This is a genomic window from Thauera butanivorans NBRC 103042 (genome assembly GCF_001591165.1).
Lineage (GTDB): Bacteria > Pseudomonadota > Gammaproteobacteria > Burkholderiales > Rhodocyclaceae > Thauera > Thauera butanivorans.
The window spans coordinates 1-110,086 of record NZ_BCUG01000004.1; the positions used below are offsets into that span (position 1 = coordinate 1).

118 protein-coding genes (1 of these 118 cut by a window edge) are annotated in these 110,086 nt (G+C 66.6%); 52 read left to right on the top strand and 66 right to left on the bottom strand.

Annotated elements, in window-relative coordinates:
• Positions 1-82 precede the first annotated feature (82 nt).
• Positions 83-2,527 carry a P-loop NTPase gene (locus tag TBU01S_RS22865; protein ID WP_083953416.1) on the top strand — a complete coding sequence of 815 codons (2,445 nt, stop codon included), beginning with the start codon at positions 83-85 and terminating at the stop codon, positions 2,525-2,527.
• Between the two features lie 342 nt (positions 2,528-2,869).
• Here the strand turns inward: TBU01S_RS22865 and TBU01S_RS02210 are convergent, their stop codons facing one another.
• The 13 genes from TBU01S_RS02210 to TBU01S_RS02265 all read right to left on the bottom strand — a co-directional run bounded on the left by TBU01S_RS02210 (position 2,870) and on the right by TBU01S_RS02265 (position 12,919).
• Complete coding sequence (locus TBU01S_RS02210; protein ID WP_068635013.1) at positions 2,870-5,119, bottom strand: phage tail tape measure protein; 2,250 nt, start codon at positions 5,117-5,119, stop codon at positions 2,870-2,872.
• A gap of 3 nt (positions 5,120-5,122) precedes the next feature.
• The gene (locus tag TBU01S_RS02215; RefSeq protein WP_068635014.1) at positions 5,123-5,650 is read right to left on the bottom strand and encodes a hypothetical protein; all 528 of its coding nucleotides are present in this window, start codon (positions 5,648-5,650) and stop codon (positions 5,123-5,125) included.
• Position 5,651: 1 nt separating this feature from the next.
• Positions 5,652-6,128 (bottom strand): lysozyme, encoded by a 477-nt coding sequence (locus tag TBU01S_RS02220; RefSeq protein WP_068635015.1) that lies wholly within the window; start codon positions 6,126-6,128, stop codon positions 5,652-5,654.
• On the bottom strand, positions 6,115-6,405 hold the full coding sequence (locus tag TBU01S_RS02225; RefSeq protein WP_068635016.1) for a phage holin family protein: 291 nt from the start codon (positions 6,403-6,405) through the stop codon (positions 6,115-6,117). Before TBU01S_RS02225 ends, TBU01S_RS02220 begins: the two co-directional genes overlap by 14 nt.
• A gap of 64 nt (positions 6,406-6,469) precedes the next feature.
• Positions 6,470-7,243 (bottom strand): phage tail tube protein, encoded by a 774-nt coding sequence (locus tag TBU01S_RS02230; RefSeq protein ID WP_068635017.1) that lies wholly within the window; start codon positions 7,241-7,243, stop codon positions 6,470-6,472.
• Positions 7,244-7,255: 12 nt separating this feature from the next.
• The gene (locus TBU01S_RS02235) at positions 7,256-7,678 is read right to left on the bottom strand and encodes a hypothetical protein (protein WP_068635018.1); all 423 of its coding nucleotides are present in this window, start codon (positions 7,676-7,678) and stop codon (positions 7,256-7,258) included.
• On the bottom strand, positions 7,678-8,037 hold the full coding sequence (locus tag TBU01S_RS02240) for a hypothetical protein (protein ID WP_068635019.1): 360 nt from the start codon (positions 8,035-8,037) through the stop codon (positions 7,678-7,680). The genes TBU01S_RS02235 and TBU01S_RS02240 overlap by 1 nt, the downstream gene beginning before the upstream one ends.
• A gap of 2 nt (positions 8,038-8,039) precedes the next feature.
• Positions 8,040-8,216: a hypothetical protein gene (locus TBU01S_RS23700; RefSeq protein WP_157659077.1), complete on the bottom strand. Its 177-nt coding sequence runs from the start codon at positions 8,214-8,216 to the stop codon at positions 8,040-8,042.
• Positions 8,217-8,229: 13 nt separating this feature from the next.
• Positions 8,230-9,243, bottom strand: coding sequence for a major capsid protein (locus TBU01S_RS02245; protein ID WP_068635020.1), 1,014 nt, complete (start codon positions 9,241-9,243; stop codon positions 8,230-8,232).
• A gap of 14 nt (positions 9,244-9,257) precedes the next feature.
• A complete protein-coding gene (locus TBU01S_RS02250) occupies positions 9,258-9,641 on the bottom strand; it encodes a head decoration protein (protein ID WP_068635021.1) in 384 nt (127 codons plus the stop codon).
• Positions 9,642-9,651: 10 nt separating this feature from the next.
• Positions 9,652-11,010, bottom strand: coding sequence for a S49 family peptidase (locus TBU01S_RS02255; RefSeq protein ID WP_068635022.1), 1,359 nt, complete (start codon positions 11,008-11,010; stop codon positions 9,652-9,654).
• Positions 11,007-12,689, bottom strand: a complete 1,683-nt coding sequence (locus TBU01S_RS02260; protein WP_083953417.1) for a phage portal protein — start codon at positions 12,687-12,689, stop codon at positions 11,007-11,009. Before TBU01S_RS02260 ends, TBU01S_RS02255 begins: the two co-directional genes overlap by 4 nt.
• Positions 12,690-12,691: 2 nt before the next feature.
• A complete protein-coding gene (locus tag TBU01S_RS02265) occupies positions 12,692-12,919 on the bottom strand; it encodes a hypothetical protein (protein ID WP_068635023.1) in 228 nt (75 codons plus the stop codon).
• A gap of 91 nt (positions 12,920-13,010) precedes the next feature.
• Between TBU01S_RS02265 and TBU01S_RS02270 the strand changes: the two genes are divergently transcribed.
• Positions 13,011-13,373 carry a type II toxin-antitoxin system MqsR family toxin gene (locus tag TBU01S_RS02270; RefSeq protein WP_217999539.1) on the top strand — a complete coding sequence of 121 codons (363 nt, stop codon included), beginning with the start codon at positions 13,011-13,013 and terminating at the stop codon, positions 13,371-13,373.
• 1 nt (position 13,374) lies between these two features.
• Entirely contained in the window at positions 13,375-13,779 is a 405-nt protein-coding gene (locus TBU01S_RS02275) for a type II toxin-antitoxin system MqsA family antitoxin (RefSeq protein WP_068635025.1), read from the top strand.
• 3 nt (positions 13,780-13,782) lie between these two features.
• Here TBU01S_RS02275 and TBU01S_RS02280 read toward each other — a convergent pair whose 3' ends face one another.
• Both TBU01S_RS02280 and TBU01S_RS02285 read right to left on the bottom strand, forming a co-directional pair.
• Positions 13,783-14,592 (bottom strand): Rha family transcriptional regulator, encoded by an 810-nt coding sequence (locus TBU01S_RS02280; RefSeq protein ID WP_068635026.1) that lies wholly within the window; start codon positions 14,590-14,592, stop codon positions 13,783-13,785.
• On the bottom strand, positions 14,582-15,013 hold the full coding sequence (locus TBU01S_RS02285) for a hypothetical protein (protein WP_068635027.1): 432 nt from the start codon (positions 15,011-15,013) through the stop codon (positions 14,582-14,584). The genes TBU01S_RS02280 and TBU01S_RS02285 overlap by 11 nt, the downstream gene beginning before the upstream one ends.
• 328 nt (positions 15,014-15,341) lie before the next feature.
• Here TBU01S_RS02285 and TBU01S_RS02290 point away from each other — a divergent pair, with 328 nt between their 5' ends.
• From TBU01S_RS02290 to TBU01S_RS02300, 3 genes are all read left to right on the top strand, one after another.
• A complete protein-coding gene (locus TBU01S_RS02290; protein ID WP_068635028.1) occupies positions 15,342-16,037 on the top strand; it encodes a hypothetical protein in 696 nt (231 codons plus the stop codon).
• A gap of 129 nt (positions 16,038-16,166) precedes the next feature.
• Positions 16,167-16,460 carry a BrnT family toxin gene (locus tag TBU01S_RS02295; RefSeq protein ID WP_068635029.1) on the top strand — a complete coding sequence of 98 codons (294 nt, stop codon included), beginning with the start codon at positions 16,167-16,169 and terminating at the stop codon, positions 16,458-16,460.
• Complete coding sequence (locus TBU01S_RS02300; RefSeq protein ID WP_083953418.1) at positions 16,432-16,746, top strand: BrnA antitoxin family protein; 315 nt, start codon at positions 16,432-16,434, stop codon at positions 16,744-16,746. Before TBU01S_RS02295 ends, TBU01S_RS02300 begins: the two co-directional genes overlap by 29 nt.
• Positions 16,747-16,750: 4 nt before the next feature.
• On the opposite strand, the gene TBU01S_RS02305 is transcribed toward TBU01S_RS02300, so the two are convergent.
• The 10 genes from TBU01S_RS02305 to TBU01S_RS02350 form a co-directional block, all read right to left on the bottom strand.
• Positions 16,751-17,041 (bottom strand): Mor transcription activator family protein, encoded by a 291-nt coding sequence (locus TBU01S_RS02305; RefSeq protein WP_068635031.1) that lies wholly within the window; start codon positions 17,039-17,041, stop codon positions 16,751-16,753.
• Between the two features lie 8 nt (positions 17,042-17,049).
• On the bottom strand, positions 17,050-19,110 hold the full coding sequence (locus TBU01S_RS02310) for a phage terminase large subunit family protein (RefSeq protein WP_068635032.1): 2,061 nt from the start codon (positions 19,108-19,110) through the stop codon (positions 17,050-17,052).
• 2 nt (positions 19,111-19,112) lie between these two features.
• Positions 19,113-19,808, bottom strand: coding sequence for a terminase small subunit (locus tag TBU01S_RS02315; protein WP_068635033.1), 696 nt, complete (start codon positions 19,806-19,808; stop codon positions 19,113-19,115).
• A gap of 6 nt (positions 19,809-19,814) precedes the next feature.
• Positions 19,815-20,678, bottom strand: coding sequence for a ParB/Srx family N-terminal domain-containing protein (locus TBU01S_RS02320; RefSeq protein ID WP_068635034.1), 864 nt, complete (start codon positions 20,676-20,678; stop codon positions 19,815-19,817).
• Between the two features lie 88 nt (positions 20,679-20,766).
• Positions 20,767-21,627, bottom strand: coding sequence for a hypothetical protein (locus tag TBU01S_RS02325; RefSeq protein WP_068635035.1), 861 nt, complete (start codon positions 21,625-21,627; stop codon positions 20,767-20,769).
• A 1-nt stretch (position 21,628) separates the two neighbouring features.
• Positions 21,629-21,931 (bottom strand): hypothetical protein, encoded by a 303-nt coding sequence (locus tag TBU01S_RS02330; protein WP_245650823.1) that lies wholly within the window; start codon positions 21,929-21,931, stop codon positions 21,629-21,631.
• A 250-nt stretch (positions 21,932-22,181) separates the two neighbouring features.
• Positions 22,182-22,394, bottom strand: a complete 213-nt coding sequence (locus TBU01S_RS02335) for a hypothetical protein (protein WP_068635037.1) — start codon at positions 22,392-22,394, stop codon at positions 22,182-22,184.
• 39 nt (positions 22,395-22,433) lie between these two features.
• Complete coding sequence (locus TBU01S_RS02340; protein ID WP_169802945.1) at positions 22,434-24,779, bottom strand: VapE domain-containing protein; 2,346 nt, start codon at positions 24,777-24,779, stop codon at positions 22,434-22,436.
• A 114-nt stretch (positions 24,780-24,893) separates the two neighbouring features.
• Positions 24,894-25,103, bottom strand: a complete 210-nt coding sequence (locus tag TBU01S_RS02345; RefSeq protein WP_068635039.1) for a hypothetical protein — start codon at positions 25,101-25,103, stop codon at positions 24,894-24,896.
• 2 nt (positions 25,104-25,105) lie between these two features.
• Positions 25,106-25,501: a hypothetical protein gene (locus TBU01S_RS02350; protein ID WP_068635040.1), complete on the bottom strand. Its 396-nt coding sequence runs from the start codon at positions 25,499-25,501 to the stop codon at positions 25,106-25,108.
• A 228-nt stretch (positions 25,502-25,729) separates the two neighbouring features.
• Between TBU01S_RS02350 and TBU01S_RS02355 the strand changes: the two genes are divergently transcribed.
• Positions 25,730-26,053, top strand: coding sequence for a hypothetical protein (locus TBU01S_RS02355; RefSeq protein WP_068635041.1), 324 nt, complete (start codon positions 25,730-25,732; stop codon positions 26,051-26,053).
• 2 nt (positions 26,054-26,055) lie between these two features.
• Here TBU01S_RS02355 and TBU01S_RS02360 read toward each other — a convergent pair whose 3' ends face one another.
• Entirely contained in the window at positions 26,056-26,301 is a 246-nt protein-coding gene (locus tag TBU01S_RS02360) for a transcriptional regulator (RefSeq protein ID WP_068635042.1), read from the bottom strand.
• Positions 26,302-26,385: 84 nt separating this feature from the next.
• On the opposite strand from TBU01S_RS02360, the gene TBU01S_RS02365 reads away from it, so the two are divergent.
• Both TBU01S_RS02365 and TBU01S_RS25060 read left to right on the top strand, forming a co-directional pair.
• Positions 26,386-26,829 carry a hypothetical protein gene (locus TBU01S_RS02365; RefSeq protein ID WP_068635043.1) on the top strand — a complete coding sequence of 148 codons (444 nt, stop codon included), beginning with the start codon at positions 26,386-26,388 and terminating at the stop codon, positions 26,827-26,829.
• A 568-nt stretch (positions 26,830-27,397) separates the two neighbouring features.
• Entirely contained in the window at positions 27,398-27,808 is a 411-nt protein-coding gene (locus tag TBU01S_RS25060) for a DUF4236 domain-containing protein (protein ID WP_083953419.1), read from the top strand.
• 129 nt (positions 27,809-27,937) lie between these two features.
• On the opposite strand, the gene TBU01S_RS02370 is transcribed toward TBU01S_RS25060, so the two are convergent.
• The 3 genes from TBU01S_RS02370 to TBU01S_RS02380 form a co-directional block, all read right to left on the bottom strand.
• Positions 27,938-28,429: a DUF4124 domain-containing protein gene (locus TBU01S_RS02370; protein ID WP_083953420.1), complete on the bottom strand. Its 492-nt coding sequence runs from the start codon at positions 28,427-28,429 to the stop codon at positions 27,938-27,940.
• A 138-nt stretch (positions 28,430-28,567) separates the two neighbouring features.
• Positions 28,568-28,942, bottom strand: coding sequence for an HVO_A0114 family putative DNA-binding protein (locus TBU01S_RS02375; RefSeq protein WP_068635045.1), 375 nt, complete (start codon positions 28,940-28,942; stop codon positions 28,568-28,570).
• A gap of 3 nt (positions 28,943-28,945) precedes the next feature.
• On the bottom strand, positions 28,946-29,236 hold the full coding sequence (locus tag TBU01S_RS02380) for a toxin-antitoxin system TumE family protein (RefSeq protein ID WP_068635046.1): 291 nt from the start codon (positions 29,234-29,236) through the stop codon (positions 28,946-28,948).
• Positions 29,237-29,432: 196 nt separating this feature from the next.
• On the opposite strand from TBU01S_RS02380, the gene TBU01S_RS02385 reads away from it, so the two are divergent.
• The 15 genes from TBU01S_RS02385 (at position 29,433) to TBU01S_RS02450 (ending at position 37,477) form a co-directional block, all read left to right on the top strand.
• Positions 29,433-29,708, top strand: coding sequence for a hypothetical protein (locus tag TBU01S_RS02385; protein WP_068635047.1), 276 nt, complete (start codon positions 29,433-29,435; stop codon positions 29,706-29,708).
• A 47-nt stretch (positions 29,709-29,755) separates the two neighbouring features.
• The gene (locus TBU01S_RS02390; RefSeq protein ID WP_068635048.1) at positions 29,756-30,130 is read left to right on the top strand and encodes an Lcl C-terminal domain-containing protein; all 375 of its coding nucleotides are present in this window, start codon (positions 29,756-29,758) and stop codon (positions 30,128-30,130) included.
• A gap of 30 nt (positions 30,131-30,160) precedes the next feature.
• Positions 30,161-30,796: an Lcl C-terminal domain-containing protein gene (locus tag TBU01S_RS24425; protein WP_217999540.1), complete on the top strand. Its 636-nt coding sequence runs from the start codon at positions 30,161-30,163 to the stop codon at positions 30,794-30,796.
• A gap of 29 nt (positions 30,797-30,825) precedes the next feature.
• Complete coding sequence (locus TBU01S_RS02400; protein WP_068635049.1) at positions 30,826-31,053, top strand: hypothetical protein; 228 nt, start codon at positions 30,826-30,828, stop codon at positions 31,051-31,053.
• 96 nt (positions 31,054-31,149) lie between these two features.
• The gene (locus tag TBU01S_RS02405) at positions 31,150-31,350 is read left to right on the top strand and encodes a hypothetical protein (protein ID WP_157659078.1); all 201 of its coding nucleotides are present in this window, start codon (positions 31,150-31,152) and stop codon (positions 31,348-31,350) included.
• 6 nt (positions 31,351-31,356) lie between these two features.
• The gene (locus tag TBU01S_RS02410; RefSeq protein ID WP_068635051.1) at positions 31,357-31,563 is read left to right on the top strand and encodes a hypothetical protein; all 207 of its coding nucleotides are present in this window, start codon (positions 31,357-31,359) and stop codon (positions 31,561-31,563) included.
• Between the two features lie 43 nt (positions 31,564-31,606).
• Entirely contained in the window at positions 31,607-31,999 is a 393-nt protein-coding gene (locus TBU01S_RS02415; protein ID WP_083953421.1) for an Lcl C-terminal domain-containing protein, read from the top strand.
• Positions 31,996-32,379 (top strand): Lcl C-terminal domain-containing protein, encoded by a 384-nt coding sequence (locus tag TBU01S_RS02420; RefSeq protein ID WP_068635052.1) that lies wholly within the window; start codon positions 31,996-31,998, stop codon positions 32,377-32,379. The genes TBU01S_RS02415 and TBU01S_RS02420 overlap by 4 nt, the downstream gene beginning before the upstream one ends.
• 1 nt (position 32,380) lies before the next feature.
• Positions 32,381-32,857, top strand: a complete 477-nt coding sequence (locus tag TBU01S_RS24430) for a four helix bundle protein (protein ID WP_217999541.1) — start codon at positions 32,381-32,383, stop codon at positions 32,855-32,857.
• On the top strand, positions 32,854-33,447 hold the full coding sequence (locus tag TBU01S_RS02430; RefSeq protein ID WP_068635053.1) for an HNH endonuclease signature motif containing protein: 594 nt from the start codon (positions 32,854-32,856) through the stop codon (positions 33,445-33,447). The genes TBU01S_RS24430 and TBU01S_RS02430 overlap by 4 nt, the downstream gene beginning before the upstream one ends.
• A complete protein-coding gene (locus TBU01S_RS02435) occupies positions 33,437-33,778 on the top strand; it encodes a hypothetical protein (RefSeq protein WP_088178822.1) in 342 nt (113 codons plus the stop codon). Before TBU01S_RS02430 ends, TBU01S_RS02435 begins: the two co-directional genes overlap by 11 nt.
• 5 nt (positions 33,779-33,783) lie before the next feature.
• On the top strand, positions 33,784-35,664 hold the full coding sequence (locus tag TBU01S_RS02440) for a ParB/RepB/Spo0J family partition protein (protein WP_068635054.1): 1,881 nt from the start codon (positions 33,784-33,786) through the stop codon (positions 35,662-35,664).
• Positions 35,661-36,323, top strand: a complete 663-nt coding sequence (locus tag TBU01S_RS02445) for a 3'-5' exonuclease (RefSeq protein WP_068635055.1) — start codon at positions 35,661-35,663, stop codon at positions 36,321-36,323. Before TBU01S_RS02440 ends, TBU01S_RS02445 begins: the two co-directional genes overlap by 4 nt.
• A gap of 28 nt (positions 36,324-36,351) precedes the next feature.
• A complete protein-coding gene (locus TBU01S_RS22875; RefSeq protein ID WP_157659079.1) occupies positions 36,352-36,600 on the top strand; it encodes a DUF4224 domain-containing protein in 249 nt (82 codons plus the stop codon).
• A 49-nt stretch (positions 36,601-36,649) separates the two neighbouring features.
• A complete protein-coding gene (locus TBU01S_RS02450) occupies positions 36,650-37,477 on the top strand; it encodes a tyrosine-type recombinase/integrase (protein WP_217999542.1) in 828 nt (275 codons plus the stop codon).
• Positions 37,478-37,512: 35 nt separating this feature from the next.
• On the opposite strand, the gene TBU01S_RS02455 is transcribed toward TBU01S_RS02450, so the two are convergent.
• Positions 37,513-38,241: a class I SAM-dependent methyltransferase gene (locus TBU01S_RS02455; protein ID WP_068635184.1), complete on the bottom strand. Its 729-nt coding sequence runs from the start codon at positions 38,239-38,241 to the stop codon at positions 37,513-37,515.
• Between the two features lie 27 nt (positions 38,242-38,268).
• Between TBU01S_RS02455 and gloB the strand changes: the two genes are divergently transcribed.
• The gene (gene gloB, locus TBU01S_RS02460) at positions 38,269-39,042 is read left to right on the top strand and encodes a hydroxyacylglutathione hydrolase (protein WP_068635057.1); all 774 of its coding nucleotides are present in this window, start codon (positions 38,269-38,271) and stop codon (positions 39,040-39,042) included.
• A 73-nt stretch (positions 39,043-39,115) separates the two neighbouring features.
• Positions 39,116-40,585, top strand: a complete 1,470-nt coding sequence (locus TBU01S_RS02465; protein WP_088178824.1) for a transglycosylase SLT domain-containing protein — start codon at positions 39,116-39,118, stop codon at positions 40,583-40,585.
• Between the two features lie 257 nt (positions 40,586-40,842).
• On the opposite strand, the gene TBU01S_RS02470 is transcribed toward TBU01S_RS02465, so the two are convergent.
• The 4 genes from TBU01S_RS02470 to TBU01S_RS02485 all read right to left on the bottom strand — a co-directional run bounded on the left by TBU01S_RS02470 (position 40,843) and on the right by TBU01S_RS02485 (position 45,606).
• A complete protein-coding gene (locus tag TBU01S_RS02470; RefSeq protein ID WP_068635058.1) occupies positions 40,843-42,903 on the bottom strand; it encodes an ABC transporter ATP-binding protein in 2,061 nt (686 codons plus the stop codon).
• A 95-nt stretch (positions 42,904-42,998) separates the two neighbouring features.
• Complete coding sequence (locus TBU01S_RS02475) at positions 42,999-43,484, bottom strand: FKBP-type peptidyl-prolyl cis-trans isomerase (protein ID WP_068635059.1); 486 nt, start codon at positions 43,482-43,484, stop codon at positions 42,999-43,001.
• Positions 43,474-43,956 carry a peroxiredoxin gene (locus TBU01S_RS02480; protein ID WP_068635060.1) on the bottom strand — a complete coding sequence of 161 codons (483 nt, stop codon included), beginning with the start codon at positions 43,954-43,956 and terminating at the stop codon, positions 43,474-43,476. The genes TBU01S_RS02475 and TBU01S_RS02480 overlap by 11 nt, the downstream gene beginning before the upstream one ends.
• Before the next feature lie 168 nt (positions 43,957-44,124).
• Entirely contained in the window at positions 44,125-45,606 is a 1,482-nt protein-coding gene (locus tag TBU01S_RS02485) for a short-chain fatty acyl-CoA regulator family protein (protein WP_068635061.1), read from the bottom strand.
• Between the two features lie 325 nt (positions 45,607-45,931).
• Between TBU01S_RS02485 and prpC the strand changes: the two genes are divergently transcribed.
• From prpC to TBU01S_RS02515, 6 genes are all read left to right on the top strand, one after another.
• Positions 45,932-47,089: a bifunctional 2-methylcitrate synthase/citrate synthase gene (prpC, locus tag TBU01S_RS02490; protein ID WP_068635062.1), complete on the top strand. Its 1,158-nt coding sequence runs from the start codon at positions 45,932-45,934 to the stop codon at positions 47,087-47,089.
• Between the two features lie 169 nt (positions 47,090-47,258).
• On the top strand, positions 47,259-49,880 hold the full coding sequence (acnD, locus tag TBU01S_RS02495) for a Fe/S-dependent 2-methylisocitrate dehydratase AcnD (protein ID WP_068635063.1): 2,622 nt from the start codon (positions 47,259-47,261) through the stop codon (positions 49,878-49,880).
• A gap of 92 nt (positions 49,881-49,972) precedes the next feature.
• A complete protein-coding gene (gene prpF, locus TBU01S_RS02500) occupies positions 49,973-51,172 on the top strand; it encodes a 2-methylaconitate cis-trans isomerase PrpF (protein WP_068635064.1) in 1,200 nt (399 codons plus the stop codon).
• Positions 51,173-51,206: 34 nt separating this feature from the next.
• On the top strand, positions 51,207-52,067 hold the full coding sequence (locus tag TBU01S_RS02505) for an isocitrate lyase/PEP mutase family protein (protein WP_068635065.1): 861 nt from the start codon (positions 51,207-51,209) through the stop codon (positions 52,065-52,067).
• A 115-nt stretch (positions 52,068-52,182) separates the two neighbouring features.
• On the top strand, positions 52,183-55,665 hold the full coding sequence (locus tag TBU01S_RS02510; protein ID WP_068635066.1) for a pyruvate carboxylase: 3,483 nt from the start codon (positions 52,183-52,185) through the stop codon (positions 55,663-55,665).
• Between the two features lie 65 nt (positions 55,666-55,730).
• A complete protein-coding gene (locus TBU01S_RS02515; RefSeq protein ID WP_068635067.1) occupies positions 55,731-56,318 on the top strand; it encodes a GntR family transcriptional regulator in 588 nt (195 codons plus the stop codon).
• Between the two features lie 54 nt (positions 56,319-56,372).
• Here the strand turns inward: TBU01S_RS02515 and TBU01S_RS02520 are convergent, their stop codons facing one another.
• From TBU01S_RS02520 to TBU01S_RS02535, 4 genes are all read right to left on the bottom strand, one after another.
• Entirely contained in the window at positions 56,373-56,966 is a 594-nt protein-coding gene (locus TBU01S_RS02520; RefSeq protein WP_068635068.1) for an anaerobic ribonucleoside-triphosphate reductase activating protein, read from the bottom strand.
• A 13-nt stretch (positions 56,967-56,979) separates the two neighbouring features.
• Positions 56,980-57,177 (bottom strand): anaerobic ribonucleoside-triphosphate reductase, encoded by a 198-nt coding sequence (gene nrdD / locus TBU01S_RS02525; RefSeq protein ID WP_068635069.1) that lies wholly within the window; start codon positions 57,175-57,177, stop codon positions 56,980-56,982.
• A gap of 29 nt (positions 57,178-57,206) precedes the next feature.
• Positions 57,207-59,237, bottom strand: a complete 2,031-nt coding sequence (locus TBU01S_RS02530; protein ID WP_068635070.1) for a ribonucleoside triphosphate reductase — start codon at positions 59,235-59,237, stop codon at positions 57,207-57,209.
• A gap of 159 nt (positions 59,238-59,396) precedes the next feature.
• Positions 59,397-60,866, bottom strand: coding sequence for a helix-turn-helix domain-containing protein (locus tag TBU01S_RS02535; RefSeq protein WP_068635071.1), 1,470 nt, complete (start codon positions 60,864-60,866; stop codon positions 59,397-59,399).
• A 177-nt stretch (positions 60,867-61,043) separates the two neighbouring features.
• Between TBU01S_RS02535 and TBU01S_RS02540 the strand changes: the two genes are divergently transcribed.
• From TBU01S_RS02540 to TBU01S_RS24955, 9 genes are all read left to right on the top strand, one after another.
• Positions 61,044-62,558: a CoA-acylating methylmalonate-semialdehyde dehydrogenase gene (locus tag TBU01S_RS02540; RefSeq protein WP_068635072.1), complete on the top strand. Its 1,515-nt coding sequence runs from the start codon at positions 61,044-61,046 to the stop codon at positions 62,556-62,558.
• A gap of 19 nt (positions 62,559-62,577) precedes the next feature.
• Positions 62,578-63,738 carry an acyl-CoA dehydrogenase family protein gene (locus tag TBU01S_RS02545; protein ID WP_068635073.1) on the top strand — a complete coding sequence of 387 codons (1,161 nt, stop codon included), beginning with the start codon at positions 62,578-62,580 and terminating at the stop codon, positions 63,736-63,738.
• Entirely contained in the window at positions 63,735-64,523 is a 789-nt protein-coding gene (locus TBU01S_RS02550; protein ID WP_068635074.1) for an enoyl-CoA hydratase, read from the top strand. The genes TBU01S_RS02545 and TBU01S_RS02550 overlap by 4 nt, the downstream gene beginning before the upstream one ends.
• Before the next feature lie 10 nt (positions 64,524-64,533).
• The gene (locus TBU01S_RS02555) at positions 64,534-65,673 is read left to right on the top strand and encodes an enoyl-CoA hydratase/isomerase family protein (protein WP_068635075.1); all 1,140 of its coding nucleotides are present in this window, start codon (positions 64,534-64,536) and stop codon (positions 65,671-65,673) included.
• Positions 65,674-65,867: 194 nt separating this feature from the next.
• A complete protein-coding gene (gene mmsB, locus TBU01S_RS02560) occupies positions 65,868-66,776 on the top strand; it encodes a 3-hydroxyisobutyrate dehydrogenase (protein WP_068635076.1) in 909 nt (302 codons plus the stop codon).
• 177 nt (positions 66,777-66,953) lie between these two features.
• A complete protein-coding gene (locus tag TBU01S_RS02565; protein ID WP_068635077.1) occupies positions 66,954-67,451 on the top strand; it encodes a sigma-70 family RNA polymerase sigma factor in 498 nt (165 codons plus the stop codon).
• 1 nt (position 67,452) lies between these two features.
• Positions 67,453-68,433: a FecR domain-containing protein gene (locus TBU01S_RS02570; RefSeq protein ID WP_217999543.1), complete on the top strand. Its 981-nt coding sequence runs from the start codon at positions 67,453-67,455 to the stop codon at positions 68,431-68,433.
• Positions 68,434-68,527: 94 nt separating this feature from the next.
• On the top strand, positions 68,528-70,381 hold the full coding sequence (locus TBU01S_RS24950; protein WP_068635078.1) for a TonB-dependent receptor: 1,854 nt from the start codon (positions 68,528-68,530) through the stop codon (positions 70,379-70,381).
• Positions 70,333-70,938: a TonB-dependent receptor gene (locus tag TBU01S_RS24955; protein ID WP_157659080.1), complete on the top strand. Its 606-nt coding sequence runs from the start codon at positions 70,333-70,335 to the stop codon at positions 70,936-70,938. The genes TBU01S_RS24950 and TBU01S_RS24955 overlap by 49 nt, the downstream gene beginning before the upstream one ends.
• A 300-nt stretch (positions 70,939-71,238) precedes the next feature.
• On the opposite strand, the gene TBU01S_RS02585 is transcribed toward TBU01S_RS24955, so the two are convergent.
• The 3 genes from TBU01S_RS02585 to TBU01S_RS02595 are packed head-to-tail and all read right to left on the bottom strand — an operon-like array spanning position 71,239 to position 72,785.
• Positions 71,239-71,532 carry a type II toxin-antitoxin system RelE/ParE family toxin gene (locus tag TBU01S_RS02585; protein ID WP_068635080.1) on the bottom strand — a complete coding sequence of 98 codons (294 nt, stop codon included), beginning with the start codon at positions 71,530-71,532 and terminating at the stop codon, positions 71,239-71,241.
• Positions 71,529-71,786 carry a type II toxin-antitoxin system ParD family antitoxin gene (locus TBU01S_RS02590; protein WP_068635081.1) on the bottom strand — a complete coding sequence of 86 codons (258 nt, stop codon included), beginning with the start codon at positions 71,784-71,786 and terminating at the stop codon, positions 71,529-71,531. Before TBU01S_RS02590 ends, TBU01S_RS02585 begins: the two co-directional genes overlap by 4 nt.
• A gap of 48 nt (positions 71,787-71,834) precedes the next feature.
• Positions 71,835-72,785 carry a LysR family transcriptional regulator gene (locus TBU01S_RS02595; protein ID WP_068635082.1) on the bottom strand — a complete coding sequence of 317 codons (951 nt, stop codon included), beginning with the start codon at positions 72,783-72,785 and terminating at the stop codon, positions 71,835-71,837.
• Between the two features lie 104 nt (positions 72,786-72,889).
• On the opposite strand from TBU01S_RS02595, the gene metE reads away from it, so the two are divergent.
• Positions 72,890-75,181 (top strand): 5-methyltetrahydropteroyltriglutamate--homocysteine S-methyltransferase, encoded by a 2,292-nt coding sequence (gene metE / locus TBU01S_RS02600; protein ID WP_068635083.1) that lies wholly within the window; start codon positions 72,890-72,892, stop codon positions 75,179-75,181.
• 143 nt (positions 75,182-75,324) lie between these two features.
• Here the strand turns inward: metE and TBU01S_RS02605 are convergent, their stop codons facing one another.
• Positions 75,325-76,194, bottom strand: a complete 870-nt coding sequence (locus tag TBU01S_RS02605; protein ID WP_068635084.1) for a LysR family transcriptional regulator — start codon at positions 76,192-76,194, stop codon at positions 75,325-75,327.
• Positions 76,195-76,320: 126 nt separating this feature from the next.
• Here TBU01S_RS02605 and TBU01S_RS02610 point away from each other — a divergent pair, with 126 nt between their 5' ends.
• The 8 genes from TBU01S_RS02610 (at position 76,321) to TBU01S_RS02645 (ending at position 83,561) form a co-directional block, all read left to right on the top strand.
• Positions 76,321-77,079 carry an AzlC family ABC transporter permease gene (locus TBU01S_RS02610; RefSeq protein WP_083953425.1) on the top strand — a complete coding sequence of 253 codons (759 nt, stop codon included), beginning with the start codon at positions 76,321-76,323 and terminating at the stop codon, positions 77,077-77,079.
• A complete protein-coding gene (locus TBU01S_RS02615) occupies positions 77,076-77,387 on the top strand; it encodes an AzlD family protein (RefSeq protein ID WP_068635086.1) in 312 nt (103 codons plus the stop codon). The genes TBU01S_RS02610 and TBU01S_RS02615 overlap by 4 nt, the downstream gene beginning before the upstream one ends.
• 167 nt (positions 77,388-77,554) lie before the next feature.
• On the top strand, positions 77,555-78,598 hold the full coding sequence (locus TBU01S_RS02620) for a zinc-dependent alcohol dehydrogenase family protein (protein WP_245650824.1): 1,044 nt from the start codon (positions 77,555-77,557) through the stop codon (positions 78,596-78,598).
• A 70-nt stretch (positions 78,599-78,668) separates the two neighbouring features.
• Positions 78,669-79,277: a transcriptional repressor LexA gene (gene lexA / locus TBU01S_RS02625; RefSeq protein WP_068635087.1), complete on the top strand. Its 609-nt coding sequence runs from the start codon at positions 78,669-78,671 to the stop codon at positions 79,275-79,277.
• Positions 79,278-79,333: 56 nt separating this feature from the next.
• Positions 79,334-80,008: a translesion DNA synthesis-associated protein ImuA gene (gene imuA, locus TBU01S_RS02630; RefSeq protein WP_068635088.1), complete on the top strand. Its 675-nt coding sequence runs from the start codon at positions 79,334-79,336 to the stop codon at positions 80,006-80,008.
• Positions 80,009-80,014: 6 nt separating this feature from the next.
• Positions 80,015-81,490, top strand: coding sequence for a Y-family DNA polymerase (locus tag TBU01S_RS02635; RefSeq protein ID WP_068635089.1), 1,476 nt, complete (start codon positions 80,015-80,017; stop codon positions 81,488-81,490).
• Positions 81,491-81,573: 83 nt separating this feature from the next.
• Positions 81,574-82,143 (top strand): hypothetical protein, encoded by a 570-nt coding sequence (locus tag TBU01S_RS02640; protein ID WP_068635090.1) that lies wholly within the window; start codon positions 81,574-81,576, stop codon positions 82,141-82,143.
• Positions 82,140-83,561 (top strand): MATE family efflux transporter, encoded by a 1,422-nt coding sequence (locus tag TBU01S_RS02645; protein ID WP_068635091.1) that lies wholly within the window; start codon positions 82,140-82,142, stop codon positions 83,559-83,561. The genes TBU01S_RS02640 and TBU01S_RS02645 overlap by 4 nt, the downstream gene beginning before the upstream one ends.
• Here the strand turns inward: TBU01S_RS02645 and TBU01S_RS02650 are convergent.
• From TBU01S_RS02650 to TBU01S_RS02705, 12 genes are all read right to left on the bottom strand, one after another.
• Positions 83,537-84,865, bottom strand: coding sequence for a ferredoxin reductase family protein (locus TBU01S_RS02650; protein WP_068635092.1), 1,329 nt, complete (start codon positions 84,863-84,865; stop codon positions 83,537-83,539). The two genes, TBU01S_RS02645 and TBU01S_RS02650, sit on opposite strands and share 25 nt — an antisense overlap.
• Before the next feature lie 174 nt (positions 84,866-85,039).
• The gene (locus TBU01S_RS02655; RefSeq protein ID WP_068635093.1) at positions 85,040-86,854 is read right to left on the bottom strand and encodes a M61 family metallopeptidase; all 1,815 of its coding nucleotides are present in this window, start codon (positions 86,852-86,854) and stop codon (positions 85,040-85,042) included.
• 158 nt (positions 86,855-87,012) lie between these two features.
• A complete protein-coding gene (gene trmA, locus TBU01S_RS02660; RefSeq protein ID WP_068635094.1) occupies positions 87,013-88,116 on the bottom strand; it encodes a tRNA (uridine(54)-C5)-methyltransferase TrmA in 1,104 nt (367 codons plus the stop codon).
• A gap of 275 nt (positions 88,117-88,391) precedes the next feature.
• Positions 88,392-88,730 carry a 2Fe-2S iron-sulfur cluster-binding protein gene (locus tag TBU01S_RS02665; RefSeq protein ID WP_174524492.1) on the bottom strand — a complete coding sequence of 113 codons (339 nt, stop codon included), beginning with the start codon at positions 88,728-88,730 and terminating at the stop codon, positions 88,392-88,394.
• Positions 88,731-88,750: 20 nt separating this feature from the next.
• Entirely contained in the window at positions 88,751-89,182 is a 432-nt protein-coding gene (locus TBU01S_RS02670; protein WP_068635096.1) for a tautomerase family protein, read from the bottom strand.
• A gap of 39 nt (positions 89,183-89,221) precedes the next feature.
• A complete protein-coding gene (locus TBU01S_RS02675) occupies positions 89,222-89,980 on the bottom strand; it encodes an SDR family oxidoreductase (RefSeq protein ID WP_068635097.1) in 759 nt (252 codons plus the stop codon).
• Complete coding sequence (dmpG, locus tag TBU01S_RS02680) at positions 89,980-91,029, bottom strand: 4-hydroxy-2-oxovalerate aldolase (RefSeq protein ID WP_068635098.1); 1,050 nt, start codon at positions 91,027-91,029, stop codon at positions 89,980-89,982. Before dmpG ends, TBU01S_RS02675 begins: the two co-directional genes overlap by 1 nt.
• Positions 91,029-91,943, bottom strand: a complete 915-nt coding sequence (locus TBU01S_RS02685; RefSeq protein WP_068635099.1) for an acetaldehyde dehydrogenase (acetylating) — start codon at positions 91,941-91,943, stop codon at positions 91,029-91,031. Before TBU01S_RS02685 ends, dmpG begins: the two co-directional genes overlap by 1 nt.
• Positions 91,940-92,167 carry a tautomerase family protein gene (locus TBU01S_RS02690; protein WP_004334023.1) on the bottom strand — a complete coding sequence of 76 codons (228 nt, stop codon included), beginning with the start codon at positions 92,165-92,167 and terminating at the stop codon, positions 91,940-91,942. The genes TBU01S_RS02685 and TBU01S_RS02690 overlap by 4 nt, the downstream gene beginning before the upstream one ends.
• A gap of 26 nt (positions 92,168-92,193) precedes the next feature.
• A complete protein-coding gene (gene dmpH, locus TBU01S_RS02695) occupies positions 92,194-92,997 on the bottom strand; it encodes a 2-oxo-3-hexenedioate decarboxylase (protein ID WP_068635100.1) in 804 nt (267 codons plus the stop codon).
• A complete protein-coding gene (gene dmpE / locus TBU01S_RS02700) occupies positions 92,994-93,791 on the bottom strand; it encodes a 2-oxopent-4-enoate hydratase (RefSeq protein WP_068635101.1) in 798 nt (265 codons plus the stop codon). The genes dmpH and dmpE overlap by 4 nt, the downstream gene beginning before the upstream one ends.
• Positions 93,792-93,800: 9 nt before the next feature.
• Positions 93,801-95,261, bottom strand: a complete 1,461-nt coding sequence (locus TBU01S_RS02705) for a 2-hydroxymuconic semialdehyde dehydrogenase (RefSeq protein WP_068635102.1) — start codon at positions 95,259-95,261, stop codon at positions 93,801-93,803.
• A 316-nt stretch (positions 95,262-95,577) separates the two neighbouring features.
• On the opposite strand from TBU01S_RS02705, the gene TBU01S_RS24265 reads away from it, so the two are divergent.
• A complete protein-coding gene (locus TBU01S_RS24265; protein WP_169802946.1) occupies positions 95,578-95,718 on the top strand; it encodes a hypothetical protein in 141 nt (46 codons plus the stop codon).
• A gap of 5 nt (positions 95,719-95,723) precedes the next feature.
• Positions 95,724-96,953, top strand: coding sequence for a chromate efflux transporter (gene chrA, locus TBU01S_RS02710; protein ID WP_068635103.1), 1,230 nt, complete (start codon positions 95,724-95,726; stop codon positions 96,951-96,953).
• A 69-nt stretch (positions 96,954-97,022) separates the two neighbouring features.
• Here chrA and TBU01S_RS02715 read toward each other — a convergent pair whose 3' ends face one another.
• The 12 genes from TBU01S_RS02715 to TBU01S_RS02770 form a co-directional block, all read right to left on the bottom strand.
• Entirely contained in the window at positions 97,023-98,084 is a 1,062-nt protein-coding gene (locus TBU01S_RS02715; protein ID WP_068635104.1) for an NADH:ubiquinone reductase (Na(+)-transporting) subunit F, read from the bottom strand.
• Positions 98,085-98,094: 10 nt separating this feature from the next.
• Positions 98,095-98,451 (bottom strand): phenol hydroxylase subunit P4, encoded by a 357-nt coding sequence (locus TBU01S_RS02720; protein ID WP_068635105.1) that lies wholly within the window; start codon positions 98,449-98,451, stop codon positions 98,095-98,097.
• A 31-nt stretch (positions 98,452-98,482) separates the two neighbouring features.
• Positions 98,483-100,000, bottom strand: coding sequence for a YHS domain-containing protein (locus TBU01S_RS02725; RefSeq protein WP_068635188.1), 1,518 nt, complete (start codon positions 99,998-100,000; stop codon positions 98,483-98,485).
• A gap of 14 nt (positions 100,001-100,014) precedes the next feature.
• Positions 100,015-100,284: an MmoB/DmpM family protein gene (locus TBU01S_RS02730; RefSeq protein ID WP_004334009.1), complete on the bottom strand. Its 270-nt coding sequence runs from the start codon at positions 100,282-100,284 to the stop codon at positions 100,015-100,017.
• 9 nt (positions 100,285-100,293) lie between these two features.
• The gene (locus tag TBU01S_RS02735; protein ID WP_068635106.1) at positions 100,294-101,286 is read right to left on the bottom strand and encodes an aromatic/alkene monooxygenase hydroxylase subunit beta; all 993 of its coding nucleotides are present in this window, start codon (positions 101,284-101,286) and stop codon (positions 100,294-100,296) included.
• Positions 101,287-101,328: 42 nt separating this feature from the next.
• Complete coding sequence (locus TBU01S_RS02740) at positions 101,329-101,607, bottom strand: phenol hydroxylase subunit (protein ID WP_068635189.1); 279 nt, start codon at positions 101,605-101,607, stop codon at positions 101,329-101,331.
• 10 nt (positions 101,608-101,617) lie between these two features.
• Positions 101,618-102,553 carry a catechol 2,3-dioxygenase gene (locus TBU01S_RS02745; RefSeq protein ID WP_068635107.1) on the bottom strand — a complete coding sequence of 312 codons (936 nt, stop codon included), beginning with the start codon at positions 102,551-102,553 and terminating at the stop codon, positions 101,618-101,620.
• A 324-nt stretch (positions 102,554-102,877) separates the two neighbouring features.
• Positions 102,878-104,572 carry a sigma-54-dependent Fis family transcriptional regulator gene (locus TBU01S_RS02750; RefSeq protein WP_068635108.1) on the bottom strand — a complete coding sequence of 565 codons (1,695 nt, stop codon included), beginning with the start codon at positions 104,570-104,572 and terminating at the stop codon, positions 102,878-102,880.
• 197 nt (positions 104,573-104,769) lie between these two features.
• Positions 104,770-105,804, bottom strand: coding sequence for a universal stress protein (locus TBU01S_RS02755; RefSeq protein ID WP_068635109.1), 1,035 nt, complete (start codon positions 105,802-105,804; stop codon positions 104,770-104,772).
• Between the two features lie 17 nt (positions 105,805-105,821).
• Entirely contained in the window at positions 105,822-108,221 is a 2,400-nt protein-coding gene (locus TBU01S_RS02760) for an efflux RND transporter permease subunit (RefSeq protein WP_068635110.1), read from the bottom strand.
• Positions 108,221-109,234, bottom strand: a complete 1,014-nt coding sequence (locus TBU01S_RS02765) for a WD40/YVTN/BNR-like repeat-containing protein (RefSeq protein ID WP_245650825.1) — start codon at positions 109,232-109,234, stop codon at positions 108,221-108,223. The genes TBU01S_RS02760 and TBU01S_RS02765 overlap by 1 nt, the downstream gene beginning before the upstream one ends.
• A 247-nt stretch (positions 109,235-109,481) precedes the next feature.
• A protein-coding gene (locus TBU01S_RS02770; RefSeq protein WP_088178825.1) for a DUF1329 domain-containing protein crosses the window boundary here: on the bottom strand, positions 109,482-110,086 show its end. 748 nt of this gene lie beyond the right edge of the window; the window shows 605 of its 1,353 coding nt (coding positions 749-1,353); its start codon lies off the right edge, out of view — the gene reads right to left on this strand; it ends in the stop codon at positions 109,482-109,484.

Here is a 110,086-nt window from a genome sequence, read left to right on the forward strand (position 1 = left end):
CCTAAGACGGGCGTTCAGGCAAAGAAGGTTTTTGCGACTTTAAGGTAAGGGCAGCCTGCCTTTCCGGAAATTGGTGGATTAAATGCCTTTTAAAAATATTACAGGAAAACAAGAGTCGGCCATCCTTTCTGCGTTGCGGGTAGGACAGTACAATCTTTTGTTAGGTGCCGGCTTCAGCATGGATTCCGCCAATGAGCGCGGTAAGCTACCTAGTGGTGAGGCTCTCGCGGCCGAGTTGTGCAATGTAACCGGAGCAAAAAGCAACTCACTGCAACGGTTATATGAACTGATGACGCCGGAGCAAGTCAGGACGCATATCACCGATCGACTTTCCCGTAGCGCGCCTGGAAAGACGGCTGAGCTTATGTCATCGTTTATTTGGAAGCGAGTTTTCACTTGGAATGTTGATGATGTGCTTGAGAATACCTATCAAGATGGACGCAGGCTTCAGCGTGCAGTACCAAAACACTTCAACGACATCTATGCAAATGCAGAAAGCTTGGAGGAGCTGCTAGTAATTCATCTGCACGGCTATGTTGGTCAAGCGGATCGTGGTTACGTATTTTCACGCGAGCAATATCTAAAACAGATCACAAAGGTGAATCCGTGGATGACGGTGCTGACACAACTTATGCTGTCAGAGCCCATGATTATTGCGGGAACTTCGCTTGACGAAGTGGATCTTGATTTCTATCTCGCTCAACGAACTAGCGAGAGCGCCCGCAGTGATCGCGGGCCTTCAATTTTGGTGGCATCTGACGGACCTTTCTCCCGCAAACTTTGCGAGAAACACGATCTCCTATTGTTTGATGGGCGTTCGCTTGAATTCTTTGAATATCTCAAGGGGTTGCTTCCGACGGCTCCCACACCCTCAGAGCTTATTCCCATAGAGACCCAAAAACTGATCTCGCCTAAAGTCAGTAAAGTTGTCGCAATGGCTTTCAGCTCGGATTTTGAAGTTGTTCCTGGTTCAGCTCCAAAAGCAACAAATTCTCGCTTTATGTACGGCCACCTGCCGACTTGGAGCGATTTGGAGTCAAACCTTGATATCAGCCGTCCTATCGTAGCTGGGATGCTTCTTGAGGCGGAGAAGCGTATCGCTGACCCCCTCAACACTAATCGCCTAATGTATATTGGAGATGTGGCCGGTGCCGGCAAGACTACGGTGCTCAAACGGCTTGCATTTGAACTCGCCAAAAGAGGCGTTCGAACCCTTCTCTGCTCCGCCTTAAGTCGTATTGGTGCGGACACAGCGAACGTGCTTGACCTGCTCGACGGCCCAGTCGTTATTATCATCGACAACTTGGCTGAGCAAGCTCCAGCCGTAGTCGACCTTATGGCGCGCCTTAGGAAACCTGATGTCCTATTTGTTGGTGCAGAACGGGGTTACCGAGAGAACTACCTAAAGCAAGTTCTCGCCAGCGTGAACTATGACCAGTTCGATGGTTTGGCGATTTCAGGGGTTGAGGCGAGGAGACTCATTGATCGCTATGTTGAAGTTGGGGCTATCGGCGACCACACAATCCTCAAGCAGAAGGACAGGTTCGTCCGTGAAGTACAGAGTGATCCCATTGCTGTAGCGTGTTGCCGAATACTCAATGACTTTCGACCACTCGACCGAATTGTTGATAGCATTACCACCGACGCTGGACCTGAGGCGCTAGGTCGTTACTTGGGCGCAGCCCTTGCCCAGCATTGTTTCTATGGCGGTATCCGGTACGAAATATTGATGAAGGCTTTTGGCGGAAAAGGGGGGCAGGAACAATTCAAACCCAGCAGTCCGTTGCCGCTAGACTTCTACGACGACCCTAAGAGATTTGTAATTCCAGAAAATGCTGTTCTCGCTGAGAATGCCCTAGCTAGACTAGCGGAGCGAGATCCTGACAAGATGCTTTTAACGTTCGTCAATTTGGCAGAGGAACTTGGTTCTTGGGTGAATCGAGAGACCATCAGGGCACGTTCCCCTGAGGCGAGGCTTTCTGGTCGTCTGTTCGACTTCGATGCCGTTGTTGGGAAGTATCTCAAGGGAAATTCAGAGGACTTTTACACTCAAGTTAAAAGCGTCTGGGAGTGGAACTCGCGTTATTGGGAACAAGTGGCTTTGCTCAACTTAGCGCGCTATCAGATGGTGACAAATATGGAGCGGCGCATGGAGTATCTTCAGGATGCGGTCACGCATGCGCGACACGCTGTAACCATCGAGCATCATCCCTTCCCACTAACCACGTTGGGAAAGGTTCTCTTGGTACATATGTTGGCTCCAGGCATCAGTATGAAGACCTCTTTCGACGAAGCATTTCGCAAGTTGTCTGAAGCCATTCAAATTGAGGACCAACGCAATAGGGTTTCCGTCCAGCCTTTTGGAGTGATCTTTAGTGGCGTCGTCAGCTACTTGGAAGCGGGCGGGCAATTAGATCATAAGCAACTTTCTCGACTAACAGATATTCTATCTGTAGCTTCGACCAAGCTAGGTGGCGACCGTGAGATGCAAAGACATATTGAAGCTGTGAAGCAAATCTTGGTTTGAATTACTGTGGAATCCTCGACTTCTTTATAATTAACCAAGCCGAGAGGCAATGTTCAGGATAGCTAAGTTCTCTCTTGAGAGATTACCTGTGTATTAGTTATCTCTCTTCGGAATGCGTGGTTCTGCGCTCCGGATTTTTTGTCCTAAGGTAACGCGTGGAACAACAAGCTATGATGCGAGAAAGTTCGTCATTCCGCAGCAATCATGCCGCTGTAGCATGCCCCAGCTCGCTTTCTCCGGGCTCTCATGTGACTCCCAGCCCACAGTGCCGCATCGTCAAGAAGCTGCATGAAACAGAGCTAACCTATTGCCCTGCATACGGTTTCAAGCCTCGCGTGATTCTCACAAAAGGCTTGACGCCGGCCATTTTTTGGCTTCGCCGCCAAGGGCAGCGGTAGCGGCCGCGCCCTTCGTCATTGCCACGACGATGGCTTTACCAGCAGCATCGGCCTCGATGCGCAGCCCGTGCTGCGCGGCCTGCGCCTTCAAGGCGGCATCGGCCACACCGCCGTTGGCGCGGATGGCGGCCTCGGCATACACGCGGAAAGCGGCGTTGATGTCGTTCGTCGTCGCCTGCCCGCTGTTCTTGATCGTCGTGAAATGGGCCTTGGCGTTTTCGGCCAGGCGCTTCAGCTCCGCTTCGCTCGTGATGCCCAAACCTTGAAACGCAGCTTCGAGCGCATCGCCCGTGTCATCGGCCTGGCCCGCGGTCTTTTTCAGCTCGGCGCGAATCTGCTGCTGGAGCTCTGCCGCGCGCTGCGTGTCGCCGGCAGCGATCGCCGACTGGTAGGCCTTCTTGAGATCGGCAAGCGAGGACACCGTGGCGGCGACTTCGGCACGCTGCTTTTCACCGGAATTCTTGGCCGCGGCGGCGGCTTCGGCACTGAGCTTCGTGATTTCCCGCCAGACGGCCGTGGCGCCTTCGATGTCGCCTTCCGCGGTCAGGCGCTGCTGCTCGGCCGTCAGCTCGGCAATGCGTTCGGCCGTCGTTTTGGCCTGCTCCGCGATGCTGCCCAGCGCCGCTGTCGTGCCTGCCGCCGCCGTGTTCGCAGCTCCGGTGAGCCCGGCAAAGCCGGCCTGGGCCAGCTCCGCCCCCTCGGCCGCGGCATCGAAGGCCTCGCGGGTCTTGCTGGCAAAGGCTTCGGAGACGGCATAGGCTGCTTGTGCGTTGAACCGAAGATTCTCGGCGGCTGCAGCAAAGCTGGCCGACATGTCACCGAAGGTGACCTTGCTGATACCCTCGGCGATCAAGGCCAGATCGGACAGAAACGCAGACGCAAGCCAAGACGCACCACGCCCGAGTGCATAGACGGCAGTCAGCACCGTGTTGATGCCGGCGGACATCACCCCGTAGGCCGTCTGGGCAATATTGCCGGCAGCAGTGGCCTTCGTGCCGATCCAGTCGAAGACCTCGCCCGCGCGCGTGCCGAACGCCTGCATGTCGGCTGCCAGCTTCGAGAAGTCGATCTTGGAGAAAAAATCGGCGACCCACTTGCCGCCCGCCTCGAAGGCGGACTTGATGGCCTGGCCGAAGCGGTCGGCCGTGCCGTCGCTGACGAACTGGCGCAGGCGCTCTGCAACGGCATCGACCTGTTCCTTGAGCGTTGCCAGGACAGGCGTACCGAGTTTGATTTTCAACGCATCCCAAGCACTGCCAAGGCCCTTTGTGGCGCCGTCCAGGTTGTCGCTCATGACTGCGGCGAAGTCACGCGCACTGCCTGCTGACTGGTCGAGCTGGCGCTTGAGATCGTCGAGCGAGCCGATACCCTGGTTCAGCAGCGCCCGCAGGGCGGGGCCGGCCTCCGTGCCCACGGCGTTGATTGCCCGCTGCCCCCCTGCTCCGGCCGCAGCAAGCTGGCGTAGGGCTTCGTCGAAGTCGGTGGTGGTGATGCCTGCCGCGGCCAGTTCTCGACGGAACTTGCTGGCGGGGTTCGAGAACTGGGCAAGAATGCTGTTGAGCGCAGTACCGGCCCGGCTGGCATCGATGCCGGCATCGGCAAACTTGCCGATGATGGCGACCGTCTGCTCCAGGCTCAGGCCCAGCGAGTTGGCCAGGGGCGCCGCATACGACAGCGCCTGGGCCAAGCCTTGCACACTGGTGTTCGAGGCATTCGCGCCCATCGACAGCACGTCGGCGACGCGGCCGGCCTCTTCGAACGACAGCCCCATGCCGAAGACGGCCTTGCTGATGTAGTCGCTGGCCTCGCCCAGGCTGACCCCACCGGCAGCGGCAAGATCGAGCACGGCGGGCAGCGCCTGGACTGCATCGGTGGCGGACAAGCCCGCCTTGGCGAGGTTTTCCAGTGCGCCTGCGGCCTCGACGCTGGTGTATTTCGTCGTGGTGCCGGCGTCTTCCGCCGCTGCGCGCAGCGCGGCAAGTTCTTCGCCCGACGCGCCGGCGGCAGCCTGTACGGCCGACATGGCGGTCTCGAAGTCCCGCGCAGAGCCGACTACATCGCCGAACAGGCGAATGCTGAAATAGCTCGCAATCGCAGCGGCGATCTTGCCGGCATGCGCACCGAGTGCGGAGAAAACCGACGAGGCCTCATCCTTGGCTGTGATGATGATGCGGGTGATTGGATTACTGGCCACTGATCAATCCCCCTTCAAGGCGCCAGTGCCGCCCTGCACTGCTCGTTGATCCGGCGGCACACCTCGGCCCACTGCACCACCTGCAGTTCCCAGCGCATCATCTCCGCCTCGCTGGGCACCACCGGCGCCGGCACCGCCCCGCAGGCCTGAAGGCATTCGGGTGGCGTCGCCGATGGACTGCAGACCGTTGGCCCGGGCGATGGCATCGACGAGCAGGCGGAAAGACTCAGGATCGCGAGCACACTCCAGGCGTGCCGCACGGGTGATGATCTGTTCATGGCGCGAGGCCTCGGCTAGATGACGAGATGCGGTTTCGGCCTGCTGGCGGGCGAGCGTGGCGGTACGGGTGGCCGTGGCGCGCAGTTGCTCACCAGCAGTACCAAGTGCGGCCGCGGCGTCGGCCAGCGCGGTGCGGGCGCTGCCAAGTTGTGCGCGGGCAGCACGCCCATCGGCCAGCTCATGGCCACCCCAGCCGCCCAGGCCCAGCCCCACCACGAACCCCACCAGCGCAACCAATGCGATGGGCTGCACATCACACCTCCTGAGGTTCACAGCCGGTTTCGAACATCCGGCGCTCTTCGGCGCGGCGCTTGACCAGGCCGGGCAGGCGCCGCCCCTTGGCATACACCCAGCGGTCGAATTGCGCCGCCGCGCCCCAGCAGTCGCCCGCGTTCAGGCGGCGGGCCAGCGTGGAGGTGCAATAGGCATCGCCGCCGACATTGAAGGCAAAGGACACCAGGGCGTCGTACTGCGCCTGGGTGATGGCGACATGGGTGCAGCGGGCCACTGCCTTGCCGGCCACGCCGGCATCGAGCACCAGCAGGCGATTGCATTGCTCGAAGCTGGCGCGCTGGCCAAGCTGCACGCCGGCGGTGTGGCCGGTGCAGATGGTGGGGATGCCGACCGGGTCGAGATAAGCGGTCAGCAGCGTGCCTTCGTGCGCGGCGATGAAGCCGAGCCCCACAGCGCTGACGACGAACGCGGCTGCCAGTGTTTTACCGCGCGTCATGGGGGCAGTCCGGGTGTTCGCAGGCAACCGGATGACGGCGGTCGTGGGGTACGGGATCGTCGCGCTGACGGCGGTCGGCCAGCAGGCGTTCGATCTTTTGTTCGTGGGCACGCTGCTCGCGGCGGTCCTTGCGGATGATGTGCCAGGCCTGGAGAACCAGGCCGATGAGGCCGATCAGGATGCCGACGACGACACCCAGGTCATTGAGGGTGAGTGCGGACAACACGGAGATGAGGCCCCCTGCGTAGCTGGCGGTGGATAGCGTTCTGTCGTTCATGGCCGCTCCGGCTGGATGGGGCGCCGAACCCAGGCCCGGCGCCCTGCTGTGCAGGCGTCTGTACTTAGCTGGCGGTGTCGCGCAGCTCGACGGTGAAGGGCTCGGTCTTGCCCACCGGGGTCTTGGCGCGCCCCGTCAGCGGGATGCTGGCGAAGTCATCGGCGAGGAAATCGAAGGCGGCATCCGGGGCGACGATGCCTTCGTGCACGGTGGCGATGCACGGCAGCTTGTCGGCGAAGTTCATGCCGTCGAGGATGAAGCGCGCGCGGATCTCGTTGACCGTGGCGGCACTGATGCGGGTGCCGCTGATGGCGCTGTAGGCGCCGAAGACCTTGACCTTTGCACCCGCGCTGATGCCGGCGCCGGCCTTGACCCGCAGCCAGCCCAGGCGCCAATTGACTTCGTAGTGCGTGCCCAGCTCGTAGGTGGTGTCGCCTGCTTCGTTCTTGACGGTGAAACCTTCCTGCTGCCAGTTCTGGTGCGGCAGCTCCACCCAGCCGCCCAGGTCGACGGTGACTTCCAGCGCATCACCTTCGGCAAGGGTGCCGCTGGCGGTGTTGATGGCGGACTGCGTGCCGAGCAGGGCCAGGGTGAGGCCTTCGCGGTCGACCTCGCCAAAGGTGACGGCGAAGTCGCCGGCCTGGGGCAGGTTGACCGCCTCGATGACCTGGCCGTAGGTGCTGCGGCCCTTGCTGGTCTTTTCCTTGGTTTCGATGTTGGGCTTGTACTCGAACTTCTCAGCTTCGTAAGGGCCGAACAGCGAGCCCAGCGCGCCAGTGAGCGGGTTGTACCGCTGGACGTAGAGGTCGCCAGCGCCAAGAAAACCACGTGCTGCCATGATGGGTTGCTCCTATGCGTTCGGCGCGGCCGTGGCCACACCGGGAAGGGTGAAGTGGATTGCCAGCTCGACGGCCGCGCCCTGGTAGGCGGGAGGCGGAGGCGCATCGAGCACGGGGCGGACACGGCCGGGGCCGGTTCCATAGCGGAAGGCGAGCACGCGCCGAAGCAGTTCTGCCAGGCCGGTGGTGGCGCGCTCGACCTGGACGGCATCGATGGCACCCGCGCCGGCGCCGATGCGCACCACGAAACGCTGGTCGACGGCAGCCTCGGTGCGCGCCGCGCTTTGCGCGCTGACGCGGTAGCCTTGCCACGCCACCTGCACGACGAGCGCGTGCTGCTCGAAATCGGGCTCGTCGAAGGTGCCGTAGATCGGCGCGCCGGGCACGGCATCTGCCAGGGCGGCCTTCAGCGCAAGCTCAAAGGGGAGGAACATCAGCCGCCCTCCTCTTCGCCGTTGGCGGGGACAGTCAGCACCTTGGCGAGCGGCGCCACGAATTCCCGCCCGCCATGCAGGGCACGCGGCTTTTCGGCCACGCGCAGAACGCCGGCAGGCGCCGAGGCCGAACCGGCCAGCGTGAGGTTTTGCCCGCGCTGCAAGGCAGCAGGGGCAGCGTAGCGCAGCAGCCAGTCGCAGCCCCGAACGCCATCGAAGAAGTCCGTGTCGTTGAGGCTCAACATGCCAGCGAAGGGCTCGCCGCCATCGGGCGTGACGACGACATCGGCCAGCATGCCGACCGTGGCTTCGGTCAGCATGTCTTCGATTTCGGCAAACGGGGCGACCAGGCCAGTCATGCTCAGGCGCCCTCCCCTTTCTGCTCGGCCTTGTCGTCCGCCGCGGCCGGGCGCACGGGCACGGCGAACCCGCGGGCGACCAGCGCTTCGGCTTCGGCCTTGTCCTTGATGTCGATCTCGCCACCGGGCGGGATATCTCCCGCAGCGGTGCCGAGGGTGACTTTGGCGATTAGCTTCATGTCACCCTCCCGATCAGCGCACGGTGGCGCAGAACGACGCGTTGACGCGGTACGGGACCGGCAACGGGGCGGACTGCATGAGCAGGTAGCGGACGGCCGGATCCTTTTCGAGCCAGGACTTGGGGAAGTAAGGCAAGGCCTGGAAGCCCGCCTCTTCGTCCTTGATGGCGCCGAAGCAGCGCACGCCGTCCAGATCGGGGCTAAGCAGCAGGACGGTGTAGTCCGGCAGGTAGGCCGTGGTGGCGCCGGTGTCGGGGTGCACATACCAGCCGGTATGCACCCAGATGTCGAAGTCGCCCACGTTGCCCATGTAGCGGGCGCCTTCGCCGGTGACGGTGGGGTTGAGCTGGTCGCGGCCGCGGAAGCGGTCGAGCAGCTTCTGCACCTCGGCATCGGCGCTGAAGAGCTGCCAGGCCTTCAGGTCCATGACCACCGTATTGGCAGTGGCGCCGGAGTGCTGCGAAACAAGCAGCGACCAGGCCTGCAGATCATCCAGCGGCTTGACGCCAGTCTCGCCCCAGCGCGCCGTGGTGGTCAGCGCCTTGGTGAGGTCGCCGTGGCGCTGGAAGTCGACTTCCACCTCGGGGTACTCGTCGCCCTTGACGACCACCTTGCCGGTGCGCAGGGCCTCGACCGCCATCACTTCCATACGGCGGGTGAGCATGTCGAGCTGGTCCTGCAAGTCGCGGGCCAGCAGCAGTTGCTGGCGCTGGGCCGGGGCGAGCTCGCCGCCGATGCGCTCGCCGATGGCCCGCTTGAAGGGGCGCGAGGAATCGAACACGCGCTTGTCCTTGACGTAGGCGGGCTTGAAGGTCTTGGTGACGTAGCCGCGCGACTGCACGACTTTGCCGGCGACGATAGGCGCGACGAAGGGGGCGATGCGGCGCTTGCCGGTGTCGATGTCGAAGTGGATTTCCTCGCTGTCCTCGCGCTGCTCTTCGCGGAAGAAGCTGTTGAGGAAGAAGGGCTGCGGTTCCGGCAGCGCCTCGACGACGCGGCGCAGGACGCCAGTGGTGAAGATGTCCATGTGTGCTACTCCTTTCAGGCGGCCACGGCCGGCAGGATGGTGATGCCCTTGGCGCGCAGGCCTTCGGTGATGCTGGCCACGGTGTGGCCGGTGCCGAGGGTGAGTGCAGCGGCGGCGAAGTCGCCGCGGGCGTAGGCGAGCGCCTTGACGTCGGCGGCGGTGGCGTCGACGTCTTCGGCGAGGATGAGGTCCGGCGTCTGGCTGCCGTCCGAAGCCGCGGAGAGCGACAGCAGGTATTTGCCGCTGGCGGTGATCTTGCCGAGCACCGCGCCACGCTTGAGTACGCCAGCGCCGGAGGCGATGGTGATCTGACGGCCGACGAGCAGGTGCGCGTTGCCGGCGATGAGGCCATCGGGCACGTAGGTGCCTTCGGTGGCGAATTTGGCCTTGTAGTCCATGTGCGGCTCCTTATTGCACGGTGTTGCCGAGCAGACCGACGATGCTCGCGGCCAGCGTGGCTTCGCTGTTCTCCAGCTCGGAGGCCGCCTCGACGCCAGAGACGGCCGGGTTGGCAACCGTGGCCATGGCGGCGGCGAAGACGTTGGCAGGCGCGGCGGCGGGCGGCGTCGAGGCGACCGCGCCGAGGATGGCGGTGGCCTGCTCGGTACTCAGCCCGGTGTTGATGCACTGCAGGGCCAGGGGCGCGCAGCCGGCAGAGGCGTGGCCGAGGATGGTGCCGACGCGGGCACGCTCCGCCTGGGCGCCCTGCTCCACGCCTTCGGCGCGGGCGTGATCGAGATCGGCCTGGCTGAAGGAAGCTGCTGGGGCGGCTGCCGGGGCAGCGGCCTGGGGTGCGGGCAACGTGGTGGTGCCCGCCTGGGTGGTTTCGCTCATGAGGTGGTCTCCTGGTTGAGCTGTGGCGCGGGCGGACTGCCCGACGGGATGCGGCCGGGCACGAAGCCCCGCCAGTTCGGCGATGAGTTGATCGGTGGTGGCGATGCGGTCTGCGAGGCCAGCATCGATGGCGGCCTGGCCGCGGTAGGTCTGCGCCTGGGTTTTGCGGACGGCTTCCGGATCTAGGCCGCGGCCGCTGGCCACGGCGCTGATGAACATCTGGTGCAGGTCGTTGATCTCGGCCTGGATGTCGGCGCGCACGCTGTCGGGCAGCGGCTCGAACTGGTTGCCATCTACCTTGTGGTCGCCGGCATAGATGTGCGTGACGCGGATGCCTTCCTGCGCCAGGGCCTGGGACAGATCGACGTGGCGCATGACGACGCCGATGGAGCCGGCGTAGCCGGTGCGGGTGATGGCGAAGTGTTCCAGCCCGGCCGCGGCGAGGTAGCCTGCGGATGCCGCCAGCCCGTCCGCGATGCCCCAGACAGGCTTGTTGCCGCGCATCTCGCGCAGGCGATCGTGGTACTCGAACGCACCTTGCGCTTCGCCGCCGGGCGTGTCGAACACCTGCAGCACGGCGTGCACGTCCGCGTCGGCCAGGGCCATTTCCAGCGCGGCGGCCAGATCGTTGTAGCCCAGGATGCGGTCGCTGCTGGCCATGACAAAGCGACCGCGATGGGCGAGCACGCCGCTGGCGTAGATGACGGCCACGCCGTCGACGATGGCGTAGCCGGGGCGGCGATCCCTGTCTTCCACGCGGCGGGTGCTGAAGAGTTCCGCCGGCAGTACAGACGCCTGCACAGCGTGCTCCGCCGCGGACAGGTCGACATCGAGCAGACGGCCGCCCAGGCCGGCGATGATGGCGTCCAGCTTCTGCGGGTGGATGAGCAGCGGGGTGTTGAAGATGCGCGCGGCGAGGTGCGGATATTTCATGGGGTGACGGCCTCCTGGCCGAGCATGGCGAGGGTGTCGTGGTAGGCTGCAGTGGCAGCGGCGTCCGACTGCGCGCCACCGTCTTTGTCGTCTGGGCTGGCGGATTCGGTGTCGTCGCCGGCCGCTTCGGTATCGCGCCGGGCCAGGCCGCTGGGGCGGGTGGCGTCCGGGACGGCAGAGGAAAGGCCCCGCTCTTCTTTCATGGCCTTCTCGATGGCCTGCTGGTCGAGGATCTCTTCGAAGTCCTCGCCCTGTTCGGCGCATTCTTTTTCCAGCGTGGACAGGCCGGCGGCCATGCGCAGGACCACGGCCTGTACTTCCTTGACCGGATCGACCCAACCCTTGCCGCCGAAGATGAAGCGGCAGCGGCAGTAGGCGTAGCGCTTTTCGTAGAAGTCCGGCGCATCGACCAGGCCGGCATTCACGGCCTCTTCCAGCCACAGCTCATAGACGGCCTGCAGCCAGTAGTCGGAAAGCCAGCGGCGGCGGCCGTTGAAGTAGCGCCAGGCTTCGAGCAGCGCAGCGCGGGCGCTGCTGTAATTGGATTTGCTGAAGTCCTTCAGCAGCAGTTCGTAGGGCAGGTTCATGCCGGCGGCGATGTGGCGCAGCGCGGCAAGCATGAAGGCCTCGAAAGCCGGGTTCGGCCGTCCAGGGCTGAAGCTGGACAGGCGGGCGCCGACCGGCAGCGGAATGACCGCCCCGCCCTGCAGCTTGCGGATGCTGCGTGCCTGGCGGACGGATTCGTTCCACGCTTCGCGCGGCTCTTCGCCGAACAGCGCCGCGGCGGCATCCGGGCTGAGGTCTGATTCCAGGAATGCTGCGACCAGGCTGTTGGCCAGGCTGGCCTGCAGCTCGTTGTGGGCGTACTTGCCCGCCATGTGGAATTCGCGCATCACCGCGGAGACGATGGGCTTGCCCCGGCTCTGGCCGGTGCGTTCCTTGTCATGCAGGTGGATGACGCGGCGCCGGCCCCAGGCGGTAAAGGCCGGCACGCGGCTCCAGCGCTGGGCGCGCGCACTGCCCAGGCCGAAGCCGGCGAGCGCATCGCCGGGGTGCTTTTCCAGGATGTGATAGGCGACAGGGGCGCCGTAGTAGTCCTGCTCGATGCCGGCGCGGATGTCGTCGCGGTGCATCATGCTGGTGGGGGTGCTGAGGCGGTTGGCATCGACCATCAGCAGGCGGGTGTTCCAGGCGCTGCCGGCACGCGGCAGCCACAGCGGCAGGGCGAGCGCGTCCCCGTCGAGCATGGCGCCGCCCAGAGCCTGCAGCGTGAGGCCCAGCAGGTTGAGCGTGCGGCCGGCATCGCATTCCGGAGTGGCGGCCCAACTGCGGAAATGCGCCTCGGTGTTGTTGCCCCACTCGCGGGCCTGCTCGCGGGACCAGCCCAGCAGGCGGTAATCGGGGATGGCGGAGAGCTTGAGTACCGAGCCGACGATGTTGTCGCGCATCGTCTGCATGGCGCCGCCCATCAGCCCGTTGTTGCGGGCCAGGTCGCGCGAGCGCGCGGTGAGCGTGTCGAGGTCCGGCAGCAGATCGGCGTCCGCACTGCCGGCCACGGGGTTCCAGTCGGCGGTGGCGAGGTCGTAGCCAGCAGACTGGTGCTGCCCGGCCAGCGCGGCACCGCCCTGCCCTGCCTGGGCGCGGAGTGTGAGATGAGGTTTGCCGGATCGCCGCGCCATGCTCACACCAGATAGATGGGCCGGTGGGCATGGGTGCCCGCACGGGCATCCAGCTCGGCGCAGATGGCGGCGATTTCCTTGCGGATTTCGGCGGTCTGCTGCTCGTAGCGGGCGGAGCGATCGCCCGAGCCCACGGCGGTGGGCTTGGTCAGGCGATCGTGCAGGGACTGCGTAAGGCGGTCACGCAGGGCCTGGAGTTGCTCGATCGTTTGGTGGCTGTAGATTCCCATGCCCGGCAGAGTGCCGGGATGGGGCGGAACTGTTTAGGTGAACTGTTCCTCTTGACTGTTCCGCGTGTTTGTGTATGGAAATGGCGCGGCAATGTTGGTTTTTGCCGATTCATGCTTCCAAAAAATAACGGATTCCATTAATATCTGCTCTATGGAAAAACGCAAAGCCCACTACGATCTGGCCACCATCAAGGCGGTGGTACTCGATCGCGGCCTTGACGCCTTTACCCGTACCGCGGTGCAAGGAATCGACGCGATGGGCCTGAGCGAAGCCGAAGGGCTGGCCGTGGCGCTTGGCCTGCAAGGCAGCATGCTGTTCAAGAGCATGACCACGCACGCCGACCACACGGTATGGCAGGACGTGTATCACGCGCCCTGCCCAAACGGGAAAACCGCCTATATCAAACTGACCCTTCGCGCCGGCGCGGTGGTGATCCAGTTCAAGGAGAAATGACATGGGTGAAATTCGATACTGCCTGCAATGCGATGACGGCACCGTGCTGGAACAAGGCGCCAAAGACATGACCGATCGTGTCGATGGCATCGAGTTCACCGTGCCGCAGGTGCGTGGCTGGCACTGCCCGGTGTGCGGCGAGTGCGAATTCGACGATGGCGAAGGCAAACGGTATAGCGCCGCAATGGCCAATGCGCGCCAAGAAGCCGCCGAGCGGCGCGCCGCCGAATTGCGCGCCATCCGCAAGCGCCTTGGCCTGAAGCAGGCCGAAGCGGGCCGGCTGTTCGGCGGCGGCATCAACGCCTTCTCGGAATACGAGCGCGGCAAGACGCAGCCGCACAAATCCACCGTGCTGCTGCTGCGCCTGCTGGACAAGCACCCGGAACTGCTGAAGGAGCTGAGCTGAAGACTAGATCGGCTGCGCCGGACTGTCCGCCTCTCGTTTGAGCATCGACGGCGGCAGGTACAGCCGGCGGCGACTGGGGTCTGCCGTGCGGTTGTTGTCCTTGCGGCCGCAGCCGAGCTTGCGCAGGATGGCGCCGATGCGGCCGGTGATGGAGGGCGTGAGCTTGTCGGGGGCGATGTCGAGCCAGGCGCCGGCTTCCTGCATCGAGAACGGGGCGGTCTGCTGCTGCACGAACTGCCGCAGTTCGTCTTCGAACGGCTCGGCAGCGTGGAGGTCTTCGTCGGTGATGCCGAGCTCTTCCAACAGATCGACGCCGGTGCGTTGGAAAGTGGCGGCATTGGCCAGGCGCGCCGCGTGAGCGTGACCCAGGCGCAGCGCATTCCCGACGCGCAGCAGGCTGTTGAAACTGCGGCTGGCGGAAACGATGTGGTCGGCGCGGTGGTTGACCGAGGCGGGCAGGCCGGGCACCGGCGCCACGTCGGCGGACGCATCGCGCAGTTCGAAGAAAGCGCGCACCAGCGCCTTCTTGAAGCCGCGCACGATGTCGCTGTTGCGCATGTAGGTGAGTAGCAGCGTGGATTGGGGTTCGTTGAGGAAGGCGATTTCTTGCCGCTGCATTCCGCCTGCCGTTTCAAAGGGTCGCGTTTCAAACGCGACCCTTCCGAACTCGTCGAGGTCGTCCGCATACTTCCGAACCAGGCCGAGCACGTTCTTGTGCTCGACCTCGGTTCCCTCGGCAATGGCAAGGCTGGTGGTCACCAGTTCGCCTGCGCGCTCGATGACGACCTCGGGCATGTGCAGTTCAGGCAGCATGGCGCACCTCGTCTTCACGCTCACCAAGGATGGCGGCGAAGCGCTGTGCATCGGCTTCTGCCAGCGCGTAGTGGTCCATGCGGTGCGCCGCTTGGTAGAGCAGAATCTCGATGAAGCTCCAGAAGCCTACCGCGTAGCCTTTGGCGTCGGAGTCGTCTTCGACCTCGGCCATGTCTTTCGCCACCAGCGCGAGCAGGTTCCCGCCGGCCCAGACCGGGTTTTCCTTCAGGTACTGGATGAAATCGCATGCGTACTGGCGGCCAACGTTGTTGGCATGACGGTAGTCATCTGTTTTCGGCACCGCCCAGAACGAGCGGCGCACTTTGCGCTCGATGCGGACATCGGCAACGAAAGCAAGATCGGTGATGGAGGCGGGACGGGGCGGGAACGTGTGACGTTCTACCAAGGTGCGAGCGGACATGGCCGGGACTCCTACGAAGCGGTTTTGTTTTCCGCCATCCCGACGCCAATCGGGGTGGGCGGAGCCGTGCAGGTTGGCGTACCAGTCGTAGGGCTGGCGGGCCTTGCGGCCCCCCACACGGCCCGCCCATTGAGAGCTGTAGCCATGCTGCGGACGTAAAAAAACCGCGACATGCGGCGGTTTGTCCGCCTACGAAACCGGGACGCCAATCCCGCGTCACTGCCTGTTGAGCAGCGATGGGGCGACTCTCCCACATCGGCATACGATCGTCAATACCTGCCAGAATCCCAGTTGATGCAAACAGTCCACCACCCAACCAGGAAGGATCATGAAAATCACCATCCAGCTTCCCGAAGAGCTACGGGCACGCCTGGGGTACGAAACACCCCCGGCGGCCGATCTGAATACGCCGTTTCCCAGCATCGACGAATATCTCGATGCACATGGCACGCTCACTGACCTGACGGACCAAGTGTTCAGGAACGCAATCGATGGCGGGTACATCACCGAAGAGCGAGCCAGGCGCCTCGCTGAATGGTTCGATCGTCACCCGCTGATAGCGTCGATTTACCCCTACGCCCAGTTGAAACGGGCACTGGAAACGGCAACTTCCGAGAATGGATGGAGCGAAGTTGCTGAGGCCGCGCTGCTGGGGTTTATCGGTCTGTTTTGCCTTCAGCGGGATTTCTATTCAGGCGCCAAACATTTACTGGACGCCCCTACCGAGCTTTTTGGCGACCTGTACATGGAGATGTTCCACGTGCCCGCCGCTCCTATCGATCTTCACAGGCAGACCGTCGAAGTAACCGGCCCATGCGAGAAAGGGACGCATAAGGCCATGATCGAACGGGCTGCCGCAGCCGGAGCGTACTACAACAAACGTGGCCCGTTCTCTCGCCTGTTTGTTGCCAACAGCCACATTGCACAGCGTGTTGTTTCGACGAAGATGCTCATGGCGATATTCGCAGGCATGCGATACGGGCAATCCGTTTTGATCATGCCCGAGGATCATTTTCCCTGCTAGACGCCGCTCACCTTCCTCTCCTATCGAACCCCATCCCCAAAAAAACAGGCGAGTAGGCGCATGGAGGCGAACAAATTGTATCTACAAATAATTCTTGACCGCTTGAATTAACGCATCTACAGTTATTGCATGGGAACACGACTGATCTGGGATGAAGCCAAGCGGGCGGCGAACCTTGCCAAGCATGGGCTGGACTTTGCCGAGGCAGCGGTTGTGCTTGAATCGCGCTACCGGCTGGATGTATCGGTGGTGCGCAAGGGTGAAGCCCGAATCCAGTCGTTTTCCTACGTGATGAACCGGCTTGCGGTGCTGACGGTGGTGCATCTGGCGCGCGAGGGCGCGACCCGCATCATCAGTTTCCGCCCGGCCAGCGAAGTGGAATCGGAGGCTTACCATGACTGGCTCAGCAAAGAAGACGACTGAACGCGAAGCCATCCTCAAGGCGATGGAAACACCGCCGCCCGGCGGCTATTTCGAGTGGGATGGCAAGGACGAGGACGAGCGCCCGGCCACGGCGCAGGAAATGCAGGCGGGCATCCAGGCCGAGCGCAAGGCGCGCGGCCGCCCGGCGGGCAGCGGCACCAAGGAGCAGGTTGCCATTCGTTTCGACAGCGACGTGCTGGCCGCTTTCCGCGCCAGCGGGCCGGGCTGGCAGACGCGGATGAATGCCGCTCTGCGCGAGTGGGTGAAGTCGCACCCAGTGCCGTAGGCACTCACACTACCGCCACCTTCCGCACCCACCGCACGCTCACCCCGAACTCCCGGGCCAGCACTGCCGCGTTCCGGCCGGTGAAGCGCGCCCGGATCTCCGCAATCACCCGCTGCCGGTCTTTCAGCCGCCGGCGCGGCACGTAGATGCTCTCTCCGCCCAGGCGCAGCATGATGCGCTCGACGAACATGGCGGCAACGTCTTCGCTGGCGGAGATGCCGAAGGAGCGGGCCACGGCGCGGGCTTCGTCTTCGATGACGGCGATGGGGTCGTCGTCGATGTCGTGTTCGTCCATGGCGGGCCTCAGTACAGGGGGATGGGGGCGAAGATGTCCTCGCCCGGTTCATTGGCCGGCAACGCAGCCGGCGGGGCGGGCGGGACGAAGGACTGCGCGCATACAGGCTCTACGGGTTCCTGCGCTGCCGGCTCAGGCGAAGGAACTGGAGCACTGAAAAGGTCCGGCGCCAGCGCATCCCGCCATTTCTGCCAGGTGCTGGCGGGCGTGGTGTGGTAGCCCATGGCCTGGGCCAGGAACAGCACGATGACGGTGCAGTCCAGGACCTCGTTGCGGTGCCCGCTGGGGCACACCCAGCGGTCGGCCCAGCCGTGGGCCATGCGGACCTTGATGCGGTGTTCGGCGGTGAGCTGGTCGAACCACTCGGGCGGCAGGTGGCGGTTGAGGTGGATGTAGCCGGGGCCGGGTTGCTTGACCTGGTCGAGCCGGCCGTGGAGCAGGTCCTTGGCGGTATCCACGCAGATGCGCCACAGCTTGACGCCGCGCTTCAGGGTTTTGCCAAAGGCGTTCACGTCCACCCAGCTCGGCTTCATCTTGATGGGGGCGCCCAGGGCCTGGTCGCCCTTGGTGGCGAACACCTTGCGGGCGTTCATGGCGCGGCAGTAGGTATATGCCTGATGCGTCCAGTTCGTGCCGCCGGTGTCGATGCCGACGGCGTCGATGGGCATGGCGTGCCCGTTGATGTGGCGGTAGGTAGCCTCGATGACGGGGTTGAGTTTTTCGAACCATTCCTGCTGCTGGGCCGGGTTGCCGTAGATGACGCGGTAGTCGATGGGCCACATTTCCTCGCCCTCGCCGATGGCCCAGGCGACAGCCTCCCAGCGGTCTTGCTGGGTATCGATGCCGAGCAGGATCTTGCAGGCACCCGCGGGCACGAGCTGCAGCGGGATGTCCAAGTCGCGCTGGGCGCGTTCACGCAGCAGGCTGGCGTCGGTGTGGTCGTATTCTTCTTCCCAGACGTCGGCGAGGGTTTCGTTCTTGAAGCCCTGCATGGGGCCGCTGTCGCCCAGCTTCTGCGCTTTGCGGGCTTCGAGGAATTCGCGCACGATGTCCGGCCAGGCACGCTGCGGGCTGTAAGCCGTCCAGACCTTGACGAAGGCGACATGGCGCGGCGGCTTGCGCGGGGCGCCGTGGCTGTCCGTCCAGACCTTGGCGATGTGGTCGTAGATGTAGTCGCCGCAGCGGCTGACCCAGCGCCCGGCTTCCCAGATCGACAGGTAGTCGGCCTGGGTGATGGCTTCGTTGCAGTGGGGGCAGACGTGGCGGACGGTGGCGGGGTCGGCGTTGTCCCACTTGAAGCCGTAACGGACATCGGCGCCGCCCCACATGAGGGGGTGGTCGGCACCGCAGTAGGGGCAGTCGATGCGGAACTCCATGACCGCGTCCGCCGCCTGCACGCGCCGGCGGACGTGGCTGGTGAATTTATGGCGCGGCGTGGTGCCGAGGATCAACTTGGGGAACGGCGCGCCTTCCAGGCGCCCCTTGGCGCCGGTGACCGGGTCGATGGTTTTTTCCACCACCTGGTCCATGGCGTCGACTTCGTCGAGGATGCCCACCGCAATGGTGATGCGGCGGAAGCTGCGGGCGGCCTTGGCGCCGAGGTAGTGCTGCACGCTGCCACGGAAGCGCTTGAACTTGATGGTGTCGTCGTCGCGGCCAAGGCGGCGGACAGGGTCGAGAGCACGGCAGATATCGAAGGACGGAGTGATTTCCGACTTGACGAAGCTGTCGCGGTCGTCGTCGGTAGGCTGCCAGATGGCGAGCTTGCGGCGGCGGTGGGCGGCGTTGTATTCGGCGAAGCCGACTATGGTCTTGGTATAGCCAACCCGCTTGGCCTTCTCGACATTGACTTCCTCGATGTCGTCGTTCGAGAACGCATCCATCCAGCCGATCTGGAACGGCCACGGCACGAACAGACCGCGCTGGTGACTCGATTCTTCGTCCAGGTCGAAGTGTTCCGCCGCCCAGGTGCTGTAGGGCACGGGCGGGTCCGCCTTGAGCGGGCGCAGGCCGGCTTCGATGGCACGCTTCAGGGCTTCGACGGTTTCGGTGGGCAGACGGGTAGTCATGGTCAGTCCCCTTCTACGGAGGCATCGGGCGTTTCGTCTTCCTGGATATCGAACGGGTCCAGGGCATCGGCGATCAGCGATGCCGTCTTGCGGACCATTTCGTTCCGCGCCCGAGCGACCTCGGTCATGACCAGGTCACGGACGGGCTGAGGCAGGTCGGGGCAGACGCGATTGATCCCAGCGGGGATCTGGTCGAAGTGGTCGACGGCGGACTGGGATGCGTTCGACAGCACGTCAGCCAGGACATCGATGGGGGCATAGGTGCCACGCGCGACGGCGTTCTTGATGTCCTGCCCCTCACGCTGCGACCGTGCCAGCAAGGCGCGTTCGGTCGGCAGGTCGATGGAGCCGTCGGCCGCAGCCCGGCCAGCAGCCTCTTCCCGCAGCTTCCGCAAGTAGCGGATGCGGATATCGCCCAGGGGCACCTGCTTGTGGTCCAGGCCGAACTCGGTCAGCAGCTCGCGCAACCTGCGATCGCTGATGTCGAGGTGCGCGGCGATTTCTGCCTGGGTGGGGGCGCGTTCGACCCGCCCCGCCTCATCCCGCAGATGCCGTACATACGCGTGCACAAGCGGCGCTAGGTTGTAGGCGTTCTTGTCGACACGCGGGATGACGCCCCGATCCACGAGCCGTCTCAGCTCGCCCGGCGTGAGATCCAGCAGCCGGGCGGCGGTGTCGTGGTTGAGATGGCCGGACATGGCGGATTAGCGCCCGCCCTTCGCGGCTGCACGGTCCAGTCTCTCGGCCGCTCTTGCGGCGGCCTTCGCGGCAGCCTCGGCCATCACCACGCGCCGCTTTTCAGCGCGGTCCAGGCGCTCGATTTCAGCGACCAGCAGCGCAGCGGCCTTCACCATGTTGCGGCGCGGCTCGCCCGGTTTCCACCATTCCGCCGCGAAGGGCCATTGCTGCGGGCAGCCATCCTGCGAGACGGAGCCATACAGGGCATAGCAGGCAGCGGCAGCAGGGAGTTCGCCGCCACGGTACGTGTCATCGTGCGCCGGCGCCCACCCCTCGATGGCGACCTGGCGCTCGCGCTCGGTGATCACATCCTCGATCGCGGCAACGCCACGGCGACGCTTGATCGCTGGAGCAGAGGACGGCGCTTTCTCCACGCCGGCGCCCTCGCCCGCCGGCGGCGGCGCCCCACCGTCCGACAGGGACGCCAGAGCATCCGCGCCGATGCCGAGCGTATCGAGGTCGAAACCATCATCCTTCAGCAGCGCCAGTTGCTGGGCCAGGACAGTTTCGTCCCACTCCCCGTTCCGGCCGATCTGATTGTCGGCAATGATGTACGCGCGCTTCTGCGCATCGTTCAGGCCCGTGCGGCGCAGGCACGGGACGGTTTTCATGCCCGCGCGAATCGCCGCCAGCCGGCGCCCGTGACCCGCCAGGACCACGTCGTTTTCATCGATGACGATCACGCCGTTGAAGCCGAACTGTTCGAAGCTGGCCACCAACTGAGTGATCTGGCCATCGCCATGCTTCATGCTGTTGTCCGGATGCGGCGTGAGCGCCTCGGGATCGATGTGTTCAATGATGTCGTGCTGAGTGTTCTGCTGAGTGTTCAAAACCGGAACCCCCTTAGGAAGGTTGAAAAACAGTGGAAGAACGAGGATCGAATTACCCGCGGCGGGACCGCCCGGGAAGGACCCACGATTACCCGCCCGAGTCGAAAGCCTCCCGGAAGAGTCGAGGGAAGTTGTCCGCGGCGACACGCTGGCCGAGGCCGTAGAAGTCGAAGCGGGGCTTGTATGCTGCCGAGGGGACGAAGATCATGACCGGCTCGATGCGACTGCCCAGCGCGTAGTGGGTGCGACGGTAGATGCCCGGCTGCATCGCATGGCTGCCAGTTGCACCACTGGCCCGCACGAACGAACGCCGATCACCGGGACGTACCGCAAAGTATTCCCAGCCGGCCTTCTTCCGCGTCCCCCTGCGCCGCTTCTCCCGTCCGGCAAACCCCATGTTCTGAGTTGAGCCCGCCACCTGCTCGGCAGCGTCGAACCATGTCAGGATTTGTCGAATCTCCCCCGGGCTGTGGTTGCCGAAAGCATCAAGCTTGGCGCGCTGACCAGGCACGGCCATCCAGCCAGCCGGCAACACACCAACTGCCTGCAGCGCCACCTCGAACGCCTTCTGCCGCCGCTGGCCGCCGCCGATCTGTGTATTCAGATAGTTGTCCGCACGAGGCTCCCTAACCAGGAGTTCAGCCGTAATAGTGCTGCCCGGCGCCGATTGCCACCTAAGCCCCGTCTGCCTGTCCGGGTTCGTTTTATCGCTGTAGAGAGCGATGCGCAGGTCTTTTCCGCCCAACCTGACCCGGAAAGCGTTGAGCGTCCAGCGCGTGGGCCGATCGAACACGCGCTCCATCTCCGCACGCTCTTCCGCCATCAGCACGCGGGCCGTTCGAAGCACGGCGCGCTGCGCGGCCACCTCGATGCGCTGCCGGCTCGATTCGCCGAACTCCCGCAGGGCTCGCTCCATCTCCGAAGTATCGACCTTGACGGTGGCAACCATGTCAGTGCCTCCCCTTCCGCTGCGCCGCCTCGGCGGCCTCGCGTGCTTTGCGCTCGTCGGCTGCCTGGGCACGCATGCGGGCCATCGAGCCGCGCACGATGAGTTCCCAGGCGGCGATGCTGGCGGAGAGGTCAGCAAGCCAGAGCGCCCAGCTGTGGATCATGTCCGGGTCGCCCTTGTCGATGGCGGCCTTGATCGCTTCGCCGATTTCCGTTTCGTCGGCCTCGCTCCAATCCCCGCGCGCCTTTCGGGCGTCCGCCACGCGGACGAAGTCGGCCCGCATCTTGCTGATCACTGACTTCATCGGTTCCTTCATTTCTGCCCCCTTGCAACCAAGCAACCACCCAAAGTTGTGGGTTTGAATACGCGTGGCGCGCCGGCACGCGCGCGTGCACGCGTCTGCACACGCCTGCACGCGGGCAGGCGGGTTACGCATGTAATGTTCGAAATCAGGGTGGGTGCTTGGGTGCAAACCCAGGCAACACCGGCCAAAACGGCGCATTCAAGCCTTTTGGCGTTGTGTGGCACAAGGATTGCTTTAAAGCACCGCATGGTTAAAACGGCTCCACGTCGCGCCATTCGGCATCGACCAGGTCGAACAGCTGGCGCATATCGCTGTCGATCTCGGGGAGCTGGTCCGCACACCAGTCCTCGGTGACTCGCTCGGCGCGTGCAAGCGCCTGTAGCGCCACCTCGGTGAGGCGCGCCTTGTAGAGCGCTTCGGCCTGCTTCGCGAGCAAGCTGGCGCGGCGGTTGATGACGCTCATGTCCGCCCTGTTGAGATTCTTCCGGTGCATTCATGCCCCTCAAAACGGCACCTTGGGCGCGTCGTCGTCTTGTGCAGGCGGCTTGGCATCGCCCTCTGCCCCGCCCCGCTTGAGCATCGAGGGTGGCAGGTACATGCGGCGCTGACTCGGATCCACGGCGCGGTTGTTGTCCTTGCGTCCGCAGCCAAGCTTGCGCAGGACGGTGCCGATGCGGCTTGTGATGGCAGGTGTAAGCTTGTCCGGGGTGAGATGCAGGTGTTCGGCAACCTCCTTCATCGAGAACGGCGCCACCTGGTCCTGGACGAACTTCCAAAGGAAGTCCTCGAAGGGTTCCGGCATGCCGCGCTTGGCCTGCTCGGGCGTGAAGAGGCCATCCTGTTCCTCGCGCGACGGCCAGCACGGTGCGCCCTGGTGGTAGTCGTGCAGCGCCTCGGCCAGCATCAATTCCAGGCAATCTCTCAGGCCATCGAGGTTGATTTCCTCCCCGACCCGGACGGGCCAGAAGCGCCGGCCACCGGTCGCATCCTTGAGGTATTCATCCTCATTGGTCGTGCCGATGAAGACGGACTGGCGTGGCACCTTGATGAGACGCTTGCCGTAGGGTGGGCGGTACTCATCCTCCTGCCTGGACAGGAAGGACTTCTGTTTCCGCTCCTCGGCCTTCATCAACGAGCCCAACTCGGCGATCTCATAAACCCAATGCCCAGGCAGGGCCATCAGCGAATCCTTGTTGTTGAGATCGAGGTCGGTATCGCAGAACCAGCGCCAGGACAGAACGCGCGCGACGCTGGATTTCCCCTTGCCCTGCTCGCCTTCCAGCACCAGGCAGTAGTCGAACTTGCAGCCGGGCTCCATCACCCGCTTGACCATCCCGCGCAGGAACAACTGGCCGACCAGGGCAGTGTATTCGGTGCGCTCCACGCCCAGGAAGTCGGACAACCATTCGGTGTTGCGCGTGATGCCATCCCACGGCGGCAGCGCCGCCAGGGCATCGCGCACGGGGTGGAACGGATGGCGCCGGCCCAGCACCTCGACGGCCTGGGCCACGGTCGACGGCGAGAACTCGACCCCCCACTGCCGCTGCAGGTGGATGGCGGTCATCATGTCCAGATGATCCGTCCACTCCCCGTCCGCCTTGCCATCGCGGTCGAAGGGCACGGGCTGCCGGAACATCGTGCGCTCGGAAAAAAGATCGAAGCCGACCACGCCGCGCCATTCCGGCATGTTGGCCAGGATCAGCTCCGCATTGGCGAGGCAGGCCGACACGTCGCCCCTTTTGTAGAGCAACCACTGGCGCCAGTCTTCCTCTGGCGGCTCATCGCCCCCCCCTGCGGGAGCTGTTGGTCGGCGCGGCGGAGATTTGGCGCCTGAAGGGGGCGGGGGCGGCGCACTGTCGGGCGGACTGTCTGAAGCGGCCGGAGCAGAAGCGTCTTGCGTAGCCGCTGGACCGGCTGGCGTAGAGGCAGCGGCGGCCTGGCGGCGGCTCTTGCGCTCGGCAGCCTTCGCCCAGGGCGAGATCCATCCGTGCTGCTCGGCCAGCGAGAACAGCGAGCCGATGCCGATCTGCTCGGGATTGAAGCCCGCCCACCGGCGTGCGGTATCGTCCGGGCCAGCGTACTTCTGGCTGCGGGCGCTCCAGGCATCCCAGATGATGTAGCCGGCCGCACCCAGACCAGCTTTGCAGGCCATGCCCAGCTCGATCCACTGCTGGTAGTCGTCGGGCGGGACGGCCTGAATGGCCTCTTCGGCCAGTGCAGCGGTCTCGGCGAGCGAACGTTGCCGCCCGCCGAGGTGCGCGCCAAGCGGCGGCGGCGAATCTGGCGACGCCGGCACAGCGGCAGCGGGCTTGCGGGCACTTTCGACGGTGGCATACAGGCGCCGCAGGACCGGCTCGCCGATTGGCGCCACAGGAACGGGCGGATCGTCGAATGACCGGCCCGTCCAGGTAAAGAACTGCCTGCCGGAGAAAACCTCGACGCCGACCTTATTGCTCTTGAACGCGAGGCGGCGCCCTGCTGCCACCCACGCCTGCTCGACATCCCCGCTCAGGCCACAAATGATGTGGACGCCGGTCCCGGACGGCGAGTATTCAGCATAGCTGGCGCAGGCCTCGACGATGGCCTGCATGCGCTCGGACACCTCGCCGGTGTCCGGGTCGATCATGCCGTCCAGGTCGATGCCGAGCAGACCATCGCCTGCCAGAAAGGCGAAGCCGACGCCGTCGAAATCATCGGCGCGGGCAGTGGCGCAAGCGTGCTCGAAGGTGCCCAGCCGGGCGCGGTCGGCGTCGGAGCCCTGGTCGCCGACGCGCCGGCCGCCACCGGGGTAGTACGGCATCTTGCGCGGCTTTTTCTCGGGCGTTTCGCCCGGCTCGTAGCGCCACACGACCCACTGGCGCCGCGTGGCAAGCTCGGGCGGCGCCCAGTCGGGCACGGGCATCCGGTCACGGTATGCCGCCCGATAGGCGGGCAGATCGGCCCAGGGCGGAGAGTTCGACATCTACGCCCGCCCTTCCGCCCGGCGGCGGGCCTGCCAGTCGTCCCGGCAATCCGCATCGCAGAACGCCAGCCCGGCGTCTACGGGCTCGTCGCAGTTGTAGCACTGCCCGCAAGCCACGGGCGCCGATGGTGATCGACGTCGGGCAGCCTCGATGGCGCGTGCGGTATCGAGCTGCTCGCGCTCGGCGGCGATGTCGGCAAAGTCGGCCATTGTCAGCGCCCCTTCCTCTTGCCCTTGCCGCCGGCATTTACCCCGGCGTGGGCGAGCAGTCCGGGCAGCTCTTCGAGCAGCAACTGCACACGGCTCAACGCATCGGACTGGTCGGCCAGGCGGTCGCCGCAGAACCGGGCGACCAGGTAGTAGACCGGTGTCAGGTCGTCGAACGCCTCGATGTACTGCTCGAGCAGATCGAGGTCGAAGTGCCGCTGTCCGTCACCCGACAGCATCACACTCAAGTTGCCGGGGTAGACGTACAGCTTGCCGGCGACCCTCTTCAGGCCGTGGCGATACACCCCGGCGGCAACCGCTTCCTTCAGCGATCCGTAGCGTTCCTCGAGGCCTGGCTCCATGTCCAGTGTGAGCTGGACGTGATCCGCATTGATACCCATCGATGCAATCTCCTATCGGCAGTTATGCGCGGTTATCAGTGCCCACGCTTATCGTTGAACCAGCGAAACACAACGCCCACCCCCAGGGAAAAAGAAGGCCGGCAGCAGCCATGCCGCCGCCGGCCCGAAGCTCCGACAGGAGGGAGGGAGACAAGAAACGGGAGGTGCGCCCCATGCGGATAGAATGCGAGTTCTCACACAACACAGTCATCACCACAGGAGCGCACCATGAGCAACTCCACCCCCGTCATGATTCTGGGAATGGTCTGGTACAAGGCCGAGCATTACGACGCCATCCGCCGGGTCATGGCCGACGGCCACAAGCTCCCCGCTACGTTCCACGAATGGCGGATGAAATCCGAGACTGGCGAGAAGAAGCATCGCCGCGACGGGAAGATCGTCGTGCGCGCCTTCATCGACCCCGAAGCGTTTCCCGACTGGTGCCGGGCGCGCGGCCTGAACATCGACGCCCAGGCACGCATGCAATACGCCGCAACCATCGCGAACGAAACTGTGATGCGCAGCCATGCAGAAGGCGACGGAGCACACTGACATCAGGCGGTCTCCTGTTCCACATGTGGGGCTGTGCCGCGCAGGTACGCCCAATCCACATCGGGGCGCAGGGCTTCGCAGCAAACGGCGCCGCCAGACTCCCGCTCGACCCTGATCGCCAACTCCGCTGCGCAGGGCTTCTGGCCATAGGCCACGTTGCGTAGGTGGCCGTAGCTCGTCCCGCACCGCCTGGCGAAGGCGATGCGGTGATCCATCGGCATACCGAAGAGGTAGGGCTTGAGCATCATGGCTAAATAGTAACCGAGCAGTTACCAGATAGCAATAACTACTCAGGGAATTACCAATCAGTTACGCATACACGAAAATAGGTCATGGACAAGAACGACATCCGCCGAGCTCGGCTCCGTCAAGTCATCGATGAGCGATTCGATGGTAAGGTCGCGCGCCTTGCGGCCTTTTTGGAGATGAAACCACCACAGCTTCACCGATGGCTATCAGGGAAGCAGGGGATTCACGAGGACAGCGCGGCCAGCATGTGCGAGAAGATTGGCCTCCCCGCCGGCTGGTTCGACCTCCCGCCCGACTCATCCCTGCCGTTGCCGACCCCCAAGGTAGGCATGGATGACAACGTACCCCCCGAAGCCGCCACCGAACTCTGGCGAAGCTACCAGCGGGCCGACGCCGAAGCCCAGCGGGTGGTCGACATCGTGCTCGACCGTGAACGCGGCGAGGTGGGTGCCATACTGAAGTCCGCTATCAGCACGGCACTACTGGCCGCAAAAAGAGAACCCGCCGCGCGCAAGAAGACGGCCTGACCTGCGGCTGGTATGGAGCAATAGCAGTGAGCATTGCAAACCGAAGGACATCTCACGCTGATAGCCCAACTGCCGAAAATTGAGATGAAGAACCTCAAACAACACGCTACTGAGCGAACGAAACAATGAGAAAAATCATCAGCCTTGCAGCTCTTGTTTTTTCCTGCAGTAGCTTTGGCTCCTGCTATGAGCTCTATCGAGGCGATGTGCTTATTGAGCGCACACCACACCCACCTTTCGACATTAGTTATCACCCAGACAATGGCCCCAGCGAGGCGCTGCAAGCATCACGGGCGAGAGGCGAACACCTCATCATTTCCCCATACCGTTGCCCCGATTCCCAGCAGGCTACTTCCATACAGCCTACGAAAGGATGGTCGGGGTACGGCAACGCAACAAGTGTTACCCCCAGCAGCACCGCATCTGGACGCTATGACGTATCGGCAGCAAGCGGCGGACGAACAAACGCCGAACACAGTTACCCCCATGTCGGCCCACGCGGCGGTCAATACCGAATCACCGCCAACGGGAAAAAGCGTTACGCGTCACAGGAAAGGAGGCGTTAAACATGGGATGGAGATTTCAGAGACGGGTAAAGATCCTTCCCGGCGTCACCCTCAATTTCTCGAAATCGGGGGTCAGTACCAGCTTCGGTCCACGCGGATTACGCTACACCATTGGTCATGGTAAACGACGGCTTACCCTCGGCATCCCTGGCACGGGCGTCCACTACACAGAAGTTACCAGCAAAAAACGACGCGCCCGACCACCTGCCCCAACACCAATCCCATTGCAGCCCGAGCAGTCCCATGGCACTGGATTCCTTGGCAGAGCACTCATTGTCGTAGCCATCATTATTGGCTTTGGCGTACTGGTCGCTGGCCTATCTCGCTACACTACTATCACGCTCTTGCTAGGCGCTATCATCGCTACCATTATTTTCATTATCGTGGTGGCTCGAGGCGGAACCTATCGTTAAGCCTGAATCAGCCCACAGGCACCCTTTCTAGAACGTCTGGCGATCAACCCCAAATCCCTCGAACAGGCATACACTTTGATCTGGTGTACACAAAGTAGCGCCAAGCTCAAGAGAAAAGATAGCGCCCCATCACTCCCCAAGAGCAGCCATTTGCTGCCGCATGTGCTCGATTTCTGATTGCAGGGTTTCGATCTGCAGGCCGTAACTGCTTGTGACGGCATTCATCTCGTCACTGATGCTGCGCTCCCACACAGCGCCGGCCAGGTTGTTGTTGGCGTAGCGTTTTTTGTCGCGCAACTGAGCAAGGCGAGTATTCATTTCCTCAGTCAGCTTCTTGATGCGGGTTTGATGACGATAGATGTCGTCATCAAGAATACGGCGCCGCACCGCATTGTCGGCAGCCTGTAGTTTGGCCTGATTGGCGCTGTGCCCTTGCTGCGCGCGCGCGGCGCTTTCTGCATTCCAGTGCCCCGTGGCTGGCGCCACCTTCAATTCCTCACCACCCTGGGCGCAAGGCACGTCCGAAAACACGACCTTGCCCCCTTCCTTGCACTTGTACACCTGCGCCTGGACACTCATCGTCGCGCCCGCAAGCACCATGGCCAGCACCAGTCTATTCATGCCCCACCCCAAGCAAACGTCATCGCGGCGAGGTTAACACAGCAATCGTCGCCGCACGCGTGACTGATTCCCTCTTGAAACAATAGAAACCCCGCCAAATTCAGCGTCAGCCAACGCACACCGCAAGCTGCCCGGTCATCACGCCGCGCTCAGCAGCGACGCATCGAGCTTGACCACCACATCCGCCCACGGCACCGTCACGCGCCCGTCCGGCTGCTTGTCGACCAGCCCGTGCTCGATCAGCTTTTGCACGTCGGCGTGGACGTTGGAGTAGTTGCGCGCCAGCGCCTTGGCCACCGCGTAGATGGACACCGGCCCCAGGCGCTTGACGGCCCGTAGCGTATCGAGCCGGCGCGGCGGCAGTTCGGCCAGCAGCTGCGCCGCATTGGCAAAGCCCAGATAGTAGTCACCCGCCGGCAGCACCGCCCCGGCGTCGATGCGGCGTGCCACATCGCGCACCTGCGCCTGCGTGGCCGCCCAGTCGGTAATGCCGATGATTGCCCGATTCGCCATGGTTCATTCCTCCGTCAAACGCGCGATGTCGGCCAGAAAGTCGGCCACCACCTGCAGCATGGACACGAAGCGGAACGGCACCTCGGTTTCGTCCGCGCCGACATGTTTGTGGTCGCCCTTGCCGGCTTCGTTGTCGTAACGCACCAGGGTGCGGCCCGCCCGGCCCGCATAGAAGCGGTACTTGTATTCGTGCGCCGACCCCGGCACTGACGGATCGACCGACCAAATGACCATTTCGATGGTCACGCCATCGGCCCGGGTTTCCTTGCTGCGATGGATCAGTGTCGCGCCCATGTATTGCATTGTACGGATATATCCGCATCACGCAATACATTAAATCCGACAGCCCGCTGAGTGCGGGCTTTTTGCGTCTGAGACATGGAGCAGAAAATAACCGTACAGTTATTGACAAAAAAGTAACCATAGAGTTACGATCAACCCATCTCAACACCCCCCCCACCGGGCCTGCGGTCAGGAGACGGAGCCAAGCATGAACACCCTCTCAATCACCGGCTACACCCGCGACTGCAACTGCGAGCACTGCGGCCGCCCGCTGAAGCTGGGTGTCGTCACGCCGGAAAAGGGCACCATCGGCGCCGACTGCTTCGTACGCCTGATCCAGCGCGACACCAAGCGCTACAGCGGCAACGGCAAGCCCTCGGCCGAGATGGTCAAGCAGTACGCGCTCATCATTGCCAAGGGACTGGAATACGCCGCCCGCCAATACGGCTACCGCGCTTCGTCCTTCGTGTTCCAGACCGCTTAACCACTACCGGCCCGCCGGTAGGCGGGCCTCCACCCCTGGAGACCGCAATGCAAACGTCTGCACCCTTCCTCATCGCCCTCCCCGACCTCGCCCCCGGCGAGATCTGGGCCGGCATCGCCGTCGAAGACGGCGCCCCCGCCCACCACCTGATCCTGCTGCCGGGCGACGTCAAAGGCGTCACCCACGAAGCCGCCACCGAATGGGCCGCCAGCATCGGCGGCGGACTGCCCACCCGCAAGGAGCAGGCGCTGCTCTTCGCAAACCTCAAGGATCAGTTTGAAGAGGCCGCCTACTGGAGCGCGCAGCGGCGCGAGTCCGACCCGGACTACGCCTGGTACCAGCACTTCGGCTTCGGCAACCAGGGCTACACCCGCCGCGACACCCAGCTCCGCGCCCGAGCCGTCCGCAGATTGCCCATTTGATCATTCGTCAATTCCCATCGGACACACATCATGCAAACGTCTGCACTTTCATCCGACCGCACGCTGCAGCGGCTCCGCCAGCGGCTGGACAGCTGGGCGCTTGATCACCTGCGCGCCCATGCCGCGGAACTCGCCAACCGGGTCGAGGCGCTCGAGGCTGAGATCGAAACCACGCGCGATGAGGCGCGCAGGGCGTGGGCGGCCGCCGACCAGTGGCACGACAACCACATGACCTTGCTGCACGAAATGATGGACATGGGCGCCGAGGTCGGCATTACCCGCGACGGCGAAGTGCTGGTGAGCTCGATGGCCGAAGCGGCGCCGCCCGACCTCGCCGACGGCGAGACCTACATCGGCACCATCCAGGTCGCCGGGCTCGCACCCTACCAGTTGATCCTGCTGCCGGGCGACGTCGAAGACGTCACCCACGAAGCCGCCACCGAATGGGCCACCAGCATCTGCGGGGAACTGCCCAACCGCCACGAGCAAGCCTTGCTGTTTGCTCATGCACGCGACCAGTTCGAGCGCGACGACTATTGGAGTGCCGAGCGGCACGAGTCCGCCCCGGACTACGCCTGGTACCAGCACTTCTACTACGGCGACCAGAGCTACGGCCACCGCGGCACCCAGCTCCGCGCCCGAGCCGTCCGCAGATTGCCCATTTAATCATTCATCAATTTCTGGAGGCCGCCGCAATGGTCCTGCTCCGAAAAATCATCTCCGCCGCACGTCGCTTGAGGCTGCAGGCGGCGGAGGCCGATCTGGCCTTCCTGGAAGCACGCGCACCGCTTGCCATTGCCGACCAGCGCGCGCGCGTCGACCAGCTCCGTGCAAAAGAAGGCCTGCCGCCGGTGCCCAGCAGCGCAGACGCAATCCGCCGTGACATCGAGCGCGCGACAAAGGCCGCGATACTGAGGATCTGACATGGACGCGCCGACCCGCCGTGCCATCGCCCGATTCTGGCGTACCTACGTGATCTGCCTGGCAATCGCCGGGCTCGTGATCCTGGGATGTGTGACATGAGCCTGATCCCCACCCCGCTCGTACCCCGCGATGACGACTTGATACCCGTCACCGTGTGCCTGACCCCCGTCCAGGCCGATCGCCTGGAGCGACTGCTTGCCCATTGTCGCGACCACAGCGGCTTGGACGATGAATCTGTCGCCGACATGGTTTTCGAAACCGGCCTGCAGGTTGCCGAGCAGGCCATCAACGGATAAGCCGCCATGCGCCAGTACTCCGACCTGCAGAAGTTCAAGGACGCCAAGACCATCGCCCGCGACTACGGCCTGTTCGTCGTCGAAAAGACCCTACGTACCAGCACCGCCTATCTGCTGTATCGCCGCACAGCCACCGGAAATGCATTCCTCGGCAAGCGCGGCAGCGTCGACGGCCTCTACCGCCTGGTGTGCAAGGTCACCAACTTTCACTAGCCCATTGCCGGCGGGCAATGCCGGCGCCATTCACGAGGTCCCCATGGAAAACACCACCTCCCCTGCCCTTGCAGAGGGCGAGATTCCCATCGCCATCATCCAGATCACCGGACACGCGCCCTACCACCTGATCCTGCTGCCGGGCGACGTCGAAGACGTCACCCACGACGCCGCCGCCGAGTGGGCGACCAGCATCTGCGGGGAACTGCCCAACCGCCACGAGCAAGCCTTGCTGTTTGCTCATGCACGCGACCAGTTCGAGCGCGACGACTATTGGAGTGCCGAGCGGCACGAGTCCGACCCGGACTACGCCTGGTACCAGAACTTCTACTACGGCGGCCAGAGCGACAGCCACCGCGACGACCTGCTCCGCGCCCGAGCCGTCCGCAGATTGCCTATTCAATCATTCACCAATTCCTTGGAGGCTGCCCAATGAGCGCCATCACCCTCAATGACATCAAAGCCGCGATCGTCTTGCAGCCGGGCGAACACTACGCCGGCATCGTGCTCGACCAGAAGCCCGAACACAGCTACCACCTGATCCTGCTGCCGGGCAGCGCCAACGACGTCACCCACGAAGCCGCCACCGAATGGGCCGCAAGCATCGGCGGCGATCTGCCGACCCGAAGCGAACAAGCTCTGCTGTTCGCGAACCTCAAGGATCAGTTTGAAAAGGCTGCCTACTGGGCCGCCCCGCGGCACGAGTCCGCCCCGGACTTCGCCTGGTACCAGCACTTCGACCACGGCCGCCAGCTCGGCTACCACCGCCACCTCCCGCTCCGCGCCCGAGCCGTCCGCAGATTGATCATTCAGTAATTTGACCCTTTCCATCGGCATGGCACACCACACCCAACTTCCGATCTATCGCGCGGCTTACTCGCTGCTCGACGCCATCACGGATCTCGCACGCAACATGCCGCGCGACTTCAAAACGTCGATTGGCACCAAGCTTCGCGACGAGGCCGTCGAGATCACCACCCTTGTTTTCCGGGCGAACGTCGCCCGCGAGAAGGCGCCGCACATCGAGGGGCTGATCGAGCGCGGTGTGGATTTTGTCGGCCAGGTCATCAAGCCCCACCGCCGTCACACCCGGCGCCGCACCGTGGCCGAGGCCATCCGCCGCACGGCCGAAGCAGCACCGGAAGACCTCCTCGCCACAGCAAACAGCTATTTCGGCCTGCTCGGCCAGGCCACTCGCAGCCACCACGATCGCGCACTGCTCGGCAATACAGTCCGCGATCGCGGACACAGCGTCAACTACGCGCTGACCAAGACATACCGGAGGGCATCATGAGCGCCAGCCGCCCCTGGAGCGCCGCCGACGATGATGCGCTGCGCCGCCTCTACACCGAGCTGTCGGCCAGCGCGGTGGCTCGACACCTGGGGCGCACGCGCAGCGCGGTCAGGAATCGCATCACGGCCCTGGGCTTGCGAAAAAGCACCAACAGCGGCCAGTTCCGCGCGGGCCACACCACCTGGAACAAGGGCATGCAGGGCCTCGACATCGGCGGCAAGGCCACCCGATTCAAGAAAGGGAACCGCCCCCACACCTGGCACCCGATCGGCCACACCCGCGTCACCAAGGACGGCTATCTGCAGCGCAAGACCGCCGACACCGGCGTCACACGCCGCGACTACGTGCACATCCATCACCTGGTGTGGCGCATGCACGGCGGAACCGTGCCGCCCGGCCATGCGTTGGTCTTCCGCGACGGCGACCGCCTGAACCTCGACATCAACAACCTCGAACTGATCACCCGCGCCGAGTTGATGCGGCGCAACACCGTGCACCGCCTGCCGCCCGATCTGAAGCAAGTCGCGGATCTGAAGCGGCAACTCTCCCGAAAACTCACCTACATCGAAAGGAGCAGCCATGAACAATGACATCACCGCACTTCGCTCGGTCTTGTTCGACACCCTGCAGCGTCTCAACGACCCGGAGAACCCCATGCCCGTCGACCGGGCCAAGGCCGTGGGCGAAATCTCGCAGACGATCATCAACACCGCCAAGGTCGAGCTGGAGCACATGCGCATCACGCGCGGCCGCGGCACGGGCTTCATGGGCGCCCTTCCTGCACCTGAGGAGCCCGCCCCGCCGGCCGAGCGTGAAGATGCCCTGTTGCCGGCCGCTGCCACGACGAGCCCCACAAAGCATGGCACCAAGACCGTGACACAGGCCCACGGCGCCACCGTGACGCGCCACATGATGAGGTAAGCGCCATGGAACAGACCATTTCGCCGTTTGCCGAGATCGAGCTGCAGCGGCTCGCACCGAGCCCGACCAATCCGCGCAAGACCTTTACCGACCTCGACGACCTGGCCGCATCGATCCGCGAACAAGGCGTGATGCAGCCGATCCTGGTGCGGCTGTGGCCGGACGACTACCCCACGCCCGAGGGGCGCGACGACCGCCCCACCTACGAAATCGTTGCCGGTGAGCGCCGGTATCGGGCTGCACAGCTTGCCGGCCTGGCGAGCATCCCCGCCCTGGTACGGCCGCTGAACACCCGCCAGGTGCTGGAAGCGCAGATCGTCGAGAACCTGCAACGGCGTGACGTGACAGAGCTCGAAGAGGCCGAAGGCTACCAGCTGATGATGCGTGACCACGGCTATACCGCCGACCAACTCGCCGAGAAGGTCGGCAAGAGCCGGGCGTACATCTACGGCCGGCTGAAGCTGACTGCGCTGTGCGAAGCGGTGCGCGAGCGCTACCGCGCCGGCGAGCTGGATGCCAGCCGTGCGCTGCTGATCGCCCGCATCCCCGTGCCGGCGCTGCAGGAAGAGGCGGCCAAGGCCATCCTCGAGGGCTGGAACGGCCCGATGAGCTACCGCAACGCCGCCCGGCACATCCAGGACCGCTACACGCTCGATCTGAACAAAGCACCGTTCGATCGGAACAACGCGTTCCTCTGGCTCGCCGCGGGCGACTGCAACACATGCCCCAAGCGCACCGGCAACACGCCCGAACTGTACCCGGACACCCCTGCAGACGTCTGCACGGACCCGTCATGCTACGCGACCAAGAAAACAAACCACATCGCACAGCAGGCCGAACTGCACCGCGAGGCCGGATTCAAGGTGATCACCGGCGATAGCGCCAAGAAGATCGCGCCGCACGGCATCTACGGCGCCAGCATCGGCAATGACTACGTGGCCCTGGATCACAAGAGCTATTACGGCGACAAGGAAACGACCGCACGCAAGGCGATCAAGGGGCACGACGTGCCGACCGTGATGATCGAGGACGTGCGCGCCGGCACGTTGGTGCCAGCCGTTGCAAAGAAAGACCTCGACCAGGCACTCAAGGCCAGCGGCATCCGCGTCAGCACCAGCAGCCGCAACCCGCGCGAGCTGGCCAGAGAACGGGCACGCAAGAGTGAACAACAGTTCCGGCGGGCGTTGTTCGACGCACACCACGTAGCGAAAGCCGCCGACGCCCACGACAACAACGGCGACGTGCTCAATGAAGCCGATCTCTCGCTCATCGCCCGCCAGTTCTGGGCACGCCTGCATCACGACGCCCAGAAAGTCATCGGGCGCATGTACTTCCCCGAAGCCCCGGCAGAAAGCGAGCCGGATGCCGAACGCTTCACCAAGAATCCGGACTATCTGCGTGCGGATTATCTGCGCATCAGCGCAGTGACTGGAATGATCGATGACCTGGCCAAGCGGGCGCTGGTCACCCTGCTGCTGGATATCGCGCTGGTTGGCACGCTTGACGTTCCGACCTACATCGAGGACATCAGCACGCCCCTCCCCCTGCTGGCGGCCGTGCATCGGGCCGGCCTGAATGCCGATGAGATTCGGGCAAGCCTTGATGCCAAGCCGACGAAACCCGCTTCTACCCCACCCAAGGCTGCGCCGGCAGGCGGAGCTACCCACGCGAGCAAGGAGAAAAAACCCGCCACGCGCGCGAAACAGGCTGCGCCGGCGGGCGGGAAAACCGCCGCGAAACCCAAGACACAGGCCGCTGCCGCGGCAAGCAAGGCAAAGGCAAAGACCAGCGGCCGCGCTGCGGCCGGAGGAAAGGGGCAACCCACCGACGATCCACCGGCGTACCGCTGCCCGAACACCCTCGACATGCTGGAGGCCCGAGCATGAGCAAGATCTACAGCAACGTGATGCTCGACCTCGAAACCATGGGCAACGGCCCGGACGCGGCCATCGTGGCCATTGGCGCCGTTGCCTTCGACGTCGCATCTGGCGAAATCGGCCCCGCCTACTACAACAGGGTCACCCTCGAATCGGCCGTGCAAGGCGGCGGCGTGATCGACGCCAGCACCGTCGCCTGGTGGATGCAGCAGGGTGACGAAGCACGGCAGGAGATCTGCCGCCCTGGTGGTGTAACCATCGGCGATGCGCTGCGGTCCTTCGCCATCTGGGTGGCCGAGCATGCGCACGATACCGAGATGTGGGGGAATGGCGCCAGCTTCGACAACGTCATCTTGCGCGGCGCCTACGCCCGCCAAGGCTTGCAGCCGCCGTGGGCCTGGTGGAACGACCGGTGCTACCGCACCGTCAAGGCACTGCACCGCGACGTGCCGATGGAGCGCCTCGGCACCCACCACAATGCCCTGAGTGACGCCACCAGCCAGGCGCAGCACCTTATCAAGATGCTCGCGCCTCGGCCGCCGGACGGGTGGGCAGTCATGAACGAGGACGGCCGCATCGTCACATGGTATCCACAGCGTGATCATGCATCGATCATCGCCGCACAGCACCGCCCCGGCGCCGTCCTGCGGGCGATGCACCTGGAATGAACGGCAGCTTGTTTCTAGGAGCGACCTGATGATTCTGACGCACGATCAGATCGTCGAGATTACCCAGCGCGTGCGAGCAAGCGCGCAACGACGTATGCTCGACCATCTCAATATTCCATATCGCCAGAGGCCGGACGGAACACCGGTCGTATTCGAGGCCGACATTCATGCGCCCGCGAAAGAAAGACCGACACCTCCCCGCCTGCGTTTACCTGAGGCACGGGGCTTATTGGCTGGTCAAGGCCGGCAAGTGGCATCGCCTCGGGGCAGACCTTGAAACCGCCCTGGTCGAGTATGCACGTGCCCAAGCGCGCCGACAGGGCAGCATGCCGGAATTGATCGATCAAGCCATGCCGTCGATCCTCAAGGGAAAAGCCCAGAACACGATCGCCCAGTACCGTATCGCCGCCCGAAGGCTGCAGGACATGTTTACCGAGTTCGCGCCACAGCAGGTCACGCAGCGCGATATTGTCCAGGCCCTCTCAATCATGGACGACCGTCCAGCTGCAGCAAATCGGCTACTCGTCGTGCTGCGCATGGTGTTCAACTGGGGGCTGCGCACGGGACTGGTTGAGTTCAACCCATGCATCGGCGTCGAGCGACTGAAGATGCGCCCACGCACGCGCCGAGTCGACTTGGAAGAGTTCGAGGCAATCAAAGCGCAGGCCGGTCCGCTGCTCGCAGTCATCATGGACCTGTGCTACCTGACTGGGCAGCGCATTGGTGATGTGCTGACGATCAGGCGCGCAGACCTCCGTACAGACGGTCTCTATGTGGAGCAGCAGAAGACGGGGGCGCGGATGCTCATCGCCTGGAACCCCGAGCTTGCAGCGGCCGTCGAGCGCGCCAAGGCAATGCACAAGAACGTTGCAAGCCTCTATTTGCTTCCGGGCCTGAACGGAGGCCCCCCAAAGTACGGCACGATTTGGGCGCAGTGGCGCAAGGCCCGCGAAGCAGCAGGAATTACCGATGCCAACATTCACGACCTACGCGCGATGTCAGGAACGGAAGCGGAAATGCAGGGCATCGATCCCCAGCGCCTGCTCGGACATCGTGACGCCTCGATGACGAGGCGCTATCTCCGGGATCGCGGGGTAACGATCGTCCATGGTCCGAGTATTGGACACGTCCAAAACAAACGAGCCAAAAGCTAGGCTGTTACTGGGGTTGATGTAACCACTTCTTCCATCTATGTCGTTTTCCTCGTGCCGCCGTTGCGCTGGGCAACGGCGGGAACTCGTTTCGCGGCCGCCTTGCGTTCGCGCCATTTGGGCATGATCAGGCGCATGCCCTGCACCCGCTTCACCCCATGCATCAGATAAGCCCCGCCCAGCAACGGCCACCAGCGCGCGCCGGCGCGATCCATCCAGCGCAGGCGTTCGAGCCACGGCGCACTGTTCAGCGCCGGCACATGGCAGCCGGATTCGACCGCCAGCACCTCGAAGCCGAGCAGCTTCAGCCAGTCCTTGATCCGCATCGCCGGCCGGTACTGGCCGCGCCACGGCGGCACGCCGTCCTTGCGTGCCGCCAGGCGGCGCAAGCCCCACAGGCTGATCGGATTCAGCCCGCTCAGCACCACGCTGCCTTCCGGCACCAGCACACGCTCCACCTCGCGCAGCACCTGATGCGGATCGGCGGAAAACTCCAGCACGTGCGGCATCAGCACCAGATCGATGCTCGCGCTGGCGAAAGGCAGCTCGAACTCGTTCGCCAGCACCGCCGCCGGCCCCGTACGGGCGCAGACGAAGCGGAAAGGCATGCGGTTGGCGGCCAGCAGATCCAGCCCGGGCAAGCCGATCTGCACCGCCCTGTAGCCGAAGATGTCCGCCACCATGCGCTCCAGCACGGCTCGCTCCCATTCGAGCAGGTACTGCCCCGGCGGCGTTTCCAGCCACGCGGAGAGATCGGGCATTGACATCGGCGACCAGGCTTCCACAATTGGCGGATGCACATTATCCCTCTTCCCGCCTTCCGCGATAACTACATCTGGCTGATCCGCGACGGTCGCCACGCAGTCGTGGTCGATCCGGGCGATGCCGCACCGGTGCTGGACTACCTGGCACGCGAAGGGTTGCAGCTCGCCGCCATCCTCGTCACCCATCACCACGCCGACCACGTCGGCGGCCTGGGCACGCTGCTGTCCCACGCACCGGTGCCGGTGCATGGCCCGTTCAACGAACGCATCGACGGCGTCGATCATCCCGTGGCCGAAGGCGACACGGTGCGCATCGATGCGCTGGATCTAGAGTTCGACGTGCTCGACGTCCCGGCCCACACCGCCGGCCACATCGCCTACGTCAGCCGGGGCACACCGCCCCGCGCGCTGTTCTGCGGCGACACGCTGTTTTCGGCCGGCTGCGGCCGCCTGTTCGAAGGCAGTGCACGGCAACTGGCTGACGCGCTGGCCAGGTTCGCCGCCCTGCCCGACGACACCCTGGTGTACTGCACGCACGAATACACCTTGTCCAACCTCGCATTCGCACGTGCAGCCGAACCGCACAACCCCGAACGCGACGCCTACGTCGAGCGCTGCCAGGCGCTACGGGCTGCGAACCGGCCCACGCTGCCGAGCACGATCGGGCTGGAAAAGGCGATCAATCCCTTCCTGCGCAGCGACCAGGCACAGATCCGCGACGTGCTTGCCGGCCATTCCGGCGTGCGGCCTGCCGACGCCATCGAATGCCTGGCCGCGCTGCGCGCCTGGAAGGATACGTTCTGAAATTGACGCCCCGTCCCGCCGGTCGATAGACTTGCGGGCTCCATCGTCCGCGGCACAAGGCAGTCGCACGATCATGCCCAGACAGTTCGCCGCCCGCATCTCCGCTTTCATGACCAGTCTCGCCTGCATCGGGTTGCTCGTCATCGGCGGGCCTGCGCATGCCCAGCAGGCGGTGCCCGCTCCACTCGAGGTCGACGAAATTGCCGTGCCCGAGCGCGTGCTCACGCTCGATCTGACCCGCGACGCCAACGACATCTGGGATCGCATCCGCCGCGGCTTCGGCATGCCCGACCTCGACAGCGAGCGCGTCGGCGACCAGCAGGCCTTCTACCTGAACAGGCCGGGCTTCCTGAAGCAGGTGTTCTCGCGCGGCGGCCGCTATCTGTACTACATCGTCGACGAACTCGAACGCCGCGGCATGCCCACCGAGCTGGCGCTGCTGCCGATGGTCGAGAGCAGCTACAACCCGCTTGCCTATTCCCGCGCCCACGCCTCCGGCCTGTGGCAGTTCATCCCGTCCACCGGCAAGCAGTACAACCTGACGCAGGACAACTGGGTGGACGAGCGGCGCGACGTCATCGCCTCGACCAATGCCGCGCTCGACTACCTGCAGTACATCTACGAGATGCACGGCGACTGGCATCTGGCGCTGGCTTCCTACAACTGGGGCGAAGGCTCGGTTCAGCGTGCGCTGAAGCGCAATGCCGAGGAAGGCCTGCCGCTGGAATACAGCCACCTGCGCATGCCGGACGAAACGCGCAACTACGTGCCCAAGCTGCAGGCGATCAAGAACATCGTCTCCGAGCCGGAGCTGTTCCATTTCGAACTGCCCTACGTCGCCAACGAGATGCACTTCGTTTCGGTCGATGCGCCGATCGGCGTCGACCTCGCCACCGCCGCGACACTGTCGGGCATGCCGCTCGACGAGTTCCTCGCCCTGAATCCCGGCTTCAACCGCCCGGTGACGACGATGCCGGGCCAGGCCTTCATCGTTCCCACCGACCGTGCGCGCCAATTGCGCGAAGGCCTGGACGAATTGAAGCGCAGCGGCAAGGGCTGGAGTCTGCACACCGTCGAAAAGGGCGAGCGGCTGGAGCAGATCGCCGCCCGGCATGATCTGAGCGTGACCGAGCTGCGCCAGATCAACGGTCTCTCCGGCAATGCCGTGAGCGCAGGACATACCCTGCTGGTGCCCAGCGGCATCGACCCGGACGGCGCCTTGCAGGTCAGCAGCATGCTGCCCTTCGCCGCTGCAGCGGCACGCCAGCAGGGCTTGAAGATCGGCGGTTCGGGAGGCGGGCTCAAAGCGCCTGCCGCCGTGCGCACAACGGCGGGCGGATCGAAAAAGGCCGCGGCCCCGGCGAAGCCGGGCGCAAAGAAGGCCGCGCCGAAAGCAGCCCCCAAGAAAGCCTCGAAACCCGCCGCGAAAAAGGCGCCCCAAACCAGCACGGCGAAGAGCACCGGAAAGACCACCGCCAAGCCGGCAGCGCCGAAGCAGGCAAGCAAACCCGCCGCCAAGGCCAAAGCGCCCGCCAGGAACTAGGTGTGGATGGGTCGGGCCGCGTAGGTCGGGCCGCGTAGCCAGCGCAGCAAAACCCGACATCGCTGCGCTCGCTCTCGAGATGGCGGATTTCGCCTTCGGCATCTACCGATGCGGCCCGCCCCATCTCGCCGCCAGACTGCCCTGCTCAATCCCCCAGCGAGCGCAGGATGGGAAGAGCCGAAGGCGAAACCCATCGCCTCAAGCGTGGCGCGGTGGGTTCCGCTGCACTCTGGCCCCCTGCCTAGTTGCCTTCCTGCTCAATCTCCCAGCCGCGGCCAGTGGCAGCGGAAACGGTGGCCCTGGCCGAACTCGGTCACCGGCGGGTAGCTGATGCGGCAGACTTCGGTCGCGTGCGGGCAGCGCGGATGGAAGTGGCAGCCCGCCGGCGGGTTCAGCGGCGAAGGCAGGTCGCTCGCGACCGGCGCCGCATCGCCACCCTTGCCGCTCATTTCCCTGTGCTCCTCGCCGATCCTCGGCACCGCGGCGAGCAAGGCGCGCGTATAGGGATGGGCCGGCGCGCGCAGCACCTTGTCGGCCGGCCCCTGCTCGACGATGCGCCCGAGGTACATCACCGCCACGTCGTCTGCCAGGTATTCGACCACCGCCAGGTTGTGGGTGATGAACAGGTAGGCCAGGCCACGCTCGGCCTGCAGCTCGCGCATCAGGTTCAGCAGTTGCGCCTGCACCGACACGTCGAGCGCGCTGGTCGGCTCGTCGCAGATGATCACCTGCGGCGACACCGCCAGCGCGCGCGCTACCGCGATGCGCTGGCGCTGGCCGCCGGAAAACTCGTGGGGGTAGCGCCAGCGCATGTCGGCCGACAGGCCGACGCGTTCGAGCAGTTCATCGACGCGTGCGCGGCGGGCATTCGAATCGGCTTCGACGCCGAGGCTGGCCATGCCCTCCTCGATGATGTCGCCGACGCGCATGCGCGGATTGAGCGACGCGAACGGATCCTGGAACACCATCTGCACCACCCGGCGCATGGCCCGCAGCGCTTCGCCGCGGTGCGCGCTGATGTTCTCGCCGCCGAGGAAGAGCTCGCCGGCGGTCGGCTCGATCAGCTTCAGCGCGGCCTTGCCGACCGTGGTCTTGCCGCAGCCCGATTCGCCGACCAGCGCCAGCGTCCGCCCGGGTGCGAGGCTCAGGCTGACGCCGTCGACCGCGCGGACATGCCCGACCGTACGCCGCAGCAGCCCTTTGCGCACCGGGAAATGGACGCTGAGATCCTGCACTTCCAGCACCGGCGCAGCCGGGCGCGCGCGCCATGGCGCGGCCTCCGGCTGCACGCCGGCAGGCCGGTGATGCGGCACGGCCACGCCTTCGTACAGATGGCAGCGCACCGCCTGCTCGCCGATGCGGTGCCAGGCCGGCGACTCGTCGTCACAGCGATCGAAGGCCAGCGCGCAGCGTTCGGCGAAGCGGCAACCCGGAAAATCCCGGTCCAGCGTCGGCACGGCGCCGCTGGGCGCATCCAGCGGCGCGCCCCGCTTCGCCGCGCCCGGCAAGGCGGCGAACAGCTTGCGCGAGTATGGATGCAGCGGTGCGTGGAAGAAGGCTTCACGCGGCCCGGTCTCGACCAGTTCGCCCGCGTACATCACGCCGACCCGGTGCGCCATGCGCGCCACCACGCCGAGATCGTGCGTGATCAGCAGCATGCCCATGCCGCGCTCGGCCTGGATCTTCACCAGCAGGTCCAGCACCTGGGCCTGGACGGTGACGTCGAGCGCCGTCGTCGGCTCGTCGGCGATCAGCAGCTGCGGCTGTCCGGCGAGCGCCATCGCGATCATCACGCGCTGCTTCATGCCGCCGGAGAACTGGAACGGGAAATCGCGCAGCCGCCGTGCCGGATCGGGAATGCCGACCGCTTCGAGCAGGCGACAGGCTTCCGCTTCGGCCCGCACGCCGTTCACCCCATGCTGCGCCAGCGCCTCGGCGATCTGGGCACCGACCGTCATCACCGGATTCAGGCTGGTCGAGGGCTCCTGGAAGATCATGCCGATGCGCCCGCCGCGCACGCTGCGCATCACCGACTCCGGCAGGCGCAGCAGGTCTTCGCCGCCCAGGCGGATCTCGCCGCGCTCGATGCGGCCGCCGTCGGGCAGCAGCCGCGTCAGCGCGAGCGCGGTAATCGATTTGCCGCAGCCCGATTCGCCGAGCAGCGCGAAGGTCTCGCCTGCGGCGATCGCCAGATCCACGCCGTCGACCGGCCGCGCCGCGACGGCGCCACCGCGGTCGATGGCGACGGCGAGCCCGGAGACGGACAGAAGCGGAACGGCACCGCCGGAAGAAGCCGCGGCTGGCGCGGAAAGGTTCATTGCTGGCGTTGTCTGGCTATGTCCGGAACTGCGGCAGCCCCGGAGCGCAACAGAAAAGAGACTGAAAAAAGGCCGCTTGCGCGGCCTGGGCACGATCAGTGGTGATGTCCGCCCGCGCCATGAACGTGGCCGTGGGAGACTTCCTCGGCGGTGGCGGCACGCACTTCGGCGACGGTGACCTCGAACACCAGCGCGACACCGGCCAGCGGATGGTTGCCGTCGACCACGACCTTGCCGTCGGCGATGTCGGTGATGCGGTAGATGACGTCGTCCTCACCGTCGTCGGAGGTGCGCTCGAAGCTCATGCCGACTTCGATATTGTCCGGAAACAGCTTGGCGTCCTCGACCAGGATCAGTTCCTCGTCGTAGTCGCCGAAGGCGTCTTCCGGCTGCAGCTTGACCTGGAAGCTTTCACCGACCTTCTTGCCGTGCAGGGTTTCTTCCAGCACCGGGAAGATGCCGTCGTATCCGCCGTGCAGATACACCAGCGGGTGCTGGCCATCGTCGATGACGGCGCCGTCCGTGTCGCGGACGGTGTAGTTGAGCGTCACGACGCTATTTTTCACGATTTCATTCTGCATTGTCGGCTTCCAGTTTCTTGACCAGTTCAAAAACCGCAGCCGCGTGGCCACGGGGTGCTACATCATAGAGCGCATGGCGGATCACGCCCCGTTTGTCGATGATGAAGGTCGAGCGCCGCACGCCCGTCTTCTTGATGCCATCGACTTCCTTCTGCTGCCATACGCCGTACAGGCGACAGACCTCCTTGTCGGCATCCGACAGCAGCCGGATCGACAGGCCTTCCTCGTCGCGGAAATCGGCGTGCGTCAGGCAGTCGTCAGGACTCACGCCGACCACGATGCAGCCGTGGCGGGCAAAATCGTCCTCGTGATCGCTGAAATCTGCGGCCTGCAGCGTGCAGCTCGGCGTCCGGTCGCGGGGATAGAAATAAAGAACCACATGATGCTTGCCCTGCAAGGATGCGAGGTCGAAGACCTCCATGTCCGCATCGGGCAAGGAAAACGGGGGCGCGGTATCTCCGCTTTGCAGCATGGGCTCTCCCTGACGTGAGGCGGATTCTAGCCGAGACCCCCGGCGAACTCTACCGGGGCCGGGCTGGGATTCCGGGTGGGGCTGGACCAACATGGCTCACTCCCTCTCTGTTTTTCTGTAACCGGAATAATAGATGCGCACGCGGCGTCCGGCCACAAACAAGTTCCACTATCCGCGCACCTGTACCCTGCGCACGCCGCTGCGTACCACCGCGGCATAAGGCTCGAAGCGGCTGCGGTTCTCGTCGATCGCCAGGCCGCCGCCCACCGGCGGAAAGGCCCGCTGCGGACAGGAGGGGCGTTCGCACACCTTGCAGCCGGCGCCGATCGGTGTCGGCGCCTCGGGGTCGTCGAGCTTGAGCCCCTTGGCGTAGACCAGCCGCGAAGCGTGGCGCAGGTCGCAGCCCAGGCCGATGGCGAAGCTCTTTTCCGGTACGCCGTAGCCGCCGCGGCTGTGCGACACGCAGCGCGCGATCCACAAATAGGTGCGGCCGTCGGGCATCGCGGCGAGCTGGGTCAGGATGTGGCCCGGCCGCGCGAAGGCTTCGTACACGTTCCACAGCGGACAGGTGCCGCCGACGCGGGAGAAGTGGAAATCGGTCGCCGACTGGCGCTTGGAGATGTTGCCGGCGCGATCCACCCGCACGAAGAAGAAAGGCACGCCGCGCGCATCCGGCCGCTGCAGCGTGGACAGGCGGTGGCAGACGGTCTCGAAGCCGACACCGAAGCGCCGGCCGAGGCGATCGATGTCGTAGCGCAGCCGCTCCGCCGCAGCCACGAAGCGGCCGTAGGGAAGCACCAGTGCGCCGGCGAAGTAGTTGGCCAGTCCGATGCGCGCCAGCACCCTGGCCTCGTCGCTGCGGAACGGTGCCTCGGCGGCGATGCGATCGATCTCCTCCCCCGCCTCCAGAAAGGCGAGCTGGGTCGCCATCTGGAAAGCCTGCTGGCCGGGTTCGAGCAGCGGCGACAGGCTCAGCACGCGCGCCACCGGATCGAACGCACGCAGCGGGCCGTCCTCGTGGCCCTCCTCGCCGAAGCCGGCGTCGTCTCGCACCACGCGCACGCCATGCACCTTCGCCAGCCGCGCCGCCAGCCCGGCAGCGACGTCGCCCGGCTGCAGCGACCAGGCCCCGAACAGGCGCTCGGCGAGATCGTCCAGCTCGGCGACGTGGTTGTGGCGGGCGTAGAAGAAGTCGCGCACTTCCTCGTAAGGCATCGGCGGTGCACCGGCCACCGCGCCGCGGTCCTCGCCCAGGCGGGTGGCGAGCGCATCGACGCGCTCCTCGGCCTCGCGGCAGCGCCGGTCGAGCGCGATCAGGGCGCGGCCGATGGCGGGCATGCCGGCGGCCAGTTCGCGGACGTCGGCCAGCGACACCGGTTCGTCCAGCATCGCGCCGAGCGCGCCGCTGCCGAGCACTTCACGCAGATCGGTGATCAGCCGAGCCTCGTCGTCATCTGAAAAGCGCTGCACATCCACGTCCAGCGCAGCGCTGATCTTCAGCAGCACCTGCACGGTGAGCGGACGCTGGTTCTGCTCGATCTGGTTCAGATAACTGGGCGAGATCTCCAGCGTCCGCGCCAGCGCCACCTGGGTCAGGCCGCGCTCCTCGCGCAGCCGGCGCAAGCGCGGGCCCATGAAGGTCTTTTTCATGCTGGCTCCGATAACAAGGCCAATTGATTCGCAAAATTTGCAAGTCAGGCCTGATAAATTTACAAAATACACAAAATCAATAACTTATATTACTTTTTTGCTGCGTATTCTTGCAAATCATCGTCAAGCCACACCCTTCGCCTCGTGAACGCCTCCAGCCGCGGCAGTGGCCGGCCAAGATCTTCGCAGGCTTTGCAAATTCACTCATATCGCTTCGCAAAACCTCGCCTTTTCAGTCATTTACGCAATTTTCTCGCTGCGTATAGTGCGCTCCATCGACACCGGCGGCCCTCCCGCCCGTGCCCATCCACCGAAGGAGACCTGCATGAGCACTGCTACCACCGAGACCGCGCCGAAGACGAAGAAATCGGTCGCCCTGTCCGGCGTCACCGCCGGCAACACCGCCTTGTGCACCGTCGGCAGAAGCGGCAACGACCTGCACTACCGCGGCTACGACATCCTCGACCTCGCCGAACAATGCGAATTCGAGGAAGTCGCCCACCTGCTGGTGCATGGCAAGCTGCCGACCAAGGCCGAACTGCGCGCCTACAAGGCGAAGCTGAAGGCCATGCGTGGCCTGCCCGCCAGCGTCAAGGAAGCGCTCGAGCGCCTGCCCGCCTCCGCTCATCCGATGGACGTGATGCGCACCGGCGTGTCGGCGCTCGGCTGTGTGCTGCCGGAGAAGGACGACCACAACACCCCCGGCGCGCGCGACATCGCCGACCGCCTGCTGGCTTCGCTCGGCTCGATGCTGCTGTACTGGTATCACTGGTCGACCAAGGGCCAGCGCATCGAAGTCGAGACCGACGACGACTCGATCGGTGCTCACTTCCTGCACCTGCTGCACGGCGAAACGCCGCCGGCAAGCTGGGTGCGCGCGATGCACACGTCGCTGAACCTGTACGCCGAACACGAGTTCAACGCCTCGACCTTCACCGCCCGCGTCATCGCCGGCACCGGCAGCGACATGTATTCGGCGATCGCTGGCGCCATCGGTGCGCTGCGCGGCCCCAAGCACGGCGGCGCCAACGAGGTGGCGTTCGAGATCCAGAAGCGCTACGACAACCCGGACGAGGCCGAGGCCGACATCCGCCGCCGCGTCGGCAACAAGGAAGTCGTGATCGGCTTCGGCCACCCTGTCTATACCGTCAGCGATCCGCGCAACGTGGTCATCAAGGGTGTCGCCAAGCGTCTGTCGGATGAAGCCGGCTCGACCAAGATGTACGACATCGCCGGGCGCCTGGAACAGGTGATGCGGGAAGTGAAGCAGATGTTCCCCAACCTCGACTGGTTCAGCGCGGTCAGCTATCACATGATGGGCGTGCCGACGGCGATGTTCACCCCGCTGTTCGTCATCGCCCGCACCAGCGGCTGGGCGGCGCACATCATCGAGCAGCGCATCGACAACAAGATCATCCGTCCGAGCGCCAACTACGTCGGCCCCGACGACCAGCCCTTCGTGCCCCTCGAGTCGCGCCACTGAGGAGCGCACCACCGAGCGCCGTGGCGGCCGTGGTCCCCCTCCTGTCAAGGCAACACGGCCGCCACACACGGCGCCCCGGCGCGTGCGGCGGACTGCCCGCCGCGCCCTTTTCGTCCGCATCGACGCTCGCGACAACTTCTTTCGAGCCGGCCCCGGCCGCCCAGCACTCATGAATACAGCCCATCGCAAACCCCTGCCCGGCACTTCGCTGGACTATTTCGACGCCCGCGCAGCGGTCGATGCCATCCAGCCCGGCGCCTGGGACAAGCTGCCGTACACTGCCCGCATCCATGCCGAGAACATCGTGCGCAAGGCCGATCCGGCCATCATCGACACCTGTCTTTCGCAGCTGATCGCGCGCAAGCGCGAGATCGACTTCCCCTGGTTTCCGGTGCGCGTGGTTTGCCACGACATCCTCGGCCAGACCGCGCTGGTCGACTTGGCCGGCCTGCGCGACGCCATCGCTTCGGCCGGCGGCGACCCGGCGGCGGTGAACCCGGTAGTGCCGGTGCAGCTGATCGTCGACCACTCGCTGGCGGTGGAATGCGGCGGTTTTGACCCCGACGCCTTCCGCAAGAACCGCGAGATCGAGGATCGCCGCAACGAGGACCGCTTCCACTTCATCGAGTGGACGAAGAAGGCCTTCGCCAACGTCGATGTGATCCCGGCGGGCAACGGCATCATGCACCAGATCAACCTGGAGAAGATGTCGCCGGTGGTCTACGTACAGGACGGCGTCGCCTTCCCCGACACCTGTGTGGGCACCGACAGCCACACGCCGCACGTCGATGCACTGGGCGTGATCGCCATCGGCGTCGGCGGCCTGGAAGCCGAGAACGTGATGCTGGGCCGCGCGTCGTGGATGCGCCTGCCCGACATCGTCGGCGTCAGGCTGGCCGGCAAGCGCCAGCCCGGCATCACTGCTACCGACATCGCCCTGGCGCTGACCGAATTCCTGCGCAAGGAGAAAGTCGTCGGCGCCTACGTCGAGTTCTTCGGCGAAGGCGCCGACAGCCTGTCGATCGGCGACCGCTCGACGATCTCCAACATGTGCCCCGAATACGGCGCCACCGCCGCGCTGTTCTTCATCGACCAGCAGACCATCGCCTACCTGAAGCTGACCGACCGCAGCCCGGAACAGCTCAGGCTGGTCGAAACCTACGCCAGACAGGCCGGCATCTGGAGCAGCGCGCTGCAGACCGCCGAATACGAGCGCGTGCTGGGATTCGACCTGTCTACCGTGGTGCGCAACATGGCCGGCCCGTCGAACCCGCACCGCCGCCTGCCGGTGTCCGCCCTGCGGGAACGCGGCATTGCCGACCCAGTCAAGCTCGCCGCCGGCAAGGAAGAAGAGGCCCAGGGCCTGATGCCCGACGGCGCGGTGATCATCGCCGCGATCACCTCGTGCACCAACACCAGCAACCCGCGCAACGTCATCGCCGCCGCGCTGCTGGCGCGCAATGCCAACAAGCTGGGCCTGACGCGCAAGCCCTGGGTCAAGTCCTCGCTGGCCCCCGGCTCCAAGGCGGTCGAGCTGTACCTGAAGGAAGCCGGCCTGCTCGGCGACCTCGAGAAGCTCGGCTTCGGCATCGTCGCCTTCGCCTGCACCACCTGCAACGGCATGTCCGGCGCGCTCGATCCGAAGATCCAGCGGGAGATCATCGACCGCGACCTCTACGCCACCGCCGTGCTGTCGGGCAACCGCAACTTCGACGGTCGCATCCACCCCTATGCCAAGCAGGCCTTCCTGGCCTCGCCGCCGCTGGTGGTGGCCTACGCGATCGCCGGCACCGTGCGCTTCGATATCGAGCAGGACGTGCTAGCCGTCGTCGATGGCAATCCGATCCGGCTGAAGGACATCTGGCCGAGCGACGAGGAAATCGACGAGATCGTCGCCAAGGCGGTCAAGCCCGAGCAGTTCCGCGCCGTGTATGAGCCGATGTTCGCCATCCGCCGCGACGACGGCGAACGCGTGTCGCCACAGTACGACTGGCGTCCGATGTCGACCTACATCCGCCGCCCGCCCTACTGGGACACCGAAGGCGTCGGCGCGCTGGCCGCCAATCCGCGCACGCTGAAAGGCATGCGCCCGCTGGCGATCCTGCCGGACAACATCACCACCGACCACCTGTCGCCGTCCAACGCCATCCTGGCGAGCAGCGCGGCGGGCGAATACCTGGCGAAGATGGGCCTGCCGGAGGAAGACTTCAACTCCTACGCCACCCATCGCGGCGATCACCTGACCGCGATGCGCGCCACTTTCGCCAACCCGCAACTGGTCAATGAAATGGCCGTGGTCGACGGGCAGGTCAAGCGCGGCTCGCTGGCGCGCGTCGAACCGGAAGGCCAGGTCATGCGCATGTGGGAAGCGATCGAGACCTACCTGAGCCGCCGCCAGCCGCTGATCATCATCGCCGGCGCCGACTACGGCCAGGGCTCCAGCCGCGACTGGGCGGCCAAGGGCGTGCGCCTGGCAGGCGTGGAAACGGTGGTGGCCGAAGGCTTCGAGCGCATCCACCGCACCAACCTGATCGGCATGGGCGTGCTGCCGCTCGAATTCAAGCCGGGCAGCAACCGCCTGACGCTGCAACTCGACGGCACCGAGACGTACGATGTGGAAGGCGAACTGCAGCCGCGCGCCGAACTGACGCTGCTGATCCACCGCTGGAACGGCGAAACCCTGCGGGTGCCGGTCACCTGCCGGCTGGATTCGGACGAGGAAGTTTCGGTATATGAAGCAGGTGGCGTGCTGCAGCGCTTCGCCAAGGACTTCCTGGAAGGGACGGTCTGACGCAGCAAGGAGCGGGAAGCGGCGCCCCGGCACGCTTCCTGCGCATCCCACACACCGCCGCCGGACACGGCGGCCTGACAGGAGCCCCGCACATGGCCCATGCAGCGCAAGTCAAGATCCCCGCTACCTACATGCGTGGCGGCACCAGCAAGGGCGTGTTCTTCCGCCTGCAGGACCTGCCCGAGCGCTGCCAGGCGCCGGGCGAGGCCCGCGACAGGCTGTTCATGCGCGTCATCGGCAGCCCCGATCCCTATGCCGCGCAGATCGACGGCATGGGCGGCGCCACCTCCAGCACCAGCAAGTGCGTGATCCTGTCCAAGAGCAGCCGGCCTGAGCACGACGTGGATTACCTGTACGGCCAGGTCTCGATCGACAAGCCCTTCGTGGATTGGTCCGGCAACTGCGGAAACCTGTCCACTGCCGCAGGCGCCTTCGCCATCCACGCGGGGCTTGTCGACCCGGCGCGCATTCCCGCAAACGGCGTCTGCGTGGTGCGCATCTGGCAGGCCAACATCGGCAAGACCATCATCGCCCACGTGCCGGTCACCGGCGGCCAGGTGCAGGAAACCGGCGACTTCGAGCTGGACGGCGTCACCTTCCCGGCCGCCGAGATCGTGCTGGAATTCCTCGATCCGTCCGACGACGGTGACGAAGGCGGATCGATGTTCCCCACCGGCAATCTGGTCGACGACCTCGAAGTGCCCGAAAGCGTGGCAAACGCGGGCACGCTCAAGGTGACGATGATCAACGCCGGCATCCCGACCATTTTCGTCAATGCCGAAGACATCGGCTACCAGGGCACCGAGCTGCGTGAGGACATCAACGGCGACCCGGAGGCGCTGGCGCGCTTCGAGGCCATCCGCATCGCCGGCGCGCTGCGCATGGGCCTGATCAAGACGCCGGCGGAAGCCGCCACCCGCCAGCACACGCCCAAGATCGCCTTCGTCTCGAAGCCCAAGGACTACGCGGCCTCCAGCGGCAAGACGGTCACGGCCGGCGAGGTCGACCTGCTGGTGCGCGCGCTGTCGATGGGCAAGCTGCACCACGCGATGATGGGCACCGCGGCAGTCGCCATCGGCACTGCCGCGGCGATTCCCGGCACGCTGGTCAACCTCGCCGCCGGCGGCGGCGAGCGCACCTCGGTCCGTTTCGGCCATCCGTCCGGCACGCTGCGCGTCGGCGCCGAGGCACGGCTGGTCGACGGTCAATGGACCGTCACCAAGGCCATCATGAGCCGCAGCGCGCGCGTGCTGATGGAAGGCTGGGTGCGCGTGCCCGGCGACGCTTTCTGACCCCTCGAACACAGCCCCCGAACAAGGAGACACCATGTCCACTCGCAAGCAACTGAAAGCCCTGGCCGAAGCCAGGCGCGGCGTGATCGTGCCGGGCGCATTCAACGCGCTGTCCGCGCGGGTGATCGCCGACCTCGGCTTCGAGGCCATCTACATCACCGGCGCCGGCGTCACCAACATGTGGTTCGGCATGCCCGACCAGGGCTTCATGGGCCTGGCCGAGATCGCCGACCACACCGCCCGCATCCGCGACGCCGTCGACCTGCCGCTGCTGGTCGATGCCGACACCGGCTTCGGCAACGCGGTCAATGTCTATCACACCGTGCGCACGCTGGAACGCGCCGGCGCCGACTGCATCCAGCTCGAAGACCAGGTCGCGCCCAAGCGCTGCGGCCACTTCAACGGCAAGGACGTGATCAGCACCGAAGAGGCCGTCGGCAAGATCAAGGCCGCCGCCGACGCCCGCCGCGATCCCGACTTCCTGATCATGGCGCGCACCGACGCCGCCGCCGTGCATGGCTTCGAGGCCGCCATCGAACGCGCGCACAAGTTCGCCGAGGCCGGCGCCGACATCCTGTTCGTCGAAGCCGTGACCGGGGAAGAGGAAGTGCGCGCGCTGCCGCAGCGCCTCGCCAAGCCGCAGTTGATGAACATGGTGATCGGCGGCAAGACGCCGATCTTCAACGCCACCGAACTGGGTGAACTGGGCTACGGTTTCGTGCTGTACGCCAACGCCGCGCTGCAGGGTGCGGTGGCCGGCATGCAGAAGGCGCTGACCGTGCTGCGCGACGAAAAGGAGGTCAAGGAATCGAGCGGCCTCGTTACGCCTTTTGCCGAACGTCAACGCCTGGTCGGCAAAGCCGAATGGGATGCGCTGGAAAAGCGCTACATCTGAGCAGGCTGAATACCTTTCCCCGGGCGAGCATCCTTTGGGCGCCCCTCCTCCCTTCGAGAGGCGCAGAACGGATCCGCGGAGAGGGAATGGAAATGTCCGAAAAGGACGATGAAGAATGAAAAAAATCAAAAGCCTGCTGGTTGCAAACCGTAGCGAGATCGCCATCCGGGTGATGCGCGCCGCCGCCGAGCTGGGCATCCGCACCGTTGCCATCTACGCCCGCGAAGACCGCTTCGCGCTGCACCGCTTCAAGGCCGACGAGAGCTATCTGGTCGGCACCGGCAAGACGCCGATCCAGGCCTACCTGGACATCGACGACATCCTGCGCATCGCGCGCGAGGCCGGGGTGGATGCCATCCACCCCGGCTACGGCTTCCTGTCCGAGAATCCGGACTTCGCCGAAGCCTGTGCCGCCGCCGGCATCGAGTTCATCGGCCCCTCGCCCGAGGTGATGCGCACGCTCGGCAACAAGGTGGCCGCGCGCAACGCTGCCATTGCCGCAAAGGTGCCGGTGATTCCGGCCACCGCCGCGCTGCCGGACGACCTCGACGCAGTGAAGGCCCAGGCCGCGGCGATCGGCTATCCGCTGATGCTCAAGGCAAGTTGGGGCGGGGGCGGCCGCGGCATGCGCGCGATCGACAGCGAGGACGAGCTCGCTGCCGCGATCGCCGCTGCGCGGCGCGAAGCCAAGGCCGCTTTCGGCAACGATGAGGTCTACCTGGAAAAGCGCATCGTGCGTGCCCGCCACGTCGAAGTGCAGGTTCTCGGCGACACCCATGGCCAGCTCGTCCATTTGTTCGAGCGCGACTGCTCGGTGCAGCGGCGCAACCAGAAGGTGGTGGAGCGCGCTCCGGCCCCCTACCTCGACGACACTCAGCGCGCCGAGCTGTGCGAAGCCGCGCTGCGCCTGTGCCGCTCGGTCGGCTACACCCACGCCGGCACGGTGGAATTCCTGATGGACGCCGACAGCGGCGAGTTCTACTTCATCGAAGTGAACCCGCGCATCCAGGTCGAGCACACCGTCACCGAGGAAGTCACCGGCATCGACATCGTCAAGGCGCAGATCCACGTCAGCGAAGGCGCGCGCATCGGCACGCCCGAATCCGGTGTGCCCGAGCAGGCCGACATTCGCCTCAACGGCCACGCGCTGCAATGCCGCGTCACCACCGAAGACCCGGACAAGGGCTTCGCGCCCGACTACGGCAAGCTCGGCGCCTACCGCAGCGCCGCCGGTTTCGGCATCCGCCTGGACGCCGGTACCGCCTATACCGGCGCGGTGATCACGCCCTACTACGACTCGCTGCTGGTCAAGGTCACCGCCTGGGGCCGCGAACCGGCCGAAGCCGCACAGCGCATGGACCGCGCGCTGCGCGAGTTCCGCATCCGCGGCGTCGCCAACAACCTCGCCTTCCTCGAGAACGTGGTCGACCATCCGTCCTTCCGCGACGGCACGTGCACCACCCGCTTCATCGACGAAACGCCGGAACTGCTTGCGACCACGCCGCGCCTGGACCGCGCCACGCGCATGCTCGAATTCATCGGCGAAGTGGTCGTCAACGGCAACCCGGAAATGAAGGGCCGCCAGCCGGCTCCCGCCAGCAGCCTCGGTCACGGCCGCGAAGATGGCAGCCTGATCTGGTCGGCCGCCAGCCTGGATGCGACTATCCCCGCCGGCAGCCGCGACCGCCTGCGCGAACTCGGCGCCAAGGGCTTCTCCACCTGGATGCGCGAACAACAGGCGGTGCTGCTCACCGACACCACGATGCGCGACGCCCACCAGTCGCTGTTCGCCACCCGCATGCGCACCGCCGACATGCTGCCGGTGGCACCGCACTATGCGCGAGACCTCGCCGACCTGCTGTCGATGGAATGCTGGGGCGGCGCCACCTTCGACGTGGCGATGCGCTTCCTCAAGGAAGACCCGTGGCAGCGCCTCGCACAACTGCGCGAGCGCGTGCCCAACATCCTGTTCCAGATGCTGCTGCGCGCCTCCAACGCGGTCGGCTACACCAACTACCCGGACAACGTGGTGCGCTTCTTCGTCCAGCGCGCGGCGGCCGAAGGCATCGACCTGTTCCGCGTCTTCGATTCGCTCAACAACGCCGACAACATGCGGGTGGCGATGGACGCGGTGAATGAGTCCGGCGCGCTGTGCGAAGCCGCGCTGTGCTACACCGGCGACCTGTTCGACGCCCGGCGCGACAAATATTCGCTGAAGTACTACGTCGATCTGGCCAGACAGTTCGAACGTGCCGGCGCCCACATCATCGGCATCAAGGACATGGCCGGCATCTGCCGCCCACGCGCGGTGCGCGCGCTGGTCAAGGCACTGCGCGAGGAAACCGGGCTGCCGGTGCATTTCCACACCCACGACACCAGCGGCGCCTCCGCCGCCAGCGTGCTGGCGGCGATCGAAGCCGGCGTCGATGCGGTGGACGGCGCCATGGACGCGATGAGCGGTCTCACCTCGCAGCCTTCACTCGGCGCCATCGTCGCCGCCCTGGAAGGCAGCGAACGCGCGCCGGCCGTCACCCTCGACCAGCTCCGCCCGTTCTCCCACTACTGGGAAGGCGTGCGCCGCCACTACGCCCCCTTCGAGGCCGACATGCGCGCCGGCACCGCCGACGTGTACCGCCACGAAATGCCCGGCGGCCAATACACCAACCTGCGCGAGCAGGCCCGTGCGATGGGGCTGGAACACCGCTGGGACGCCATCGCCCAGGCCTATGCCGACGTCAACATGCTGTTCGGCGACATCGTCAAGGTCACCCCGACCTCCAAGGTGGTCGGCGACATGGCCATCTTCATGGTCGCCAACGAACTCACGCCGGCCGACGTGCTCGACCCGGCGCGCGAGATCGCCTTCCCCGAATCCGTCGTGCAACTGATGCGCGGCGAACTCGGCCTGCCGCCGGACGGCTTCCCCGCGGAACTGCAGCGCAAGGTGCTCAAGGGCCAGGCGCCGCTGACCGAGCGCCCCGGCGCGGTGCTGCCGCCGGCCGATCTCGACGCCGCGCGCGCGGCCGCCAGCGAAGCGGCCGGCCGCGACATCGACGACAAGGACCTCGCCTCGTGGCTGATGTATCCCAAGGTCTTCGCCGACTTTGCCCGCCACCAGCGCCAGTACGGCGACGTGTCGACGCTGCCGACGCCGGTGTTCTTCAGCGGCATGAGCGAACGCGATGAAATCGCCGTCGCCATCGATGCCGGCAAGACGCTCGCGGTACGCCTGACCGGCCGCACCGAAGCCGACGACGACGGCATGGTCAAGCTGTTCTTCGAGCTCAACGGCCAGGCGCGCCCGATCAAGGTCGCCCAGGCCGGTCTGGCCGCGCCGCAGCGCAATCACCCCAAGGCCGAGGACGGCAACGCCGCCCACCTGCCCGCTCCGATGCCCGGCGCGGTGGTGATGGTGGCCGTCGAAGCCGGCCAGACGGTGAAGAAGGGCACGCCCTTGCTGTCGATCGAGGCGATGAAGATGGAGACGGTGCTGAGCGCCGAGCGCGACGCGACCATCGCCCGCATCTTCATCAGGCCCGGTGATCAGGTGGAAGCCAAGGATCTGCTGATCGAGTTCACAGCAGCGGAGGCGGCATGAGTGCCTTCCACTGCCACGATGCCACAACGGCCGGCTTCCAAGCCACCCGATGGAGGAGCACGGACATGAATGACAACGATCTGCTGCGCCCGCGAGCGCTATACGAAGCCATCGGTGACTCGCTGCGCGAGCGCATCTTCGCCCACGAACTGCCGCCGGGCGCCGCGCTGGATGAAATCGCCCTTGCGCGCGGCTACGGCGTCAGCCGCACGCCGGTGCGCGAGGCGCTGAAAGTGCTGGCCCACGAGGGCCTGGTGGTGATCGAGCCGCGCCGCGGCTGCTGCGTGGCGGAGTTTTCCCGCAGCGACGTGTGCGCACTGTTCGGCGTGCTCGAGCTGCTGGAAGCCTTCGCCGTGCGCGAAGCCGCCGGCCGTGGCCCGGTCGCCGGACCGATCGACTATGAACGGCTGGTCGAAAGCGCCGGCAATCGCTATGCCGCCGACGCCATCCTTCGCCTGCGCGAAAAGCTCAGACTGGCGCTCGGCCCCGCTTTCGGCGACGGTGACGCCGAATGCTTCTCGGGCATCGCACCTACCCTGCATGCAGCGCTGAGCCGGCACGACGCAGCACAGGCCGAAGCTGCATGGCGAACCTACGCCGCCGCACGCCGGCGACTGGCAAACCTCAAGGAGCCCGCGCCGCTGCCCAATTGAACAGTCGCTCCCGGCTTGCGAACCTTATTCGAACGCCAATGCGTCGACCGCTGCTTACCCTTCGACGCGGCAGGCCTGCACCTTCCAGCGCCGTACTCCGCGCTGCGCGAGTCCGGCGCCGAGGCGGTCCAGTTCGTCCCTGCCGAACAGGCCGGCATGCCAGGTCGTTCGGCATTCGTGGTCGACGCCGCTGGCCAGCAGCAGCTCCAGCGAGCGCTGCGCGGCGCTTGCGCTGCCAGGCGTGGCAGTGATCGCATCGTAATGTCCGGCCGGGCCCTTGATGTCCAGCCCCACCCAATCGAGCAGCGGCAGCACCGCGGCGAGGCGGTCGGGATACATGCCTGCAGTGTGCAGCGCGGTCTCGAAGCCGAGTGCGCGGACTTCGCGCAAGGCCTGCGGCAGCGCCGCCTGCAGGGTCGGTTCGCCGCCGGAGAACACCACGCCGTCGAGCAGGCCGCGGCGGCGTTCGAGGAAGTCCAGCACTGCCTGCCATGGGCGCTCCGCTTCCGTCCCCGCCGGGATCAGCTGCGGATTGTGGCAGTAGCTGCAGCGCCACGGGCAGCCCTGGCAGAACACCACGGCGGCCAGCCGGCCGGGAAAGTCGATGGTGGTCAGCGGCACGAAGCCGCCGACGCGCAGGCTGGACATGGGGGCGCCTGCTTCAGCCAGCGAGGCCGCAGCGATTCTCGGCGAAGAAGCGGCGCTCGGCATGCTCGCCCTTCTTGCCGGTGTTGAAGCTGGCGACCGGGCGGTGGTAGCCCATGACGCGGGTCCACACTTCGCAGGGCTGGCGTTCGTCGTCGCTGAGGGTGACGGCGTCGGCGAGATGGCGGGTTTCGGTGGCGGTGTGCATGTTCATGGTGTGCTCCTTGTGGAAAAAATGGGATGTCAGGCCGCGAGCCGTGCCCGCTTGGCGGCCAGGCGCTCTTCGTCGCACTTCGGGCAGAACGCGTGCTCGCCGGCCAGGTAGCCGTGCGCCGGGCAGATCGAGAAGGTCGGCGTCACGGTGATGTAAGGCAGGCGGAAGTTCTGCAGCGCGCGCCGTACCAGGCGCTTGCAGGCTTCGCCGCTGGACAGGCGCTCACCCATGTAGAGGTGCAGCACGGTGCCGCCGGTGTATTTGCGCTGCAGCGCCTCCTGCCGGGCCAGGGCTTCGAAGGGGTCGTCGGTGAAGCCGGCGGGCAGTTGCGAGGAGTTGGTGTAGTACGGCTGCTCGGTGGTGCCGGCCTGCAGGATGTCCGGCCAGCGCTTGCGATCCTCGCGGGCGAAGCGGTAGGTGGTGCCCTCGGCCGGGGTGGCCTCCAGGTTGTACAGGTGGCCGGTTTCCTCCTGGAAGGCGGTGATGCGGGCGCGCACGTGATCGAGCAGGCGCACGGCGAAGGCGTGGCCCCGTTCGGTGGTGATGTCTTCGGCATCGTTGCTGAAGTTGCGGATCATCTCGTTGATGCCGTTCACCCCCAGCGTGGAGAAGTGGTTGCGCAGCGTGCCGAGGTAGCGTTTGGTGTAGGGGAACAGGCCCTGGTCGATGAGGCGCTGGATCAGCTTGCGCTTGATCTCCAGGCTGTCGCGGCCGATCTCCAGCAGGCGGTCGAGGCGGGAGAACAGGCCGGCCTCGTCGCCACGGTGCAGATAGCCCAGGCGCGCGCAATTCACCGTCACCACGCCCAGGCTGCCGGTCTGCTCGGCGCTGCCGAACAGGCCGTTGCCGCGCTTGAGCAGTTCGCGCAGGTCGAGCTGCAGGCGGCAGCACATGGAACGCACCATGTTGGGCTGGAGTTCGGAATTGACGAAGTTCTGGAAGTAGGGCAGCCCGTACTTGGCCGTCATGTCGAACAGCAGCGCGGCGTTGTCCGACTCCCACGGAAAGTCCGGAGTGATGTTGTAGGTCGGGATCGGGAAGGTGAACACCCTGCCCTTGGCGTCGCCGGCCGACATGACCTCGATGTAGGCGCGGTTGATCAGGTCCATCTCGGCCTGCAGGTCGCCGTAGGCGAAGGGCATTTCCTCGCCGGCGATGACGGGGATCTGCTCCTTCAGGTCGTCCGGGCAGGTCCAGTCGAAGGTGAGGTTGGTGAACGGCGTCTGCGTGCCCCAGCGCGAGGGCACGTTGAGGTTGTAGATGAGTTCCTGGATGTGCTGGCGCACCTCCTCGTAGCGCATGTTGTCCTTGCGCACGAAGGGCGCCATGTAGGTATCGAAGGACGAGAAGGCCTGCGCCCCCGCCCATTCGTTCTGCATGGTGCCGAGGAAGTTCACGATCTGCCCCACCGCGCTGGACATGTGCCTGGGCGGACCGGCCTCCACCTTGCCCGGCACGCCGTTCAGGCCCTCGTGCAGCAGGGTGCGCAGCGACCAGCCCGCGCAGTAGCCGGACAGCATGTCCAGGTCGTGGATGTGGATGTCGCCCTCGCGGTGCGCGGCGCCGACCTCGGGCGGGTAGACGTGCGACAGCCAGTAGTTGGCGGTGACCTTGCCGGCGACGTTGAGGATCAGCCCGCCCAGCGAATAGCCCTGGTTGGCGTTGGCATTGACCCGCCAGTCGGCGCGGGTGAGATATTCATTGACCGAGCTTTCGACATCGACCTGCACCTTGCGCTCGCCGCGCAGCGCCGCGTGCCGTTCGCGGTAGACGATGTAGGCGCGCGCGGTGGCGGCGAGGCCGTCGGCGATCAGCGTTTCTTCGACCACGTCCTGGATCTGCTCGATGCCGACCGCCTGATTGCCGAAGCGGTGGGCGAGCACGCGCAGCACCCGCTCGGTGAGACGGACCGCTTCGTCGTCGCCGTATTCGCCGCTGGCCCGGCCCGCACGGGATAGCGCGGAACGGATCTTGCCGGCATCGAAAGCAGTGCGACGGCCGTCGCGCTTGATCACCCTGCGTGCGCTGATCACGCTGGCGGGTTCGGGCGGATTCTGCATTTTCGTCCCCTTGATGCACTAAATGTAGTTGAATTTTTCACTCAAACAACTACATGTTGATTTGACATACATCAATAAGATCTCCATCCGAGCTTGCCGCCCGCGTTTGCACTAATGCCGGATGGATCGGCAGCAGGGCCGGAAGCTGCGCCGGCACGCCTATCCGCGCGCGGCTGCCGCCCTGTTCCCGCTGTGCTTGCGCCCTTCGTCCTCGAAGCGGTAGGAGGTCAGGAACTCGACATCGACGCCGGTTTCGAGCAGCTTGCCGGCTGGCGGAAATGCGCGCTGCACGCAGTCGGCGCGCGGGCAGACGCGGCAGCCGGGGCCGATCGGCACCACCTCGCGCTGCGCGTCGAGGTCCAGGCCGTCGGCATAGACCAGCTCCCGGGCATGGCTCAGTTCGCAGCCCAGGCCGATGGCGAAGGACTTGCGCGGCACCCGCCAGCCGCCGCCGCCGCGCCCGATGCTGCGGGCGATGCCGAAGAAGCGCGTACCGTCGGGCATCTCCGCCACCTGGGTGAGGATGCGCCCCGGCTGAGTGAAGGCATCGTGCACATGCCACAGCGGGCAGGCACCGCCGTGACGGGCGAAATGGAAAGCCGTCGCGCTCTGGCGCTTGGAGATGTTGCCGGCCTGGTCCACCCGCACCAGATAGAAGGGCACGCCACGGGCACCGCTTCGCTGAAGCGTCGACAGGCGATGGCAGACTGTTTCGAAGCCGACGTGGAAGCGCCGCTGCAAAGCCTCGATGTCGTAGCGCGAGCTGCGTGCCGCGGCGCGAAAATCACCATAGGGCAGCAGCAGCGCACCGGCAAAGTAATGTGCCAGCCCCTGCCGTGCCAGGGCGCTGGTCTGCGCATCGGAAAAACCGGCGGCGGCAATCTCCGCCTCGATGACATCACGGTGTGCGATCAGCGCCAGTTGGGTGGCGATCTGGAAGGCCTGCTGGGCGTCCGACAGATGCGTCGCCACTGCGAGGCGGCTGCGGCGCGCATCGAAACGCCGCAGCATGCCGTCGGCAGCGGTGTTGCCGAGCCCTTCGACCTCGATGCCATGCTCGTCATGCAGGATCCTGCGCAGGGCCGCGGCACGCTCGCCCGGCACCAATCCTCCCCTGCCCGCCCGCTCCTCGGCCAACGCATCCAGCGTATCGATGTAGTTGTCGCGCCGGTTGAAGAAATCACGCACCTCTTCGTGCGGCAACGGTGCGAGCAGCGTCGGCAGTTGATCGCCGTGCAAGCGATCGGCCAACTGCGCATATTCGTCCTGCAGACGCTGGTGGCGCTGGACCAGGCCGACGAAGGCGCTGGCCAGTTCGGGCACCTGCTCGACCATGCGCACCAGTTGCGCCTGGCCCACGCCCTCCCCGGCCAGCAGGCGATCGCGGAACACGTCCCTCAGTTCGCCCAGCAGGCGCCGGTCCTGCTCCTCCGAAAAATCGCTCACTTCGCAGTCGAAAGCCTCGACCAGTTTCAGCAGCACGGTGGCGCTCACCGGGCGCTGGTTGTTCTCCAGCTGGCAGACATAGCTCAGTGAAATACCCAGCCGGGCAGCCATCGCGGCCTGGCTCAAGCCTGCCTGCTCACGCAGGCGGCGCAGGCGGGCGCCAATGAACAGCTTGTGGTTCAAGACCTCGCCTCCTCGTTCACATGATTCGCAACTTCACGCTTTCCATTGCGAATTTATTTACATGATTTCTCTTTTACATCAATAGCTTATTGATGATTTCAAGGCATGTAAATACGATGCGGTCGAACACGGCAGGCATGTCCGCGCAGCCGCAACGAGAACCGGAAGGAGACACCCATGAATACGACCCAAAGCAGCACCATCCCCACCGTCAAACTGCTGATCAACGGCGAATTCGTCGAATCGCGCACCACCGAATGGCGCGACGTGGTCAACCCCGCCACCCAGCAGGTGCTGGCCCGCGTGCCGATGGCCACCGCAGAAGAAGTGGATGCCGCCGTCGCCGCGGCCAGGAAAGCCTTCGAAAGCTGGAGGAAGACGCCCATCGGTGCCCGCGCACGCATCTTCCTGAAGTACCAGCAGTTGATCCGCGAGAACATGAAGGAAGTGGCGGCCATCCTGACCGCCGAACAGGGCAAGACCCTGCCCGACGCCGAGGGCGACGTCTTCCGCGGTCTGGAGGTGGTGGAGCACGCTGCCAACATCGGCACGCTGCAGCTCGGCGGACTGGCCAACAACGTCGCCACCGGCGTCGATACCTACACCCTGCTGCAGCCGATCGGCGTCTGCGCCGGCATCACGCCGTTCAACTTCCCGGCGATGATCCCGCTGTGGATGTTCCCGATGGCGATCGCCTGCGGCAACACCTTCGTGCTCAAGCCTTCCGAACAGGACCCGCTGTCCACGATGCGGCTGGTCGAACTGGCGATCGAGGCCGGCATTCCGGCCGGCGTGCTCAACGTCGTGCATGGTGCGGTCGACGTGGTCAACGGCATCTGCGACCACCCGGACATCAAGGCGGTGTCCTTCGTCGGCTCGACCCGCGTCGGCACCCACGTCTACAACCGTGCCAGCCTCGCCGGCAAGCGCGCGCAGTGCATGATGGGCGCCAAGAACCATGTCGTCGTGCTGCCCGACGCGCACAAGGAACAGACGCTGAACGCGCTGGCGGGCGCCGGCTTCGGCGCCGCCGGCCAGCGCTGCATGGCCTCGTCGGTGGTGGTCTTCGTCGGCGAAGCGGCGCAGTGGCTGCCGGAACTGGTCGAGCGCGCCCGCGCGCTGAAGGTCAATGCCGGCCACGAGGCGGGCACCGACGTCGGCCCGGTGATCTCGCGCGCCGCCAGGGCCCGCATCCTGGAACTGATCGAAGCCGGCGTGCAGGAAGGCGCGACGCTGGAACTGGACGGCCGCGCCCCGCAGGTGCTCGGCTACGCCGACGGCAACTTCGTCGCCCCCACGCTGTTCTCCGGCGTCAAGCCCGGCATGCGCATTTACGACGAGGAGATCTTCGGCCCGGTGCTGTGCACGCTGGCGGTGGACTCGCTCGACGAGGCCATCGCGCTGATCAACGCCAACCCCAACGGCAACGGCACCGGGGTGTTCACCCAGTCGGGCGCGGCGGCGCGCAAGTTCCAGGAGGAGATCGACGTCGGCCAGGTGGGCATCAACGTGCCCATCCCGGTACCGGTGCCGCTGTTCTCCTTCACCGGCTCGCGCGCCTCCAAGCTGGGCGACCTCGGCCCCTACGGCCAGCAGGTGGTCCTGTTCTACACCCAGACCAAGACCGTCACCGCGCGCTGGTTCGACGACGGCGTGGTGGCGCCGGTCAACACCACGATCAGCCTCAAGTAAGCCGGCCCGGAGCACCGCCATGGACTTCGAACTCTCCGAAGACCAGTGTGCTTTCCGCGACACCGCGCGCGAATTCGCCCAGCGCGAGTTCGCGCCCCATGCGGGGCGCTGGGACACTGAAAGCATCTTCCCGATCGAGGCACTGCGCCACGCCGGCGAGCTGGGCTTCTGCGGCCTGTACGCGCTGGAGGAATACGGCGGCCTCGGCCTGCCGAGGCTGGACGCCAGCATCGTGTTCGAGGAACTGGCCGCCGCCTGCCCTTCGACCACCGCCTACCTGACCATCCACAACATGGCGGCCTGGATGGTGACGCGCTTCGCCCGGCCCGAAATCGCGGCCGAGTGGGGGCCGCGCCTGGCCTCGGGCGAGATGCTGGCCTCCTACTGCCTGACCGAACCGGGCGCCGGCTCGGACGCAGCCTCGCTCGCCACCCGCGCGCGACGGGAGGGCGGGCACTACGTGCTCGACGGCGCCAAGGCCTTCATCTCGGGCGCCGGCGCCACCGACGCGCTGGTGGTCATGGCGCGCACCGGCGAAGCCGGGCCGAAGGGCATCTCGGCCTTCCTCGTCGCCGCCGACAGCCCCGGCATCGAATACGGCAAGAAGGAGCACAAGATGGGCTGGAACAGCCAGCCCACGCGCAGCATCACCTTCGACGGCGTGCGCGTGCCGGCCGCCCAGCGGCTCGGCGAGGAAGGCGAAGGCTTCGCCATCGCCATGAAGGGCCTGGACGGCGGCCGCATCAACATCGCCACCTGCTCGGTGGGCGCGGCGCAGGGCGCATTGAACGCGGCGCTCGCCTACGTGCATGAACGCCGCCAGTTCGGCCGCCCGCTGGCGGACTTCCAGGCGCTGCAGTTCAAGCTCGCCGACATGGCCACCGAACTGGTCGCCGCGCGCCAGATGGTGCGTCTGGCGGCCAGCCGGCTCGACGCCGGCGCGGCCGACGCCACGCTGTACTGCGCGATGGCCAAGCGCCTGGCCACCGACCTGGGCTTCTCGATCTGCAACGAGGCGCTGCAGATCCACGGCGGCTACGGCTACATCCGCGAATACCCGCTGGAACGCTACCTGCGCGACGCGCGGGTGCACCAGATCCTCGAAGGCACGAACGAGATCATGCGCGTCATCATCGCCCGCCGCATGCTCGCTGAACACACCACGGAGACCCCACGATGAGCACGCACACCTATCCCGGCCTGGCACTCGAAAAACAGGGCCACACCGCCATCCTGACACTGGACAACCCGCCGGCCAACACCTGGACGCAGGAAAGCCTGGCCGCACTGGTCGAAGTCATCGAAGCACTCAACGCCGACCGCGAGATCTACAGCCTGGTGGTGACCGGCAGAGGCGACAAGTTCTTTTCCGCCGGCGCCGATCTCAAGCTCTTCGCCAGCGGCGACAAGGCGGTGGCGGCGGGCATGGCGCACTACTTCGGCCTCGCCTTCGAGACCCTGTCGGCCTTCCGCGGCGTGTCGATCGCCGCGATCAACGGCTATGCGATGGGCGGCGGACTGGAATGCGCACTGGCCTGCGACCTGCGCATCGCCGAGGAACAGGCGGTGCTGGCGCTGCCCGAAGCGGCCGTCGGCCTGCTGCCGTGCGCGGGCGGCACCCAGTGGCTGTCCTGGCTGGCCGGCGAAGGCTGGGCCAAGCGCCTGATCCTGTGCGGCGAGCGCCTGGACGCGGCCACCGCGCTGCGCATCCGCCTGGTGGAAGAAGTCACCGGCCGCGGCGAGGCGCTGGCGCGCGCGCTGGAACTTGCGCGCACGGTCGAAAAGCAGAGCCCCACCAGCGTGGCCGCCTGCAAGCGCCTGATCCAGGCCGCCCGCACCACCCCGCCGAACCAGGCGCTGCCCGACGAGCGCGCGGAGTTCGTCAAGCTGTTCGACACCGCCGACCAGCGCGAAGGCGTCACCGCCTTCCTCGAAAAGCGCGCCCCGCAATGGCGCAACGCCTGAGGAGGCAGCGATGGACGACTGCGTGATCCTGCGCGAATTCCCCACCGCCTGCGGCCGGCGCTTCGGCCATGCGACGCTGAACGCGCCGAAGAGCCTCAACGCCCTGTCGCTGGACATGATCGACCGCCTCGCGCCCCAGCTCGACGCCTGGGCCGCCGACCCCGCCATCGTCGGCGTGCTGCTCGACGGCGCGGGCGAGAAGGCCTTCTGCGCCGGCGGCGACGTCGCCGCGCTCCACCATGCGATCAAGGCCATGCCCGAAGGCGAGGTACCGCAGGCGGCGAAGGATTTCTTCGAGCATGAATACCGCCTCGACCACCGCATCCACACCTACCCCAAGCCGATGCTGTGCTGGGGCCAGGGCATCGTCATGGGCGGCGGCATCGGCCTGATGGCCGGCTCCTCGCACCGCGTCGCCACGCCCACCACCCGCATGGCGATGCCCGAGATCACCATCGGCCTGTACCCGGACGTGGGCGGAAGCTGGTTCCTGCGCCACATGCCCGGGCGCAGCGGCCTGTTCCTGGCGCTGACCGGTGCGCCGCTCAACGCCGCCGACGCCCGCTTCGCCGGGCTGGCCGATTTCATCGTCGCCGATGCCGAGCGCGAACGTCTGCCCGCGCTGCTCGCCGACACCCGCTGGGATGCACCGGATGATGGCGGCAACGCCGCCAACCACGCCCGCCTGGGCGCCCTGCTCGACCAGTTGGGAGCCAGCGTGTCGCCCGCCACCGTACAGCCCTCGCCGCTGCGCGCCCACTTCGACCGTATCGAGGCATTGATCGGTCACGACGGCCTGGCCGACATCGCTGCCCGCCTGAGCGCGCTGGCCGAGGATGCCGACCCCTGGCTCGCCGCCGCCGGCAAGACCTTCGCGCGTGGCGCGCCCAGTTCGGCGCGGCTGTCGTGGGCACTGTGGCAGAAGACGCGCCACATGTCGCTGGCCGAGGTGTTCCGCACCGAATACCACGTGTCGGTCGCCGCCACCGCCCACCGCGACTTCGCCGAAGGCGTGCGCGCGCTGCTGATCGACAAGGACCGCAAGCCGCGCTGGCAATTCGCCACCGTGGAAGCCGTCCCCGACGAGATCATCGCGGACCACTTCGAGCCCCGTTACAGCGGCCCGCATCCGTTGGCCGACCTGGGCTGAATAAAGGCGGACGCAATACCGTTCAGCCAGCCCCGGTTTTCTCCCTCCCCCCTCGCGGGGGAGGGCCGGGGAGAGGGGGCGCCCCGCAGGGGCGTAAGTAGCCGTCGTAATGGCTGGGCCTTGTCCCGCACTCGCGCCCCCCTCTCCCCAACCCCTCTCATCAAACCGCATCGCAACCAGGAGGAGACACCACAATGACGGACAAGCACATCGCCTTCATCGGCCTCGGCAACATGGGTGGCCCGATGGCCATCAACCTCGCCAGGGCCGGCCTCGCGGTACGCGCCTTCGACCTCGACCCCGCCGCCCGCGCGCGCGTCGCCGAGCACGGCGCGCACATCGCCGACTCGGCCCGCGCGGCGGCGGACGGGGCCGGCATCGTCATCAGCATGCTGCCGGCCAGCCGCCATGTCGAAGGGCTGTTCCTCGGCAACGGCAACGAACCCGGCCTGCTCGCCGCCCTGCCCGCCGGTACGCTGCTGATCGACTGCAGCACCATCGCCCCGGCCAGCGCGCAGAAGCTGGCCGCGGCCGGCCACGCGGCCGGCATCGCGGTGCTCGACGCGCCGGTCTCCGGCGGCACCGCGGGCGCCGCCGCCGGCACGCTGACCTTCATGGTGGGCGGGGCAACAGAAGACCTCGCCCGCGCCGAACCCATCCTGCGCCACATGGGCCAGAACGTCTTCCATGCCGGCGGAGCGGGCGCCGGCCAGGCCGCCAAGCTGTGCAACAACATGCTGCTCGGCATCCTGATGATCGGCACCAGCGAAGCGCTGTCGCTGGGCCAGTCGCTCGGCCTGGACCCGGCGGTGCTCGCAGGCATCATGAAAGTCAGCTCCGGCGGCAACTGGGTGCTGGAAAAGTACAACCCGGTGCCCGGCGTGATGGACAACGTACCCGCCGCGCGCGGCTACAGCGGCGGCTTCGGCACCGACCTGATGCTGAAGGACCTCGGCCTCGCGCTGGAAGCGGCCATCGCCAGCCGGAGCCCGGTGCCGCTGGGCGGGCTGGCCGAATCGCTGTACGCCGCGCACAGCCGAGCCGGCAACGGCGGGCTGGACTTCTCCAGCATCATCGGCTTGCTGCAGGCGCGAAAGCAGTAGGCTCCCGGCGGGCGCCCACGGCCCCGGCGGCGCCCGCACCAGTTCGATGAGAGCCGAACCCGGCAGCCCACATTGACGGCCGGCCTGCTCCAGGCGGAAACTAAGAACGATTCTCGATAGCCAGCCAAGGGGAGGTTCCCGGTAGCCAGCGCTTCTTTCCGCTTCCCGGAGCATGCCGTGCCTGCCACCCCCAACGTCGACGAGCTGTACACCGATCATCACAAATGGCTGCACACCTGGCTGCGCCGCCGGCTCGGCTGCACCCACCGCGCCGCCGATCTGACGCACGACACCTTCCTGCGCCTGCTTGCCCGTGAAGAGCCGGTCGCCATCCAGGAGCCACGGGCCTTCCTGACCACCATCGCGCAGCGTCTGCTGTCCAACCACTGGCGGCGCGAGTACCTGGAACAAGCCTGGCTCGAAGCCCTGGCCCTGCGGCCCGAGGCGCTGGCCCCCTCGCCCGAGGAGCGGCAGGTAGTCCTCTCCACGCTGATCGAGATCGACGCCCTGCTGTCCACCCTGCCCGGCGAAGTGCGCCGCGCCTTCCTGCTGTCGCAGTTCGACGGCCTCAACCAGGCCCAGATCGCCGCCGAACTCGGCGTCTCGGTGACCACCGTCAAGCGTTACCTGACCCGGGCCGGCACCCTGTGCTACTTCGCCCTCGATGCCGGCTGAGATGTCCTCTGCGACGCCCCAGCCGCCGGCCGACTTCGATCCGGCAATCGCCAGCCGTGCCGTGGAATGGCTGTTCGAACTGCAGGAGGCCGGCGACGCCGAAGCGCCACGCCGGGCTTTCGAAAGCTGGCTGGCCGAGCACCCCGACCACCGCCGCGCCTGGGAACACATCCAGCGCGTCAACGCCCGCCTGCACTCGGTGGCCGACAACGCGCCGCCGGTGCGCAAGGCGCTGCTCGGCGGCCCCCGCCGCCAGCGCCGCGAACTGCTCATCGCGCTGCTCACCGCCGGTGCCAGCGGCGGCCTGTGGCTGCACAGCGGCCACGGCCGGCGCAGCACCGGCCTGCTGGCCGACCTGCGCACCGGCGTCGGCGAACGCCGCACACTGGAGCTGGCCGACGGCAGCGAACTGGCGATCAACAGCGACAGCGCGCTGGACGTCCGCTTCGACGAGCAGGCCCGGCAACTGAGCCTGCACCGCGGCGAAATCCTCATCCGCACGGGGCAGGATCCGGCCAGACGCCCCTTCGTCGTCCTCACCCGCTACGGTGCGCTGCGCCCGCTCGGCACCCGCTTTGCCGTGCGCATCCTGCCGGACGCCGGCCACCTCGCCGTCTTCGAAGGCGCCGTCGCCGTCCAGCACAGTGGCGACACGGCGCCGCGCGTCACCCTGCAGGCCGGTGAACAACTGCGCTTCGCCCCGGGCCTCGACGAAGCGCCGCAGGCCGCCGACGAAAACGCCGTCGCCTGGCGTGAAGACATCCTGGTCGCCGCCAACATGCGGCTCGCCGACTTCCTCGCCGAAGTCGGCCGGCATCGCCACGGCCGGCTCGCCTGCGCGCCGGAAATCGCCGACTGGCGCGTTTCCGGCACCTACCGGCTGGACGACACCGACCGCATCCTCGACGTCCTGCGCGCCAGCCTGCCGGTGCGTATCCACACCCTCACGCGTTACTGGGTCACGGTGCATCCCGCCACCTGAGCAAAATAACGCACCGCGGGTGGTCTACTTTTTTTCCTCGTCGGACAAACAAGGTGAAGCCGCATTTTTCACCTTCACCACCCGAGGAAACACCATGCCCCATCACTACCTGCCGCGCCTGAGCCTGCTGGCCCTGGCCGTCGTCCATCTCGGCACCGCCGTGCCGGCGTTCGCCGCCGAAACAGCCGGTGCCGCCAAAACCGCCGTCCAGCGAAGCTACGACATCCCCGCCGGCCCGCTGGAAGCCGCCTTGAACCGCTTCGGCCGCGAAGCCGGCATCACGCTCGGCTTCTCCACCGGCCTCACCGCCGGCCTGCGCAGTCCCGGCCTGCAGGGCAGCCACGACCTTGCCAGCGGCCTTGCCCAGCTGCTGCAAGGCACGGGACTGGCGGCGGAAGCACGCGGCGACGGCAGCTATACCCTGTACAGGCTGCCAGCGGCGCAGGGCGAGGTCATGCTGGCGCCGGTGGCGGTGACGGCGCAGCTTGCGCGCCCCGGCGACCTGCCCGAAGCCTATGCGGGCGGCCAGGTCGCACGTGGCGGGCGCGTCGGCATGTTGGGCAACCAGGACATGATGGACACGCCGTTCAACCAGTCGAGCTACACCTCCGAACTGATCCGGAATCAGCAGGCGGTCACCGTGGGGGACGTACTCGATAACGATCCAGCCGTACGCCGGGATGCGCCGCCAAGCGGTACCTATGAGTTCTTCAACATCCGTGGCTTCAGTGTCACCACTGGAGATATGACGTTCAACGGGCTATACGGCATGCTGCCTTACTACAGCGTGGTGCCGGTGGAGTTCGTCGAACGGGTGGAAGTGCTGAAGGGTCCCAGTGCCTTGCTTGGTGGGATGTCGCCCAACGGCGCCGTAGGCGGTGGCATCAACATTGTGCCCAAGCGCGCCGCCGACGAGCCGCTCACACGCTTCACGCTGGGCGTGGAATCCAGATCACTCTGGCGCGCTCATGTTGATACGGGGCGTCGTTTCGGCGCCGACGGTGAATGGGGCATTCGTTTCAACGGCAGCTACAAGAGCGGCGACTCGTATGTCGATGACCAATCCCGGAAAGGCCATGTCGGCGCCCTGGCGCTGGACTATCGGGGCGAGCGGCTTCGCGTGGCAATGGATGTCTTCCGTCTCCACAATGAAGTACGAGGCGGGGAATCGATCGTTGCCTATGCGGGTACCGGCTTGCCAAAGGCGCCCGACGGCAGTACCAATCTCATCCCGGGCCTGTACTTTCCCTCAACCACGGAGGGTGTGCTGTTGAGTGGCGAACTCGACATCAACGAGCACCTGACCGCTTTTGCCAAAATCGGTACCCGGCGCTATGTGCAGAAAGAGGGGCATCAGATTTCCGCCATCTCGAATCTCGATGCCCTGGGCAACGGAACCCTGACGCTCTGGAGCTGGAATCAGGATCACCGCAACGTCACGGGGGAGGCGGGTATTCGGACATCCTTCCAGACGGGGCCGGTCAAGCATGCGCTCGTCATCAGCGGCTCCCGCTTGGATAGCGAGAATCGGGAATCCCGCTACCGCGTCTCCCAGTCAACCAATATCTACTCGCCGTCGGCCATCGCTGTATGGCCCCAGTTGCCTGGTGTTGCGACGAAGGTTTCTGACAGCACCCTGAGCGGCCTGGCCATTGCGGACACCATGAGTCTTGCCGAGGGCCGCGTGCTGTTGACGCTGGGTGTCCGCCGGCAAACGGTCAAGGCCGATTCGTTCAATTCGACCAGTGGCCTGCTCACGGCCAGCTATGACAAGAGTGCCTGGACGCCGATGGTGGGCGTCGTGTTCAAGGCCAAGGAAAACCTCTCGTTCTATGCCAATGCGATCGAAGGTCTTTCGCAGGGAACGATCGTCGGAGCCACCTACCAGAACGAGGGGAAGTGTTCCCACCTTACAAAACCAAGCAATTCGAAATCGGGGCGAAGCTGAAGACTGGCGCAATCGTCAATACGCTGAGTGTCTTCCAGATCAAGAAGCCAAGCACTACGATCGATTACACTACTTCGCCGCTGCCTACATTGTTGCTGAATGGCGAACAGCGCAACCGCGGCATCGAATGGACGATCTTCGGCGAAGTGTCTCCTTCGGTGAGACTGCTGGGCGGCGTGACCTATACGCAGCCGAAGCTCACCCGGACACAAGACGGGGCGCAGGACGGCAACCATGCGGCGGGCGCTGCCCCGTGGACGGCAAACCTCGGTACCGAATGGGATCTGTCCGAGATTCCCGGCTTGACCCTGAGCGGCCGCGTGCTCTATACCAGCTCGCAGTATGCAAACAATGCCAACACGTTCAAGCTGCCAAGCTGGACGCGTCTGGACATTGGCGCCCGCTACGCCACGAGCATCGCCGGCAAGGCCACGATCTTCCGTGCGGGCATCAACAACGTGTTCGACAAGAACTACTGGTTGAGCACGCGCAGCTACGGCGCGTTTTCGCTGGCCGCTCCCCGGACGTTCCAATTGTCGGCAACGGTGGATTTCTGATTCGTGATATCCGGCAGACAGTGCCGACGGTGTCGAACCGCCGACATCCACACGCCGGTTTTCCAGCCGCAGGCCACCGATGCACTGAAATCGTCAGCGCCAGTGATCCAGGATGTGGAACCGGCCCTGCACCGGCAAACCCGCAGCCTCCAGCGCGGCGATGGCCCGCACGACGTGCTCGCAGCCCATGGAGCGGCAATCCGGCCACCATTCGCTTCAACGTGGACAAGGTGTTCGACAAATGGCGGGGGCAGCTTCGCTGGTGCAGTGGAGCAGGTGTGAATGGTTTGCCTGGCCCGTTCACAAGTGTTGGCCTGCATCCATGCGCTGGTGCAGGATGCGCACGACGTCGATGCAGCCATCGTCCAGCGTGCGAAAGAACAGTACATGTGCGCCCGTGAGCTGCTTGCGGTAGCCGTGGCGGATGTGGCTGGCGTCCTGGCCGCGTTGCCGGCGGCTGGCCAGCGCTTTGCAAGCGTCGCGGATGTTGCCGATATAGCGCTCGGCCTGCTCGACGCCCCAATGCTCGGCGGTGTAGTCCCAGATACCGGAGAGGTCAGCCACCGCCTTGCGGGAAAGCCGATAGCCACTCATGCAGAGGCTTTCCGCCCGGCCTGGGCGCGTTTGGCCTGGATGAATTCGTCGAAGTCGAAGCCGGTCGCCGGGCCGCTGCGCTCGCCTTCTTCGAGCGCGTGGCGCAGGGCACTCAGGCGCATTTCCTGCTCTTCGAGCAGGCGCAGCCCAGCACGCACGACTTCGCTGGCCGAGCCGTACCGGCCATGGGCAAGCTGCTGCTCAATGAAGCTGCCAAAGTGCTCTCCCAGCGAGATGGAGGTGTTCTTGGTCATGGCGTGTCTCCGGGTGGGATGGAATCTCAGATTACCACCCAATCGTATTCATTGGTATTTCCTGCCTGTAAGTAAAGCAGCTTGTGGGTGCGTGCAGTGAGCATGGATATCGCGGTGCGCCCGCGCCATCTCGATGAAGGCGCGCAGGTAATCGATGTCGCCGTCCGCCTCGCGGTAGCCGAGGAAGATCTGCTTGTCCACGCCCTGCGGCCCCAGCTTCACCGGAACCACGCCGAAGCGTTCCGCATTTTCTTCCACCAGCCAGCGCGGCAGCGCGGCCACGCCGCGGCCGCTGGCGACCATCTGCAGCATGATGTCGGTGGTCTCGATCGGCTTGTGCCGCTTCGGCGAGATGCCCGCCGGGGTGAGGAAGCGGGTGTAGATGTCCAGCCGGTCCAGGCTCACCGGATAGGTGATCAGCGTTTCATCCGAGAGCTGTTCGGGGTCCACATGGCTGGCACTGGCCAGCGCATGCGCGCAGCCGACCACCAGCACCTGTTCGTAGTCGAACACCGGCTCGAAGACCAGCCCGTTCTTGTGCAGCGGGTCCGGCGTGACCAGCAGGTCGATCTCGTAGCCGAACAGCGCACCGATGCCGCCGAACTGGAATTTCTGCTTCACATCCACGTCCACCGCCGGCCACGCGGCCAGGTAGGGCGAGACGATCTTCAGCAGCCACTGGTAGCAGGGATGGCATTCCATGCCGATGCGCAGCGCGCCACGCTCACCCTGAGCGAACTGGCGCAGACGCTCTTCCGCCAGCACGAGCTGCGGCAGCAGGCGCTGGGCTACCGCCAGCAGGTACTCGCCGGCCTGCGTAGGCCGCAAGCTGCGCCCTTCGCGGTGCCAGATCGCGGTGCCGAGTTGATCTTCCAGCTTGCGCACGGTGTGGCTCAGCGCCGACTGGGTGACGTGCAGCTTCTCGGCGGCGGCGGTCAGCGAGCCGTACTGATCGACGGCGCAGACGATTTCCAGATGGGTGCGTTCCAGGATGGGCATGTCATTGCGTGAACAACATTAATCGATTAATGAAACAATACCATTTTTATTCATGAACGAGGCGTCATAGGATTGGGCCACTACCAACCCGTATCCGCACTCCCATGGCACTCACACACAACCTCGGCTTTCCGCGCATCGGCGCAAAACGCGAACTGAAATTCGCCCTCGAATCCTACTGGAAGGGCGAATCGTCCCGCGACGAACTGAAGGCGACCGGCGCCAGCCTGAGCCAGCGCCACTGGAACGACCAGGCCGGCCTCGACCTGGTGCCGGTAGGCGATTTCTCGTTCTACGACCAGATCCTCGACACCAGCTTCATGCTCGGCAACCTGCCCGAGCGCGTGCAGGGCTTCCACGGCGACGTGCTGGACAACTACTTCCGCGTCGCCCGAGGCCGCTCTGCCCAGTCGGCGGAAGAACATGCCGATTGCTGCGGCGGCGTGGCCGCCGGCGAGATGACCAAGTGGTTCGACACCAACTACCACTACATCGTCCCGGAATTCACCACCGCCACCGAGTTCCGCCTGGACGCCTCGCGCCTGCTGGAGCAACTCGCCGAAGCCAGGGCGCAGGGCGTGCGCACCAAGCCGGTGATCGTCGGCCCCGTCACCTATCTCGCCATCGGCAAGGCCAAGGACGACTCCGACCGCCTCGCGCTGCTGCCGCGCCTGCTGCCGGTGTATGCCGAGCTGCTGGAGACGCTGGCCGCGCAGGGCATCGAATGGGTGCAGATCGACGAGCCCATCCTGGTCACCGAGTTGGACGCTGACTGGCAGCATGCCTTCACCACCGCCTACCACCAGTTGAAGAGCTGCCGCGTCAAGCTGCTGCTGGCGACCTATTTCGGCCAGTTGGCGGAGAACCTGTACCTCGCGGCCAACCTGCCGGTGGCCGGGCTGCATGTGGATGCGATCAACGGGCGCGACGACGTGCTGCCGCTGATCGGCCTGCTGCCCTCGCACAAGGTGCTGTCGCTCGGCGTGATCAACGGCCGCAACATCTGGAAGACCGACCTGACTGCCGTGCTCGACTGGCTGGAACCCATCGCCGAGCGCCTTGGCGAACGCCTGTGGCTCGCGCCCTCGTGCTCGCTGCTGCACGTGCCGGTGGATCTCGCCAGCGAACAGAAGCTGGACCCCGAGCTGAAGTCCTGGCTCGCCTTCGCGCTGCAGAAGCTCGACGAGTTGAAGGTGCTCGCCACCGCGCTGCGCGAAGGCCGCGCGGCGGTGGCCGGCGAACTGGCGGCCAACAAGGCCGACCTGGACGCCCGCCGCGCCTCGCCCCGGGTGCACAACCCCAAGGTGCGCAGCGCGGTGGCCTGCATCGTTCCCCACCTGGGCATGCGCGAAAGCAGCTACGCGCGGCGCACGCCCAAGCAGGCCGCGCTGCTCAAACTGCCGAAGTTTCCCACCACCACCATCGGCTCCTTCCCGCAGACCGCGGAAATCCGCCAGGCACGCGCCGACTACAAGGCCGGACGCATCGGCGCCACGGCCTACCGCCAGGCCATGCAGGCGGAAATCGAGCGCAGCGTGCGCGAACAGGAAAAGCTGGGGCTGGACGTGCTGGTGCACGGCGAGGCCGAGCGCAACGACATGGTGGAATACTTCGGCGAGCAGCTCGACGGCTACGCCTTCAGCCAGTTCGGCTGGGTGCAGTCCTACGGCTCGCGCTGCGTCAAGCCGCCCATCCTGTTCGGCGACATCAGCCGCCCGCGGCCGATGACGGTGGAGTGGATCACCTACGCGCAGTCGCTTACCGGCAAGCCGATGAAGGGCATGCTGACCGGCCCGGTGACCATCCTCAACTGGTCCTTCGTGCGCGACGACCAGCCGCGTTCGGAATCGTGCAAGCAGCTTGCCCTGGCGATCCGCGAGGAAGTGCTGGACCTGGAAAAGGCCGGCGTGCGCGTGATCCAGATCGACGAGGCCGCGCTGCGCGAAGGCCTGCCGCTGCGCCGCGCGCAGTGGAAGGAATACCTCGACTGGGCGATCGAGTGCTTCCGCATCGCCGCCAACGGCGTGCGCGACGAAACGCAGATCCACACCCACATGTGCTATTCGGAGTTCAACGACATCATCGAGGCCATCGCCGGCATGGACGCCGACGTGATCACCATCGAGACCTCGCGCTCGGACATGGAGCTGCTCGACGCCTTCGACGACTTCAAGTACCCCAACGAGATCGGGCCCGGCGTGTACGACATCCATTCGCCGAACATCCCGAGCACCGCGCACATCGTCGACCTGATGAAGAAGGCGGCCGAGCGCATCCCCGCCGAGCGCCTGTGGGTCAATCCCGACTGCGGCCTGAAGACCCGCCAGTGGGGTGAAGTCATCCCGGCGCTGGCCAACATGGTGGAGGCAGCGAAGACCTTGCGCGCCGCCGCCTGAGCAGGCACTTTCTGCCCGGCATGGCAGGGTCGAGGCCCTGCCCCAGCTCAGCAGCCCCCTGTCGCCATGCCACCAGGGGGCTGCTGGGTTCTGTTCTTCCAGCGTCGGCGACACGGGCCACATGCCCATGGACCGACAAGAGCTCAGGCTGATTCGGAAATCCTGAGCGTCCTGATCAGAAGCTCATGAAGGCTATCCACGGCCTTCGAGCCGCGCGAAGCCCTGCTCCGGTACACCGACACTTCCATCGGCTCCAGTGGCCCCAGCCCATGCGCACTGCCCAGGATTTCCAGATGGGGCGGTGCGCTGCAGCGGGTCAGCACGGCGACGGCCAGCCCGCTCTCGACGGCGGCGATCTGCCCGGCCAGGCTCGAGCTGTTGTAGACCACCCTGTAGCGGCGCCCCTGCAGACCCAATGAATTGATGGCGCTGCGCCTTGCAAGGCTGGTGTTCTCATAGACCGCGATGGGCAGCGGATCACGCCGCCACGCATCGAACTGGGGCGCTCCCACCCACACCATCGGTTCGTGAAACAGCAAGGTGCCGCGCCGGGCATGGTCCCGCGAAATCAGCGCCAGATCCAGGTCGCCCCTTTCGACGCGGGGAATCAGGGATGTCGACTGCTCGCAATCCAGCTCGATTTCCACGTTGCCGTGCCTGGGCGCGAAGCGCTTGAGGACAGGCGTCAGGTAGGTGGCGGCGTAATCGTCCGGAACCCCGAGTCGAACACGGCCTGCCAGCTCCTCGCCATGAAAGGCCGCCTGCGCCTCCGCGTGCAGGTCGAGGATACGCCGTGCGTAACCCAGCAGGACTTGCCCGTCGGGCGTCAGCTGGTGCTGCCGCGGGCCGCGCACCAGCAGTTGCCGCCCCACCGCGGCCTCCAGCTTCTTGAGCTGCATGCTCGCCGCCGACTGCGAGCGATGCAGTTCCGGCGCGGCGCCGGACAACGAACCGGCATCCACCACCGCGACGAAGCACTTGAGCCAATCGACCTGCAGATCCGGGTAATTCATGGCGCCTTCATGTATTCGATTTACGGATGGTAGGTAGCAGAATTATGCGCTTTTCGTCATTTACTGTCTGGCGCATCCTTCCGGCCTGCATGCCCTTCCGGCCACGCCGGCCATCGCACGCAATCGATGTTTTCGCTCGGAACGGCGACAGCTACAGGTGAAGGAGACCGGACTTTGACAAGCAAGCCTGCAACGGCATACGCGCTCGATCGCCACGAGGTATGGCTTGGCTTCAAGCAGTTGCTGCCCATTTCCCTTTTCGTCGTCATCTTTGGCCTGGCATTCGGGCTTGCAGCCACGCAGTCGGGACTGGATGGCGCTTCGATCGTCATCATGAGCACGCTGGTCTTTGCCGGCGCTTCGCAGTTCGCCGCGCTGGACTTGTGGGGCGCGCAAGTGCCGTTGATCCCGCTGGCCATCACTGTCTTCGCCGTCAACGCCCGCCACCTGCTGATGGGGGCCACGCTTTATCCGTGGCTTCGCCATCTGCCGCCCGCAAGGCGCTACGGCGTGATGCTCGTCGTCACCGACGCCAGCTGGGCCATGTCCATACAGGCATTCGGCCGCGGCGAATCGGGCATGGGGCTGTTGCTGGGCGGCGGCATTGCCCTCTGGCTGGCCTGGATACTGGGTTCCTGGCTGGGCCTCCATTTCGGCAATGCCATTCATGACCCGGTGAGCCTGGGGCTGGACATGGTGATGGGCTGTTTCATGCTGGCGATGGCGATCAGCGGGCCGAAGAACCTGCGCATGTTCGCGATATGGACAGTGGCGGCCTGCTCGTCACTGCTGGCCTACTGGTATCTGCCGGAAAACAGCCATGTCGTCGTGGGCGCATTGGCGGGCGGCGTGCTGGGCGCAGTCTGGATGGAGAAAAAGCCGTGAGCATCGAAACGTCGGCCATCGGCACGCTGATCATCATTCTGGTCATGGCGGGGGTGACGCTGGCCACCCGCTGGGGCGGGATTTTCGTCATGTCCTTCGTCCCCATCGGCCGCAGGGTCCAACAGTTCATCGGCGCCATGTCCGGCTCGGTACTGGTGGCGCTTCTGGCACCGCTGGCGGTGAATGGCGACGGTGGCGCGCGGCTGGCGCTGCTGGCCACCGCCGCCACGATGTTGCTGCTGAAGCAGCCCCTGCCCGCGATCGCTGCCGGCATCGCCACGGCGGCCTTGTCCAGGCAGCTTTTGTAGGAGCGCCGCGACGGCGATCGCGCTGTCCGAACTTGCCGCAGCGCCCTTGCCGATCCTTTCCGTCGCCTGGAATGCTTGCCCGGCAGGAAAGCGAGGCCGAGAATCTCCTTGTCCGCATCGGGCAAGACTCGGAAACGCGCCACACCTGCACTCCAAGGAGACACACGATGTCCTCCACGAACCATGACTCCCGGCCCGGGCAGATGCTCCCGAACCTGCCGGAACGCATGCGCGCGATGGTGCTCGAACGTCCTTTCGAGCCCTTGAAGGCCGTCGAACTGCCACGCCCCGTGCCGCAGGCCGGCCAGGTTCTGCTCGAAGTCGAAGCCTGCGGCGTCTGCCGCACCGATCTGCACCTGATCGACGGCGAACTGCCCGACCCCGTACTGCCGATGATTCCCGGCCACGAGATCGTCGGCCGCGTGGCCGCCATCGGCAGCGGCGTGCAGGGCATCCGCCTCGGCCAGCGCATGGGCGTGCCCTGGCTGGGCTGGACCTGCGGCCACTGCAGCTACTGCGGCAGCCAGCGCGAGAACCTGTGCGACGAGGCCCGCTTCACCGGCTATCAGATCCACGGCGGCTATGCGCAATTCACCCTGGCCGATGCGCGCTACTGCTTTCCGCTCGACGACGCGATCGATGCCGCCGCGGCCGCGCCGCTGCTGTGCGCCGGCCTGATCGGCTACCGGGCGCTGGCGATGGCCGGCGACGCGCGGCGGCTGGGCATCTACGGCTTCGGCGCGGCCGCCCACATCATCTGCCAGGTCGCCGTCTGGCAGGGGCGCGAAGTCCATGCCTTCACCCGCCGCGACGACACAGCCAGCCGCGACTTTGCGCGGACGCTCGGCGCCTGCTGGGCCGGTGCATCGGACGAGCTGCCGCCGCAGCCGCTGGACGCCGCGCTGATCTTCGCCCCGGCGGGCGAACTGGTGCCGGCCGCGCTGCGGGCACTGGGCAAGGGCGGCAGCGTGGTCTGCGCAGGCATCCACATGAGCGACATCCCCTCCTTTCCCTACGACATCCTGTGGGGCGAACGCCGCATCATGTCGGTCGCCAACCTGACCCGGCGCGACGGCGACGAATTCCTCGCCCTCGCCGCCCGTGTGCCGGTGCGCACCGAAGTGACGCGCTTCGCGCTGGCCGATGCCAACGACGCCCTCGAGCGGCTGCGCCGCGGCGCGCTGCAGGGCGCGGCGGTGCTGATTCCCTGAAGCCGCTCCGGCCAGGCTTGCCGTTCTCCATCAACTGTTTAAAATTACAGCCATCCACAAGGAGGCTGTAATGAACGCCCGCAGCGAGAAGCTCACCGCCCGCCAGCAGGAAATTCTCGATTTCATCCGCGCCACCGTCGAAGGCGAAGGCCGCCCTCCCACCCGCGCCGAAGTCTGCACCGCCTTCGGCTTCCGCTCGCCCAATGCGGCCGAAACCCATCTGCGCGCGCTCGCCGCCAAGGGCGCCATCCTGCTGGAAGAAGGCCGCGCCCGCGGCATCCGCCTGGCCGAGGCGCTGGGCCTGCCGCTGGTCGGCCGCGTCGCCGCCGGCAGCCCGATCCTGGCGGCGGAGCACGTCGAAACCCGGCTCCAGCTCGACCCCGCATTGTTCTCGCCGCGCGCCGACTACCTGCTGCGCGTGCGCGGCATGAGCATGCGCGACGCCGGCATCCTCGACGGCGACCTGATCGCCGTGCATCGCAGCCCCGAGGCGCGCAACGGCCAGATCGTCGTCGCCCGGCTGGAAGACGAAGTCACCGTCAAGACGCTGCAGCGCAAGGGGCCGCTGGTCGAGCTGCTGCCCGCCAACCCCGACTTCGAACCCATCGTCGTCGACACCCGGCGCGATCCGCTGGCCATCGAAGGCGTCATGGTCGGCCTGATCCGCCAGGATCACTGAGTTTTCCCCGTCCTGTCCGCGCCTGCCGCGCATCGACGAATCACGCGGAGCACGCCGTGGCCCAGTTGCTCGAGAACCTGCCCGCCGGCCTCGTCTGGCAGGGCTCGCATCTGGCGCGGCCGCCCGGCGGCATCCTGCCCACCGGCTTCCCTGTGCTCGATGCGGAGTTGCCCGGCGGCGGCTGGCCGGCCGGCGCACTGATCGAACTGCTGGCCGAACACCCCGGCGTGGGCGAACTGTCCCTGCTGCTGCCGCTGATGCGCAAGGCCGGCGCCGAACGCTGGATCGCCTGCATCGCGCCGCCCTTGCTGCCCTACGCACCGGCGCTGGCCGCTGCCGGCGTGCCGCTGCAGCGCCTGCTGCTGATCCAGCCTGCCAGCGCGGCAGAAGCCTTGTGGGCCGCCCGCCAGGCGACGGCCAGCGGCGCCTGCGCCCTGGTGCTGGCCTGGCTTGCGCGGCCCGACACCGCAGCGCTGCGCCGCCTGCAACTGGCTGCCGAAGAAAGCGCCACGCCGCTGTTCCTGTTCCGCACGCGCGACATGGCCCGCCACGCCTCGCCCGCGCCGTTGCGCCTGGCCCTGGCGCCCACGACCGGGGGGCTGCGCATCGACATCCTGAAACGGCGCGGCCCGCCTGCAGCGCGCCCTGTGCTGCTGAGCTGGCTCGACGACACCGCCGCGACGAACGACGCCTGCGCCGGCACGGCACGGCGCCTCGCCCTCGTCGGCTGAACAAGCATGCCGTGGCTCGCGATCAAGCTGCCGGAGCTGCCGCTGCAGGTCTTCACCCGCGGCCTGGCCGACGAGGACACGCCGCTCGGCGTGATCGACAGCGGCCGCCGTAACCGCATCCTCGCCGCCAACGGCGCCGCCCGCGCCCAGGGCGTCTTTGCCGGCCAGGCCTTGTCGGCCGCACGGGCCATGGCGCCGGCGCTGCAGCTGCAAGCTCGCCAGACCGCGCGCGAAGCCGCCTTGCTGGCCGAAATCGCCTGCTGGGCCGGGCGCTTCACGCCGCGTATCAGCCTTGCTCCGCCCGACGCCGTGCTGCTCGAGATCGGTGCCAGCCTGCGCCTGTTCGGCGGTATGGACGCGATCCGCCAGCAGGCTCGCGAAGGCCTGCTGCAGCTCGGCATCGAAGCCCGCCTCGCCTGCGCCCCCACGCCGCTGGCCGCCTGCTGGTTCGCCGCCTGCGGGCAGGACCCCGCGGCCGGCATCGACTGGCGCGAGGCGCTGGACGGCTTGCCGCTGTCCGTCCTCGGCAGCGGCACGGACGGCGACCCTGCTCTCCCCCAAATGCTCGCTCATGCCACCACGGCCTGTTCCGCCAGCACGCTCGAGCTGCTCGACGGCCTCGGCGCCCGCAGCATCGGCGTGGTACGTGCATTGCCCGCAGCAGGCCTGGCCCGTCGCCAGGCCCAGGCCGTCGGCCTGCTGATCGCCCGCGCCCGCGGCGAACAGCCCGACCCTCGCCCCTGGTTCGAGCCGCCCGCGCGCTTCTCGCACGAACTGGCGCTGCCGGCGCCGACCCATCACAGCGAAGCCCTGCTGTTCGCCGCCCGCCGATTGTTCGCCAGCCTGTCGGCCTGGCTGCAGGCCAGGCATGCGGGCATCGACCATTGCCGCCTGTCGCTGGTCCATGAAGGCAGCGGGGAAACGCCGCTGGACATCGTGCTCGGCCATCCTTCGGACGACGCGGATCATCTCGCCCTGATCACGCGCGAACGCCTGGGCATGCAGGTGCTGCCTGCCGAGATCTGCATCCTGCGCCTGGAAGCCGAGCACCCGCTCGACCGCGGTGCGCATGCCACCGACCTGTTCGGCTCTCCCGGCCAGGCCCGGAACGAAGCGCTGCAGTTGCTCGACCGCCTGCGCGCACGGCTCGGCGACGGCGCCGTGCGCCGCCTCGCGCCACTCGCCGACCACCGCCCGGAAGCCGCCTGGCAAGTCTGCGGGGAGCGGTCCCGAAGCAGCCAGGCAAAGCCTTCTCCGAGCCGAAACTTGCGCCCCCTGTGGCTGCTCCCCGCGCCGCGAGCGATCGACCTTCGGCAATACGCGCTGATCGGCGACGCCGAACGCATCGAAAGCGGCTGGTGGGACGAAGGCGACATCCGCCGCGACTACTACCTCGCCCGCCGTGCCGACGGCAGCCTGTGCTGGGTTTTCCATGATCTCGCCTCGCCGGGCGGCTGGTTCCTGCACGGCTGCTTCGGCTGACGCGGCCGCCGCGCCGGGAAGCGCCTTGCGAACGTAGTACACTCCCCGGCACATTTTTCCCGGCCTGCCGGACAACAACAGACATGCCATCCTCCTCTTCCCCCCACTCTCCCGGCATACCTGCCGAACTGCCGGGCGACGCCGCCCGCCGCCGTGCAAAACGGAGCCTGCTCGCCTTCATCATCGCGCTGCCGATCTCGTGGTGGCTGTTCAGCCGGCTCGAACCGATCTGGGACCGGATCCTGCCGCTCGAAGGCCTGCCTTTCATGGCCGCGGCCACGCTGCTCGGCGCGGCGCTGGCGATCGCGCCGCTGGCGGCCGCCATCGGCTTCCTGCTGGCGGTCTGGTTCGGCGTGGACAGCGTCTACCTGCCCAGGCGCACGACCGGCGCCGCGCTCGACAAACCCATCGTCGCAGTCGGCCTGCTGGTGTGGTTCTCGCCCGCGCTGGCCGCCATTGCCGCCGCCGGGCGCGGCCTGTACGAGGGCCGCATCCATTTCGTGCGGCCGCCGCGCGACTACTTCCTCGCCACCGATCCGATCGCCTTCTGGCAGGGCGTGGGTTTCTGGCTGATCATGGCCGTGCTGTTCGGCTTCCTCGCCTGGCGCTACTGGCGCCCGCGCCTGTTCCCCCGCAACGCGGCGCAAGATTGAAGCCCACCCCCGCCCGTCCCACCTCGCCGGCAACACCGGCGGCCGCAGCTCTGCCGGCAGCGCCCATCATCCGCCAGTTGCTGCACCACGCCTGGCCGGTGCTGGTCGCGCAGTTGCTGTCGATGTCCATGATGGTCGCCGACACGCTGATCGCCGGCCGCTACGGCACGGCCGACCTCGCCGCGGTCGCGGTCGGCAGCGGGCTGTACATCTCGGTGGTGATGCTGCTGGTCGGCATCCTGCAGGCGGTGGCGCCGACGATCGCCCACCATGTCGGCGCCGGGCGCAGCGGTGCGATCGGGCCGGCTCTGCAGCAGGGCTTCTGGCTGGCGCTGATGCTGGCCGTGCCGGGCTGCCTGGTGCTCGGCCAGCCGGATGCCCTGCTCCGGTTCGCCCGCGTGCCGCCCGAGATTGCCGAAGGCGCCGGTGCCTACCTGCGGGCCACCGCCTTCGGCCTGCCGGCGGTACTGCTCTATCGCACTTTCTACGCCTTCAACAACGCGGTCGGCCGACCGCGGGTGCTGATGGTCATCAGCTTCATCGCCGTCTGCGTGCATGTGCCGCTCGCCTGGGCGCTGACCCACGGCCTGTTCGGCTTCGCCGGCCTGTCCGCGCTCGGCGGCACCGGCTGCGGCATCTCGACCGCCATCGTCAGTTGGCTGGGGCTGGGCTGCGGGCTGCTGCACCTGCTGCGCAGCCCGGCCTACCGCCAGTACGCGATCTTCTCGCACTGGCAGGCGCCCCGCCCGCGCGAGATCGGCTCGCTGCTGCGCCTGGGCGTGCCGATGGGTTTTTCCACCTTCATCGAGATCACTTCCTTCACGCTGATCGCGCTGTTCGCCGCCCGCCTCGGCTCCGAAGCGGTGGCCGGCCATCGGGTGGTCGCCAACCTGTCGGCGCTGGTCTACATGCTGCCGCTGGCGATGTCGATCGCCACCCTGGTGCTGGTCGGTCAGGCCGCCGGCGCACACGACTGGGCACGCGCGCGCGCAACGGTGAAAGTCAGCCTGTGGCTGACGTCCGGCTTCGCCACGCTGGTCGGCATCGGCCTGTGGCTGCTGCGCGAGCCGGTGATCGGCCTGTCATCGACCGATCCGGCGGTACGCGCGGTGGCGCTCGGCCTGATCGTCTACATCTGCATCTATCAACTGACCGACGCGATCCAGACCGTGGCCGCGCATGCCTTGCGCGGCTTCAAGGTCACGCTGCTGCCGATGCTGCTGCACACCCTGTGTTTCTGGGGCGTCGGCCTGGGCGGCGGCTACTGGGCCACTTACCACGCCTTCGGCCGCGAGACGGCGCCCAGCGTCGCCGGCTTCTGGGAGGCCAGCGTGGCGGCGACCGTGCTGGCCACCGCACTGTTCGGCTGGCTGCTGGCGCGGGTGATGGAACGTCAGCGCATCTCGAACAATTCCTGATGAAAGGCTCCCGGGGGGAGCCCGTGAGCCAGCAGATCGGCACGCAAGGCCCGGCCGAACGCCGAAGGGCCGCAGAACCAGACGCTGGCATCCTTCCAGCCGGGCACGGTGCGGCGCAGGCGCTCACCATCCAGCCGGCCCTCGCCATCGCCTATCAGCAGGTGCAGCCTGACACCGGCGGCCCCGGCCGCTTCGGCCAGAATCTCGCGAGCCTGCGGCGCCAGCACGGTCGTGGGGTGAAACAGGTCGACCTGGCGGCTTTCAGCGGGGTGCCCGGCAAGATACTGCAGACGGGCCAGGAAAGGCGTGATGCCGATGCCTGCGCCGATCCAGATCTGGCGCCGCTGGTCCGAGAAAGTGAAGCAGCCATAAGGCCCTTCGACCGTCACCGGGTCGCCGATCTTCAGGCGCTCCGGCAGGCGCCTGGTGTGGTCGCCCAGCCCCTTGGTGACGAAGGTGATCTGCCGCTTGCCGGGGTCCCATGCCGACGCGATGGTATAGGGGTGAGCGCCTTCGCGGGGATCCGAAGTGACGAAGGCGAACTGGCCGCTCTGGTGCCCCTTCCACCCTTCGTCGAGCTGGATGCGCGTGACCAGGGTTTGCATTTCGGGGTAATGGATCAGTTCCTCGATGCGCCCGCCCACCTGGCGCTTGCGGCCGATGCGGCCGGCCAGGCTGATACAGGCGGCCAGGCTGCCTGCGGCCATCAGCAGCGCCATGGCGATGCCGATCGGCTGGGTCCAGTATTCGTGCTTGATCAGGATGACGCTGTGGAAGACCAGCAACAGGTAGCCGGCGGCCAGCAGCGTGTGGAGCCTGGCGAACAGGCGGTAGGGAAAGCGCTTGATCAGCGCCAGCACGATCAGGACCGCGACCGCGTAGAAAGTCCATTCGCCGACGGTTTCGGCCAGCCCGCGCTGGGTGCGCAACAGCGCCTCGATGCCTTCGTATGCCTGCCCGCCGCCCTTGCCCGGCTTGACCAGCCAGCCCCAAGCGACGGCCCACTTGGTGCCCTTGGCGAACAGCCAATGGACGGTGCCGGCCACCAGCGCGGTGATGCCGAGCCATTTGTGCAGGCGGTACATCTTGTCCAGGCCGTCGAACATCGGCTCCAGGCGCACCGGGCGCAGCGCCAGGACCATGGCGACGCTCATGGCCCCCATGGCGATGACGCCGGAGTACTGCACGAATACCTTGCGGAACGGAAAATAGCCGAAAGGCTGGGGCAGGAAAGTATCCGCCATCAGCCACAGCACGCTCAGCCCACCCAGCAAAACCACGAGACCTGTCTTGATCGGTTTCATCGCCGTACGCCTCCCGCCGTACTTTTTCGATTGACGATGCCCAAGTTTCGCCCGGCCTGCCTGAACGCAGCCTGAATCCGCCTGGCTCGCACCGACGTGGAGCCGGGGCCTGCCGGCCGGGAACTGCGGGAATCCAGCGCCGGCAGGGATGATCCTGCTTCTGCAGCCGAGCGCTCAGGCAGCCCGGCCCAGCCAGCCCCTGCGCAGCTTCAGCGCTCCGGCGGAAGCCTTTTCCGCAGGCTTCAGGCTGATCTTGTCGACGACGGGCTCGCCCAGCACGACGCTGAACACCATCAGCTCGTCGCGGCGGAAGGCGTGGATCTCCACCTCATCGCCAGGCTGGCGCCGCGCGAGCATGTCGTCGAGCGCCTTGCCGCTGCCCAGTTTCAGGCCGTCGAGCGCGATCAGCACGTCGCCGGCCGACAGCCCGGCCGCCTGTGCCGCACCGCCGTCATGGACGCTGGCAAGCCTGCATTCGCCATTGCCGGCCGCCAGCTTGACGCCGAGCGAAGGCGCGGCGGCCGTCGGCTCGGCCTGCCAGTCGATGCCGAAGCCCTTCAGCAGCTTCGCCAGCGGCAGGTCGCCGGTGCCCTCGACCGTTTTCTTCAGCCAGCGTGCGAGCTTGCTTCCCAGCATGCTGCCGCCCACCTCGCGCACCGCATCGAAGATGCCTTCTTCCGCCACCCCCAGCCCGGTTTGCCCATGGCGCTGCCACAGCAGGCGCATCACGTCGTCCAGGCTGATACGCCCGTCGCTGCCGGCACGCAGCTGCAGGTCGAGCGCGAGCGCGATCAGCGCGCCCTTGGCGTAATAGCTGACGATGGCGTTGGGCGCGTTCTCGTCCTGGCGGTAATACTTGGTCCATGCATCGAAGGACGACTCCGCCACGCTCTGCTTGCTCCGTCCGCTGCCGCGCAGCACGGCGGAGACGGTCTTGCCGAGCAGGCCGAGGTAGTCCCCGGGCGTGATCACGCCACTGCGTACCAATGCAAGGTCGTCGTAATACGAGGTGAAGCCTTCGAAAGCCCACAGCAGGCGGGTGTAGTTTTCCTGGGTCAGATCGTAAGGCGTGAAGGCCGCCGGCTTGATGCGCTTGACGTTCCAGGTATGGAAATACTCGTGGCTGCACAGGCCGAGAAAGCTCTTGTAGCTGTCGGGCAGGCCTTCCATGCCCTTCCACGGCAGGTCGGCGCGGCTGCACAGCAGCGCGGTCGAGGCGCGATGCTCCAGCCCGCCGTAGCCCTCGCCCACCACCATGGTCAGGAAAGCGTAGTAGTCCATCGGCGGCGGCGCGCCGAACAGCGCGATCTGCCATTCGCAGACGCGGCGCAAGTCCTCGCACAGGCGTTCGAGATCGCAGTCGTGGCGGCCGGCCAGCACCACGTCGTGGGTGATGCCGGCGGCGTCGAAATGGCCGAGGGCGAAGCTGCCCATCTCGACCGGGTGATCGATCAACTCGTCGTAGTCGGCGGCGCGATACCAGCCGAAACCGTAGGGCCGCGCCGCGCCGACGACGCCGTGTGCAAGCGGCAAGGCAGTGGCGACCTTCCAGTCACGGTATTCGGCGCCGTCCGGCCGCTCGATGCCCACCAGGCAGGGACGATCGCTGCGTCCTTCCACCGCCAGGAACACGCTGGTGCCGTTGAAGAAGCCATGGGTGCCGTCCAGGTGGGCGGCGCGTACCGACAGATCCCAGGCGTAGACTTCGTAATGCAGGCTGAGCACGCCGCCGTCCGGCACCGGCGCGGCGCGCCAGCTGTGCTTGTCGAGTTTGTCGATCGGCCAGGCTTCGCCATCCAGTTCGGCGCGCAGCGTGACGATGTTGCGCGCGAACTCGCGGATCATGTAGCTGCCCGGAATCCACGCTGGCAGGCGGAAGACCTGCCCGGCCGGATCGGGATCGCGGACAGTGCAGCTCACATGGAAAAGATGGGCGCCGGGATTGGCGGGGCGGATACGGTATTCGACGGCAGGCAAGGCGGGAGGCATCGTGTCGCGGGTCCGGTTGGCAACGGGGATTGGCACGGGCTTCAAGCCCTCGTGCCGGAAGTCCTGTATTTACCACCCCGCACCGCCCGCGTCGACCCGGGCTGCCGCAGCGCAATGCGCAGCGCCATCCGTGCCCGGCGCTCCGGTTGCGTGGCGGCTCAGCCGCCGGCCCGGCGCCGCTTCAGCAGCAGGCCGCTTTCGAGGTGAAGGGTATAGGGAAACTGGTCGAACACCGCCGCCGCCGCGATCTCGTGCGTATCGTGCAGCGCGGCGACGTTGTCGCGCAGCGTGGCCGGATTGCACGACACGTACAGGATGCGCTCGAAGCCGCGGGCGAGTTCGACCGTGGCCGCGTCCAGCCCGCTGCGCGGCGGATCGACGAACAGCGTCGAAAAGCGATAGCCGCCGAGGTCGATTTCCTTCATGCGGCGGTATTCCCGCCCGCCGGCCAGCGCGTCGCTGATCTCGTCGCTCGACATCCGCACCATCGTGACGTTGCCGATGCCGTTGGCCTCGAGGTTGTAGTTTGCCGCGCGCACCGAGGACTTGCTGACCTCGGTCGCCAGCACCTTGCCGAAGGCCGGCGCCAGCGCCACGGTGAAGTTGCCGTTGCCGCAGTACAGCTCCAGCAGGTCGCCGCCGGCATCGGCCGCCTGGCGGCGGGCCCAGCCCAGCATCTGCCGGTTGACGCCGGCATTGGGCTGGGTGAAGCTGCCTTCGATCTGCTGGTAGCGCAGCGTGCGGCCGTCGAGTTCGAAGGATTCCAGCAGCCAGTCGCGGCCGAGCACGATCTTCTGCTTGCGGCTGCGGCCGATGAGCTGCACGCCGAAGCGGTCCGCCAATGCCTGCGCGGCCGCGCTCCAGTCCTCGCCGAGCGGGCGATGGTAGATCAGGCACACCATCAGTTCGCCGCTGTGCGTGGCGAGGAATTCGACCTGGAACAGCTTGCGCTTGAGCACTTCGCAGTCCTGCAAGACATCGCGCAGGCGCGGCATCAATTCGCAGATCGGCTGGGCCGCAGCGGGAAAATCGTCGATCAGCACGACTTTCTTGTCGCCGCCGCCGGCCTCGAACATCGCGTAGTCGATGCGCCCACCGTGGTGCCAGATGCGGAACTCCGCGCGCATGCGGTAGTGCAGCGGCGCCGAGCGGAAGACTTCGGGCTCGGGCAGGCCGAAATCGGCGAAATCCCGCTTGAAGGCGGCGAGCTTGCCGGCCAGTTGCGATTCGTATTGGGCGGGGTCGATGCGGTCGGACGGCATGGCAGGCAAGGTGGTGAAAGGGATGGGGCCGAGGGGCGCAAGAGTATACGACGCTCGGCGATGCCCGGCCATGGACGGCAAAGGCGGACGAAAAAAAGACCCCCACGCTCATCCGCAGCGCGGACTCGCTGCCCCCCAAGGGGGCTTTTTCGTCTTGGGGCGGCCCAAGACGAAAAAAACCCCGGAACGGATTCCGGGGCGCAAGTGCCGACGACCGAGGAGACGGAAAAGCCATCAGCATGAAAAGGACGGTGCCGCGACCCGGCCCCGGCGCTTCACTCACCGGCGCCAGTCGCCTCGGGCGCCGGGCGCCCCGCGCCCATGCATTTCTGCATCTTGCCCAACACTTGGAGCACCAGATCGCTTTCCGGCATGACCCGGCACGCCAGCACCACGCCGGCCGCCAGTTCGTCGGCGCCGACGTGCTGGCGGCTCATCGCCCGGCAGCGGTAGCGCCCCGCGGTGATGCGGATCTTGCACACGCCGCAGCCGCCGCCCCTGCAGCCCAGCGGAATGCCGCGCCGGCCGAGCCGCGCCATGCCGTCGAGCACCGATTCGTCGCTGCCGCAGGCGTAGTGTTCGCCGGTGCCGGCGATCTCGACGTCGTGCTTCACGCGCCCCGGCCCCGCCGCGCTCACGCCGCGCCGTCCGCCGCCCGCAGCGCCCGCGCGCGCACTTCGTCGGCGCGCAGCTCGCTCGCCGGACGGCCGCCGATCGCCCAGTCCCCCGGATGCACGCGGGTGCAGCTACCCCTGACCAGCGCCCGCTCCACGCCCAGGATATCGACGAGCAGCGTGGTGAAGCCGGCGAGCAGGCGCTGGCGCTCTTCCAGCGGCCGGCCTTCGAGGACGATGAAGTGGAACACCGGCGCATGCGGCCCGTCGTCGCCGACCAACTCGCCGGCGACCAGGACGTGCGCCGGCGCGTGCCGCGTGATGAAGGCCCGCACCCGCTCCAGCGGCGCGCGCAGCACCTCGCAGTAGAGCGCGCAGGCGGCCTTCAGCAGCGCCGCTTCCTGCTGCGGCGTCGCCCGTCCTTCGACCAGGTGGAAATTGACGACCGGCATGTGTGTCTCCTTTGGTCAGGCAAGCCTCGGCCTTGCGGCTCAAGGCAGTCCGCGCCGCCGTCCGGCGTCGAGCATGAAGGTGCTGCCGGTCATCGCGTCGGCTTCGGGAGCGAGCAGCAGGGCCACCGCCCAGGCCACCTGCGCCGGCGTCGTGAACGCGCCGATCGAGGATTCGGCCCGCATCTGCGCCATCACCGCCTCGACCGTGGTGCCGCGCAGCGCGGCGCGGTCGGCGGCGACGCGGTGCAGGCGTTCGGTGTCGGCCGGCCCGGGCACGATCAGGTGGGCGGTGACACCACCGGCGCCGTGGGCGAGGCTCAATTGCCGCATCAGGTTGCCCAGCGCCGCGTTGGCGATGCCCGCGGCGGCGGCGTAGGCGGTCGGCTCCAGCCCGTAATGCCCGCCGATCGCGACCAGCCGCGAACCCCGCACCAGCCGCGGCTCGACCGCGCGCACCAGCCGCAGCATGCCGCCCACCTTGATGTTGACCGCATCCACGACCGCTGCGGCCGGCGCCGAGGCGATGCCGCCGGCCACGGCGACGCCGGGGCCATGCACCACCATCCGCACCGGACGGTCGACGCTGGCGGCGATCTGCGCGATGGCTTCGTCGGCGGCGATGTCGGCGACGCAGGCGCGCACCCGCGGGTGGCGCGCGCGCAGCGCGTCGAGCGCGGCCGCGGTGCGCGACACCGCCACCACGCCCAGTCCGCGATCGCACAGGCGCGCGACGATGTGCTGGCCGAAGGCGCCGGTCGCGCCGACCACCACCGCGAGTTCGGACGGCTCACCGGACATCAGGCCACGCCCTCCAGTCCGCGCGCCTTGGCCATGGTCATGGCGGTATCCATGATCATGTCCTCCTGGCCGCCGATCATCTTCTTGCGCCCGAGTTCGACGAGGATGTCGCGCGCGGACACCCCGGTGCGTTCGGCCGCGCGCCTGGCATGCAGCAGGAAGGTCGAATACACCCCGGCGAAGCCCAGCGTCAGCGACTCGCGGTCGACCCGCAGCAGGTGGTCCATCATCGGCACGATGATGTCCTCGGCGGCATCCATCAGCTTGAACAGGTCCACGCCGGTCTCCATGCCCATGCGCTCGCACACCGCGGCGAACACCTCCAGCGGCGTGTTACCCGCGCCCGCGCCCAGCCCGGCCACCGAGCCGTCGATGCGGGTGGCGCCGGCCTCGATCGCCGCGATCGAGTTGGCGATGCCCATGCCCAGGTTGTGATGGCCGTGGAAGCCGATCTCGGTCGCCGGGTCGAGCGCCTCGCGCAACGCGGCGACGCGCGCGCGTACGTCCTCCGGCAGCATGTAGCCGGCCGAGTCGGTGACGTACACCGTGTGGGCGCCATAGGACTCCATCAGCTTGCCCTGCGCGGCGATGCCGGCCGGGTCGTTGAGGTGGGCCATCATCAGGAAGCCGGTGGTGTCCATGCCGAGCTTGCGCGCGAAGGCGATGTGCTGCGGCGAGGTGTCGGCCTCGGTGCAGTGCGTCGCCACATGCACGCTGCGCGCGCCGGCGTCGAAGGCCGCCTGCAGTTCCTTCATCGTCCCCAGGCCGGGGATCAGCAGCACCGAGACCTTGGCCTGCTTCATCCGCGATGCCACCGCGGCGATGTATTCCTCGTTGCTCGCCGGCGCGAAGCCGTGCTGCAGCGAGTTGCCGCCCAGGCCCGCGCCATGCGTGACCTGGATGTAGGGGACACCGGCGTCGTCGAGCGCGGTGGCGACCTTCACCATCTGCTCGACGCCGATCTGTTCGCGCTTGGCATGCATGCCGTCGCGCAGGCACATGTCGTGCAGGACGACCTTGCGGCCCTGCAGGGATTTCGTTTCGCTCATCACACCGCCTCCGTCGCTTTCAGCTTGATCTTTCCGGCCAGGATTTCCTTGGCGAACATCTCGGCGGTGCGGGTCGCGGCCGCAGTCATGATGTCGAGGTTGCCGGCGTACCTGGGCAGGTAGTCGCCCAGGCCGGCCACTTCCATGAACACGGAAACCTTGTTGCCGTCGTAGATGGGGCCATTGACGAGCCGGTAGCCCGGCACGTACTTCTGCACTTCGCCGATCATCTGCAGGATCGACTCGGTGATGCGGACATGGTCCGGTTCATCCTCGGTCAGGCAGTAGATCGTGTTGCGCATGATCAGCGGCGGTTCGGCCGGGTTGATGATGGCCAGCGCCTTGCCTTTCTTCGCACCGCCGACGCGCTCGATCGCGCTGGAGGTGGTGTAGGTGAATTCGTCCAGGTTGGCACGCGTGCCCGGCCCCACCGATTTCGACGACAGGCTGGCGACGATCTCGGCGTAGCCCACGCCCTGCACGCGCGACACCGCGTTGACGATGGGAATCGTCGCCTGGCCGGCGCAGGAGATCATGTTGACGTTCATCTCCACCCGGTCGGCATGCTCGCGCAGGTTGACCGGCGGCACGCACAGCGGCCCGATCGCGGCCGGCGTCAGGTCGATCATCATCACCCCCAGTTCGTTGAGCTTGCGGCTGTTCTCCGCATGCACGTAGGCGCTGGTGGCATCGAAGGCGATCTGGATGCCGTCCTCCAGCACGTGCGGCAGCAGGCCGTCCACGCCTTCGGCGGTGGTCTTGAGGCCCATTTCGCGGGCGCGCGCCAGGCCCTCGGAGGCGGGGTCGATGCCCACCATCCAGACCGGCTCGAGCACCAGGCTGCGCTGGATCTTGTAGATGAGATCGGTGCCGATGTTGCCGGAGCCGATCAGGGCGCATCGGATCTTCTTCATGGGTTCTGCTCCTGCGATGCCGTGCGCCGCTGGCGTTCCGCGCGCTCGGCCATGGTCAGTCCGGCGACGAAGAATTCCTCCGTGCCGTGTTCGGTGATGAGGATGCGCACCGTCTCCGGGCTGCACCCCAGGCTGCGCGCAACCGCCTCGGTGACGGCGCCGGCCACCGCGCGCTTCTGCGCGTCGCTGCGGCCCTGCATCATGTGCATTTCGATGATTGGCATCTGTCGTCTCCGGCTTTACGCCGCCCTCATTCGGCGAAGCGCATCGACACGCTGCCCAGTTCCTGGAAGCGCGCGACCACGCTGTCGCCCGGCCGCACGGGGACGGCCTCGGTGATGCCGCCGCTCAAGACGAAGCTGCCGGCGGGCAGGCTCTCGCCCAGTTCGGCAAGGATGTTGACCAGCATCGCAACCGCGTCCGCCGGATGGCCCAGCACCGCCGCCGCGGCCCCCATGCCGACGATCTCGCCGTTCTTTTCCAGCACCACACCGAGCGTGCGCAGGTCCAGCTCATCCGCGCAGCGGGCGCGGCCGCCGCCGACGAAGCGCGCCGACGAGCCGTTGTCGGCGACCACGCTGGCGAGGTCGAACTTGAAGCCGGAGAAGCGCGAATCGATGATCTCCACCGCCGGCAGCACATGGTCCGTGGCATCGAGCACATCCTGGCGCGTGCAGCCGGGGCCGGCGAGCGCCTTCTTCATGACGAAGGCCACTTCGCACTCGACGCGCGGATGGACGAGGTCGGACGTCGAGATCGCGGCGTTCTCGGCGCGCGCCATGCGGTCGGTCAGGAAGCCGATGGAAGGCACGTCGACGCCCATCTGGCGCATCTTCGCCTTCGAGGTCAGCCCGGCCTTCCAGCCCACGAGCCGGTGCCCCTGGGCGACGTAGCGGCGGCGCAGTTCGGTCTGCACCGCGTAGCCGTCGCCGATCGTCATGCCCGGGTATTCGTCGGTCAGCTTGGGAATGGCGTGGGCGCGGCGCTGCGCGCCTTCGATGCGCTCGCACAGGCGCACGACATCCTCGCGCGACAGGGTGATGTCCATGCTCATGCCGCGCTCCTCCCGGAGAATTTCACCCGGCAGCTGCCGAGCCCGCCGACGGTGCACACCAGTTCGTCGCCGTCGGCGACCGGCACCAGCGCCGATTGCGACCCCGACAGGATCACCTCGCCGGCCTTGAACGGAATGCCCAGTTCGCCCAGCGTGTTGGCCAGCCACGCCACCGCATTGGCCGGCGAGCCCTGCACCGCGGCGCCGACGCCGGTCGAATGCAGCTCGCCGTTCTTTTCGAGCACCATGCCGGCCAGCGTGATGTCGAGCCTGCGCGGGTCGCCGCGGCTGCCGCCGAGCACGAACACGCCGCAGGAGGCGTTGTCCGCCACCGTGTCCTGGATGCGGATCTTCCAGTCGGTGATGCGCGAATCGACGATCTCGAAACACGGCACCACGTAGTCGGTGGCGCGGATCACGTCCATCGCGGTGACGCCCGGCCCCCGCAGGTCTTCCTTCAGCACGAAGGCCAGCTCGGCCTCCGCCTTGGGCTGGATCAGCGTGCCGAGGTCGATGGCCTCGCCTTCCTCATGCACCATGCCCGAGGTGAGCTGGCCGAAATCCGGCTGGAACACGCCGAGGAAATCCTGCACCGGCTTGCTGGTGACGCCGATCTTCTTGCCGACGATCGTCTCGCCGGCGGCGAGGCGGCGTTCGATGTAGCGCGACTGGATGCGGTAGGCATCCTCCAGCGCGATGTCGGGCTCGCGTTCGACGAGCGGCGCCACCGTGCGGCGCGCGCGCCAGGCGTCGAAAAGCTCGTCGCCCAATTGCCTGATCCTGCTTTCATCCATGATTCCGCCTCAGAGCTTGACGCAGATGTTGCGCGTCTCGGTGTAGAACTCCAGGGAATGCACCCCGCCCTCGCGCCCGATGCCGGACTGCTTCGAGCCGCCGAAAGGCGTGCGCAGGTCGCGCAGGAACCAGCTATTCACCCAGGTGATGCCCACCTCGACACGCGCGGCGACGCGGTGCGCGCGCGCCAGGCTGGTGGTCCAGATCGTCGTGGACAGGCCATACACGGTGTCGTTGGCGAGGCCGACCACTTCGTCCTCGGAATCGAACGGGCGGATGTGGCAGCACGGCCCGAAGATTTCCTCGCGCACCACGGCCGCATCGTCGGCCAGGCCGGTCCAGATGGTCGGCTGCACCCAGGCGCCGTCGGCGAGTTCTTCCGCCATCTCGGGCACGCCGCCGCCGGTGACCACGGTGGCGCCCTCTTCCACCGCCTTGCGGTAGTAGGACAGCACCTTCTGGCGGTGCGCCTGGCTGATCAGTGGCCCGTAGTCGGCATTGCGATCCTCCGGGCGGCCGTATTTCACCGCCTCGGCCCTGGACCTGAGCGCCTGCACGAAGCGCTCGAAGATCGGCCGCTCGACATAGACGCGCTCGGTGCCCAGGCAGACCTGCCCGGTATTGAGGAAGGCCGAGCGGAAGATGCCCTCGACCGCGGCGTCGAAATCGCAGTCGGCGAAGACGATGGCCGCGTTCTTGCCCCCCAGTTCGAAGGACACGTCGCGCATGCCTTCGGAGGCGGCCTTCATGATCGCCGTGCCGGTGCGCGTCTCGCCGGTGAAGGTGATCGCATCGACGCCGGGGTGCTGGGTCAGGAATTCGCCGGCCGAGTCCGGCCCGAAACCCTGCACCACGTTGTAGACGCCCTTCGGCACGCCGACGGCGTTCATCACCTCGCCGAGCAGGGCCGCCGTCTGCGGCGACTCCTCCGACGGCTTGACCACCACGGTGTTGCCGCAGGCCAGCGCCGGCCCCACCTTCCAGGTCATCAGCATGAAAGGCGCGTTCCACGGACAGATGACGCCGATCACGCCCTTGGGCACGCGGATCGCGTAGTTCAGCGCGCCCTGCCCGTCCGGCGTCGCCATGCGGAAGGACTCCGAGGCCACGTTCTTGACGACGTCGGCGAACACCTTGAAATTGGCCGCGCCGCGCGGGATGAACACATGGCGCATGACATGGCCCGGCTGCCCGGTATCGGCCATCTCGGCGGCGACGAAGTCCTCGAAGCGGCAGGTGATCTCGTTGGCGACGCCATGGAGCAGATCGACGCGCTGCTCCGTCGTCAACACGCCCCACTCGCCCGCCAGCGCCGCGCGGGCGGCGCCGACCGCGGCATCGATCTCGCCGCGCCCCGCCTCGGCGACCGAGGCGATCACACGGTTGTCCAGCGGCGAGCGTTTGTCGAAGCGGCGGCCCGAGGCCGGCGCCCGGTATTCGCCCGCGATGAAGTTGTCTACAAGACGCATGGCCCCCCCAGGTATGGATTTGTCACTCGTGCCGGAAGCGCTGCACATCGGCCCCGACCTTCGAAAACGAGTCTAAGAAAGAAGCGAAATACCGTCTAATACTTTGTTATCTAATTATCAATACCTTAAAGGTATTGAATAAAGCATGGATGACGGTGGCGCGCGCATCCGAAAAAATCCCAAGGACGGCCGGGGAAAACGCTCGGCTTGAGCCGGAAAGCCTTCTCCGGCGTGCCGATCAGTGGCCGCATGGGTACTATCGGTTCCGAAAACCGGCCTCGGCCGGGAACAACGGCCATGATCCAAGGAGCTCGATTTGTCCGACGCCACCAGCACCGCCACGTTCACGTTCGCCAAGTGCGAATTCGACGATGAATTCCGTGCGCGGGTGATGCACGCCGATGGCGATGGCGGCATCCCGCATCCACTCGCCGCCCGCCGGGCATCGCGCCCCTGAAACGGATGACAGACCCCGCCGACACCGCGCAGCGCGAGGCCACCGCCGCGCCCGGCACGCCTGCCGAGGTCTTCGGCGCCTTCCTCAAGCTGGGCCTGAGCTCGTTCGGCGGGCCGGTCGCGCACCTGGGCCATTTCCGCCTGGAGTTCGTCGATCGCCGCCGCTGGCTGGACGACCGCGCCTATTCCGATCTGGTCGCCCTGTGCCAGTTCCTGCCCGGGCCGGCCAGCAGCCAGGTCGGCATGGCGCTGGGGCTGGGCCGCGCGGGCTGGGCCGGGCTGCTGGCGGCCTGGGCGGGCTTCACCCTGCCATCGGCGATCGCGCTGATCCTGTTCGCCTTCGGCATCGCGCAGTACCGCGACCTGGCCCAGTCCGGCTGGGTGCATGGACTCAAGGTCGTCGCTGTGGCCATCGTGGCGCAGGCCGTATGGGGCATGGCCAGGTCGCTGTGCCCCGACCGTCCGCGCGCGGCCCTGGCGATCCTGGCCGCGCTGCTGGCGATGCTGCTGCCCTCGGCGGCCGGACAGGTCGCCGCCATTACGGTGGCGGGCCTGCTGGGCTGGCTGGGACTGAAGATCGCGCAGCCGGGCGGCGGCCAGGCGCACGTCTACCCGGTCTCGCGCAAGCTGGGCATCGCGGCGCTGCTGTCGTTCGCCGCGCCACTCGCCGCGCTGCCGTTGTGGGCGGCCGCCACCGGCTCGTCCACGATCGCCCTGCTGGAAGGGGTGTATCGTTCGGGCGCGCTGGTCTTCGGCGGCGGCCATGTCGTGCTGCCGCTGCTGCAGGCGGCGGTGGTGCCCGGCGGCCTCGTGGACAATGCCGATTTCCTCGCCGGCTATGGCGCGGCGCAGGCGGTACCGGGGCCGCTGTTTACTTTCGCGGCCTATCTCGGCGCCGTCGCCGGCGGGCCCTTGCACGGCTGGATCGGCGGCCTGGCGCTGCTGCTCACCATTTTCCTTCCCGCTTTCCTGATACTCGTCGGCGCGCTGCCGTTCTGGGCGGAGCTGCGCCACCGTGCGGGCATCCAGACGGCCATGGCCGGCATCAACGCGGGCGTGGTCGGCATCCTGGCGTCTGCCCTGTACGACCCGGTGTGGACGAGCGCCATCCATGGCAAGGCCGATTTCGGGCTGGCGCTCGCGTCGTTCGGGCTGCTGACGGTCGGACGCGCGCCGCCGGCGCTCGTGGTGCTGCTGGCCGGGGTGGCGGGCGGGATCATGGCGATGGGACGCTGAACCCCGGTTCGCCGGGCGCGGGAAAAGGAGGCGGAGGCGCGAATGGCGCCTCCCCCGGCGTGCTCCCGCTCAGATCGCCTTGAACAGCGGACTCCTGATCTGCTGCGCGTCGGCGGCCGAGATGAACTTCTCGGTGTAGATGTCGCGCTCGAACAGGCGCCCCTGCATCAGCGTCGTGATGCAGGCGTCGATCATCAGCGGCGGCCCGCACAGGTAGGCCTTGTGGCCGCGGAAATCGTTGTCGAAGGCGGCCTTCGCCGCCTCGTGCACGAAGCCGCGGAACCCGGTCCAGTCCGTTCCTTCCGGCTCGTGCGACAGGGCCGGCACGTAGCGGAAGTTGGCATGCTTCCCGGCCAGCGCGAGGAAGTCCTCGTGGTAGTAGAGTTCCTCGCGGCTGCGCTGGCCGTAGACGAGCGTGACCGGCAGTTCGAAGCCTTCTTCGAGCAGGTCGAGGATCATCGCACGCGGGCTCGACAGGCCCGAGCCGCCCGCCATGAAGAGCACCGGAACGCGCGCCGACTTCTTGACGAAGAAGCGCCCGTAGGGACCGCTGATGCGCACCCGCTCGCCGGCCCGCATCCGCTCATGCACGTAGGCCGTGCCCTCGCCGCCCGGCACGATGCGGATGTTGAGTTCGATCTCCCCCGCCGCCGACGGCACGCTCGCGATCGAGAACGCGCGGCTGCCGATGCCGCCGGGCAATTCCAGGTTGATGTACTGTCCGGCCTGGAAGCGGATGCCGGCGGGTTCGTCGAGCGTGATCCACACACCCTTGATCGTCGGCGTGAGCGTTTCGATGCGACTGACGGCGCCGTCGAAATCGCGCACCGGCAGGTTCTCGGCGTCCGGGTCTTCTTCGATCTCGGCCTCGATCACGAGGTCGCTTTCGGCGCGGGCGCAGCACGCCAGGCACTTGCCCTCGTCGCGCTCGAAGTCCATCAGCGCGAAGCTCGAGGCTTCGCCGTGATCGACCTCGCCGTCGCTGACCTGCACCTTGCAGGTGGCGCACAGGCCATGGCAACAGGCGTGGGGCAGGTAGATGCCGGCGCGCAGGGCCGCGTCGAGAATCGTCTGCCCCGCCTCGATCTCGATCGTCTGGCCCAGCGGCTCGATGGTCAGTTCGTAGCTCATCGCTGCCCCTTCACGCGACGGCCTGCAGGGAATTCAGCCCCGGCGTGCGGAAGCGGAGTTGGTCCTTGTGGCCGATGCCGTTGTCGGCGAGGCTGCGGGAGAAATCCGGCGCGAAGGGCCGGTTGTCCTTCAGCCACTCGACCTTGCTCCAGTCCAGCGCGGAGGCGTCGGGGTCGGCCTGCAGCAGCGCCGCGAGCGGCCCCCGCAACACCTCGCCGAACGGCGTGGCGGGCGGCAGGCACAGCATCAGCGGCGCGGCGAACAGCAGGTGGTGGTCCCAGCTCAGATACACGATCTGCTTGCCGCCGTAGTTCTCCACGCGGTCGCGGGCGACGCCGATGTATTCCTTCAGTGAGGTGACAGCCATTGTCGAGTCTCCTTGTCCTGGTGGGCGCGGGTCACAGGTTCGAGGTCGCGAGTCCGCGCCATTCGTCGAAATGCTTCTGATCCCGCGAACCGTCGTAGTCGCCGTTGTCGGCGCCGTCGCGCAGGTTGACCCAGTCCATCCACGCGGCGACGTCGCCGCCCAGCTCGCTGAACAGCGCCGGCATCGGCAGCCAGGCCTGGATGTACTTCTCCGGCTCGTGCTCGAAGATGTCCTTGCAGCCGTCGGAGCAGAACTGATACTTCTCGCCCTTGTAGACCGTCTCGCGGTGGCAGGTCAGGGTCGGGTCGCCGGGCTCGGTGAACACGCACGGCAACTGGCAGCACTGGCACAGCCTGGCCAGGCCGTAGTTCTTGAACGGCGTGCCGGCGGCCTTGAGCTTCTTGATGTGCGCCCAGCGCGGGCGGTAGTGGCGGTCGAAGGTGTCCGGGTACTTCGCCGACAGCCAGGCCATGTCGTCGTCCGACGGAATCCAGCTGTGGAAGGCGGTGCCGAAGCTCCACTGGTAGAGGCCGAGCATGAACTGGTGCGACATGTGGTCGATGGCCTGCTCGGCATCGTCCCAGCCCTTGGGCGGGCGGATGCCGTAGCGCGCCAGGTCGCGGAACAGCGCGCCGCCGTTCTCGACGCCGTAGATTTCCCAGGCCTCGCGCCACGACATCACGCGCTTGGGCAGCATGTAGTCCATCATCGTGCTGACCAGGCCGAGCACGCGGAAGCCGCGCCAGAACCACTTGTCGATCCAGCCCTGCACGATCGGCAGGTTGTCCGGGTCCTGTTCGAGCATGAACTTGATGCACTCCAGCCCCAGCGTCATGTGGCGCGCTTCGTCCGACTGCGCGGAGAAGCCGAAGGTGACGGTCGCCATGTCGCCGTTGTAGGCCGCGCCCGACATGAAGGGCACGAACAGCAGGTTGGTCAGCACGTACTCGAACGAGAAGCCGATCGCGATCATGAACTCGAACGGGCCGGCGCTCATCGCGTCGTCGAAGAACGAGCGCGCGACCGAGGTGTACCAGATCCGGTCGCGCGCATCGGCGAAGGCATGGAAGCCGTCGTAGTAGCGGTTGTAGTTCGACATGGCGTGGATCTGCGTCTGGGCGTGGCGGATCTCGTCGATCGCCTGCATCTGGCAGGCGACCTGCGTGCCGACGCCAGGAAACTCGCGGCCGATGCGGGCGAAGCCCTTGTGCGCGGCGTATTCGCCCGGGCTGATGGCCTGCAGGAAGATCTTCAGCGCCGACAGGTAGCGCGCATCGGTCAGGTTGAGGTGGCCGTTGTTCTGCGCATGGGCGTCGATGATGGCGTAGAACTTGCGCTCCTTTTCCGCCTGGTACTTCCAGTAGGCGTCCATCGTCAGGCGGAAGGGGTCTTCCCACTTGTCCCAGTCATGCACCTTGATGCCTTCGTAGCGGACGTAGGGGAAGATGGCCTCCTTCGACTGGTAGCCCGGCTCCCAGCCCAGGTCGCGGGTCAGGACGCGGTAGCGCTCCTTCATGCCCAGCTTTTTCTTGGTGGCTTTCATATCCATGGTGTTTGCCTCGCTCATTCGTTCCAGCTCAGGGTCAGCGTGTCCTCGTCCTCGTCCACGTTGCCCGAAAGGGTGATCAGGTTGATCTGCAGTTCCTGCAGGTCGTAGGCGCGCCCGAGTTGTTCCTCGATGGTTTCGCGGCGCACCACGAGCCGCCCCGGCGCGTCGATCTTGACCATCGCCGGCTGGCGATTGACGACGGCCTGCGGGTTGTCGATCTCGATGGCGTCGATGATCGGGCGGGTTTCCTCATTGGCCTGCAAGGCGATGAATACGGTGGACATCGTGTTTCCTCAGAAAGAGATCCCGGTCTTGTGGATGCGGGCCTTGAACGCCGCGATCTGCACGGCGACCGCTTCGTCGGCGTCGACGCCGAGCACCAGTTCGACGACCGGCACCAGGGCGGCGGCGGCGCGGTCGCTCCAGTGCGCCATCCAGCCCTGCAGGACCTCGCGGTTGTGGTCGGATTCGGCGGCCGCGGTCTTGAGCACCGCATCCACCCACTTGCGCGTCTCGTCGAACCACTCGGCCATGAACTGGGTGAGCATCGCCACCGCGCTCGCCCCCCTGGCCGACAGCTCGTCATCGACGATGCGCGCGTAGACCAGCGGATACAGCAGGCCGTCGAGCGCGGCGTTCTGCGCCACGAACAGTTCGAACGGGTCGCGCACCACCATGCAGTCCTCGACGTAGCGCCGCAGCGGCTGCCAGGCGGGGCCGTCGAGCCAGGCGGCCTTGCCGGCGTCGAGCGCTTCCACGTCGCCCAGCATCATCCCCAGCCGGGACAGGTACTGGGCGATGCCGAGGTTGTCCATCGCGTGGTACATGCAGGGCTGCGTGAAAGCAGTGCCGAAGCCATAGCCACAGACGAAGGTGTTGTTCTGGTTGGCGCCCCAGGCCGCGTGGCGCAGCGGCACCAGCAGGCGCAGCACGGCCTCGCGCAGCTCGGGAGCCAGCCTGTCGGCCAGGCCGCGGGACTCGACGAAGGCGAAGTTGGCCTCGGTGGTGTCCTGCTGGCGCGCGCGGGTCAGGGTGTAGGTGCTGTAGTAGAACTGGCGCGGGTCCTTCAGCGCGTACCAGTCCCGCATCGCGATGCGGGTGATGCCGGCATCGTAGAGCTGCTGGTCCGGATCCCAGGTCGGCCGGTAATGCAGGTTTTCGGCGGCCTGGATGTCGTAGCTGCCTTCCTGGTAACGCGAGGCCGGCTTGTCGCCGAAGCGGCGGACCAGGTGGTCGAAGGCGTTGCGCTGCGGCTGGATGCTGACGGTGCGAAGGTCGATCTGCATGTTGTCCCTCCTGCGCCGCCCCGGAGCGGCGGCGCATGCTGTTCATCGGAATCGGGTGTGGGTGGCGTCGGCGAGCCGCCAGTCGAAGTCGTCGGGCGTCTTGGCGTCCGCCTGCCCGTCCCGCGGCGGCAGCAACGCCACCGCGTTGGCGGCGCAGAATTCGCCGAAGGCCTCGCGGCCGAGGATCAGCTCGACGAAGAGTTCCGGCTCGCCGATGGCGAAATCGAATTCGACGAAGCCGTTCGGCCGTTCGCCGGTGACGCGCACGAAGCGCCGGGCGGTGTCGAAGGCCGGCGCCGCGCTGGTATCTGTCGCTGCCATGGCGGCCACCTCAGGTCACGACGGTGAGGAAGGTTTCGTGCAGCTTGCGCTGGACGTAGTCCAGCCCGCCGCCCGCGCCCAGCGCCTCGAAGGTCCAGGTCAGCGGCTCGTGGTCGGGATAGGGCTGGCGGTCTTCCTTGAAGGTCTCGAAGCGGTTGCCGGAGGGGTCCCAGGCATAGATGGTGCGGCCGCGGGTGACGCCGTGCCGGGTCGGTCCGATGTCCACCGGCACCTTGTTCATGGACATGATGTCGCCGGCGCGCAGCACGTCTTCCCAGCTTTCCATCAGGAAGGAGCAGTGGTGCAGCTTGCCCGGCTCGGGATACTCGGCGAAGGCGATGTCGTGCGACTTGATCGAGCAGTTCAGGAAGATGATCAGGTTGGCGCTGCCTTCGGGATTGAGCACCCGCTCGACCAGCGTGAAACCCAGCACCTCGGTGAAGATCTTCTGCACCGCGCCGATGTTCGGCCCGTACAGCAAGGCATGGTCGAGACGCAGCGGCGCCATGCCCCGCTTGTTCTCGGGCGCCCAGGGCGTCGGATCGACGAGTCCACAGCCGTTGCCGACGGCGCTTTTCTTCGCGTACAGCTCGAACCAGTGGCCGGACGGCACCTGGAAGCGCACTCTCTCGCCGGTTTCCAGCAGGTCGCCGGCGGGCAGGCGCGTGGTGTCCAGGCCATAAGCGCGCAGGTCCGCCTCGAGCCGGTCCAGCGTGGCCTCGTCGAGCACCTTGAAGCCGATGAAATCCAGCCCCGCGCAGTCGGCTTCGCGCAGCACCACGCTGTGGTGGTCGATCTCGTCGCGACACTTTAGATAGACCCGCCCTTCGGCATCGCGCCCGGTTTCGGTCAATCCCATGATGTCGCGGTAATGGCGAACGGCATCGTCGAGATTCATCACCCTGAGCTGGACGTGCCCCGGTCGCAGGACTCCTGTCATGGCCATCTTCTTGTCTCCTTGTTCAACGGTGGGTGCGGGCAAGGCGCCTGACCGATCCGTCATCCATCAAGCCCGCTTATCAAGCATTCACCATTCTTTATGCAGAGACCGTGCCAGAAGAATCAAATCACTGTATTAATTGAGTTTTCACGAAAAAAGCGACGCTGCTGCTGCGGCGGTGGCCTGACGTTTTGGTCCATCGCCGCCGTCCGCCTGACAAAAGCGTCACGGTGCGATGCAGCAAGAAGGCAGAGCCGATCTGCGCCGAAAACGCCGATGGCCGCTCGAAAGCGGCCATCGGCGGAACTGCGGTGCGGCGGGCGCCCAGACTTACGGGTCTGGCAGCCCCGTCTCGCTGCCCTCACCCTGCTTCAAGCGGTAGGCAAGCTGCCGCCGGGTGATGCCCAGCAGGCGCGCGGCATGGGTGAGATTGCCCTGGGAGCGCTGCACGGCCAGGTTCAGCAGCCGCGTCTCGTGCGCGTCGAGGTCGAAGCCTTCCTCGTCCAGCAGCGTTTCGCACAGGCGCTCGCGGGCGGCATCGACCGCGCGGCAGACGCCGCCTTCGTGATCGACCGCCGCAGCGGCGCCGACGGCCGGCGCCCCGCCCGCGAACAGATGGTCCACTTCGATCCGTCCTCCGGCCGGCGCCAGCAGCACGCCGCGCTCGACGAGGTTTTCCAGTTCGCGGATGTTCCCCGGCCATGGGTAGCTCATCAAGGCCTGCATCGCGCGGTCGGTGAGGCCTTCGAGCGTCTTGTTGTATTGCGGGGCGAACTTGTCGAGCATCGCCGCGACCAGCAGCGGGATATCCGGCTTGCGCTCGCGCAGAGGCGGAATGGTCACCGGATAGGTGGCGAGGCGATAGTACAGATCGGAGCGGAAGCGCCCCTGCGCGATCGCCTGCTGGAGATCGACGTTGGTGGCGGCGACGACGCGGACATTGACCTTGCGCGTCTTCTCGTCCCCCAGGCGCTCGACCTCGCCCGTCTGCAGGACGCGCAGCAGCTTGACCTGCGCGGCCAGCGACAGCTCGCCCAGTTCGTCGAGGAACAGGGTGCCGCCGTCGGCACGCTCGAAGCGGCCCGCGCGGGACTGCTGGGCGCCGGTGTATGCGCCTTTCTGGACGCCGAACAGCTCGGCCTCGATCAGGTCGTTCGGAATGGCCGCGCAGTTCACCGCGACGAAAGGCTGTTCGCGGCGGTCGCTGTTCTCGTGCAGCCAGCGCGCGAAGACTTCCTTGCCGACGCCCGTCTCGCCCAGCAGCAGCACGCTGATCGGGCTGTTGGCCGCCTTGCTGAGCAGATCGAAGGCGGCGCGGAAGCCCGGCGAACGGCCGACCAGTTGCCCGAGTTCCTTGCGCTCCCGCAGCTGGCCGCGCAATTCGACCAGCTCGGCCTCCATCTCCTGCAGTTTCCAGTCGAGGTTCTCGGGCTTGAAATGCGCCAGGTAGGGATCGTCGCCCCAGGCCTCGGCCGGCTTGCCGACGATGACGCACTTGCCGTCGCCCTTGCACAGGCAATGCGTCTCGCGGAACACGATCAGGCGCTTGAAGAAACCCGTGACGTAGCCGGAAGCGTAGCCCACCAGGGTCCAGCACGCGGCCTCGTGCCCGCTGCCGAACTGCTGCAGGTGGGATTCCGCCTCCCACGAATTGTCCCATTCGACTTCGCCGAAGAAGCTGCCCACCTCCCAGTCGATGTCGGCCCGCGTGATCGTCGCCCTGACCAGCCCCTCGAAGGCATGCAGCTCGGGGCCGATGCGGAAGACGTCGTAGTTGTCGCCGCTGCCGTACAGCTTGGAGGCCAGGTCGGCGTCCTGCTGGCCGGAGACGAAGCCCATGCGCAGCAGCAGGCCCTGCGCCCGCCGCGTGCCGAGGGAATCGAACAGCTCCTTGCGCAGCGCCCCCATCGCCCGCGCGTGCAGGAGCAGCATCCGGTTCTCGTCGAGCCAGATCTGCCCTTGGTCGATGTTGAAACGCAACCTCGAACGCAGATTGAACTGCTCGATGAGTCGCTGCTCTGCCATGTCCTCGCTCCGCATCCGGCTCTGAGACGCGCCTCGCCGCCCGCATCGCGGGCGCGCAGCGCTGGCCGGTCTGTTCCAAATGGCCTCCACCGGCCACGCCGAGGCGCCACGTTACGCGACTGGCGCACCGATGTGTAGAGGCCGGCAAGGCGCGGGCCGGCCCGGATCGGCCCGCCTCCGCACCGCCCTATCCGATGTCAATACACGGGACGCCCGGCGCGCAGGTTCATCAGGCGCGAGAACAGGCGCCGGAAGGCTTCGTCCTGCGCGCCCGCCTTGCCGAGCTCGGCGTTCTCGCGGAAGGCCCGGGCGATCTCCGCCCAGTCCTCGTCCCGCAGGTGGCGGGCGGCGAGCGGCAGCAGCAGCTTTTCCTCGGTGTTCAGGTGGCGCCACTGCCCTGCGACGAAATCGTCGATGTCGTCGCCCAGACGGGTGCGCGCCTCGGCATCGCCGCCAGCCTCGCGCAGGCGGGCCACGGCCTGTTCGAGCCCGGCCAGGCGACGGCCGCCTTCCGCGTGCTCGCGCTCGAGATCGGTGATCAGCGGCCCGGCGTCGGTACTGCGCTGCCCCAGCCTGGCGAACAGGTACTGCTCTTCCTTGGGATGGTGGAGCCGTTCGGGAAAGGCGCGCAGGTAGTGGAGCAGCGCCCCGGTCAGCTCGTGGTCGGTCTCGGCGCCGGCACGCAGGCGCGCCGCCTGTTCCCGCAGCCCGGCACAGATCGCGGCGATGGCGCGGTGCTCGTCCTTGATGATGTCGACCGCTGCCGCGGCCGGCGTGCCGCGCACGTTGGCCTCGACCGTCGCCACCAGCACCGGCAGCGTGGCGTGGGCCAGCACCTTCTGCGTCTGCGAGCCGATGATCAGCGCGCGCACGCCGCGCCGGCCATGCGAGGCCATGTAGATCAGGTCGCAGCCGCGCTCGGCCGCCACGTCCAGGATCAGCTCGTAGGGCCGCGCGCCGGTGCGCGCCACGCCGTCGCAGTCGACCCCGGCGGCGCCGGCCGCGGCGACGGCCTTGGCCAGGATCGCGTTGGCCTCGCCCATGGCCAGTTCGGCGAAGGCCTGCGGCGACAAGGTCCGCGCCAGCGCGCCCTCGCCGCTCGCGCCGTAGTCCTCGCGCATGGTGAAGAAGGTGATCTTCGCCCCCAGCGCCGCGGCGAAGGCGACGGCCTGGGTGGCGAGGCCCGTGCCCAGTTCGGAGCCGTCGAGCGGCACCAGCAGATGTCGATACATGTCCCGTCTCCTTCGGATCAGACCGCGATCGCTTGCTTCGGCCGCAGCAGAAAGTGCCCCAGCGCCGGCAGCAGGATCAGCGCCCCCAGCATGTTCCAGACGAACATGAAGGCGAGCAGGATGCCCATGTCGGCCTGGAACTTGATCGGCGACCAGGCCCAGGTCGCCACGGCGAGGCCGAGCGTGATGCCGGTCAGCACGACGACCTTGCCGGTGAAGATCAGCGCGCGGTAATAGGCTTCGGACAGGCTCATGCCTTCCTTCAGCCGGGCCAGCGTCACCGTCATCACGTACAGCGCATAGTCGACGCCGATGCCGACGCCGAGGGCGATCACCGGCAGCGTCGCCACCTTGACGCCGATGTCGAGCCACACCATCAGCGCCTCGCACAGCACCGAGGTGATCATCAGCGGCACCACCGCGCACACCACGGCCCGCCACGAGCGGAAGGTGATGAAGGCCAGCACGATCACCGCCGCATAGACCAGGAACAGCATCTGCACGTTGGCCTTGCGCACGACGATGTTGGTCGCCGCCTCGATGCCGGCGTTGCCGGCCGCGTTCAGGAAGCGCAGCGCGTCCGTGCCATGGCGCGCGGCGAAGCCCTCGACCACGTCCACCACGCTGGCCAGGGTGTCGGCCTTGTGGTCCTTCAGGTAGGCATAGACCGTCAGCAGGTCGCAGTTCTGGTTGAACATCTCGCGCGGCGCGCGCGTGATGATGGCGTTGAGCATGTCCTGCGAACGCGGAATCTCGAACCACTTCAGGCTGCCCTCGTTCATGCCGGCGTTGGCGACCTTGGCCAGGCCGGCGAGCGAGCTGGTCGCTTCCACGCCGGGCAGTTGCTGCAGCGCGCGCTCCAGCGCATCGACCGCCATCAGCGTGCCGTACTGGCCGCAGGCATACTGCGGCGTCTTCACCATGACGATGTATACGTCGCTGCTCGCGGCGTAGTTGGCGGTCATGAAGGCGTTGTCGCGGTTGTAGCGCGACTCCGGGCGCAGTTCGGGGGCGCCGGGGTCGGTGTCGCCGATCTTGAGCTGGAAGCTGACCGCCAGGCCGAACGCGCCCATCGCCAGGCCGCAGGCCACGGCGATGGTGGCCCACTTGCGCCGGGTGAACAGGTCGAGGAAGGCCCAGAACGGATGCTTGCCGTGGCCGCCGTCGCCGGCGTCCGTCAGCTCCGCCGCCAGGCTGCGCTGGGCGGCGACCGGGCTGACGCCGGTGTAGGACAGCAGGATCGGCAGCAGCACGAGGTTGGTGAAGATCAGCACCGCGACGCCGATGCTGGCGGTGACCGCCAGGTCCTGGATGACCTGGATGTCGATCACCATCAGCACCGCGAACCCCACCGCGTCGGCCAGCAAGGCTGTGAGCCCGGCCAGGAACAGGCGGCGGAAGGTGTAGCGCGCCGCCACCAGGCGGTGGGTGCCGCGGCCGATGTCCTGCATGATGCCGTTCATCTTCTGCGCGCCGTGGCTCATGCCGATGGCGAACACCAGGAAAGGCACCAGCACCGAATAGGGGTCCAGCTCGTAGCCCAGCGTCGGCAGCAGGCCCAGCAGCCAGACCACCGCGACCACCGAACACGCCACCACCAGCAGCGTGCTGCGCAGGCAGCGGGTGTACCAGTAGAGCACCACGGTGCAGATGACGATCGCCCCGGCGAAGAACAGCATCACCTGGCGCAGGCCGTCGATCAGGTCGCCGACGACCTTGGCGAAGCCGGTGACATGGATCCTCACCGTGTCCGACTCGTACTTGCCGCGCAACTGCTCGATGCGCTGCGACAGCGCGTGGTAGTCGATGCGCTCACCGGTGTCGGCGACGACATCCTGCAGCGGCACGAGGAGGATGCTCGAACGATAGTTGGCGGCGACGAGCTGGCCGATCTCGCCGGAGCGCTCGACGTTGATGCGGACCTGCTCCAGGCTTTCCGGCGAGCCGTCGTAGTCGTCCGGGATGACCGGGCCGCCATCCAGGCCGTCCTCCGTGACCCCCGTCCAGCGTACCGCCGGCGCCCACAGCGACTTCATGTAGGGGCGGTCCCCCCCCGGCAGCAGGAACAGCTCGTCGTTGAGCTTGCGCACCGTGTCGAGATAGGCCGCGCTGAAGATGTCGCCTTCGGTGGCCTCGACCGCGATCCGCAGGCTGTTGCCCATGCCGGCGAGCTGGCTGCGGTTTTCCAGGAAATTGACGATGTAGGGATGGCTCGTCGGAATCATCTTCTCGAACGCCGCGTTGAGCCGCAGGCCGAACGCCTGCCAGGCCAGCACCACGGTCACCAGCAGGCAGACGGCGACGACGGCCAGGCGGTTGTTGAAGAGCAGGCGCTCGGGCAGCGAGCCCGAACGCGAATCGAATTCCGCGATGTCCGCGATCACGGCCTCGGCCGGAAGGGAATGTGCGACCGCCATTATCTTGATTCCGCAACAAGTCGAGCCGGCTCGACACGGGTCAGCCCGCGCGCGCCGGACAGCACCAGCGCCCCGTCGCCGCCCTGGGCGAGGCCGGTGAGGCCGGTCGGGAAACTGCCCGCCACGGGCGTGAAGCTGCGCGCGCCATCGACACTGCGCAGCAGGCGCCCGCTTTCGTCGGCGAGCACGATGGAACGGTCGGCCAGCACGCCGCCGCTGGTCAGTGTCACCGCCTGCCCGAGCGCGATCTGCCGCCAGCTGGCGCCGCCGTCCGCGCTGCGCCAGACGTTGCCGCGCAGGCCGTAGGCCAGCAGCGTGTCGCGATCGAGCGCCAGCGCGCCGAACCAGGTCCCCGGGTAGGGGGTTTCGATCGCGCTGAAGCGCTGCCCGCCATCGAGCGACCTGAACAGCGCCCCCTGCTCGCCCGCGATCAGCACGTCGGCGCCGCTGGCGCGGACGGTGTACAGGTGCTTGCCGCGCGGGTTGGGAATGCGTCCCATCAGGGAATGCCAGTTCCGCCCGCCATCGTCGGTCGCCAGTGCGAGTCCGTACGCGCCGACGGCGAAGCCGCGCTTCCCGTCCAGGAAGTGGACGCCGAGAAAAGGCTTGTCCGGCCCCTCTTCGACGAGGCGCTGGGCGTCGCGCAGCGCGCGGGCGGCCGCGTCGTCCCCGGCCTGCGCGCGGGCCTGCGCGTCCTCGAAGACGATGCGCGCGGCCTGGCGGCCGTCTAGCCGAAGCTGCCAGGTCTCGCCCCCGTCCGTGGTCTGCAGCACCACGCCGCCATGGCCGACGGCCCAGCCGTCGGTGGAGGTGACGAAGTGGACGTCGGTGAGCGCGACGCTGACCGGCACCGCCCCGGCCTGGCGCCACGTGCGCCCGGCGTCGTCCGACAGCAGCACGAGGCCGCGCACGCCGACGCCGACGAAGCGGCTGCCCGCCGCCGCCACGTTCAACTGCGGCGACTGCTGCGCGCGGACGTCGGCGCGGGCCGGCGCCTCGAGGAGGTCGGGCACGGCCTGCGTTTGCGCGGCCAGGACCGTTGCCGCAGCCAGGACGGCAGGTAGAACGACGGCCGCGCGCGCAATGCCGCGCCGGCCTGGAAGCCTGATGGACATGATTCGGAACCCGTGTCCTCGCCACGCCCCAGCCACGCAGGTGGCGGGCGGCGGCGAGCAATCTGAGAAACTGGAGAAGCCGGCGCCTCGCCAGGCCCGCCCCGCACGCATTCCGCGGCGGCGGCCAGCGAGCGCGCCGCGCAGGTCAGCGTGCGGCGTCGGCCGCCACCGCGTCGCCGGTGAAGTAGGTCTCCGGCTTGCGCTCGACGACCTTGAAGTCCTCGTCGTTGAGCGCCTGGATGACGCTCATCGTGCCCGCCTGCAGGTTGAAGACGGTGGCGGTCTTCATCAGCGTGGCCGGAATCTTCGGCACCACGAAGGGCGTGACCTGGGTCGTGCGCCACAGCTTGCCTTCGGCGTCGTAGCCGTCGATCAGCGCGATCAGCCAGGTGTCCTCGTCGAGGTAGTAGCGGCGCTTGGGCACCGCGTGGCGCTTGCCGGCGGCGACGCTCGCCTCGACCACCCACACGCGATGGCGCTCCCAGCGCACCTGGTCGGGGTTCAGGTGGTGCCGGGACAGCGCCTCTTCCAGCCTGGCGCCGACCAGCCCGTTGTTGTTGTACGGGATCAGCATCTCCTGCTTGCCCACCAGCGTCCACTCGAAGCGGTCGAGCTGGCCGAAGAAGCCCTGCACCTCGTCGAAGTAGTTGGCCCCGGAGGCGACGAAATCGGGCGTGTCGTAGGACACCGTCGGCGCCCGGCGCACGCGGCGCTGGCCGACGAGGTACTGCCAGGCCTGGCGCGCGTTCT

What these genes read in the sequence shown, in the direction of transcription:
- TBU01S_RS02415 (WP_083953421.1), top strand. Translation starts at nt 31,607, where the DNA reads ATGGAAAACACCACCTCCCCTGCCCTTGCAGAGGGCGAGATTCCCATC.
- TBU01S_RS02365 (WP_068635043.1), top strand. Translation starts at nt 26,386, where the DNA reads ATGGACAAGAACGACATCCGCCGAGCTCGGCTCCGTCAAGTCATCGAT.
- TBU01S_RS02485 (WP_068635061.1), bottom strand. Translation starts at nt 45,606, where the DNA reads ATGAAAAAGACCTTCATGGGCCCGCGCTTGCGCCGGCTGCGCGAGGAG.
- TBU01S_RS02760 (WP_068635110.1), bottom strand. Translation starts at nt 108,221, where the DNA reads ATGGCGGTCGCACATTCCCTTCCGGCCGAGGCCGTGATCGCGGACATC.
- TBU01S_RS02550 (WP_068635074.1), top strand. Translation starts at nt 63,735, where the DNA reads ATGAGCACGCACACCTATCCCGGCCTGGCACTCGAAAAACAGGGCCAC.
- TBU01S_RS02295 (WP_068635029.1), top strand. Translation starts at nt 16,167, where the DNA reads ATGGGAACACGACTGATCTGGGATGAAGCCAAGCGGGCGGCGAACCTT.
- TBU01S_RS02670 (WP_068635096.1), bottom strand. Translation starts at nt 89,182, where the DNA reads ATGCCGGTCGTCAATTTCCACCTGGTCGAAGGACGGGCGACGCCGCAG.
- TBU01S_RS02740 (WP_068635189.1), bottom strand. Translation starts at nt 101,607, where the DNA reads ATGGCAGCGACAGATACCAGCGCGGCGCCGGCCTTCGACACCGCCCGG.
- TBU01S_RS02305 (WP_068635031.1), bottom strand. Translation starts at nt 17,041, where the DNA reads ATGGACGAACACGACATCGACGACGACCCCATCGCCGTCATCGAAGAC.
- nrdD (WP_068635069.1), bottom strand. Translation starts at nt 57,177, where the DNA reads ATGAACATGCACACCGCCACCGAAACCCGCCATCTCGCCGACGCCGTC.
- TBU01S_RS02290 (WP_068635028.1), top strand. Translation starts at nt 15,342, where the DNA reads ATGAAAATCACCATCCAGCTTCCCGAAGAGCTACGGGCACGCCTGGGG.
- TBU01S_RS02705 (WP_068635102.1), bottom strand. Translation starts at nt 95,261, where the DNA reads ATGCGTCTTGTAGACAACTTCATCGCGGGCGAATACCGGGCGCCGGCC.
- TBU01S_RS02675 (WP_068635097.1), bottom strand. Translation starts at nt 89,980, where the DNA reads ATGTCCGGTGAGCCGTCCGAACTCGCGGTGGTGGTCGGCGCGACCGGC.
- TBU01S_RS02515 (WP_068635067.1), top strand. Translation starts at nt 55,731, where the DNA reads ATGAATGACAACGATCTGCTGCGCCCGCGAGCGCTATACGAAGCCATC.
- TBU01S_RS02280 (WP_068635026.1), bottom strand. Translation starts at nt 14,592, where the DNA reads ATGCTGCCTGAACTGCACATGCCCGAGGTCGTCATCGAGCGCGCAGGC.
- TBU01S_RS22875 (WP_157659079.1), top strand. Translation starts at nt 36,352, where the DNA reads ATGATTCTGACGCACGATCAGATCGTCGAGATTACCCAGCGCGTGCGA.
- TBU01S_RS02350 (WP_068635040.1), bottom strand. Translation starts at nt 25,501, where the DNA reads ATGGGTATCAATGCGGATCACGTCCAGCTCACACTGGACATGGAGCCA.
- TBU01S_RS02225 (WP_068635016.1), bottom strand. Translation starts at nt 6,405, where the DNA reads ATGAACGACAGAACGCTATCCACCGCCAGCTACGCAGGGGGCCTCATC.
- TBU01S_RS02375 (WP_068635045.1), bottom strand. Translation starts at nt 28,942, where the DNA reads ATGGCGAATCGGGCAATCATCGGCATTACCGACTGGGCGGCCACGCAG.
- TBU01S_RS02720 (WP_068635105.1), bottom strand. Translation starts at nt 98,451, where the DNA reads ATGGCTGTCACCTCACTGAAGGAATACATCGGCGTCGCCCGCGACCGC.
- TBU01S_RS22865 (WP_083953416.1), top strand. Translation starts at nt 83, where the DNA reads ATGCCTTTTAAAAATATTACAGGAAAACAAGAGTCGGCCATCCTTTCT.
- TBU01S_RS02420 (WP_068635052.1), top strand. Translation starts at nt 31,996, where the DNA reads ATGAGCGCCATCACCCTCAATGACATCAAAGCCGCGATCGTCTTGCAG.
- TBU01S_RS02455 (WP_068635184.1), bottom strand. Translation starts at nt 38,241, where the DNA reads ATGTCAATGCCCGATCTCTCCGCGTGGCTGGAAACGCCGCCGGGGCAG.
- TBU01S_RS02650 (WP_068635092.1), bottom strand. Translation starts at nt 84,865, where the DNA reads ATGAAACCGATCAAGACAGGTCTCGTGGTTTTGCTGGGTGGGCTGAGC.
- TBU01S_RS02475 (WP_068635059.1), bottom strand. Translation starts at nt 43,484, where the DNA reads ATGCAGAATGAAATCGTGAAAAATAGCGTCGTGACGCTCAACTACACC.
- TBU01S_RS02730 (WP_004334009.1), bottom strand. Translation starts at nt 100,284, where the DNA reads ATGTCCACCGTATTCATCGCCTTGCAGGCCAATGAGGAAACCCGCCCG.
- TBU01S_RS02590 (WP_068635081.1), bottom strand. Translation starts at nt 71,786, where the DNA reads ATGACCAAGAACACCTCCATCTCGCTGGGAGAGCACTTTGGCAGCTTC.
- TBU01S_RS02755 (WP_068635109.1), bottom strand. Translation starts at nt 105,804, where the DNA reads ATGTATCGACATCTGCTGGTGCCGCTCGACGGCTCCGAACTGGGCACG.
- TBU01S_RS02235 (WP_068635018.1), bottom strand. Translation starts at nt 7,678, where the DNA reads ATGTTCCTCCCCTTTGAGCTTGCGCTGAAGGCCGCCCTGGCAGATGCC.
- gloB (WP_068635057.1), top strand. Translation starts at nt 38,269, where the DNA reads ATGCACATTATCCCTCTTCCCGCCTTCCGCGATAACTACATCTGGCTG.
- TBU01S_RS02405 (WP_157659078.1), top strand. Translation starts at nt 31,150, where the DNA reads ATGAGCCTGATCCCCACCCCGCTCGTACCCCGCGATGACGACTTGATA.
- TBU01S_RS02230 (WP_068635017.1), bottom strand. Translation starts at nt 7,243, where the DNA reads ATGGCAGCACGTGGTTTTCTTGGCGCTGGCGACCTCTACGTCCAGCGG.
- TBU01S_RS02445 (WP_068635055.1), top strand. Translation starts at nt 35,661, where the DNA reads ATGAGCAAGATCTACAGCAACGTGATGCTCGACCTCGAAACCATGGGC.
- TBU01S_RS02715 (WP_068635104.1), bottom strand. Translation starts at nt 98,084, where the DNA reads ATGAGCTACGAACTGACCATCGAGCCGCTGGGCCAGACGATCGAGATC.
- TBU01S_RS02505 (WP_068635065.1), top strand. Translation starts at nt 51,207, where the DNA reads ATGTCCACTCGCAAGCAACTGAAAGCCCTGGCCGAAGCCAGGCGCGGC.
- TBU01S_RS02595 (WP_068635082.1), bottom strand. Translation starts at nt 72,785, where the DNA reads ATGCCCATCCTGGAACGCACCCATCTGGAAATCGTCTGCGCCGTCGAT.
- trmA (WP_068635094.1), bottom strand. Translation starts at nt 88,116, where the DNA reads ATGCCGTCCGACCGCATCGACCCCGCCCAATACGAATCGCAACTGGCC.
- TBU01S_RS02220 (WP_068635015.1), bottom strand. Translation starts at nt 6,128, where the DNA reads ATGACGCGCGGTAAAACACTGGCAGCCGCGTTCGTCGTCAGCGCTGTG.
- TBU01S_RS02330 (WP_245650823.1), bottom strand. Translation starts at nt 21,931, where the DNA reads ATGAAGTCAGTGATCAGCAAGATGCGGGCCGACTTCGTCCGCGTGGCG.
- TBU01S_RS02635 (WP_068635089.1), top strand. Translation starts at nt 80,015, where the DNA reads ATGCCGTGGCTCGCGATCAAGCTGCCGGAGCTGCCGCTGCAGGTCTTC.
- TBU01S_RS02400 (WP_068635049.1), top strand. Translation starts at nt 30,826, where the DNA reads ATGGTCCTGCTCCGAAAAATCATCTCCGCCGCACGTCGCTTGAGGCTG.
- TBU01S_RS02620 (WP_245650824.1), top strand. Translation starts at nt 77,555, where the DNA reads ATGTCCTCCACGAACCATGACTCCCGGCCCGGGCAGATGCTCCCGAAC.
- TBU01S_RS25060 (WP_083953419.1), top strand. Translation starts at nt 27,398, where the DNA reads ATGGGATGGAGATTTCAGAGACGGGTAAAGATCCTTCCCGGCGTCACC.
- dmpG (WP_068635098.1), bottom strand. Translation starts at nt 91,029, where the DNA reads ATGAGCGAAACGAAATCCCTGCAGGGCCGCAAGGTCGTCCTGCACGAC.
- TBU01S_RS02530 (WP_068635070.1), bottom strand. Translation starts at nt 59,237, where the DNA reads ATGCAGAATCCGCCCGAACCCGCCAGCGTGATCAGCGCACGCAGGGTG.
- lexA (WP_068635087.1), top strand. Translation starts at nt 78,669, where the DNA reads ATGAACGCCCGCAGCGAGAAGCTCACCGCCCGCCAGCAGGAAATTCTC.
- TBU01S_RS02360 (WP_068635042.1), bottom strand. Translation starts at nt 26,301, where the DNA reads ATGATGCTCAAGCCCTACCTCTTCGGTATGCCGATGGATCACCGCATC.
- TBU01S_RS02640 (WP_068635090.1), top strand. Translation starts at nt 81,574, where the DNA reads ATGCCATCCTCCTCTTCCCCCCACTCTCCCGGCATACCTGCCGAACTG.
- TBU01S_RS23700 (WP_157659077.1), bottom strand. Translation starts at nt 8,216, where the DNA reads ATGAAGCTAATCGCCAAAGTCACCCTCGGCACCGCTGCGGGAGATATC.
- TBU01S_RS02355 (WP_068635041.1), top strand. Translation starts at nt 25,730, where the DNA reads ATGAGCAACTCCACCCCCGTCATGATTCTGGGAATGGTCTGGTACAAG.
- TBU01S_RS02540 (WP_068635072.1), top strand. Translation starts at nt 61,044, where the DNA reads ATGAATACGACCCAAAGCAGCACCATCCCCACCGTCAAACTGCTGATC.
- TBU01S_RS02390 (WP_068635048.1), top strand. Translation starts at nt 29,756, where the DNA reads ATGCAAACGTCTGCACCCTTCCTCATCGCCCTCCCCGACCTCGCCCCC.
- TBU01S_RS02450 (WP_217999542.1), top strand. Translation starts at nt 36,650, where the DNA reads ATGCCGGAATTGATCGATCAAGCCATGCCGTCGATCCTCAAGGGAAAA.
- TBU01S_RS02555 (WP_068635075.1), top strand. Translation starts at nt 64,534, where the DNA reads ATGGACGACTGCGTGATCCTGCGCGAATTCCCCACCGCCTGCGGCCGG.
- TBU01S_RS02435 (WP_088178822.1), top strand. Translation starts at nt 33,437, where the DNA reads ATGAACAATGACATCACCGCACTTCGCTCGGTCTTGTTCGACACCCTG.
- TBU01S_RS02725 (WP_068635188.1), bottom strand. Translation starts at nt 100,000, where the DNA reads ATGGATATGAAAGCCACCAAGAAAAAGCTGGGCATGAAGGAGCGCTAC.
- TBU01S_RS02570 (WP_217999543.1), top strand. Translation starts at nt 67,453, where the DNA reads ATGTCCTCTGCGACGCCCCAGCCGCCGGCCGACTTCGATCCGGCAATC.
- TBU01S_RS02300 (WP_083953418.1), top strand. Translation starts at nt 16,432, where the DNA reads ATGACTGGCTCAGCAAAGAAGACGACTGAACGCGAAGCCATCCTCAAG.
- TBU01S_RS02545 (WP_068635073.1), top strand. Translation starts at nt 62,578, where the DNA reads ATGGACTTCGAACTCTCCGAAGACCAGTGTGCTTTCCGCGACACCGCG.
- TBU01S_RS02325 (WP_068635035.1), bottom strand. Translation starts at nt 21,627, where the DNA reads ATGGTTGCCACCGTCAAGGTCGATACTTCGGAGATGGAGCGAGCCCTG.
- TBU01S_RS02690 (WP_004334023.1), bottom strand. Translation starts at nt 92,167, where the DNA reads ATGCCAATCATCGAAATGCACATGATGCAGGGCCGCAGCGACGCGCAG.
- metE (WP_068635083.1), top strand. Translation starts at nt 72,890, where the DNA reads ATGGCACTCACACACAACCTCGGCTTTCCGCGCATCGGCGCAAAACGC.
- TBU01S_RS02470 (WP_068635058.1), bottom strand. Translation starts at nt 42,903, where the DNA reads ATGAACCTTTCCGCGCCAGCCGCGGCTTCTTCCGGCGGTGCCGTTCCG.
- TBU01S_RS02655 (WP_068635093.1), bottom strand. Translation starts at nt 86,854, where the DNA reads ATGCCTCCCGCCTTGCCTGCCGTCGAATACCGTATCCGCCCCGCCAAT.
- TBU01S_RS02245 (WP_068635020.1), bottom strand. Translation starts at nt 9,243, where the DNA reads ATGGACATCTTCACCACTGGCGTCCTGCGCCGCGTCGTCGAGGCGCTG.
- TBU01S_RS24425 (WP_217999540.1), top strand. Translation starts at nt 30,161, where the DNA reads ATGCAAACGTCTGCACTTTCATCCGACCGCACGCTGCAGCGGCTCCGC.
- TBU01S_RS02250 (WP_068635021.1), bottom strand. Translation starts at nt 9,641, where the DNA reads ATGGACTACAAGGCCAAATTCGCCACCGAAGGCACCTACGTGCCCGAT.
- dmpE (WP_068635101.1), bottom strand. Translation starts at nt 93,791, where the DNA reads ATGGATGAAAGCAGGATCAGGCAATTGGGCGACGAGCTTTTCGACGCC.
- chrA (WP_068635103.1), top strand. Translation starts at nt 95,724, where the DNA reads ATGACAGACCCCGCCGACACCGCGCAGCGCGAGGCCACCGCCGCGCCC.
- TBU01S_RS02385 (WP_068635047.1), top strand. Translation starts at nt 29,433, where the DNA reads ATGAACACCCTCTCAATCACCGGCTACACCCGCGACTGCAACTGCGAG.
- TBU01S_RS02335 (WP_068635037.1), bottom strand. Translation starts at nt 22,394, where the DNA reads ATGAGCGTCATCAACCGCCGCGCCAGCTTGCTCGCGAAGCAGGCCGAA.
- TBU01S_RS02735 (WP_068635106.1), bottom strand. Translation starts at nt 101,286, where the DNA reads ATGCAGATCGACCTTCGCACCGTCAGCATCCAGCCGCAGCGCAACGCC.
- TBU01S_RS02440 (WP_068635054.1), top strand. Translation starts at nt 33,784, where the DNA reads ATGGAACAGACCATTTCGCCGTTTGCCGAGATCGAGCTGCAGCGGCTC.
- TBU01S_RS02745 (WP_068635107.1), bottom strand. Translation starts at nt 102,553, where the DNA reads ATGGCCATGACAGGAGTCCTGCGACCGGGGCACGTCCAGCTCAGGGTG.
- prpC (WP_068635062.1), top strand. Translation starts at nt 45,932, where the DNA reads ATGAGCACTGCTACCACCGAGACCGCGCCGAAGACGAAGAAATCGGTC.
- acnD (WP_068635063.1), top strand. Translation starts at nt 47,259, where the DNA reads ATGAATACAGCCCATCGCAAACCCCTGCCCGGCACTTCGCTGGACTAT.
- TBU01S_RS02610 (WP_083953425.1), top strand. Translation starts at nt 76,321, where the DNA reads ATGTTTTCGCTCGGAACGGCGACAGCTACAGGTGAAGGAGACCGGACT.
- mmsB (WP_068635076.1), top strand. Translation starts at nt 65,868, where the DNA reads ATGACGGACAAGCACATCGCCTTCATCGGCCTCGGCAACATGGGTGGC.
- TBU01S_RS02370 (WP_083953420.1), bottom strand. Translation starts at nt 28,429, where the DNA reads ATGAATAGACTGGTGCTGGCCATGGTGCTTGCGGGCGCGACGATGAGT.
- TBU01S_RS02510 (WP_068635066.1), top strand. Translation starts at nt 52,183, where the DNA reads ATGAAAAAAATCAAAAGCCTGCTGGTTGCAAACCGTAGCGAGATCGCC.
- dmpH (WP_068635100.1), bottom strand. Translation starts at nt 92,997, where the DNA reads ATGAGCATGGACATCACCCTGTCGCGCGAGGATGTCGTGCGCCTGTGC.
- TBU01S_RS02315 (WP_068635033.1), bottom strand. Translation starts at nt 19,808, where the DNA reads ATGTCCGGCCATCTCAACCACGACACCGCCGCCCGGCTGCTGGATCTC.
- prpF (WP_068635064.1), top strand. Translation starts at nt 49,973, where the DNA reads ATGGCCCATGCAGCGCAAGTCAAGATCCCCGCTACCTACATGCGTGGC.
- TBU01S_RS02380 (WP_068635046.1), bottom strand. Translation starts at nt 29,236, where the DNA reads ATGGGCGCGACACTGATCCATCGCAGCAAGGAAACCCGGGCCGATGGC.
- TBU01S_RS02685 (WP_068635099.1), bottom strand. Translation starts at nt 91,943, where the DNA reads ATGAAGAAGATCCGATGCGCCCTGATCGGCTCCGGCAACATCGGCACC.
- TBU01S_RS02465 (WP_088178824.1), top strand. Translation starts at nt 39,116, where the DNA reads ATGCCCAGACAGTTCGCCGCCCGCATCTCCGCTTTCATGACCAGTCTC.
- TBU01S_RS02585 (WP_068635080.1), bottom strand. Translation starts at nt 71,532, where the DNA reads ATGAGTGGCTATCGGCTTTCCCGCAAGGCGGTGGCTGACCTCTCCGGT.
- TBU01S_RS02430 (WP_068635053.1), top strand. Translation starts at nt 32,854, where the DNA reads ATGAGCGCCAGCCGCCCCTGGAGCGCCGCCGACGATGATGCGCTGCGC.
- TBU01S_RS02270 (WP_217999539.1), top strand. Translation starts at nt 13,011, where the DNA reads ATGTTGGTTTTTGCCGATTCATGCTTCCAAAAAATAACGGATTCCATT.
- TBU01S_RS02275 (WP_068635025.1), top strand. Translation starts at nt 13,375, where the DNA reads ATGGGTGAAATTCGATACTGCCTGCAATGCGATGACGGCACCGTGCTG.
- TBU01S_RS24950 (WP_068635078.1), top strand. Translation starts at nt 68,528, where the DNA reads ATGCCCCATCACTACCTGCCGCGCCTGAGCCTGCTGGCCCTGGCCGTC.
- TBU01S_RS02285 (WP_068635027.1), bottom strand. Translation starts at nt 15,013, where the DNA reads ATGTCCGCTCGCACCTTGGTAGAACGTCACACGTTCCCGCCCCGTCCC.
- TBU01S_RS02520 (WP_068635068.1), bottom strand. Translation starts at nt 56,966, where the DNA reads ATGTCCAGCCTGCGCGTCGGCGGCTTCGTGCCGCTGACCACCATCGAC.
- TBU01S_RS02260 (WP_083953417.1), bottom strand. Translation starts at nt 12,689, where the DNA reads ATGGCGCGGCGATCCGGCAAACCTCATCTCACACTCCGCGCCCAGGCA.
- TBU01S_RS02480 (WP_068635060.1), bottom strand. Translation starts at nt 43,956, where the DNA reads ATGCTGCAAAGCGGAGATACCGCGCCCCCGTTTTCCTTGCCCGATGCG.
- TBU01S_RS02750 (WP_068635108.1), bottom strand. Translation starts at nt 104,572, where the DNA reads ATGGCAGAGCAGCGACTCATCGAGCAGTTCAATCTGCGTTCGAGGTTG.
- TBU01S_RS02265 (WP_068635023.1), bottom strand. Translation starts at nt 12,919, where the DNA reads ATGGGAATCTACAGCCACCAAACGATCGAGCAACTCCAGGCCCTGCGT.
- TBU01S_RS02605 (WP_068635084.1), bottom strand. Translation starts at nt 76,194, where the DNA reads ATGAATTACCCGGATCTGCAGGTCGATTGGCTCAAGTGCTTCGTCGCG.
- TBU01S_RS02410 (WP_068635051.1), top strand. Translation starts at nt 31,357, where the DNA reads ATGCGCCAGTACTCCGACCTGCAGAAGTTCAAGGACGCCAAGACCATC.
- TBU01S_RS02310 (WP_068635032.1), bottom strand. Translation starts at nt 19,110, where the DNA reads ATGACTACCCGTCTGCCCACCGAAACCGTCGAAGCCCTGAAGCGTGCC.
- TBU01S_RS02345 (WP_068635039.1), bottom strand. Translation starts at nt 25,103, where the DNA reads ATGGCCGACTTTGCCGACATCGCCGCCGAGCGCGAGCAGCTCGATACC.
- TBU01S_RS02255 (WP_068635022.1), bottom strand. Translation starts at nt 11,010, where the DNA reads ATGAAATATCCGCACCTCGCCGCGCGCATCTTCAACACCCCGCTGCTC.
- TBU01S_RS02240 (WP_068635019.1), bottom strand. Translation starts at nt 8,037, where the DNA reads ATGACTGGCCTGGTCGCCCCGTTTGCCGAAATCGAAGACATGCTGACC.